This is a genomic window from Marinomonas profundimaris, from assembly GCF_000508165.1.
Taxonomy (GTDB): domain Bacteria; phylum Pseudomonadota; class Gammaproteobacteria; order Pseudomonadales; family Marinomonadaceae; genus Marinomonas; species Marinomonas profundimaris.
This window is the reverse complement of the sequence record NZ_AYOZ01000012.1, coordinates 115,344-227,519: the sequence shown is the minus strand read 5'-3', so window position 1 is coordinate 227,519 and position 112,176 is coordinate 115,344. Positions and strand designations below refer to the sequence as shown.

At 45.7% G+C, this 112,176-nt stretch carries 122 protein-coding genes, 1 tRNA gene and 2 pseudogenes (2 of these 125 running past the window's edge); 79 read left to right on the top strand and 46 right to left on the bottom strand.

What is annotated here, in order from left to right; all coding sequences use genetic code 11:
- On the top strand, positions 1–153 hold the 3' end of the coding sequence (locus D104_RS27390; RefSeq protein ID WP_024023854.1) for an OsmC family protein. 312 nt of this gene lie to the left of the window's left edge; only the last 153 of its 465 coding nucleotides appear in the window; the start codon falls outside the window, past its left edge; the stop codon is at positions 151–153.
- Between the two features lie 11 nt (positions 154–164).
- On the opposite strand, the gene D104_RS27385 is transcribed toward D104_RS27390, so the two are convergent.
- From D104_RS27385 to D104_RS27360, 6 genes are all read right to left on the bottom strand, one after another.
- On the bottom strand, positions 165–677 hold the full coding sequence (locus tag D104_RS27385; protein ID WP_024023853.1) for an MCP four helix bundle domain-containing protein: 513 nt from the start codon (positions 675–677) through the stop codon (positions 165–167).
- Between the two features lie 40 nt (positions 678–717).
- A complete protein-coding gene (locus D104_RS27380; RefSeq protein ID WP_024023852.1) occupies positions 718–2,337 on the bottom strand; it encodes a methyl-accepting chemotaxis protein in 1,620 nt (539 codons plus the stop codon).
- Between the two features lie 73 nt (positions 2,338–2,410).
- Complete coding sequence (locus D104_RS27375) at positions 2,411–4,030, bottom strand: methyl-accepting chemotaxis protein (protein ID WP_024023851.1); 1,620 nt, start codon at positions 4,028–4,030, stop codon at positions 2,411–2,413.
- A gap of 325 nt (positions 4,031–4,355) precedes the next feature.
- Positions 4,356–4,976, bottom strand: a complete 621-nt coding sequence (locus D104_RS27370) for a glutathione S-transferase family protein (protein ID WP_031214757.1) — start codon at positions 4,974–4,976, stop codon at positions 4,356–4,358.
- Between the two features lie 121 nt (positions 4,977–5,097).
- Positions 5,098–5,391 (bottom strand): putative quinol monooxygenase, encoded by a 294-nt coding sequence (locus D104_RS27365; RefSeq protein ID WP_024023849.1) that lies wholly within the window; start codon positions 5,389–5,391, stop codon positions 5,098–5,100.
- Between the two features lie 9 nt (positions 5,392–5,400).
- On the bottom strand, positions 5,401–6,501 hold the full coding sequence (locus D104_RS27360; protein WP_024023848.1) for a DMT family transporter: 1,101 nt from the start codon (positions 6,499–6,501) through the stop codon (positions 5,401–5,403).
- Here D104_RS27360 and D104_RS27355 point away from each other — a divergent pair.
- The 3 genes from D104_RS27355 (at position 6,500) to D104_RS27345 (ending at position 7,945) form a co-directional block, all read left to right on the top strand.
- Positions 6,500–6,934 (top strand): MarR family winged helix-turn-helix transcriptional regulator, encoded by a 435-nt coding sequence (locus D104_RS27355; protein WP_024023847.1) that lies wholly within the window; start codon positions 6,500–6,502, stop codon positions 6,932–6,934. The two genes, D104_RS27360 and D104_RS27355, sit on opposite strands and share 2 nt — an antisense overlap.
- A 140-nt stretch (positions 6,935–7,074) precedes the next feature.
- Positions 7,075–7,497, top strand: coding sequence for an organic hydroperoxide resistance protein (locus D104_RS27350; protein ID WP_024023846.1), 423 nt, complete (start codon positions 7,075–7,077; stop codon positions 7,495–7,497).
- Between the two features lie 139 nt (positions 7,498–7,636).
- Positions 7,637–7,945, top strand: coding sequence for a 4a-hydroxytetrahydrobiopterin dehydratase (locus D104_RS27345; protein WP_024023845.1), 309 nt, complete (start codon positions 7,637–7,639; stop codon positions 7,943–7,945).
- Here the strand turns inward: D104_RS27345 and D104_RS36990 are convergent.
- Together D104_RS36990 and D104_RS27340 are read right to left on the bottom strand one after the other, a co-directional pair.
- Positions 7,942–8,514, bottom strand: a complete 573-nt coding sequence (locus D104_RS36990) for a helix-turn-helix transcriptional regulator (protein WP_024023844.1) — start codon at positions 8,512–8,514, stop codon at positions 7,942–7,944. The genes D104_RS27345 and D104_RS36990 overlap by 4 nt on opposite strands.
- Before the next feature lie 89 nt (positions 8,515–8,603).
- Positions 8,604–9,095 carry a TlpA family protein disulfide reductase gene (locus tag D104_RS27340; RefSeq protein ID WP_024023843.1) on the bottom strand — a complete coding sequence of 164 codons (492 nt, stop codon included), beginning with the start codon at positions 9,093–9,095 and terminating at the stop codon, positions 8,604–8,606.
- Between the two features lie 212 nt (positions 9,096–9,307).
- Here D104_RS27340 and D104_RS27335 point away from each other — a divergent pair, with 212 nt between their 5' ends.
- From D104_RS27335 to D104_RS27315, 5 genes are all read left to right on the top strand, one after another.
- Positions 9,308–10,801 (top strand): alkaline phosphatase, encoded by a 1,494-nt coding sequence (locus D104_RS27335; protein WP_024023841.1) that lies wholly within the window; start codon positions 9,308–9,310, stop codon positions 10,799–10,801.
- A 113-nt stretch (positions 10,802–10,914) separates the two neighbouring features.
- Positions 10,915–11,328, top strand: coding sequence for a hypothetical protein (locus D104_RS27330; RefSeq protein WP_024023840.1), 414 nt, complete (start codon positions 10,915–10,917; stop codon positions 11,326–11,328).
- A gap of 24 nt (positions 11,329–11,352) precedes the next feature.
- A complete protein-coding gene (locus tag D104_RS27325) occupies positions 11,353–12,021 on the top strand; it encodes an ABC transporter ATP-binding protein (RefSeq protein WP_051997749.1) in 669 nt (222 codons plus the stop codon).
- Entirely contained in the window at positions 11,999–13,282 is a 1,284-nt protein-coding gene (locus D104_RS27320; protein ID WP_024023838.1) for an FtsX-like permease family protein, read from the top strand. Before D104_RS27325 ends, D104_RS27320 begins: the two co-directional genes overlap by 23 nt.
- A gap of 139 nt (positions 13,283–13,421) precedes the next feature.
- Positions 13,422–14,438: an alpha/beta hydrolase family protein gene (locus D104_RS27315; RefSeq protein WP_024023836.1), complete on the top strand. Its 1,017-nt coding sequence runs from the start codon at positions 13,422–13,424 to the stop codon at positions 14,436–14,438.
- Here the strand turns inward: D104_RS27315 and D104_RS27310 are convergent.
- On the bottom strand, positions 14,435–15,484 hold the full coding sequence (locus tag D104_RS27310; protein WP_024023835.1) for a helix-turn-helix domain-containing protein: 1,050 nt from the start codon (positions 15,482–15,484) through the stop codon (positions 14,435–14,437). The genes D104_RS27315 and D104_RS27310 overlap by 4 nt on opposite strands.
- Positions 15,485–15,653: 169 nt before the next feature.
- On the opposite strand from D104_RS27310, the gene D104_RS27305 reads away from it, so the two are divergent.
- Both D104_RS27305 and D104_RS27300 read left to right on the top strand, forming a co-directional pair.
- The gene (locus D104_RS27305; protein WP_024023834.1) at positions 15,654–16,007 is read left to right on the top strand and encodes a DUF805 domain-containing protein; all 354 of its coding nucleotides are present in this window, start codon (positions 15,654–15,656) and stop codon (positions 16,005–16,007) included.
- A 13-nt stretch (positions 16,008–16,020) separates the two neighbouring features.
- Positions 16,021–16,575: a hypothetical protein gene (locus D104_RS27300; RefSeq protein ID WP_024023833.1), complete on the top strand. Its 555-nt coding sequence runs from the start codon at positions 16,021–16,023 to the stop codon at positions 16,573–16,575.
- A gap of 41 nt (positions 16,576–16,616) precedes the next feature.
- Here the strand turns inward: D104_RS27300 and D104_RS36985 are convergent, their stop codons facing one another.
- Entirely contained in the window at positions 16,617–17,972 is a 1,356-nt protein-coding gene (locus D104_RS36985) for a GGDEF domain-containing protein (RefSeq protein WP_024023832.1), read from the bottom strand.
- 227 nt (positions 17,973–18,199) lie between these two features.
- On the opposite strand from D104_RS36985, the gene D104_RS27290 reads away from it, so the two are divergent.
- The 5 genes from D104_RS27290 (at position 18,200) to D104_RS27270 (ending at position 20,248) form a co-directional block, all read left to right on the top strand.
- On the top strand, positions 18,200–18,595 hold the full coding sequence (locus tag D104_RS27290; protein WP_024023831.1) for a VOC family protein: 396 nt from the start codon (positions 18,200–18,202) through the stop codon (positions 18,593–18,595).
- Between the two features lie 2 nt (positions 18,596–18,597).
- A complete protein-coding gene (locus D104_RS37680) occupies positions 18,598–18,984 on the top strand; it encodes a YkvA family protein (RefSeq protein ID WP_407635739.1) in 387 nt (128 codons plus the stop codon).
- A gap of 162 nt (positions 18,985–19,146) precedes the next feature.
- Positions 19,147–19,404, top strand: coding sequence for a type II toxin-antitoxin system ParD family antitoxin (locus D104_RS27280; protein ID WP_024023829.1), 258 nt, complete (start codon positions 19,147–19,149; stop codon positions 19,402–19,404).
- Positions 19,405–19,412: 8 nt separating this feature from the next.
- Positions 19,413–19,715 (top strand): type II toxin-antitoxin system RelE/ParE family toxin, encoded by a 303-nt coding sequence (locus tag D104_RS27275; RefSeq protein WP_024023828.1) that lies wholly within the window; start codon positions 19,413–19,415, stop codon positions 19,713–19,715.
- 59 nt (positions 19,716–19,774) lie between these two features.
- The gene (locus D104_RS27270) at positions 19,775–20,248 is read left to right on the top strand and encodes a GNAT family N-acetyltransferase (protein ID WP_024023827.1); all 474 of its coding nucleotides are present in this window, start codon (positions 19,775–19,777) and stop codon (positions 20,246–20,248) included.
- A 90-nt stretch (positions 20,249–20,338) separates the two neighbouring features.
- On the opposite strand, the gene D104_RS27265 is transcribed toward D104_RS27270, so the two are convergent.
- The 6 genes and pseudogenes from D104_RS27265 to D104_RS27245 form a co-directional block, all read right to left on the bottom strand.
- Complete coding sequence (locus tag D104_RS27265) at positions 20,339–21,067, bottom strand: amino acid ABC transporter ATP-binding protein (protein WP_024023826.1); 729 nt, start codon at positions 21,065–21,067, stop codon at positions 20,339–20,341.
- Entirely contained in the window at positions 21,054–21,704 is a 651-nt protein-coding gene (locus tag D104_RS27260; protein ID WP_024023825.1) for an amino acid ABC transporter permease, read from the bottom strand. The genes D104_RS27265 and D104_RS27260 overlap by 14 nt, the downstream gene beginning before the upstream one ends.
- A 51-nt stretch (positions 21,705–21,755) precedes the next feature.
- Positions 21,756–21,947 (bottom strand): annotated as a pseudogene (locus tag D104_RS37550) (amino acid ABC transporter permease); the annotation flags it as partial.
- 22 nt (positions 21,948–21,969) lie between these two features.
- The gene (locus D104_RS27255) at positions 21,970–23,157 is read right to left on the bottom strand and encodes an IS4 family transposase (RefSeq protein ID WP_024023824.1); all 1,188 of its coding nucleotides are present in this window, start codon (positions 23,155–23,157) and stop codon (positions 21,970–21,972) included.
- An 80-nt stretch (positions 23,158–23,237) separates the two neighbouring features.
- The gene (locus D104_RS27250) at positions 23,238–23,750 is read right to left on the bottom strand and encodes an amino acid ABC transporter permease (protein ID WP_084546004.1); all 513 of its coding nucleotides are present in this window, start codon (positions 23,748–23,750) and stop codon (positions 23,238–23,240) included.
- A 10-nt stretch (positions 23,751–23,760) separates the two neighbouring features.
- Positions 23,761–24,552 carry a transporter substrate-binding domain-containing protein gene (locus tag D104_RS27245; protein ID WP_024023823.1) on the bottom strand — a complete coding sequence of 264 codons (792 nt, stop codon included), beginning with the start codon at positions 24,550–24,552 and terminating at the stop codon, positions 23,761–23,763.
- 363 nt (positions 24,553–24,915) lie between these two features.
- On the opposite strand from D104_RS27245, the gene D104_RS27240 reads away from it, so the two are divergent.
- The 7 genes from D104_RS27240 to D104_RS27210 all read left to right on the top strand — a co-directional run bounded on the left by D104_RS27240 (position 24,916) and on the right by D104_RS27210 (position 32,897).
- Positions 24,916–25,734 carry a MurR/RpiR family transcriptional regulator gene (locus tag D104_RS27240; RefSeq protein WP_024023822.1) on the top strand — a complete coding sequence of 273 codons (819 nt, stop codon included), beginning with the start codon at positions 24,916–24,918 and terminating at the stop codon, positions 25,732–25,734.
- A gap of 263 nt (positions 25,735–25,997) precedes the next feature.
- Positions 25,998–27,209: an amidase gene (locus tag D104_RS27235; protein WP_024023821.1), complete on the top strand. Its 1,212-nt coding sequence runs from the start codon at positions 25,998–26,000 to the stop codon at positions 27,207–27,209.
- Positions 27,206–28,801 (top strand): gamma-glutamyltransferase family protein, encoded by a 1,596-nt coding sequence (locus tag D104_RS27230; protein WP_024023820.1) that lies wholly within the window; start codon positions 27,206–27,208, stop codon positions 28,799–28,801. The genes D104_RS27235 and D104_RS27230 overlap by 4 nt, the downstream gene beginning before the upstream one ends.
- A gap of 78 nt (positions 28,802–28,879) precedes the next feature.
- The gene (locus tag D104_RS37310) at positions 28,880–29,698 is read left to right on the top strand and encodes a sulfite exporter TauE/SafE family protein (RefSeq protein WP_024023819.1); all 819 of its coding nucleotides are present in this window, start codon (positions 28,880–28,882) and stop codon (positions 29,696–29,698) included.
- A gap of 9 nt (positions 29,699–29,707) precedes the next feature.
- Complete coding sequence (locus D104_RS37305) at positions 29,708–30,928, top strand: pyridoxal-phosphate-dependent aminotransferase family protein (RefSeq protein ID WP_024023818.1); 1,221 nt, start codon at positions 29,708–29,710, stop codon at positions 30,926–30,928.
- Positions 30,928–32,184, top strand: a complete 1,257-nt coding sequence (locus D104_RS27215) for an allantoate amidohydrolase (RefSeq protein ID WP_024023817.1) — start codon at positions 30,928–30,930, stop codon at positions 32,182–32,184. Before D104_RS37305 ends, D104_RS27215 begins: the two co-directional genes overlap by 1 nt.
- A 347-nt stretch (positions 32,185–32,531) precedes the next feature.
- A complete protein-coding gene (locus D104_RS27210) occupies positions 32,532–32,897 on the top strand; it encodes a cupin domain-containing protein (RefSeq protein WP_024023816.1) in 366 nt (121 codons plus the stop codon).
- A 34-nt stretch (positions 32,898–32,931) separates the two neighbouring features.
- Here the strand turns inward: D104_RS27210 and D104_RS27205 are convergent, their stop codons facing one another.
- The 4 genes from D104_RS27205 to D104_RS27190 all read right to left on the bottom strand — a co-directional run bounded on the left by D104_RS27205 (position 32,932) and on the right by D104_RS27190 (position 36,900).
- The gene (locus tag D104_RS27205; protein ID WP_024023815.1) at positions 32,932–34,269 is read right to left on the bottom strand and encodes a Fic family protein; all 1,338 of its coding nucleotides are present in this window, start codon (positions 34,267–34,269) and stop codon (positions 32,932–32,934) included.
- Between the two features lie 263 nt (positions 34,270–34,532).
- On the bottom strand, positions 34,533–35,456 hold the full coding sequence (gene puuE / locus D104_RS27200; RefSeq protein WP_024023814.1) for an allantoinase PuuE: 924 nt from the start codon (positions 35,454–35,456) through the stop codon (positions 34,533–34,535).
- A 39-nt stretch (positions 35,457–35,495) separates the two neighbouring features.
- Positions 35,496–36,227, bottom strand: coding sequence for an aspartate/glutamate racemase family protein (locus tag D104_RS27195; RefSeq protein ID WP_024023813.1), 732 nt, complete (start codon positions 36,225–36,227; stop codon positions 35,496–35,498).
- A gap of 7 nt (positions 36,228–36,234) precedes the next feature.
- A complete protein-coding gene (locus D104_RS27190) occupies positions 36,235–36,900 on the bottom strand; it encodes a GntR family transcriptional regulator (protein ID WP_024023812.1) in 666 nt (221 codons plus the stop codon).
- A gap of 266 nt (positions 36,901–37,166) precedes the next feature.
- Here D104_RS27190 and D104_RS27185 point away from each other — a divergent pair, with 266 nt between their 5' ends.
- Complete coding sequence (locus D104_RS27185; RefSeq protein ID WP_031214745.1) at positions 37,167–38,603, top strand: NCS1 family nucleobase:cation symporter-1; 1,437 nt, start codon at positions 37,167–37,169, stop codon at positions 38,601–38,603.
- An 83-nt stretch (positions 38,604–38,686) separates the two neighbouring features.
- Here the strand turns inward: D104_RS27185 and eat are convergent, their stop codons facing one another.
- The 3 genes from eat to D104_RS27170 form a co-directional block, all read right to left on the bottom strand.
- Positions 38,687–40,093, bottom strand: coding sequence for an ethanolamine permease (eat, locus tag D104_RS27180; RefSeq protein WP_024023810.1), 1,407 nt, complete (start codon positions 40,091–40,093; stop codon positions 38,687–38,689).
- An 83-nt stretch (positions 40,094–40,176) separates the two neighbouring features.
- Entirely contained in the window at positions 40,177–41,085 is a 909-nt protein-coding gene (gene eutC, locus D104_RS27175; RefSeq protein WP_024023809.1) for an ethanolamine ammonia-lyase subunit EutC, read from the bottom strand.
- A complete protein-coding gene (locus tag D104_RS27170) occupies positions 41,082–42,503 on the bottom strand; it encodes an ethanolamine ammonia-lyase subunit EutB (protein WP_024023808.1) in 1,422 nt (473 codons plus the stop codon). The genes eutC and D104_RS27170 overlap by 4 nt, the downstream gene beginning before the upstream one ends.
- A gap of 240 nt (positions 42,504–42,743) precedes the next feature.
- Between D104_RS27170 and D104_RS27165 the strand changes: the two genes are divergently transcribed.
- The 4 genes from D104_RS27165 to D104_RS27145 all read left to right on the top strand — a co-directional run bounded on the left by D104_RS27165 (position 42,744) and on the right by D104_RS27145 (position 47,037).
- The gene (locus D104_RS27165; RefSeq protein WP_024023807.1) at positions 42,744–43,706 is read left to right on the top strand and encodes a helix-turn-helix domain-containing protein; all 963 of its coding nucleotides are present in this window, start codon (positions 42,744–42,746) and stop codon (positions 43,704–43,706) included.
- Between the two features lie 251 nt (positions 43,707–43,957).
- Positions 43,958–44,881: a 5'-nucleotidase gene (locus D104_RS27160; RefSeq protein ID WP_024023806.1), complete on the top strand. Its 924-nt coding sequence runs from the start codon at positions 43,958–43,960 to the stop codon at positions 44,879–44,881.
- 447 nt (positions 44,882–45,328) lie between these two features.
- Entirely contained in the window at positions 45,329–46,174 is an 846-nt protein-coding gene (locus D104_RS27150; RefSeq protein WP_024023804.1) for a hypothetical protein, read from the top strand.
- Positions 46,174–47,037: a radical SAM protein gene (locus D104_RS27145; protein WP_024023803.1), complete on the top strand. Its 864-nt coding sequence runs from the start codon at positions 46,174–46,176 to the stop codon at positions 47,035–47,037. The genes D104_RS27150 and D104_RS27145 overlap by 1 nt, the downstream gene beginning before the upstream one ends.
- 81 nt (positions 47,038–47,118) lie before the next feature.
- Here D104_RS27145 and D104_RS37545 read toward each other — a convergent pair.
- Positions 47,119–47,229: pseudogene (locus tag D104_RS37545) on the bottom strand (type II toxin-antitoxin system RelE/ParE family toxin); the annotation flags it as partial.
- Positions 47,230–47,385: 156 nt separating this feature from the next.
- Between D104_RS37545 and D104_RS27140 the strand changes: the two are divergent.
- From D104_RS27140 to D104_RS27120, 5 genes are all read left to right on the top strand, one after another.
- Positions 47,386–47,640, top strand: a complete 255-nt coding sequence (locus D104_RS27140) for a GNAT family N-acetyltransferase (RefSeq protein ID WP_024023802.1) — start codon at positions 47,386–47,388, stop codon at positions 47,638–47,640.
- Positions 47,641–47,777: 137 nt separating this feature from the next.
- Positions 47,778–48,275: a GNAT family N-acetyltransferase gene (locus D104_RS27135; protein WP_024023801.1), complete on the top strand. Its 498-nt coding sequence runs from the start codon at positions 47,778–47,780 to the stop codon at positions 48,273–48,275.
- Between the two features lie 139 nt (positions 48,276–48,414).
- Positions 48,415–49,239: an arylamine N-acetyltransferase family protein gene (locus tag D104_RS27130; RefSeq protein ID WP_024023800.1), complete on the top strand. Its 825-nt coding sequence runs from the start codon at positions 48,415–48,417 to the stop codon at positions 49,237–49,239.
- Positions 49,236–50,180 (top strand): DMT family transporter, encoded by a 945-nt coding sequence (locus D104_RS27125; RefSeq protein ID WP_024023799.1) that lies wholly within the window; start codon positions 49,236–49,238, stop codon positions 50,178–50,180. The genes D104_RS27130 and D104_RS27125 overlap by 4 nt, the downstream gene beginning before the upstream one ends.
- The gene (locus D104_RS27120) at positions 50,155–50,748 is read left to right on the top strand and encodes a Crp/Fnr family transcriptional regulator (protein WP_024023798.1); all 594 of its coding nucleotides are present in this window, start codon (positions 50,155–50,157) and stop codon (positions 50,746–50,748) included. Before D104_RS27125 ends, D104_RS27120 begins: the two co-directional genes overlap by 26 nt.
- Here the strand turns inward: D104_RS27120 and D104_RS27115 are convergent.
- The gene (locus tag D104_RS27115) at positions 50,728–51,951 is read right to left on the bottom strand and encodes a LysR family transcriptional regulator (RefSeq protein WP_024023797.1); all 1,224 of its coding nucleotides are present in this window, start codon (positions 51,949–51,951) and stop codon (positions 50,728–50,730) included. The two genes, D104_RS27120 and D104_RS27115, sit on opposite strands and share 21 nt — an antisense overlap.
- A gap of 193 nt (positions 51,952–52,144) precedes the next feature.
- Between D104_RS27115 and ligA the strand changes: the two genes are divergently transcribed.
- The 6 genes from ligA to D104_RS27090 all read left to right on the top strand — a co-directional run bounded on the left by ligA (position 52,145) and on the right by D104_RS27090 (position 57,513).
- Positions 52,145–52,567: a protocatechuate 4,5-dioxygenase subunit alpha gene (gene ligA / locus D104_RS27110; protein ID WP_024023796.1), complete on the top strand. Its 423-nt coding sequence runs from the start codon at positions 52,145–52,147 to the stop codon at positions 52,565–52,567.
- A complete protein-coding gene (locus tag D104_RS27105) occupies positions 52,567–53,433 on the top strand; it encodes a class III extradiol dioxygenase subunit beta (RefSeq protein WP_024023795.1) in 867 nt (288 codons plus the stop codon). The genes ligA and D104_RS27105 overlap by 1 nt, the downstream gene beginning before the upstream one ends.
- Entirely contained in the window at positions 53,433–54,605 is a 1,173-nt protein-coding gene (locus tag D104_RS36980) for an alpha/beta fold hydrolase (protein WP_024023794.1), read from the top strand. Before D104_RS27105 ends, D104_RS36980 begins: the two co-directional genes overlap by 1 nt.
- Before the next feature lie 116 nt (positions 54,606–54,721).
- Positions 54,722–55,702: a TRAP transporter substrate-binding protein gene (locus D104_RS27100; protein ID WP_024023793.1), complete on the top strand. Its 981-nt coding sequence runs from the start codon at positions 54,722–54,724 to the stop codon at positions 55,700–55,702.
- Between the two features lie 3 nt (positions 55,703–55,705).
- Positions 55,706–56,212, top strand: coding sequence for a TRAP transporter small permease (locus tag D104_RS27095; RefSeq protein WP_024023792.1), 507 nt, complete (start codon positions 55,706–55,708; stop codon positions 56,210–56,212).
- Positions 56,209–57,513, top strand: a complete 1,305-nt coding sequence (locus D104_RS27090; RefSeq protein ID WP_024023791.1) for a TRAP transporter large permease — start codon at positions 56,209–56,211, stop codon at positions 57,511–57,513. The genes D104_RS27095 and D104_RS27090 overlap by 4 nt, the downstream gene beginning before the upstream one ends.
- Positions 57,514–57,598: 85 nt before the next feature.
- On the opposite strand, the gene D104_RS27085 is transcribed toward D104_RS27090, so the two are convergent.
- Positions 57,599–58,267, bottom strand: a complete 669-nt coding sequence (locus tag D104_RS27085) for a DsbA family oxidoreductase (protein WP_024023790.1) — start codon at positions 58,265–58,267, stop codon at positions 57,599–57,601.
- A gap of 180 nt (positions 58,268–58,447) precedes the next feature.
- Here D104_RS27085 and D104_RS27080 point away from each other — a divergent pair, with 180 nt between their 5' ends.
- A complete protein-coding gene (locus D104_RS27080; protein ID WP_024023789.1) occupies positions 58,448–59,197 on the top strand; it encodes a sulfite exporter TauE/SafE family protein in 750 nt (249 codons plus the stop codon).
- Between the two features lie 85 nt (positions 59,198–59,282).
- Here D104_RS27080 and D104_RS27075 read toward each other — a convergent pair whose 3' ends face one another.
- Both D104_RS27075 and D104_RS37400 read right to left on the bottom strand, forming a co-directional pair.
- A complete protein-coding gene (locus D104_RS27075) occupies positions 59,283–60,122 on the bottom strand; it encodes an isopenicillin N synthase family dioxygenase (RefSeq protein WP_024023788.1) in 840 nt (279 codons plus the stop codon).
- 108 nt (positions 60,123–60,230) lie between these two features.
- Positions 60,231–60,386 (bottom strand): hypothetical protein, encoded by a 156-nt coding sequence (locus D104_RS37400; protein WP_024023787.1) that lies wholly within the window; start codon positions 60,384–60,386, stop codon positions 60,231–60,233.
- A 316-nt stretch (positions 60,387–60,702) separates the two neighbouring features.
- Between D104_RS37400 and D104_RS27070 the strand changes: the two genes are divergently transcribed.
- From D104_RS27070 to D104_RS27020, 11 genes are all read left to right on the top strand, one after another.
- Positions 60,703–61,275: a YqgE/AlgH family protein gene (locus D104_RS27070; protein ID WP_024023786.1), complete on the top strand. Its 573-nt coding sequence runs from the start codon at positions 60,703–60,705 to the stop codon at positions 61,273–61,275.
- Positions 61,275–61,745 (top strand): Holliday junction resolvase RuvX, encoded by a 471-nt coding sequence (gene ruvX / locus D104_RS27065; protein ID WP_024023785.1) that lies wholly within the window; start codon positions 61,275–61,277, stop codon positions 61,743–61,745. Before D104_RS27070 ends, ruvX begins: the two co-directional genes overlap by 1 nt.
- 56 nt (positions 61,746–61,801) lie before the next feature.
- Positions 61,802–62,299 (top strand): bifunctional pyr operon transcriptional regulator/uracil phosphoribosyltransferase PyrR, encoded by a 498-nt coding sequence (gene pyrR / locus D104_RS27060; RefSeq protein WP_024023784.1) that lies wholly within the window; start codon positions 61,802–61,804, stop codon positions 62,297–62,299.
- Positions 62,300–62,534: 235 nt separating this feature from the next.
- The gene (locus D104_RS27055) at positions 62,535–63,539 is read left to right on the top strand and encodes an aspartate carbamoyltransferase catalytic subunit (RefSeq protein WP_024023783.1); all 1,005 of its coding nucleotides are present in this window, start codon (positions 62,535–62,537) and stop codon (positions 63,537–63,539) included.
- A 1-nt stretch (position 63,540) separates the two neighbouring features.
- Entirely contained in the window at positions 63,541–64,818 is a 1,278-nt protein-coding gene (locus D104_RS27050; RefSeq protein WP_024023782.1) for a dihydroorotase, read from the top strand.
- 118 nt (positions 64,819–64,936) lie between these two features.
- Positions 64,937–66,043, top strand: a complete 1,107-nt coding sequence (locus D104_RS27045; RefSeq protein WP_200866750.1) for a diguanylate cyclase domain-containing protein — start codon at positions 64,937–64,939, stop codon at positions 66,041–66,043.
- Between the two features lie 115 nt (positions 66,044–66,158).
- Positions 66,159–66,887, top strand: a complete 729-nt coding sequence (locus D104_RS27040) for a YggS family pyridoxal phosphate-dependent enzyme (protein WP_024023780.1) — start codon at positions 66,159–66,161, stop codon at positions 66,885–66,887.
- A gap of 81 nt (positions 66,888–66,968) precedes the next feature.
- On the top strand, positions 66,969–67,796 hold the full coding sequence (gene proC, locus D104_RS27035) for a pyrroline-5-carboxylate reductase (protein WP_024023779.1): 828 nt from the start codon (positions 66,969–66,971) through the stop codon (positions 67,794–67,796).
- Positions 67,797–67,814: 18 nt separating this feature from the next.
- The gene (locus D104_RS27030; protein WP_024023778.1) at positions 67,815–68,357 is read left to right on the top strand and encodes a YggT family protein; all 543 of its coding nucleotides are present in this window, start codon (positions 67,815–67,817) and stop codon (positions 68,355–68,357) included.
- Between the two features lie 170 nt (positions 68,358–68,527).
- A complete protein-coding gene (coaD, locus tag D104_RS27025; protein ID WP_031214735.1) occupies positions 68,528–69,013 on the top strand; it encodes a pantetheine-phosphate adenylyltransferase in 486 nt (161 codons plus the stop codon).
- A 53-nt stretch (positions 69,014–69,066) separates the two neighbouring features.
- On the top strand, positions 69,067–69,318 hold the full coding sequence (locus D104_RS27020) for a YfhL family 4Fe-4S dicluster ferredoxin (protein ID WP_024023776.1): 252 nt from the start codon (positions 69,067–69,069) through the stop codon (positions 69,316–69,318).
- A gap of 158 nt (positions 69,319–69,476) precedes the next feature.
- On the opposite strand, the gene D104_RS27015 is transcribed toward D104_RS27020, so the two are convergent.
- Both D104_RS27015 and trmL read right to left on the bottom strand, forming a co-directional pair.
- The gene (locus tag D104_RS27015) at positions 69,477–70,580 is read right to left on the bottom strand and encodes a potassium channel protein (protein WP_024023775.1); all 1,104 of its coding nucleotides are present in this window, start codon (positions 70,578–70,580) and stop codon (positions 69,477–69,479) included.
- 14 nt (positions 70,581–70,594) lie between these two features.
- Positions 70,595–71,068, bottom strand: a complete 474-nt coding sequence (trmL, locus tag D104_RS27010) for a tRNA (uridine(34)/cytosine(34)/5-carboxymethylaminomethyluridine(34)-2'-O)-methyltransferase TrmL (RefSeq protein ID WP_024023774.1) — start codon at positions 71,066–71,068, stop codon at positions 70,595–70,597.
- A 119-nt stretch (positions 71,069–71,187) separates the two neighbouring features.
- On the opposite strand from trmL, the gene D104_RS27005 reads away from it, so the two are divergent.
- Positions 71,188–71,263: transfer RNA gene (locus tag D104_RS27005), tRNA-Phe, on the top strand.
- 158 nt (positions 71,264–71,421) lie between these two features.
- Here D104_RS27005 and D104_RS27000 read toward each other — a convergent pair.
- The gene (locus tag D104_RS27000) at positions 71,422–71,718 is read right to left on the bottom strand and encodes a hypothetical protein (protein WP_024023773.1); all 297 of its coding nucleotides are present in this window, start codon (positions 71,716–71,718) and stop codon (positions 71,422–71,424) included.
- A complete protein-coding gene (locus tag D104_RS26995) occupies positions 71,711–72,118 on the bottom strand; it encodes a hypothetical protein (RefSeq protein WP_024023772.1) in 408 nt (135 codons plus the stop codon). The genes D104_RS27000 and D104_RS26995 overlap by 8 nt, the downstream gene beginning before the upstream one ends.
- 336 nt (positions 72,119–72,454) lie before the next feature.
- Between D104_RS26995 and D104_RS26990 the strand changes: the two genes are divergently transcribed.
- The 3 genes from D104_RS26990 to D104_RS26980 are packed head-to-tail and all read left to right on the top strand — an operon-like array spanning position 72,455 to position 74,231.
- Positions 72,455–72,847 (top strand): hypothetical protein, encoded by a 393-nt coding sequence (locus D104_RS26990; protein ID WP_031214734.1) that lies wholly within the window; start codon positions 72,455–72,457, stop codon positions 72,845–72,847.
- Between the two features lies 1 nt (position 72,848).
- On the top strand, positions 72,849–73,373 hold the full coding sequence (locus D104_RS37300) for a hypothetical protein (protein ID WP_024023770.1): 525 nt from the start codon (positions 72,849–72,851) through the stop codon (positions 73,371–73,373).
- A 36-nt stretch (positions 73,374–73,409) separates the two neighbouring features.
- Positions 73,410–74,231 (top strand): hypothetical protein, encoded by an 822-nt coding sequence (locus tag D104_RS26980; protein ID WP_024023769.1) that lies wholly within the window; start codon positions 73,410–73,412, stop codon positions 74,229–74,231.
- A gap of 280 nt (positions 74,232–74,511) precedes the next feature.
- On the opposite strand, the gene D104_RS26975 is transcribed toward D104_RS26980, so the two are convergent.
- Positions 74,512–75,177: a hypothetical protein gene (locus D104_RS26975; RefSeq protein WP_024023767.1), complete on the bottom strand. Its 666-nt coding sequence runs from the start codon at positions 75,175–75,177 to the stop codon at positions 74,512–74,514.
- A 75-nt stretch (positions 75,178–75,252) separates the two neighbouring features.
- Complete coding sequence (locus D104_RS26970) at positions 75,253–75,585, bottom strand: GNAT family N-acetyltransferase (protein ID WP_024023766.1); 333 nt, start codon at positions 75,583–75,585, stop codon at positions 75,253–75,255.
- Positions 75,586–75,901: 316 nt separating this feature from the next.
- Here D104_RS26970 and D104_RS26965 point away from each other — a divergent pair, with 316 nt between their 5' ends.
- The 9 genes from D104_RS26965 to D104_RS26925 all read left to right on the top strand — a co-directional run bounded on the left by D104_RS26965 (position 75,902) and on the right by D104_RS26925 (position 86,239).
- Positions 75,902–79,063, top strand: coding sequence for an ATP-binding protein (locus D104_RS26965; protein WP_024023765.1), 3,162 nt, complete (start codon positions 75,902–75,904; stop codon positions 79,061–79,063).
- 33 nt (positions 79,064–79,096) lie between these two features.
- A complete protein-coding gene (locus tag D104_RS26960) occupies positions 79,097–79,444 on the top strand; it encodes an Hpt domain-containing protein (protein WP_024023764.1) in 348 nt (115 codons plus the stop codon).
- Between the two features lie 239 nt (positions 79,445–79,683).
- A complete protein-coding gene (gene ugpB, locus D104_RS26955; RefSeq protein ID WP_024023763.1) occupies positions 79,684–80,985 on the top strand; it encodes a sn-glycerol-3-phosphate ABC transporter substrate-binding protein UgpB in 1,302 nt (433 codons plus the stop codon).
- Between the two features lie 81 nt (positions 80,986–81,066).
- Positions 81,067–81,945 carry a sn-glycerol-3-phosphate ABC transporter permease UgpA gene (ugpA, locus tag D104_RS26950; protein WP_024023762.1) on the top strand — a complete coding sequence of 293 codons (879 nt, stop codon included), beginning with the start codon at positions 81,067–81,069 and terminating at the stop codon, positions 81,943–81,945.
- Positions 81,942–82,790, top strand: coding sequence for a sn-glycerol-3-phosphate ABC transporter permease UgpE (gene ugpE / locus D104_RS26945; RefSeq protein ID WP_024023761.1), 849 nt, complete (start codon positions 81,942–81,944; stop codon positions 82,788–82,790). The genes ugpA and ugpE overlap by 4 nt, the downstream gene beginning before the upstream one ends.
- A gap of 2 nt (positions 82,791–82,792) precedes the next feature.
- Positions 82,793–83,860 carry a sn-glycerol-3-phosphate import ATP-binding protein UgpC gene (locus D104_RS26940; protein ID WP_024023760.1) on the top strand — a complete coding sequence of 356 codons (1,068 nt, stop codon included), beginning with the start codon at positions 82,793–82,795 and terminating at the stop codon, positions 83,858–83,860.
- Between the two features lie 7 nt (positions 83,861–83,867).
- Positions 83,868–84,611, top strand: a complete 744-nt coding sequence (locus D104_RS26935; protein ID WP_024023759.1) for a glycerophosphoryl diester phosphodiesterase — start codon at positions 83,868–83,870, stop codon at positions 84,609–84,611.
- 58 nt (positions 84,612–84,669) lie between these two features.
- Positions 84,670–85,428 (top strand): DeoR/GlpR family DNA-binding transcription regulator, encoded by a 759-nt coding sequence (locus D104_RS26930; RefSeq protein ID WP_024023758.1) that lies wholly within the window; start codon positions 84,670–84,672, stop codon positions 85,426–85,428.
- Positions 85,429–85,435: 7 nt separating this feature from the next.
- Positions 85,436–86,239: an HAD-IIB family hydrolase gene (locus tag D104_RS26925; RefSeq protein WP_024023757.1), complete on the top strand. Its 804-nt coding sequence runs from the start codon at positions 85,436–85,438 to the stop codon at positions 86,237–86,239.
- A 3-nt stretch (positions 86,240–86,242) separates the two neighbouring features.
- On the opposite strand, the gene D104_RS26920 is transcribed toward D104_RS26925, so the two are convergent.
- Both D104_RS26920 and D104_RS26915 read right to left on the bottom strand, forming a co-directional pair.
- A complete protein-coding gene (locus D104_RS26920; RefSeq protein WP_024023756.1) occupies positions 86,243–87,169 on the bottom strand; it encodes a DUF808 domain-containing protein in 927 nt (308 codons plus the stop codon).
- Positions 87,170–87,205: 36 nt separating this feature from the next.
- A complete protein-coding gene (locus tag D104_RS26915; protein ID WP_024023755.1) occupies positions 87,206–87,973 on the bottom strand; it encodes an IclR family transcriptional regulator in 768 nt (255 codons plus the stop codon).
- 178 nt (positions 87,974–88,151) lie between these two features.
- Here D104_RS26915 and D104_RS26910 point away from each other — a divergent pair, with 178 nt between their 5' ends.
- From D104_RS26910 to D104_RS26900, 3 genes are all read left to right on the top strand, one after another.
- On the top strand, positions 88,152–89,336 hold the full coding sequence (locus D104_RS26910) for a GAK system CofD-like protein (RefSeq protein ID WP_024023754.1): 1,185 nt from the start codon (positions 88,152–88,154) through the stop codon (positions 89,334–89,336).
- A gap of 143 nt (positions 89,337–89,479) precedes the next feature.
- Complete coding sequence (locus tag D104_RS26905) at positions 89,480–90,499, top strand: response regulator (protein ID WP_024023753.1); 1,020 nt, start codon at positions 89,480–89,482, stop codon at positions 90,497–90,499.
- Positions 90,496–90,981 (top strand): PAS domain-containing protein, encoded by a 486-nt coding sequence (locus tag D104_RS26900; protein ID WP_024023752.1) that lies wholly within the window; start codon positions 90,496–90,498, stop codon positions 90,979–90,981. Before D104_RS26905 ends, D104_RS26900 begins: the two co-directional genes overlap by 4 nt.
- Before the next feature lie 46 nt (positions 90,982–91,027).
- Here the strand turns inward: D104_RS26900 and D104_RS26895 are convergent, their stop codons facing one another.
- The gene (locus D104_RS26895; RefSeq protein ID WP_024023751.1) at positions 91,028–91,528 is read right to left on the bottom strand and encodes an ATP-dependent zinc protease family protein; all 501 of its coding nucleotides are present in this window, start codon (positions 91,526–91,528) and stop codon (positions 91,028–91,030) included.
- A gap of 214 nt (positions 91,529–91,742) precedes the next feature.
- On the opposite strand from D104_RS26895, the gene D104_RS26890 reads away from it, so the two are divergent.
- Positions 91,743–92,663 (top strand): D-hexose-6-phosphate mutarotase, encoded by a 921-nt coding sequence (locus D104_RS26890; protein WP_024023750.1) that lies wholly within the window; start codon positions 91,743–91,745, stop codon positions 92,661–92,663.
- 101 nt (positions 92,664–92,764) lie between these two features.
- Here the strand turns inward: D104_RS26890 and D104_RS26885 are convergent, their stop codons facing one another.
- A complete protein-coding gene (locus tag D104_RS26885) occupies positions 92,765–93,541 on the bottom strand; it encodes an exodeoxyribonuclease III (RefSeq protein WP_024023749.1) in 777 nt (258 codons plus the stop codon).
- 118 nt (positions 93,542–93,659) lie between these two features.
- Here D104_RS26885 and pyrE point away from each other — a divergent pair, with 118 nt between their 5' ends.
- Positions 93,660–94,307 (top strand): orotate phosphoribosyltransferase, encoded by a 648-nt coding sequence (pyrE, locus tag D104_RS26880; protein ID WP_024023748.1) that lies wholly within the window; start codon positions 93,660–93,662, stop codon positions 94,305–94,307.
- A gap of 35 nt (positions 94,308–94,342) precedes the next feature.
- Here the strand turns inward: pyrE and slmA are convergent, their stop codons facing one another.
- The 4 genes from slmA to coaBC all read right to left on the bottom strand — a co-directional run bounded on the left by slmA (position 94,343) and on the right by coaBC (position 97,962).
- Entirely contained in the window at positions 94,343–94,936 is a 594-nt protein-coding gene (gene slmA / locus D104_RS26875; RefSeq protein WP_024023747.1) for a nucleoid occlusion factor SlmA, read from the bottom strand.
- 60 nt (positions 94,937–94,996) lie between these two features.
- Positions 94,997–95,905: an acetylglutamate kinase gene (argB, locus tag D104_RS26870; protein ID WP_024023746.1), complete on the bottom strand. Its 909-nt coding sequence runs from the start codon at positions 95,903–95,905 to the stop codon at positions 94,997–94,999.
- Between the two features lie 323 nt (positions 95,906–96,228).
- Positions 96,229–96,687, bottom strand: a complete 459-nt coding sequence (gene dut, locus D104_RS26865) for a dUTP diphosphatase (protein WP_031214729.1) — start codon at positions 96,685–96,687, stop codon at positions 96,229–96,231.
- A gap of 51 nt (positions 96,688–96,738) precedes the next feature.
- A complete protein-coding gene (gene coaBC, locus D104_RS26860; protein ID WP_024023744.1) occupies positions 96,739–97,962 on the bottom strand; it encodes a bifunctional phosphopantothenoylcysteine decarboxylase/phosphopantothenate--cysteine ligase CoaBC in 1,224 nt (407 codons plus the stop codon).
- 100 nt (positions 97,963–98,062) lie between these two features.
- Between coaBC and radC the strand changes: the two genes are divergently transcribed.
- The 9 genes from radC (at position 98,063) to cdd (ending at position 105,758) form a co-directional block, all read left to right on the top strand.
- A complete protein-coding gene (radC, locus tag D104_RS26855; protein ID WP_024023743.1) occupies positions 98,063–98,737 on the top strand; it encodes a RadC family protein in 675 nt (224 codons plus the stop codon).
- Between the two features lie 201 nt (positions 98,738–98,938).
- Positions 98,939–99,175, top strand: coding sequence for a 50S ribosomal protein L28 (gene rpmB / locus D104_RS26850; protein WP_024023742.1), 237 nt, complete (start codon positions 98,939–98,941; stop codon positions 99,173–99,175).
- Positions 99,176–99,186: 11 nt separating this feature from the next.
- Positions 99,187–99,357: a 50S ribosomal protein L33 gene (gene rpmG, locus D104_RS26845; protein ID WP_024023741.1), complete on the top strand. Its 171-nt coding sequence runs from the start codon at positions 99,187–99,189 to the stop codon at positions 99,355–99,357.
- Positions 99,358–99,475: 118 nt separating this feature from the next.
- Positions 99,476–100,294, top strand: coding sequence for a bifunctional DNA-formamidopyrimidine glycosylase/DNA-(apurinic or apyrimidinic site) lyase (gene mutM, locus D104_RS26840; RefSeq protein WP_024023740.1), 819 nt, complete (start codon positions 99,476–99,478; stop codon positions 100,292–100,294).
- A 235-nt stretch (positions 100,295–100,529) separates the two neighbouring features.
- Positions 100,530–101,519, top strand: a complete 990-nt coding sequence (locus D104_RS26835; protein ID WP_024023739.1) for a BMP family lipoprotein — start codon at positions 100,530–100,532, stop codon at positions 101,517–101,519.
- Positions 101,520–101,723: 204 nt separating this feature from the next.
- Positions 101,724–103,274: an ABC transporter ATP-binding protein gene (locus tag D104_RS26830; protein WP_024023738.1), complete on the top strand. Its 1,551-nt coding sequence runs from the start codon at positions 101,724–101,726 to the stop codon at positions 103,272–103,274.
- Positions 103,271–104,368, top strand: a complete 1,098-nt coding sequence (locus D104_RS26825; RefSeq protein ID WP_024023737.1) for an ABC transporter permease — start codon at positions 103,271–103,273, stop codon at positions 104,366–104,368. The genes D104_RS26830 and D104_RS26825 overlap by 4 nt, the downstream gene beginning before the upstream one ends.
- 9 nt (positions 104,369–104,377) lie before the next feature.
- Positions 104,378–105,346, top strand: coding sequence for an ABC transporter permease (locus D104_RS26820; RefSeq protein ID WP_024023736.1), 969 nt, complete (start codon positions 104,378–104,380; stop codon positions 105,344–105,346).
- 1 nt (position 105,347) lies between these two features.
- Entirely contained in the window at positions 105,348–105,758 is a 411-nt protein-coding gene (cdd, locus tag D104_RS26815) for a cytidine deaminase (RefSeq protein WP_024023735.1), read from the top strand.
- Positions 105,759–105,854: 96 nt separating this feature from the next.
- Here cdd and D104_RS26810 read toward each other — a convergent pair whose 3' ends face one another.
- Positions 105,855–108,248, bottom strand: a complete 2,394-nt coding sequence (locus D104_RS26810; RefSeq protein WP_024023734.1) for a bifunctional acetate--CoA ligase family protein/GNAT family N-acetyltransferase — start codon at positions 108,246–108,248, stop codon at positions 105,855–105,857.
- Positions 108,249–108,394: 146 nt separating this feature from the next.
- Between D104_RS26810 and D104_RS26805 the strand changes: the two genes are divergently transcribed.
- Entirely contained in the window at positions 108,395–109,318 is a 924-nt protein-coding gene (locus tag D104_RS26805; RefSeq protein WP_024023733.1) for a histone deacetylase family protein, read from the top strand.
- A gap of 41 nt (positions 109,319–109,359) precedes the next feature.
- On the opposite strand, the gene D104_RS26800 is transcribed toward D104_RS26805, so the two are convergent.
- The 3 genes in view from D104_RS26800 to cysT are tightly spaced (at most 9 nt apart) and all read right to left on the bottom strand, a layout consistent with a single transcriptional unit that may run on beyond the window.
- A complete protein-coding gene (locus tag D104_RS26800; RefSeq protein ID WP_024023732.1) occupies positions 109,360–110,496 on the bottom strand; it encodes a sulfate/molybdate ABC transporter ATP-binding protein in 1,137 nt (378 codons plus the stop codon).
- Positions 110,493–111,380, bottom strand: coding sequence for a sulfate ABC transporter permease subunit CysW (cysW, locus tag D104_RS26795; RefSeq protein ID WP_024023731.1), 888 nt, complete (start codon positions 111,378–111,380; stop codon positions 110,493–110,495). Before cysW ends, D104_RS26800 begins: the two co-directional genes overlap by 4 nt.
- Positions 111,381–111,389: 9 nt before the next feature.
- On the bottom strand, positions 111,390–112,176 hold the 3' portion of the coding sequence (cysT, locus tag D104_RS26790) for a sulfate/thiosulfate ABC transporter permease CysT (protein ID WP_024023730.1). The gene runs 74 nt beyond the window's last position; the window shows 787 of its 861 coding nt (coding positions 75–861); its start codon lies off the right edge, out of view — the gene reads right to left on this strand; the stop codon is at positions 111,390–111,392.

Sequence of the window (112,176 nt, the reverse complement as noted above, 5' to 3'; positions counted from 1 at the left end):
ATGACGGAAGTGATATTGAGGCCGAGTGTAACGTTTGCAGGAGAAAGGCCCAGTCCAGCAGTGTTAAAAGCGCTGCATCATGAATCCCATGACGCGTGTTTTATTGCCAATTCCGTTCTGACACATGTCCGTGTGGATGAGCGTTACTGTTGATGAAAAATGGCTTATTTATTTGATGGAATCTCATCGCTGATGAGCGCTTCGGAATGATCATAGAGACCGCGTAACGAGGTGAAATTGACCTCGTTACTGCCAAGAAACACGGTCTCTGCTTGACTCGTCTGTCCTGTTTTTAGCAGGGTGATTATGGTTTGATTTTCCGTGCTCCAGTTACTAAACGTGTGCTCGAAGCTTTCTAAAGTCGAGGTGATTTCTGGTCGATCCTGAGTCAGAGCCTGAAACTGTATCATGCCGTCATACGCTTGTTTGGCGTTCGACAGCATTTCACCTTCCGCGGCTTGGTTGATCAAAACATCATGGCTGAAAACCAGAGACGCTAACGCCAAACGGGATTGATACAAGTCTCTGTCTGCATTATGAAGAAGCGTCGCTGCGGTTGTATGCTTGCTCAAGTAGCGGTGCAATCTATCCACAGCGGGGTCAATGGAAACAACGACACACAGCAGAAGCAATACTAAAGCGCTCAACCTTAGCGTGTAAGTGTGTCTTCCCTTCATGAAAATCACCCTAATTTGTCATTAAACTCGTGGTCAATCGTCATACAGTGAAGCGTTTTACTTGATTGGCCAATTCGTCTGAGTTGGACAGCGTTTCTTGAACCGAATGACTGATGCTTCTTGAAATGTCTAAAACCTCTTTTGACATCGTTGACAAGCTAGACAGATTTTCGTTGATTTCATCGGTGACTTTGCTTTGTTGCTCCGTTGCGCTGGCGGTTTGAGCGGTGAAGTCATAAATGCGACCAGCCGATTTTTTGACGACCTCGATAGACTGCATGGTTTCTTGTGAAAGTGAGACACTGTTGTTTGCCATTTTGACGCTTTCAGTAATGGCGGACACCGCATTGTTTACGCCAGCTTGAAGCCCCGATATCATTTCTTGAATGTCTTCGGTCGATGCTTGGGTTTTACTGGCCAATTCACGAACTTCGTCGGCGACCACGGCAAAGCCTCGGCCTTGTTCGCCCGCTCTTGCGGCTTCAATGGCCGCGTTCAACGCCAGCAGATTGGTTTGTTCAGAAATGCCAAGAATGACGTCGAGAACAGAGGCGATGTTGTTAGACCGATCCGAAAGCTTATCAATCACCTGCGCGGCGTTATCGATTTGTTCTGCCAGACTTTGCAGTTGAATGATGGCACTGTCCAACTGCTTGACGCCATTGTCGGCAGAGTGGTTAAGAGCGCTGACTTCTTCTACTGTATGAGCGGCGTTCTGGGCAACATCGCGCGTGGCGCCTCCCATTTCTTCGACCGCGGTGACCACAAAGTCGAGCGCTTGATGCTGACGTTGGCTTAAGGCTTCCGATTGCGTCGCTGCGTCACCGAGTTCATGCATTTCTTGTCGAATGTGCTCGCAGCCATTGCGGACTTCTCGAATCAAACCACCAAGCCGAGATACCAAACCGTCTAATTCTCGGCTCAGCTCACCCGTTTCATCCTGTTTGGTGCTGTTGATTTTACGGGTTAAATCTCCGTCGCCAGAACTGACTTGGCGTACGCCATAAGTCACTTTTTTGATGGCGTTCGAGATGTTTCGCGGCGCAAACCAAGCCAATGCAACGCTGCTAATGAGCACCACAACAGCCAGCACCGCCACCACACTTTTGAAGGTGTCGGCGTAGCTGTCAATGCTGTGTTTTTCGAGCGTTGCGTATTTTTCGATCAGTTCTTCGGAATGATCGTACAAGGCGCGTAAATTAATAAAATCCGTTTGATTCGCCCCAATAAAACGGATCATCGCGGCATTGTGATGGCCTTGTTTTATGGTGTCGAGTACGTCGAGACTGCGACGGTGCCAGCTTTCAAAGTTGACATCAAAGTCTGTGAGAAACTCTTTTATTTCAGGAATGTCATTGGTCAGCTTACGAAATGCCTGCATCCGCTCGAGCGCTTGTTGCGCATTGGATAATACCGCCGCTTCCATTTCTGCATTGATACCTCCCTCTTGCTCAAACACCAACGACGCCAACGCCAAGCGTGATTGGTACAGATCTCTGTCTGCATTTTGTATAAGCGAGGTTCCTTGTGAATATTTCCCTATGCTGTTTTGTAAAAAACTCACGAGTGATTCCGTCGAGATAACTACGCTCAAAAAAATCAACGTCAAAGCACCAAACGCCAAAGTATATCGACCTCGAATGGTCTGCAGTACTTTCATAAAAACCTCACTAAATCCTATTATGTAACGTTAATATTTATGCATTAACCAAGATGCGCTTACATGATTATTTTTATACAGTGAAGCGTTTTACCTGATTGGCCAATTCATCCGAATTGACCAGTGTTTCTTGAACGGAATGACTGATGCGTCGAGAAATTTCTAATACTTCTTTAGACATTGAAGACAAGCTAGAGAGATTCTCATTAATTTCATCGGTTACCTTACTTTGTTCCTCTGTTGCGCTCGCTGTTTGAGCGGTAAAGTCATAAATGCGTCCCGCGGACTCTTTTACCAGCGTAATGGACTCCATGGTTTTTTGTGACAAAGAGACACTGGAACCGGCCATGTTGACGCTTTCCGTGATGGCCGTCACCGCATTACTCACACCAGATTGCAGGTCGTTGATCATTTTTTGAATGTCTTCTGTGGACGCTTGAGTTTTGCTGGCTAACTCGCGCACTTCATCGGCAACCACGGCAAAGCCTCGGCCTTGTTCGCCTGCCCTGGCCGCTTCAATGGCCGCGTTGAGTGCCAATAAATTGGTTTGTTCTGAAATACCAAGAATGACGTCCAAAACGGAGGCAATTTTGTCGGAGCGTTCAGATAACTGAGCGATCACCGACGCGGCATTGTTGATCTGCTTCGCAAGCGTATCCAGTTGATGAATGGCTTTTTCGAGCTGAGCAACGCCTTCGTCTGCGGAATGACTGAGCGATTCGACTTCATCTACTGTACTGGCCGCGTTTTGCGCGACTTCACGGGTTGCGCCGCCCATTTCTTCCACCGCGGTAACAATAAAGTCGAGAGATTGATGCTGACGCTCACTTAACGTTGCCGATTCAGTGGCGGATTCCCCTAAGTCGTGCATTTCTTGTCGAATGTGCACACAGCCATTACGAACTTCGCCAATTAAGCCACCAAGTCGACCCACGAAACCATCCAGTTCGCGGCTTAAGTCGCCGGTTTCATCTTTTTTCGTGCTGTTAATGCGGCGAGTCAAATCACCATCGCCAGCGCTAATTTGGTGGACGCCGTGGGTGACACGTTTAATGGCGTTTGAAATATTACGCGGCGCAAACCACGCCAGAGAAACACTGGCAATGAGAACAATGACCGCCAGAATGGCGACGATGATTTTGAATTCGTTGGCATAAAGGTCAATTCTTTCTTTTTCATGTGCGGCATGGAGCGCAATGAGCTCTTCAGAATGATCGTATAAGGTTCGTAAGTTAATAAAATGCGTTTGGTTTGCGCCGATGAATCGAACCATAGCGGCGTTATGATTACCTTGTTTGACTTCTTCAACTATTTCAAGGCTTCGTGAGTGCCAACTCTCAAAGTTGACATCAAAATCAACTAAAAAATCTTTGATTTCAGGTATATCCGTTGTCAGTCTACGAAACTCCTGCATTCTGTCATGGGCTTGTTGAGCATTGGATAACACGTTTTTTTCAAGAGATGAGTCTGATAACACTTCTTTTGCAAAGACCAGTGAGGCCAAGGCCAAGCGGGACTGATAAAGGTCTCTGTCTGCGTTTTGTACTAAGGAGGTGCCGTGAGCGTATTTGCCTATGCTGTTTTGGAGATAACCCACTAGCGCTTCTGCGGCAATCACAACGACCAAAAATATAACGGCTAAGCTGCCAAAGGCAACAGTGTAGCGTCCTCTTATTGTTTGAAATATACCCATAATCTGTTCCTGATTTATAAGACGTTTTGCATTTCAAAATAACACGCTTTCCTTTGCTATAAATCAGTCTTTTAACCGAGAAAATAATGGATAAGACAATAGCTGCTGTATTAAAAATGGCACCAGATTTCAGAATTCGCAAGGCGGTTTGTAAAGATTTATTGACCGGGTGGTTAATTTTTTTCAGGGAATAAACGGCGTCAATTTATGGAGTGAGGCGAAGCAAAAAAACGATGTGATGCCTTGCGGTTATAGGCAACCGGAGCAGCGCCACCACGCCAGATACAGAGGAAAAACGTGATGAAAAAGAGGCTTTATTGACGGATTAAAATTTTTTTTGAGAAATAGAAATGTACCCATTTAACGCTTCGATTGTTCGGATCCAGCGTTGAATATGCGGGTAATCTGATAAGTCATATGCTCCGCCTTCTTCTGCCTCATGGGTGTAAGGGAACAAACAAATGTCCGCCAGCGTGAGAGTGTTCCCAGTTAAAAAATTCTGTGAACACAAGGCGTCATTCATTTGTTTTAGCGCAGCGTTACCTTGCTGAATTCGATCTGGCAGCATTTGTTTTTTCAGATCGTTCATGGCGTTGTGTGTCAGCCAAAAGCGTGGCGACGCAATGTTGGGTTCGTGGCTGTATTGCTCCCAAAATAACCATTGATGCACCTTGGCTTTTTGGATTAGGTCGGTTGGTAATAACGGGGATTGATGCGCTTCTGCCAAATACAAAAGCACCGCGTTGCTTTCGCTCAAACATTGTCCATTATCCAGCTCTAGAACCGGAATCTTACCGCTTGGATTCATCGCCAAAAAAGCGTCAGTGTGTGTTTCACCTTTTGTGATGTCGTATTCTTTTAACGTGACTTTCAAACCTAAAAAAGCACACAACAAACGGATTTTATAACCGTTACCGGAAGGCAAAAAATCGTGCAGAATCATCATCAGCTCCTTGTGATCTTATGGAATAAACGCGCTTGATGATCTTCTCGTAGTATGCGCTGAGAAAAAAGCCAAATTAATTGATGGCAGGTGTTAGCAATCTTGATGGATCAAACGCATGATTTTAATGAATGCCTGATTCGCCGCCTGTCACCGTATAAAACCGTGCAACCTTTTTCGTCACGTTACCCCAATGAGACGCTTTCACTCTGGCTTGATGCTTCTCAAATGCGGTCTTGTCGATAAACTCTTCGTACACATCGAAGCGTTGTGGATTGTTTGAATCTCGGGTCACAGTGAAAGTGATGCAGCCCGCTTCTTGCTGTGTCAACGTGATGTGATTGGGTAGCTCAGCGAGCACCGCGTAGAGATCTTCCATTGGTACTTCAATGTGGCCGCTTAGGATAACTTGTGACATCAATCTCTCCTATTTCGCCTTGCTATTGGCATTTTTGGTGAGTGACAAGGACCAGTTAAATTTCACCGCGCTGACCGCGAGCAATATCAGTATCACGCCGAGTATTTGGGTTAGGCTGATGTGCGTCGAAAAGGCAAAATGGTCGACAAACAACGCGGTGATCGGATAAATAAACGACAGTAAGGCAATCAAGCTGGTGGGCAATTTTTGAAAACTGTCGTACATGATGATGTACATGAATCCGGTGAGCACGGCGCCAAGAAGCAAGAGGTCGATCCATTGGCTGGTTTGTTTGGGTAAGCTGTCAAAATCCGCGAAGGGCAAGAGCATGAAAATGCCGACAATCACCTGAACCAAGGCCACAAAAGTGGAAGGCACTTGACTGACTTTTTTCGTGACAAGCGTGGTTACCGTGTACAGCATGGCCGCGCCCAAGGCGAGTAACAAGCCGATCAGAGCGGAAGGTTCTGAGGCGTGATTTTCATCGTCCGAGAAAAGCGCGGCGATTTCATTCACGTCCAATTCGACAATTAAGAACAGCCCAGCAAACGCCAACGCCAACCAGAACAATAAGGAACCAGACAATTTTTCGCGAGTTAACAATGCGCCTGTCAGTACCAAAAACAGCGGCTGCATGTGATACGCCACGGTGGCGATGGAAAACGGAATGTAGTTGAACGAGGCAAAAAGAAATACCCAATTCCCGACCAATGTTACGCCGCCTAAAATGATCATTAACAAGACGCTGCGTTGGAAAAACTCACGACGAATGAGCCCAGAATAATACGCGTACCCGCCTAAAATGACAGCGCCAATGACGCAGCGAAAAAACACCACATTCCAAAATGCCTGCCCTGAACTGATAACAAAATAACCGATGGTGCCGGACAATATCATGGCAATTACGAGTTCAATGGTGCCGGTGGTTGTGCTTGAACGCTGCATGGTAAACCCTATATTCCAATTATCAATAAAGCCGTTTTGTGTCGAACTCAATAGTAGCAGAGGTGTTAAATCAAGACCGCTCTTTTGATGTCGTAAGGACGGTAAGTGTGTAAAATACTGAACCATTATCGCCATAACGGTTTGCGCCAAGAGATGAGAGTCCATGAAATCAAATAACCCTTTATTGCTCGACAACCAACTGTGTTTTGCCTTGTATTCGACGTCGTTGGCCATGACGCAATTTTACAAAGAACCGCTTTCCGAGATCGGACTCACGTATCCGCAATACACGGTTATGTTGATTTTATGGGAACAAGACGGCGTGAGTTTGAAGCACATTGGCGATGCGCTTGGGCAGAAATCTGGGGCGCTCACGCCTGTGATTAAACGTATGGAAGTCGATGGTTTGGTACAGCGCTTACGTGGTGTCGAAGACGACCGCAGCCTGAGCATTGCCTTGACCGAAAAAGGTCGACAACTGCGAGAACAAGGCTTGAATGTAAACCGCTGCGTTGCCGAAGCCTGCGGGATTGATTTGGAAGAAGTGGTGGCCTTGCGTGAGCAACTGGTGAAATTAAGAACAAAACTCATTAAATAATGCTTGCGCGATAATGGTTATTGCAATAATATAAATCCAACAGCTCAGGACAACTGAGCTTTTATTTAACCATATAGTTATCGCGATAACTATATGGTGTATTTCTCTCAATCATTCATCACAAAATTAAGGAATCAATCATGCAAGCAATTTACAGCGCAACAGCAACATCCACTGGCGGCCGCGATGGTCGTTCCGTTTCATCTGATAACAAATTGGATCTTTCCCTAAGCACGCCAAAAGAATTGGGCGGCGCGGGTGGTGAAGGCACCAATCCAGAACAGCTTTTTGCCGCTGGTTATTCAGCCTGCTTTATCGGCGCATTGAAGTTGGTAGCGTCACAACAGAAAGTAAAACTGCCAGCAGACGTGAATGTGACAGCGACCATTGGCATTGGCCCAAACACAAAGGGTGAAGGCTTTACCATCAGCGCCGATTTGGACGTGAATATCCCTGGCCTAGACGCCAGCGTGGTAGAGCAACTGGTCAAAGCCGCTCACAAGGTTTGCCCCTATTCAAACGCAACTCGTGGCAACATTGACGTGAATTTCTCCATTAAATAATCACGTTTGGCGTTGGTTATAAGATGTTTAAAAATCCTCTTGGCACGATGTGCCGGGAGGATTTTTTTCGTTTCATGTGAATCAATGCATGAACCGACTACACTCAGGCTTCGTATGATATTGAAAGAGGTGAATCTGCATGACACATCGAAAGCTCGAACCGCATGAAATAGAGCAAGCACTCAAGCAATTAAATACAGAAACGTCACATAACTGGTCGATCGAGGACGAAAAACTCAGTAAGACATTTAAATTTAAAGACTTTCAACACGCGTTTGGTTTCATGACTATGTGCGCTTTGTGTGCTGAAAAACAAGACCATCACCCAGAATGGTTCAATGTTTACAGCACTGTAAAAATCCAGCTAACAACCCACGATGTGTCGGGGATTTCTCGCAAAGATTTTGCGCTCGCCACGCAAATGGACTTATTGGCATCACGCCTTTAGTTGCTGAGAATCGCCACCAACAGCTGACTGGACGTCGGAACGAGCCCAATTTTCAAATTGAACGGCTGAAACACCTTGTTGATGATTTCTGGTGTGTAATTGCCTTTGTCGTTTTCAATTTCAGATAGGGTTTTACGGGAAACTCCCGTTAATGCGGTGTAGGCTTCTTGTCTGAGCCCCAATACTTTTACCCGCAATTCACGCAGCGCATCGCCTTGCGATATTTCATCCAATAACAGGCGTTTGATGACCTGATTAACCGCGATCAGTTGCTCGTCTTTCGTCATCGGAACAAGGCTTTTTGATGCACGTTGTCGACTGGTGCCAGACGTTGTCGGCGCGGTTTTGGTTAGCGCTGTTGGTACGTTTCTAAGGGGGGCTGCGGGTTTAAGCGGCGCGGTCACCCGTTTTTCTGCGACCTGAGCCGAGGGCTCCACGCTTTTCTTTTCTTTGGCGTCTTTTTTCGCTTCTAGCTTAGCTTGTTTTTTCTTTTTGAGTGCTTGTTTCTTTGATTTAGCCTTATGCTTTTTCATCGGCTGAGCACTATCTAATTGTCCTTTCATTTTCATTCTTATCGCCTCCAATCGTTTTTAAGAAAATACGTAAGTATGGAATAAGGGTACAAAGTTAATATGACAGATAAGTAACAGTATTTTTTTTATGGGTTTTGTAATACGTATTTTTTGATTTGTTTCAAATGGTGTTTCTTAAATCCTAAAAAACGAGTGACAACTTTTCCTTTGTTATCAATAAGGTATGAAACAGGCAAGCCTTCTATCTGATAGGGCTCGATTTGAGATGACGCTACTCTTATTAGAATAGGATATTGCACAGGAAATTGCCTAAGAAAACGGCGTGCATCTTCGATGTTTTCGTCCAGATTGACGGCGATAACGACAAAATCATGCTCGATTAGCTCTTTTTGCAGCCGGTTTAACTCAGGCAAAGATTGCCGACAAGGTGCGCACCATGATGCCCAGAAATCGAGAAGAATGGTCTTTCCCGCGTAGTCTTTTAACGAAATTTTGGTCTGCTGCTGGAGATCAGTCCCCGTTATCTTGGGTGCGATTTTATTTTGCCAATCCGCCGTTACAAAAGGTGAGCAAGCAAGCGTCAGGCAAAACCACAATGGCTTAAGGTGATTAATCATGGCAGGAGTTCGTTGGTGTCAATGTACTCATTGTATTTTTCCTCTATGACAAAATCGTGACCGGTTAAATATCGAACAATTCTTATCTCTCCTTTTGTTATCATTTGCTCTATTGTTTGTCATGAAAGTGACAAGAAACTGACCATTGTTTGTCACTTTCTCTCGCTATAGTGGATTAAATTTTTCGAACGCACTTTTCAAGGATTAAGAATATGAACGTGAATTTAGTTGCTAAATCAGTGGTTACTGCGATTGCAGCCAGTGTTATGGGTGGCGCTATGGCGGCGGATGTTGTTCAAAAGAATGACCAGTGGTTCAAGGATGGTCAAGCGACACTGCAACAAAAACTCAACACACCACGAATTAATGGCATGGCGAAAAACGTTATTTTGTTTGTGGGCGATGGCAACGGCGTAACGTCGAACACAGCGATCCGTATTTATAAAGGTCAGAAAGAAGGCGGGACAGGTGAAGAATACGTTTTAAGCTACGAACAATTCCCTAATCTTGCCCTTGCCAAAACCTACAACACAAACGCGCAAACGCCTGACTCTGCCGGTACCGCAAGTGCGTTTTTAACGGGAGTGAAAACCAAAGCAGGCGTGCTGAGCATTTCTGAAAATGTTGATCGTGGCGATTGCCAAGCCGCGCTGAAAAACGAAGTCACCACCATTTTAGAATTGGCAGAACAAGCGGGTAAATCGAGCGGTGTCATCACAACGGCACGCATCACGCACGCCACGCCTGCTGCCGCGTACGCTCACTCTGCCGATCGTAACTACGAAGATGACAGCGCATTGTCAGACGATCAAAAAGCCGCTGGTTGTAAAGACATTGCCTCGCAAGCGATCACATCGAACGTCGATGTTTTGTTCGGTGGCGGCCGTCGTCACTTCATCCCAAAAACCATGAAAGATGGCGAAGGCAAATCGGGCAAACGTACTGACGGTCGTGACCTAACGAAAGAGTGGGTAGGCCAATACAAAAACGCGTCTTATATCTGGAACCAAGCAGGCTTCGACGCGTTAAACACAGAAAAAACAGGCCCAGTACTGGGCTTGTTTAACAGCTCGCACATGGAATACGAAGCAGACCGCGCGAAAGACAAAGGCGGCGAGCCTTCTTTGGCGGAAATGACAGGCAAAGCGATCGACATTCTGGACAACAACAAGAAAGGCTATTTCTTGTTAGTAGAAAGCGGACGTATTGACCACGCTCACCATGAAGGTAACGCGGCGCGTGCATTAGAAGATGGCTCTGCTTTTGCTGATGCGGTTCAAGCGGCCATGGACAAAACATACCAAGAAGACACATTGATCGTTGTGACGGCGGATCATTCTCACACATTGACCATGCAAGGCTATGCGAAACGCGGTAACCCAATTTTGGGCTTGAGCGTTGGTGTTGATGGGAAAGGGCATCCTTCTGATAAGCCAAACCTAGCAGACGATGGCAAACCTTACACTACCCTGAGCTACATCAATGGCCCAGGTGCGGTAAAAGGCGAGCGTGAAAACCTAGCCAACGTGGATGTCACGGATCTGGATTATATCCAACAAGCGCTATTGCCAATGTCGTCTGAATCCCATGCGGGTGAAGACGTTGCAATTTATGCTCGCGGCCCGAAAGCTTGGCTGATGGAAGGGGCTGTTGAACAGAATTACATCTTTCATGTGATGGGTTACGCCGCGGGTCTTGTTAAGTAAATAGACAGACCGACGATGTAAAGAAAGGACGCAAACCTCGTGTTTGCGTCCTTTTTACATTTACGCAAATCAAACCGGAATGACGTTTTCGTGACATTTTAGTGAGCATCCATATGCGTGTATTACTGGCGTTTTTATGTCTTTCCCTAGGCAGCGTGGCCATCGCGGCGGAGCCATTGCACTTTCGTGATTTGTACGGGCGCGGCGGCGACTATTCGGTGATCGCAAAAGAAAAGCAAGGGCAAAAAATTCGTGTCCGGGGCTACATGGCACCACCGCTAAAAGCGCAGGCGGCGTTTTTCGTGTTAACTAAAAGGCCCATGTCTTACTGCCCATTTTGCGAAAGTGAGGCGGATTGGCCGACCGACATCATGCTGGTGAAAACCGATGAAATGGTGGATGTCGTGCCGTATAACCAACCTATTTATGTCACCGGACAATTAGAAATTGGCACACAGGTTGATCCTGATACGGGTTTTTTAAGCAAAGTACGTTTGGTGCATGCCGAGTTTGAAACCGCTCAATAATGTGACTTTTTTCAAAGGATGATTATGTTACAGCTAAAAAATGCAAGTGTGACGCTGGATAAACAGTTGATCTTGTCGCTGGATAACGTTGCGCTGCCGTATGGGCAACTTAATGTTTTGGCGGGGCCGTCGGGCGCGGGTAAATCCACATTTTTACACACGATTTCAGGGCAACTCAAACCGACTCAAGGAGAGGTCTATTGGAAAGATTTCTCACTGGAGGGTCTGAATGAATCCGCTCGATCTCGCTGGAGAAGCCAAAATATTGGCTTTATTTTTCAGGACTTTAACCTGATTCCTTCTTTGTCCGCGTTAGACAATGTATTACTGCAACACAGCTTTTCCCATTGGCGAATCAGCGACGATGTTCGTCAGCTGGCCTTGGCGCTGCTTGAACAATTTGGTGTTCCTAACGTACACAAAAATATCAGTCAATTTTCCCGTGGTGAAAAACAACGCATTGCGTTAGCTCGGGCCTTGGTAGGCCATCCTGAGATTATTTTAGCCGATGAGCCGACGGCTTCGTTGGACCAAGAAAACGCCGACTTTGTGATTCAGCAGCTTAAAGCGCAAGCGGCGCTGGGCAAGTTTGTTCTTGTGGTGAGTCATGATCCTTTAGTGATTAACCAAGCCGCATACACTGTATATTTAGAAAGAGGAGTGATCCAGCATGAATCCATGGATGCTGCTTAAAGCTTGGTATCGCCAATATACGTGGCCTTGTTTGATTTTTATTGCCTTGTTCAGTGTTGCGTTATCTCTCGGTGTGGCGCTGCTGTCGCAAGAACGCGCCATTAAACAAAGCAGTGCGAATGTCTCAGATCAGTTTGATCTCATCATTGGCGCACCGGGTTCCAAAGTCGACCTAGTATTGGACATTGCGTTTTTGCAAACCGGCTTTTTGGAAACCGTGCCGACGCACATTTGGCATGATTTACTGGATGACGAACGCATCGAATGGTTCGCGCCGATCGTCTTGGGCGACGGTTATCACGGCAGTCCAATTGTCGGTACAACACCGCATTTATTGGACTCGCTGTACGGAGCAAAAGCTAACTTCCCCACGATGCATTCTGCCTTTGTGGGCGCCAATGTCGACTTACAAGTCAATGAGGTTTTCCAGCCTCAGCACGGCATGCTGGAAAGCAACGACGAAGAGGACGGTGAGGTTCATACGCATCATGTGGATTATCAGGTCGTTCAGAAATTGCCCGTTACGGGCACGCCGTGGGACAACGCGATTTTAGTCCCAGTGGAAGCCACTTGGGCGGTTCATGGTTTAGGCGATGGTCATGCTGACGACGAGCATGAGCATGAACATGAACATGAAGAAGACGAGCATGATCACGACGGTCTTGAGCATGACGAACACGAAGAATCCATTCATCTTGGCACGTTCGACGCACACGACCCTTTCAAACCCGTGTCCGCGTTTATCGTCAAACCCAACTCGGTGGCCAGTGCATATGGACTGCGCAGCGACTTTAGCAACAGCGAAACACAAGGCGTGTTTCCTGCCGAAGTGATGGTCATGTTGTATGCCTTAATGGGCGACGCGCGGGCATTAATGAGCCAAATCACCCTCATTTGCGAAGCGTTAGTCATGCTGTCTTTGGTGTTCGGCATTGCGGCGTTGTTTGCCTTGTTTAAACGGGAATTTGCGATTTTACGAACCATAGGCGCAACCCGAGGTTATTTGCTTTTGTCGGTGTGGCTGTTTGTGTTTAGCTTGATGGCGGTTGGCTTGTTGTTTGGCATGTTGCTGGTAACACTCGAAGTGCAATGGATCAGCCACATGTTAAGCAGCAAGGTGCAGTTCAACATAAACGCCACATTAGGCGCACAAGATTGGTTATTTGGCTTGGCCATCTTGCTGGTCGGCAGCGTACTGGCGCTCTTGCCTGCCGTGTTTGTGTATCGAGTATCGAACGAAAAACTCATGCAATCTATTTAGCCTTTTCGAGGTTTTCACCTAACGCCGTGCTTTTGTGATCAAGCGCGGCGTTTTTTTGTCCTCGATCCTGTTCTAGGACGCGAGGTGTGGTTTTTTCTCTCATAGTGGATTTTTCAATCATCTAAAGAGGAAAGAGGTCATGACACGATTCGCTTGTTTTATTCTGTTGTTTGCTTGCTGGACGACCAATGTGTCCGCGTATTCGGTGGGTTTTGATCAAACCATTCTGTACGCCAGCAGTGATCGGCCATTAAAAACCAGCCTTTGGTATCCTTCTCAAACCACATTTCCAACCGAGCGAGTCGCGGACAATCCGGCGTTTTTAGGCACCAATGTGGTACGAATCGGCACGCCGCAGAAGGGGACGTTTCCTTTGGTGGTATTGTCGCATGGTTATCGGGGCAATTGGCGTAATCAAAATTGGCTCGCAACACGGTTGGCTGAGCAAGGTTACATTGTCGCATCGCTGGATCACCCCGGTACGACGAGTTTTGATCATTCTGCACAAGCTGCAGCGCAATGGTGGAAACGTGCAGGTGATGTATCGCGCTTGTTAGATTGGTTATTAAACGAGTCTTACTTATTGCCAAATATCGATGCTCACAATATTACCGCTATTGGTCATTCATTGGGTGGCTGGACGGTGATGTTGCTAGCGGGAGCACAATTTGATCGTGACCAGCTGAAGCAAGAATGCAGCCTGAAAGCGAGCCCTCGTGTGTGTGGTTTGATGCCGGAACTGGGCTTAGATAACACTCAAATTGGCGAGCCGAAAGGGAGCTTAAAAGACGAGCGAATTCGTCGAGTGGTCTCGTTGGACTTGGGGTTAGCACGCAGTTTATCGCGTCAAAGTTTACAGGTTTTAAGTACGCCGACATTGATCCTCGCGGCGGGTGTCGACATTGGTGATTTGCCGCAAGCGGAAGAATCTGGCTTTCTCGCCCAATATATTCCTAAAAATCATCGCCAATACATAGTCTACCCAGACGCCGCGCACTTTAGCTTTATGCAGTTGTGTAAACCCGGCGCCATTGAGTTGATTGAAGAGGAAGAGCCGGGCGATGGCATTGTTTGCAAAGACGGTAATGAACGATCTCGGGATGAACTTCATCAAGTGATGTATCGGGACATCATGCACTTTCTCAAAACGTCTTAACGCTTCATGCTCGCGCGCCGAAAGGCGCTCGGTGTTTGTTGTGTGACGCGGGTGAACTCTCGATGGAAGTTCGATTTCGTCTGAAAGCCAGAATCCAAATAGATTTGAGTGATGGCTTTGTCAGTTGAGAGCAGCAGTGTTTTGGCTCGTTCAATGCGGTATTCGTTCACGACTTGCGAGATATTGCGGCCATACATTTGATTGATCGCTGCCGATATTTGGCGTGCAGGAATGCCGGCTTTTCGGGCCAGTCGATCAAGGGTTAAATCTGGATCTAGAAAGGCTTCTTTCGTCGTCAGAAGCACGTCTATCTTGTGCACGATGTCTTTTACATCATCGTCCGTTAAAGGTTGGTGGTGCTTGTCTTTTGGTATATCGATGGCTTCTTCCGTGTCATGACGGTTTGATGTTTCATGGACGGTGGGCGCAACGCTAAGGCTGATCATAATCACGGTGATGGCAAGTATCGGCAAGAGCACAGCATGACCAATAGCCAAAATAACAAGCGCATGATCGCCAGAAAATAACGCGAAATCCACTGCTAAAGCGCCATCAATCATCGCCGACAATAACAACATCGCACCCGCAAGGCGCTCGGCTTTGAGTGCGTTGTTGATGTCCGACAAGCGCACTTGTTCGGGAATCCGTGAGGATTTGAACGACGCCTGTATGAGCGCAAGGCCATAACCCACATACAGCAGCGTCAGAATGGGGTCCAATGGTGGTCGCCAGAATGGATACATTAGTGCGCTGAGGGCGACAAAAACAGGTGGAAGAAAATGCCAAATACGCAATATTTGGCGTTTATGCGCGCTCGAAAAACAATACCAAGCCGTCACCGGAATACACGCCGCAAAGATAGGTTGTAGCAAACGAAAGATCGAATGATCAAAGGTCCAACGCAGACCGACAATCGTTGTCGTCACGGCACATAAGGCGACAAAAACAAACGCCGATTTGGTGCTTTCTTCACGGCGAATGAACAATAAAACCGCCAACATGGATAAGAGTAAGGCAATCACAAAGGGCAAAGGAATGGCGATCATTTAGGCTCCGTTTTGAAAATAGGACTGGGTTTGTTCTTATCATCTTAGCCGACATTATGTCCTATAAAGCCATCGAGGACGTCCTCGATCTTGATTGAGGACGCGGATTTTTTCGTCAACACGTACTTTTTAACAACGATGTCTGTTTCAACCATCAAAGGAGAAAAGTATGAATGGGTATTTAGATGCGTGGAAGCGTTATGCGCAATTTTCAGGAAGAGCGTCACGGGAAGCGTTTTGGCGGTTCTTTTTGGTGAACGTTTTGATCTCTGTGGCGTTTGTTTTTTTGGAGGTTTTCTCTGACATGGCATGGCGAATTGAGGCGCTTTATAGCCTGCTGGTCTTTCTACCAATGTTGTCATTAATCGTTCGCCGATTGCACGACACCAATCGTTCGGCTTGGTGGTTGTGTGTGGTCTTGATCCCAGCGATTGGCTTGCTGATATTGCTTGTTTTATTGGCGTTGCCAAGTGAACCCAATGTCGATTCAGGCCATTATCCACAACAAAGCTCGTCCCATTGAATAGGAGCGTAAAATGAAAACTGTGAATAACTTACCCCACTTATCCACCATGTTATGCTCAATTTTGCTGCTTTTAGCGCTTTTTTCTGCTGAAACAAGCGCAGCAGACATAAAAGCCGTGGTGTACATTGACTCACCCAAAGCCGGTACTTTGTTGCAACTTCGAGGCATTGCGGGAAAAGGCGTACTTATCTTCCAAGAAGCAAGCACGAAACAGAGCCGCGACCTTTGCCTGTCGGCACCGATTCGATTTGCTGCTGGAGACTTTGGCGGCTCGACCGTGGGTATTCAGTCCACGGAGGCCATTCGGTTGGTGATTTATTCGGACAACGTGGCGGAAAAACTCAGCGCGGGCGACGAAGTCGTCAGTGAAGATTATGACATTACCGATCAGAACGACGCGAGATTGGGCGACATAAAGATCGAATCAGGTTTGACGCTGAGTTACGGTTTTGTGCTCAACCCCGGTGAATGGTCTTGGTCGTCGGTATTCGGATTGGATCGTAAAACAGTGGATTGTGAGGCGATGCTGAGTAATAAACGTAAATTAAAAGACGGACTCACTTAAAAAGAGAACCCGTCTGCATGATTGTGTTTATGGCATTGTGTTTATGGCATTGTGGTAATGCGATTACGGCCATTTTCTTTTGACTTATAAAGCGCTTCATCGGCGCGTGTCATCAGCTGATTTTCTGTTTCCCCCGCGCGATATTCTGTCACGCCCATGCTGACGGTGAATTTGGGCAAGCCCAATGTTTGGAAGGTTTCTATTTCGTGACGAAGACGTTCGGCAATCTCGGCGGCGGTGGTTAATCCTTGTTTTGTCAGCAGTAATAGAAACTCTTCTCCGCCCATTCGAAACACCATGTCCGGTTTAACGATGTCTTTTTGGAGCAAATTCGCCAGCTGTTGCAGGACTTTGTCGCCCACTTGGTGACCGTAGTTATCATTGACCTTTTTAAAGTGATCGACATCCAATGAAATAACACTAAAAGGTGTGTTTTGGTCAGAAAGACCGATTAATAATTGGATTTGTTCGGACCATTTATGGCGATTATAGGTGTCGGTCAGCTTGTCTTTGGTGGCCAAGATGATGAGTTGTTGCTCTACTTCTTTGCGGGTATCCATTTCGTCCGACAAACGCGAGATCATCTTTTTGAGGTCGAGTTCCAGCTCGCCCAATTCGTCACTGGGTTTAAAGCTGTCTTCGTCAGGTCTTATTATGGGAACGCCTTGTTCTAATGACGTATGCAGCCGTTCAACTTGCAGATGGATGTTGCGAATTCGGGAGCGAATAACATGCAAAACATACACGGCTAATAACGAACTTAAAATCAATGCGCAAATACCAAGGCTGGTTTCTATCAGCATAAAGCCACGCTGATGCTCTTCAGTGTATTGGGTGCTTTCTTTGGTAAGTTGGCTTATTTGCTCCAAAATAATAACAATATTTTTGTCGAGAGTAGATGCGGTGCTTTCTAAATGTTCCCACATCTCGTCTGGTAACGACCCATTGATTAATAACGCTTTGAGCTGAACTTTAAAATTATTATTGATGTCTGAAAACGCTTTAATTTCATCCAGAATCAATTGATATTCCGCGGGTTTAAATTGGATCGTGTCATTTTCGAAACTCGAGGTAACCAATAATGTGGCGCGGTCGAGTAAACGTGAAATGGCTTGGTGACGGTCAAAAAAGGACTCAATACTGTTTTTTTCGTTATGTCCTTTTTGCATCAAAAGGCGATATCTTTCTACCGAAAGGTGCTGTTGAAGCTGCAACATTTCAACCTGAGTAATGACCTCGGTGAGAGGAATATCAACGTGCGCGACTTCTTTTAATTCGTCATTAATCATTCGAATCTGATAAATGGAATAACCAATCACGATCAACAAAAAACTTAACGACACAGCGAGTATGCTGCCAATTTTTCGGTTAAGTGAGGCATTAACCCAATCAAACATAGTATAAACATCCTGTATTTTTCTGTTTCGTGACCGTGCTAACTGTACTTTATTCTGAGGCATTAAACACAATGCAAGATGAAAAATATTATCAACGGATGTATTTTGTTTTTCCGCATTTCACTGTTTTCTTATTGCAGTATTGATACGCGCTGCCATCACATTCCCTATGAACTGGGTTATGCTAATCGAAGCATGTTTTATTAGGATAAATGACAGGAAGAACTATGTTTTCACATATCTATTACGGTGTTAGTGACTTCGAACGCGCTTATGGTTTTTATAGCAAGCTCATGGCTTGCTTAGGCATCCAAGCGCGATTTTACGACCGAGACAAACCGTGGGCGGGTTGGAACAGCGACAGTGCCGATGGTCGTCCTTTATTTGTCATCAGTAAACCATTCAACGGCCAACCGCACCATGCGGGCAACGGTCAAATGATCGCTTTCACCGCAAAGGATCGAACCACCGTTAACGCGGCTTATGACTTAGCCATCGCAAACGGCGCCACATGTGAAGGTCAACCTGGACTGCGCAACGAATATCACCAAAGTTACTTCGGCGCTTATTTTAGAGATACCGACGGCAACAAGGTGTGTGTTGTGTGTCATGACGCGGAATGAAAATGATGCTTAATAAAATCAAGCAACAAGCAAAAGACATGAAGCGCCATACATTGACAGTGTATTTTGCGATAAAAGATCCTGAGATGCCGTGGTTTACCAAATTGTTCGCCATGCTGGTGGTGGCTTATGCACTTAGCCCGATTGACTTAATTCCGGATTTTATCCCCGTTATTGGCTACTTGGACGATTTGATCATTGTTCCGCTTGGCTTGGCGCTGGTGATACGGCTCACGCCACAACATGTGATAAACACCGCAAAGTTAAAAGCAGACAGCGCCGCTGAGAAACCAGTGAACTACTACACTGGCGCTGTATTTATCCTCATCTGGCTGCTTTTGTTTGGTTACGCCATACACTTTGGTTTCCAGTTTTTTGGTGCAAAATAGAGCGTTCGTCTCAGACCTAGAGCATAAAAATCATCACTATGTGAGTAATACTTAGGGGGGTGTTCTTTTATTGAGTGACATATATTTTCCTAGATACAAAGATTGATAATCTTTGTATCTCTGTTTATATTTCAAACAGGTATACAAAATAGAGGTATCGCGATGCATGTTTCTCTTACCGCTGAGTTAGAGGCTCGAGTAAAAGCCAAAGTTGAAAGCGGCTTATATAACAACGCAAGTGAAGTGATTCGCGAGGCGTTAAGGTTTATGGACACACATGATGAATGGATTAGAGAGATAAAACTCGCCAAATTGAGAGAGCAACTTCAAGTGGGTGCTGACCAAATAAAGCGTGGTGAAAGCCAAGTTATTCATTCTGAGACAGAGCTGGATGCACTGTTTACAAAAATTAAAGGATAAATTGCGCAATGAAGGGATTCGCATTAGAGATATCCGCCATAGCTCAGAAGGATTTAGAGCATATTTATCAATATAGCCTATCTGAATGGGGTGTTCATCGAGCCTCGCACTACCTTTCGGCCATTCAGTCTAAATTAATTGAATTGTCAGACAATCCAAAAATGGGTCAAGAAAGGCCTGATTTACTGACCAATACACGTATTGTTTTTGTTGGCAGCCACATCATTTTTTATCTTATCACTGAACAAAGATTGGAAATATTACGTGTATTACATGAGAGACAAGACCAGATTAACTATTTTGAGCAATGACGTAATTTGAGCTTTTTTAAATCACCTTTGTTCTGAATTGGGAAATAGAAGAGATCTATATGGACATCAGATTTAAGTCTATTGATATTGGGACTCATTTTTTTGAATGTGTTGCATTCAGACGAGATGCTTATTTTTGTAGCTTCGGAACGGATGTTGGTTTTGAAAATTCAATCATTGGTTACGAAGCTCTGTTACGGCAAAACACGTTAGAAAAAGGTTGGTATTACTTTCATATCTGGCACAAAAGCCAGCTTATTGGTCAGTTGGAGTTTCGATCTTTTTCTAGGTCTGTTGGTACAGGTTATGTTCAATTAATCTATTTGATCCCTGAATATCGAGGTTTAGGCTTAGGAACTAAACTGCAAGAACTCATCCGCACTCAATTGAGAGATGCTGGTTGTAGCAAAGCAATGCTTTGTGTCAGTAGGGCTAACGAGACTGCTTTACGTCACTATAAACGCTCAGGTTGGGAGTATTTATTCCCTAATCCAAAAGGTAAAAACATGGATTTTTATCAAATAGATTTGTAGGAAATAGGCTAACAACAGCCAAGGCATTTTGACGTATTTGCCAGTGTTACAATGATGCCTAGACTGTGTTCCATTATTGGTTCTTGTACCTTAAAGCACTGCCCCCATAAATTGTTTCAGTTCATCGGTTTGTGGGTTGGACAAGATGGTTTTTGGATCGCCTTGTTCCCAGACTTTGCCTTGGTGCATGAAGACGACTCGGCTGCCGACGTCGCGGGCGAAGTTCATTTCATGGGTGACAAGCACTAAGGTCATGCCTTCTTCTGCCAGTTGCTCTAATACTTTTAATACTTCGCCGACCAATTCAGGGTCGAGGGCAGAGGTAATTTCGTCACACAGCAAAACTTTAGGTGACATCGCCAAAGCGCGAGCGATGGCAACACGTTGCTGCTGACCGCCAGAAAGCTTTTCTGGGAAGCTGTCGAATTTTTCTGCGAGTCCCACTTTTTCCAGCATGGCGCGAGCCGTCGCTTCAGCTTCGGCTTTGCTTTTCTTCAACACAATTGTCGGTGCGAGCATGACGTTTTCGCCCACCGTCATGTGCGGGAATAAGTTGAAGTTTTGAAAGATCATACCGACGCTAAGCGCAAGACGACGCACCTGAATGTCTTCTGTGGTGACTTCTTTACCGTCAACGGTAATGCCGCCTTCTTGGTATTGTTCCAAGCCATTGATGCAGCGCAATAGCGTACTTTTGCCAGAGCCACTTTTTCCTATGATGGAAATGACTTCGCCTGCTTTGATGTCGAGATCAATGCCCTTGAGCACATGCAGATCGCCATAGTATTTATGGACTTGATGTAGGTTAACGAGAGACATTGAATTTTTTCTCCAGATGCTTGCTGTACAAAGACAGTGGATAACAAAGCATGAAATAAATAAGTGCGACGAGCGTGAATATTTTGAAGGGTTCAAAGGTGGCGTTGTTTAACATGGTGCCGACTTTAGTCAGTTCGACAAAGCCAATCACTGAGGCCAACGCGGTACCTTTAATCACCTGTACTGAAAAGCCGACAGTTGGGGCGGTCGCGACACGAATCGCTTGTGGCAAGATAATAAAGCGCAAAGTTTGTAAGAAGCTCAAGCCCAAACAACGGCTGGCTTCCCATTGACCTTTCGGCAGCGTGTCGATACAGCCACGCCAGATTTCCACCAAGAAAGCGCTGGTGAAAAACGTCAGCGACAAAATCGCCGCGCCCCAAGCGGATATTTCATAACCCAGCATGGACAAGCCAAAGAAGCACAAGAACATCTGCATCAGCAATGGCGTGCCTTGAAACAGTTCCACATAAACACGCACGATACGTTGCATGGCAGGGTTACGTGTTAAACGCATGGCGGTTAATGTTAATGCGACAGCGGTGCCACCGATAAACGCCGCCAGTGATAATAAAATCGTCCATTGTGTCGCAAACAATAGGTTGCGCAAAATGTCGTAGTTAGAAAATTCGATCATTGAGTGTCTCTCATTTTGCTGCTCATCCTCTTTCCTTTCAGGAAGGTTGTCTTAATTGGAAGTACGATAAGCAAATAGGCGTTTTCCTAACGCATTGAAAGCGAATCTCAAGAGAATAGACAAACCCAAGTACAATAAGGCGGTAACTAAGTAGCTTTCAAAAGCACGGAAGTTACGCGATTGCACCAGGTTCGCGGCGTAGGTTAAGTCCTCTACTGAGATTTGAGAAATGACCGCAGAGCCTGAGGTATCCCCACAAATTTACTCATAAATAGGCTCCTTGTTCTAGCTGCTGAACGAGTTGCCTGATGCCGTCCTGCCATTCCTTTTTTGGTATCTGGAAACGGGTCATAATGGCTCGTTTCCCAAGGTAAAAGTGTGACAGAACTCTTCGCTTACGTAGAGTGTTCGCCTGAAAGCGTTTTGCATAGCCTGTCAGCTCTATGACTTTACCGATTAAAACAAGCAGAAGTGCAGTGACAGTTGTAAGCAGGATTAAGTTACTCAACCGTTCTATCTTTGATGTAAAGTTCAACTCAAACCCCAGGCCGAATCGGCTACTTTTCATATCACGAAACCCTTCTTCAATTTGCATTCTCGTTTCATATGCTCTGACGCAACGCTTCGCAAAAAGACGGTTCACAGGAAGAGAAGACACTAATAACCAAGGTTCTTTTGCCCCTCTGGCTGCGGTAAGCGAAGATAAAGAAGCACGTCTTTTACCTTTTTGATTGATAGAGTGACGCCCTTTCGGTGAGCTCTTGTAAAGGACAAACTGATTGGTGATTGGGCTAGATTGACGATGTTTAAGCTCTAGATGCTTAGGCTTTTGATTAGCACTAGAGAACAAAGTGGATATGCAGCGCCAAGCTTGAAGCGAGTCGTCATAGTACTTACGCGGCCTTCTGACTCGTCCGACATAATCCCAGCCCTGTTTCACAACTTCATCTAACCAAGGCGTCTTAAATCCAGCATCCGTTACAATGATGGGCTTTGCTTTACTTGGAAGCAGTGCTTTTAAAACGCTTAAAAATTGCCGATGTGTTTTAGGCTTTTCTTTTGTGAGCTTGTCATGCACTTCTTCATAAAGCGTAATGGATCGCCCCTCAAAAGCCATGCTGGCACGAATTAGAAAGTGTTGTCCACGAGCATCTAAATCAGACCAATCCACGCTAATGATTGGACGCGTTTGAATCACAAAGAGTCGGCAGATATAAGCGTAAATCGATAATGCTTCGTAACGTAAATTCGGGTTGGAGAGAAGTCGGTCTGAGCGTTTAATACGGTGCTTTTCGTACGCTTTTGATTGGATGCCTCGACCGATACTCGTCACGGTGCAAAGATTACCTTGCGCTAAGCTGAGTACACAAGCCGATAGCGCATGGCGGCGAGTTTTATGCATATTTGGGCTGACAAGAGGAAGGATTTTGTTCAGAATAGTGGTCGCGTTCATGGCTTTCGTGTTTGGTTGTTTTTGGCGAAATTATTGATCACCAAGGGCCATGAACGTTCCCTTCTTGCGTTAACTAATTGTTATTTATATAAAATTCGTGGGGATACCTCAGCCGCAGAGCCCAACATGACGATGATGCATTGGCTGACTAAAGCAGGGTAGATCTTCTCAAACGCGGGGGTGAAAATAACGCGGACGAGGGTTTGTCGAAACGTCAGTCCCAACACTTTCGCTGCTTCTATTTGGCCTTTTGAAATACTGCTCAACCCCGCACGAATAATTTCTGTGCTGTACGCGCCAAGATTAATCGTCAGCGCAATCATACTGGCTTCCCATGGCGATAATCTCATGCCAATAGCGGGAAGACCGAAGAAGATGAAGAACAGTTGAACAATAAACGGCGTGTTACGAATAAGTTCCACATACACACTGACAACGCGTTGGCTGGCGAGGTTGCCGTATTGGCGAACGGTCGCGCAGACCGTTCCCAATACCACCCCCAAAATCGTTGTCAGTACAGTGAGTTCAACCGTGGTTTTTAAACCACGGAGAAAAACATCGCTGTATTGCAATAGATCAGAGAAATACAACATAACAAAAGCCTTATGCGCCGAAGCCTTTAGGGAGCGGTGCTTTTAACCACTTCATCGAAATCTCATTTAGTTCGCCAGAGGCCAAGGCGGCTTTGATTAGCTCATTCACTTTCGCTTGAAGTGCCACTTCACCTTTCGCCATGCCGATGTAGCAAGGTGAGTCTTTCAGCATGAATTTACTTTCTGGTGCGCGCTGTGGCTGACGTTTTGCGATTTCTGTCGCCACCAAGTTACCCGTCGCGATCAAGTTAACTTGACCAGAAAGGTAAGCCGTTAGCGTGGTGTTGTTGTCTTCAAAGCGACGTACGTTGACAGATTTAGGCGCGTTTTTCTCAAGCTCTAAATCTTCTACTGAACCGCGCGTTACACCAACGGTTTTGTCGGCTAGCTCGCTGATTTGCGTCACGGCAACGTCTTTAGAACCAAAGACGCCTAAGAAGAAAGGTGCATAAGGGGTAGAAAAATCAATGGCTTTTTCACGTTCTGGGTTTTTGCCAAGACTAGAAATCACCAGATCGACTTTTTTCGTTTGCAGGTAAGGAATGCGGTTGGCGCTGGTTACTGGAACGATTTCAATTTTCACGCCCATTTCTTTGGCGATGTAATTTGCCATGTCCACATCGATACCTTGTGGTTTCAAGTCGGTACCAACGGAGCCAAATGGCGGAAAGTCTTGAGGCACCGCAATGCGGATCAGCTTACGGTCTTTTATGTCCTGTAAAACATCGGCGTTGGCACTGAATGCCGAAAAGCCAGCCGCGATAATAAGTGTGGTGCTGAGTAACTTGGTTAATCGTTTCATGGATAAGGGAACCTTTGTTTACGTTGAATGAATGCCTGAAACACAATTTGCAACACCCATGCCAACATGAAACAAAAGTTTCTTGAGTTTCGCTTTATGTAACAAAACACTGCAAGAAAAGAGAAAAATGGTGCGGCTACATGGTGTGTGTGAAAATGAAATAAGCGAAACTCAATGCGGCATTGCGCTTATACTTTGTGCAAAGAACGGCTCCGGCGCTTTCTTTTGGTGCAAACGAAGGCAGTTGGACGTGACGTCGAGCCATGAGCGACGCAAAGACTCGGCAAAAGCCATAATCTAAGTTGGCACTTAAACGAGAATCGATTACCGTAGAGAAAAATATCCCAGAATTGAGGTTTATACGTGGCGACAAAGCAGGACGTGCTATCCCTGATCGAGAAGACTTACCCAACGCTCTCTCCTTCAGCGCGATCGATAGCGAATTATTTACAACAAAATCCCTTGGCGATTGTGAGCCAAACGTCGGCCGAAATTGCGGACAACACCAATACGTCAAAAGCCACCGTGAGTCGTTTCTTTCGTCAGCTTGGCTACGATTCTCAGCAGGGCGCGAAACAAGCGCAATTGGCATTGCGGGAAAGCGGCGTGCCGATTTTTACCCAAGGTTCCTCTTTGGACCAAACCGCACAAGAGCTAAAAAACCTGTCTTTAACGTTTGAAGGTTTACGACCCGATACCCTGAACGAGATCAGCGAACGCCTAGCGAATGCAAGCCGAGTGACCTTAATCGGCTTTCGTAATGCTTACCCGTTGGCGTTGCATTTTCGTCAACAGTTGCAACAAGTGCGTCATTCCGTTCGCCTCTTGCCGCAACCCGGCCAAACATTGGGCGAAGACTTACATGATATTCTGGACGATGAAGTGATTGTCTTGCTGGGCTTTAGGCGTCGAACGCGCCAGTTCAAGCAAATCGTTGAAGCCTTACAAGGTCGAACAACTGTGTTGATTACCGACCCAACAGGACAGGTTTATAACCAACAAGTGTCCCATGTGTTGCTTTGTCATCTTGGCAACGAAAGCCCATTCGATAGCTACGCGGCACCGATGAGTTTAATTTCTATGTTGTGCAACCGCGTGTTTGGCTTTTTGGGCGATGCGGCGAGTCGCCAGACGCAGGCGATTTCGGCGTTGTATGAAGACTTGGACGAATTGGAACCTTAATCTCTTAGGGGAATTCTCCTCAGCTTGCTGCGTAAACTTCGTGATGTTTTTTGTAGGGCACCATTAGCGCAGCGTGATGTGCCGTTTAATGATATTGGTTATGAATGTCAGATCACGCCTCGTTCCTCGGCAAATCTGACCTAAAATAATATTGATCAGAGTGGTTTTGCGACAGGGCGACAGAAAAAATAGATTTATTTTTTGTTTCAGTTGACAGCTTAGTGAAACGATTGTTTCATATGTCCTACACAAGCGGAGGACATATGAAACATTTCATTGCAGACAATCCCTTTCTGACACTCTCCAAAACGGTTTGGAGCGAGACTTCAACGACCGACAAAAACACTGACTTAAGCGGTTTACGTTTGGCGGTGAAAGACTTGTTTCATATGGCAGGACTGCCGACTTCCGCTGGTAATCCTACTTGGCTAGCCACTCATTCCATTCCGACGAAAACCGCTTCTAGTGTGGTTACTTTGCTTGATGCTGGAGCAAAGTTTTGCGGTAAAACCATTACAGACGAGTTGGCTTACAGTCTAAACGGCCAAAATATTCACTACGGAACACCCTCAAATCCGGTGACACCAGATCGTCTTCCAGGTGGGTCGTCATCGGGTTCGGCGGTGGCTGTTGCACTAGACCTCGCCGACATTGGTTTGGGCACAGACACCGGAGGCTCGATTCGTGTGCCAGCCAGTTACAACGGTTTGTTTGGCTTACGCCCGACGCACGGTGTGATTCCTTCCGATAATATGGTTGCCCTTGCGCCGTCTTTCGATACGGTGGGCTGGCTTACCAAAGACCTCGTCACCCTAGAAAAAACCGCCGCTATATTGCTGAAAAGAAAACCGCCAAAAGAATTTACTAACGTATTGATTGCCAACAACTTAATTTATCAAGTGGCGCATGTGGCAGAGCTCAATTCTCAGCTGCAAATATGGCGCGAAAAGGGGCTTTTTCCAAAAGAAGCGTCCATCGTTATCGACACGCAAGCATGGAAAACCAGTGAGACGTTTCGCACTTTACAGGGCGCCGAAATCTGGCATGAACATGGCAAGTGGATTAGCGATCTAAAAGATCTAGAGGATGTTGATGTTTCCTCCGTCTTTGCGCCAGACATTCAGTCGCGTTTCGACTGGTGCCAAACCATTTCTGCAGCCGATGTTGCTGCGGCAAAACAGCAACGACAGCGCTTTACCGATTGGCTAGAAAGCGAGATCGAAGGGTCGGTGCTTATCATTCCAACCACACCCGGTATAGCGCCTTTGTTTGATGCGGTCGACGACGAACTTGCGGCGTATCGAAACCAGCTGATGGACATCACTGCGATTGCTGGGTTAGCTGGCCTTCCTCAGTTGCATTTGCCGGTTTGCACGTTAGATGGCGCGCCCTGTGGCTTGTCTTTGGTGGGGTCAAAAGGCACCGATTTGGCGCTGATTGAGTTCGCAAAAACTTTAATGGAGTCAGCGTCATGAAGAAGAACGAGATAGCCTTTACGGCGCCGCATTTTAACGCCACAGAAACAGGGCGAAAAATCCTAGAGCAAGGCGGCACCGCAATAGAAGCCATGGTTGCGGCGGCAGCGACGATTGCCGTGGTGTATCCGCACATGAATGGTTTGGGTGGCGACGGTTTTTGGTTGATCAGCGAACCGGGTAAAACACCGGTTGGCATTGATGCGTCAGGCAAAGCCGCGGCACTGGCGACACTGGATTTTTACCACGGACACGACAGTATTCCGACACGAGGCGGCAAAGCCGCTTTGACGATGGCAGGCGCTGTCGCTGGTTGGCAAGAAGCCTTGACCGTGAGTCAAGAATGGCAAGCCGCCTCCTACGCACAAAACTTGCCGTTATCGACCTTGCTTGGCGATGCCATTCAATTAGCGAAAAAAGGCAGCGCGGTAACAAAAACCTTTGTCGATGCCAGTAAAAAAACCTTTGCCGATTTGGTTCATATTCAAGGTTTTGACGAGGCGTTTTTGAAGAACGGTCGTCTTTATCAAGAAGGCGATAACCTGACGTTACCTGTGTTGGCGCAAACCTTGGAACAGCTCGCTGCAAAAGGCTTGGACGATTTTTATCAGGGTGACATTGCCGCACGTTTGGCGAAAGAACTAGCAATGGCGGGTTCGCCCATTCGTTTGGCGGATTTTGAATCGTATCAAGCAAAACGCGTAGAACCTTTGCAGGTCAAAACCAGTGCTGGCTCTCTTTATAACTTGCCCGCGCCGACGCAGGGCATCGCGTCGTTATTGATTTTAGCCTTGTACGACAAGCTGTATACGCAAGGCAAAACCGCCACAGACATGGCGCATTTGTTGATTGAATGCACCAAACAAGCGTTTATCGCCCGAAATCAATTTGTCACCGATGAATCGCGTTTGGCGATGGATTTGTCGTCTTTGTTGGATGACGAACAGTTAGAAAAAATGTGTCACGAAATTGCCTTAGAACGTGCGCAACCTTGGCCGCATCAAGCCAAACATGGCGACACCATTTGGATGGGCGCGTGTGACAGCGAAGGCCGAATGGTCAGCTACATTCAGAGCTTATATTGGGAATTTGGCAGCGGCGTGGTCAGCCCTTCTACTGGTATTGTGTGGAATAATCGCGGATCGTCTTTCTCGTTAGATCAACACTCAATCCAAGCGCTTTCGCCGAACTTAAAGCCATTTCATACGTTGAATCCTGCTTTTGCCGAACTGAACGATGGTCGTCGCATGAGTTACGGCACCATGGGCGGCGAAGGCCAACCACAAACCCAAGCGGCGCTGTTCAGTCGTTATGTTTATCACAATATGCCGTTTGATAAAGCCATCAGCGAAGGTCGTTGGTTGCTCGGTCGAACGTGGGGCGATGTGAGTCACAACTTGAAAATCGAACAAGACTTTGCCGATAGCGCCGCCGAGGAGTTGGCTAAGCGCGGGCATGATCTAGTCATCGTTGATTCGTGCAATGAATTAATGGGTCACGCGGGTGCGGTGGTGCTGCATCAAGATGGCCATGCCGACGCGGCGACGGATCCACGCAGTGATGGCTTGGCCATCGTTAGTACTTTCATTTAGAAAAAACCGAATTTAGTCACATTTTTATCCAGTAACACTTTTAGTTAGTAATCATTGTATTTAGGAGCGAACAGAAACATGTCATTCATAATGGAAAACTATTCCATGATTCTCGCCATGATGGCCACCGGTGTGGTCGGCGGGATTTTAGCCGGGTTGTTAGGCGTAGGCGGCGGTATTATTATCGTGCCGGTGTTATTTTTCTTGTATCAAGGGCTCGGCGTGAGTGCGGATACAGCCATGTTGGTGGCAACCGCCACGTCGTTGGCAACCATTGTACCGACGTCTATTAGTTCAATTCGTGCCCATAAAGCCAAAGGCAATGTGGATATCGATTTGCTGAAACGCTGGGGCATTTTCATCTTCTTGGGCGTGATGATTGGTAGTTTTGTTGTAACGCGTGTGGATGGGCAATGGTTAACGTTGTTGTTCGGTATTATCGCGACCTTATCCGCCATTAATATGTTGTTGGGTAAAAAGGACAGCCTTTTCAAGTCGTTACCGGGCCATGCTGGGCAAGGTGTGATGGCGACTTGCGTTGGCTTTTTCAGCTCCATGGTTGGCATTGGCGGCGGCACCTTAACGGTTCCTATGCTGACTTTCTGTAATTACCCTGCACACCGTGCGGTCGGCACAGCCGCTGCAGTAGGCTTGATCATTTCATTGCCTGCGGCCTTGACCATGTTGATTTTTGGGCAAAGTCCAATTGATTCCCCTTACGGTACTGTGGGCTTGGTGAACTTAATTGGCGCGGCGTGCATTATTCCATTGACGGTGTTGTTTGCGCCTGTTGGTGCGGGTTTAGCGCATCGTTTAGACGCGGCGAAATTGAAGAAAGTCTTCGCTGTGGTGTTGATTTTCACTGGCATCAAAATGCTTTATCAGGTTTTAGGTTAGGAGATCATTATGCAGCCGCTTTCATTACCGCCAAGATTGCTAATGGGCCCCGGCCCGATTAACTGTTATCCACGTGTGTTGTCGGCGATGTCGACTCAGCTAGTGGGCCAGTACGATCCGACCATGACCAGCTACATGAATGAAGTCATGGCATTGTATCGTCGTGTTTTTAACACACAAAACCAGCAAACCTTTTTGATAGATGGTACATCTCGCGCTGGTATTGAAGCCGCTTTGGTGTCTTGCTTAGAACCGGGCGATAAAGTGTTGATTCCTATCTTTGGGCGCTTTGGTCATTTGTTGGCCGAGATTGCCGAACGCGCCGACGCGGAAGTTCACACCATTGAAGTGCCGTGGGGCGAAGTGTTTGACCCGCAGCAAATTGAAGACGCGATTAAAAAAGTACAGCCAAAATTATTGGCGATTGTACAAGGCGATACCTCGACCACCATGTTCCAGCCGTTGGAAGAGTTGGGTGATATTTGTCGCGCTCACGATGTGTTGTTTTACACCGATGCCACGGCGTCTATCGGTGGAAATCCGTTGGAAGTGGACGCGTGGAAAATCGATGCCGTTTCTGTGGGGTTACAAAAGTGTTTGGGCGGGCCATCTGGCAGCGCGCCGATTACCTTGAATGATCGCTTTGTATCTTGTGTACGCAAACGCGCTCATGTGGAAGCGGGGATTCGTGATGCGCATCATCATGGCTCATCTGGCATGCGTATTCGCTCGAACTACTTTGATTTGCCCATGATCATGGATTATTGGGGCGATGAGCGTTTAAACCATCACACAGAGGCCGCGACCATGTTGTTTGGTTCTCGTGAATGTGCGATTCAGTTGCTTAACGAAGGTCAAGACGCGGTGTTAAAGCGCCATCAGCTGGCTGGTAATGCCATGCTGCAAGGTGTTCTCGCCATGGGTTTGATGCCATTTGGTAACTTAAAACACAAGATGAACAACGTCGTTGGCGTGCATATTCCGGTGAATGTTGATGGCGAAAAAATTCGTCATGATTTACTGGCCATTTTTAACATCGAAATTGGCACCAGCTTTGGCCCATTGAAAGGCAAGGTTTGGCGCATTGGCACCATGGGCTACAACGCGCGCCAAGACGCTGTGCTGCATACCTTACAGTCATTGGAAACCGTGCTTCGTCGCGCTGGATTTGGTTTACCAGCAGGCGCGGCAGTGGATGCAGCCATGGCCGTTTACAGTGGAGAAGTCTAATGACTGGCGGTCTAGGAATTGACAGCTCAAGGATTGATTGCAACAAACTTGCTCAGCTGGTTATGGACCGCTGTGATGAACTTGGCAAAATCAGTCAAAACGACGATTGCCTAGATCGTCGTTATCTCACCAAAGAACACAAACAAGCCAATGGATTGGTGGGCAGCTGGATGCAAGAAGCGGGCATGCAAACTTGGCAAGACGAAGCGGGTAATTTATGGGGGCGCTGGCAAGCCGCAGACCCAGACGCGGCACGCTTTATCATGGGCAGCCATTTGGATACGGTGCCAAACGGCGGTCAATACGACGGCATGTTGGGTGTTATCACGCCGGTTACCTTGATCGCTGCGATGAAAGAAGCGGGCGTTCGCTTGCCGTTTCACCTAGATGTGGTGGGCTTTGGTGACGAAGAAGGCACACGTTTTAGTTCTACCTTGTTGGGCAGCCGCGCGCTAACAGGCCAATGGCCAGCAAGCTGGGCGGATGTAAAAGACAGCGATGGCATTAGTTTGGCACAAGCATTAACAGACTTTGGTTCGGACTTCGCTAGCATTCCTAATGCCGCTATTTCTACTGATAACTTGCTTGGTTACCTTGAGCTGCATATTGAACAAGGGCCAGTGCTAGAAGACTTGGATTTACCCGTCGGCGTGGTAAGCGCCATCGCTGGGGCAAAGCGCTTTGAATTTAATATCACCGGCATGGCTGGACACGCTGGCACTGTGCCAATGAACCTGCGCCAAGATGCGCTTTGTGCCAGCAGTGAGATGATTCTTGCCGTAGAAAAAATTGCTCAACATCATGGCATTGTCGCGACGGTTGGCCGCATTCAAAATCGCCCCAATGGCGTGAATGTCATTTCTGGCAATACGGTTTTTTCCCTCGATATTCGCAGCGAATTTGACGAAAAACGTGATATCGCGCTCGATGAAATCTTGCAAGAATTAGACGCCATTGCTGCACGACGCGATGTTCGTATCGAACGTAAAGCGACCCATGCCGCCAACGCCGTGCATTGTGACGCCAAGCTACAAAGCGTGCTACGCAAGGCCATCGAAATACAAAATATTCCCGTTCACACCTTGTTCTCTGGCGCAGGACACGACGCCATGGCGATGGCGGATATTTGCCCTGTGGCGATGTTGTTTATGCGTTGTGATAAAGGCATTAGTCATCATCCAGCGGAAGCGATTGATACACCAGATGTGGCCGTAACCTTGGCCGTACTTAACGAGACATTACAGAATTTGGCCTAACGGTTTGATTGGGGCTATTTAGCATAGTGCCTCGCTCCCCGATTGGATGTGAAGTCGGCTCCCAGTATAACGTTCCGCTCCCTGATTGGATGTGAAGTCGGCTCCCCAGTATAACGTTTCGCTCCCCGATTGGATTTGAAGTCGGCTCCCAGTATAACGTTTCGCTCCCCGAGCAAGCTCGAAGAATCGCTTTCACGTTATGCTGGGGAGTTAGCCTTATTAGGTATTAATATGCGGGAAAAGTGTCTATGCGTTTAATTGGCGCTGACGTGTCGAGGAACGAAGCAATACGCAAGCCAATTGAATTACATGGATACCTATGATTACGGAAAGTAGAGGAGTATTTGATGAATTTTACGCGCATTTTTAACGATGATCAGGGTAAAAGCCATTTCGGTGATTTGACTATAGATGTTCGTGATGGTGGCCCCATTGGCTTTTTGTCAGAGCGTTTTCCAGCGGGTGAGATGATCTTCCGTGAGACCCCAAGCGACTACGATTTTAAATGGCACCCAGCGCCACAGCGTCAGTTATTGTTCATTATCAAAGGGCGTTGTGAGTTTACAGTGTCATCCGGTGAAGCTCGTCAATTCGGCGCAGGTGACGTTGTCTTACTAGAAGACACCGAAGGCGAAGGTCATTGTAGCAAAGCCTTGTTCAATGAAATTAGGCATTCGATTTTTGTGACCTTACCGGATGGTGTGGTGTTTTAATCTGAATAAGAGAAGGCCTATACTAGGCCTTCTCTTATTTCAATCTCTTCATAAGATCGGAAGGGGCGACATATAATTTTGTTCGTCCATCCTTGGTTTCTAATAAAAGCTTTAGATCTACTAACTTAGTTAAGTGTGTTCGTGCTGTATTCTCAGATACACCATATGAGCTAGCTATTTCTTTTGCGGTAAATATTCGGCCGGGCTCTTTATTTCCTTTTTTGATGATATCTTTTTGTACAAAATTCAATGAATTATTGTATTTAGAATTTTCGAGTAGTTGAAGTACTTGATGAAACTCTTCAGTCTTATGTTGTAAATACTGTTGGAGTTCATCAAAAGCAGACAAAATAATGTCTAATTGAAAATCAATAAAATAGGTCAGATCATTCTGATCTTTTTCGGTATACAGATATGATAATCCGTATCCTTTGGGATCATTTTTTAATAATTTACTAATAGACACGTACCGGAATAGTTCGTATTCATTTTTAAGCATAAACCAATAAAATAATGCCCGTGCTGTTCTACCATTTCCATCTCTAAATGGGTGTTCATAACCGATCATAAAATGAAGAATGATTGCTTTAATGACAGGAGCAATAAATTGTCCTCCATCGGAGCCTGAATGATCTGTGTTAGCGAAGTCACAGAGCTTTTGTAGCCTAGTATGGATATGCTTATAGCACGGCGGTTGGTGGACTATTTCCCCTTGAGTGCCTTCAACATAGATATCGTCATCTTGTCTAAACTCACCAGGAACAACATTATTTTCTGTAGTTAGGTTTGTGGCTATTTTGTGAAAATCTAAGATCATATCGACGGTAAGTTCATTCTTTGATTTTCTTTCGGCATGTCGAAGTAAAAAGAAGTTGTTGAGGATCATTCTTTCATCTTCGTTTATAGGTTCTCTCTCCTCTTCTAGCATTTTTTTCGCCACTTCTCTGGTCGTAGAAGCACCTTCAAGCTGAGCACTTGTGATGGCTTCCTCCATCATTAATGAAGAAACGAGAAATTTTTGCTGAATATTTTTAGATACTGGGTTGTCAGCGATGGTTCCTACACTTCCACCTGCAATCTTTATAACTTGATGAAGTTTAGCTTCCATTGAGGGTGCTATGAAATACGAAAAATGAGCGTTTTTTTCATCAGATATGTTGATTTCTTTTGCTTGCATTGATCTGTGAAATTTCACTGCTAGCCAGATATTTTCTGCATCAGCTCTTGGAACTCGCCATTTTAGTTGGTCCCAGTGTAAGTATCTGCCTTTATCGTCGGTCGCTTTATGAGCAATGATGAAAGGCGATAAAGTATTAAAGTCGATTTTATCTAAATCAAACTCTGGTGCTTTTTCTACACTGTTTTTTGACATAAACTCAAGATCCAAAAAATTGCGTTATATTGTACTAATAATGGCATTCATCATCTAAATGTCAATTTTTTCTAAGTCTGATTTGACTAATAGGAATTTTCTTGAAGACTTAAGTGTTTTAGATAAGTGTGATGAGGTTAAGGCCTTATTCAATGAAGTCAGACACTCGATCTTTGTTACCGTGTCAGATGACATAGCTTTTTAACGAACTCTTAGTGAAAAATGGCGATTGTCCTGAAAAGGCCAATCGCCATTTTTTGTGGTTAAGCAGGCGGATGGTTTTCTATCCAATGATCGGCGATCTCTTCTCGGCGGGCGATCCAGACGTTGTCGTGGGATTGCACGTAATCTAAGAATTTCTTCAGTGCCATAAAGCGGCTGGGTTTGCCTAATGTTCGGCAATGCATGCCGATGGACATCATTTTCGGTGCCGTGGCGCCTTCTTCGTACAAGCAATCAAAGTTGTCTTTCAAGTATTGGAAGAATTCTTCACCGTGGTTAAAGCCATAAGGCGAGGAAAACTTCATATCGTTGCAGTCGAGAGTGTAAGGCACGATAAGGTGCGGTTTGCTTTCACCATTCTGAGCATCGACTTTTACCCAATAAGGTAGGTCGTCGCCGTAGTTGTCGGAGTCGTATTTCAGCTGCGGTTGCTCCGCGACCAAGGCGCGAGTATTGGGCGAGTCGCGTCCTGTGTACCAGCCTACGGGTTTAACACCGGTGACTTTTTCGATAAGAGCGAGCGCTTTAGTCATGTGTTCGCGCTCTTGCTCTATCGGCATGTCTTGGTAGTGAATCCATTTTAAGCCATGACACACAATCTCGTGTTTGCCTTCTACAAAAGCTTTTGCCACGTCAGGATTACGTTCTAATGCTGTCGCAATGGCGAACACGGTGAGTGGGAGACCTCGACGTTCAAATTCATTAAGTATGCGCCAAACGCCTGAACGAGAGCCGTACTCGTAAAGTGATTCCATACTCATGTGGCGATCTTTAAATGGCTGAGCGCCAAAGATTTCAGACAAAAACGTTTCGGCGTGTTCGTCGCCATGAGCGACACAGTTTTCACCGCCTTCTTCAAAATTCAAAACAAACTGCAGCGCGACACGAGCGTTGTTTGGCCAATTAACATTTGGCATACCTTGGCGGCCATAACCGGCGAAATCACGTTCTAAATAATGTTTCATTGTATCGGTTCCATGTTTTATGGATGGCAAGTTGAAAGGTTACTTGCTCCAGTGAGCGTAACGGCCAATAAATGGTTTGCTAATGCGCTGTCCATATTGACCTATTTTAGAAGTCTGTAACCCAAGTTGATGCAATGACTCTGCCAATTTTACGGCGGCGACAACGCCATCAATGATAGGAACGGGCAGCTCTTCGGCCAGTTTTTCAACCAATGCTGACATGCCAGCACAACCCAAGACAATCGCTTCTGCGCCGTCTTGCTCTATCGCCGCGAGGCATTCTGTTTTGAGTAATTGATACGCGTCAGGTTCAATGTTTTCCAAAGCCAGTACGGGAATATCGGTGGCTCTCAGACCGCTGCACTTATGCTGGTGGCCATACTTTTGAAGTAGGTGCTCACTTGCTGGGAGTGTTCTTGATAATGTGGTGACAACACCAAAACGATGGGCAATAAGGCTCGCCGTTTGAAATCCCGCTTCTGCAATGCCGATGACTGGTGCATCTGCTAATTCACGGGCAGCGTCTAAAGCAGGGTCGCCAAAGCAAGCAATTATGTGGGCATCAACGCCTTGTAGCTTGCCTTGTTCGATGAGATCAAGAAGAGCGGCGCTGGCAATAACTTCATCAAAAGCACATTCGATGCTTTTAGGGCCGTGCTCAGGCGTACAAGCAATAATTTGAGTTGTTTCTAATGCTGCAGACTGCGCACTTAGCGCCATGGCATGAGTCATTTCAGTGCTTGTGTTTGGGTTAATGAGCTGAATTCGCATGGTGCTCCTAACGGCCAAAAAGTCGTTGAAAATCGATATTTTCTTCAGGTTTGCTTTCAAGAATGAGTGACGATTTGATGTGTTTTAAATGATGGCTCATCCAGTTTTGTGCTTTGCTAGCGTTTTTTTGATCTAGCAGATCGAGCAATTGAGCGTGGTCACCGCATTCACAACCGACACTGCCGTGTGTGCCATATGCCGCGAGAATTAATGAAGATCGGTAGCAAAGCTGTTCGATAAAACTGGCGAGTACTTTGTTACCTGATAATGTGGCCAATTCATAATGGAAACGGGCGGTTAACTGAATCGAGTCGGCCAGCATATTGGCGGCTTCAGCTTGTTTTTCTTCTTGCGCCATGGCTCTAAAGCGTTTGGATTGTGCCGCGTCCCAATGCGCCAATAACGCAGGAATCAGTTGAGGCTCTATAAGAATACGGCTGTCCAGTACTTCTGATGCTTCTGCTTCGCTTGGTCTGTTGACCTGTGCGCCTTTATTTTTTTCGATCACCACAAAATGTTCTAGGGCAAGTCGTTGCAATACTTTGCGGATGCCAGTCCGACTTACGCCGAACGCTTCTGACAAACGGTCTTCTGGTAAACGCGCTCCTGGTGGTAATTGATGCTCGACAATGGCTTTGAGTATTTGTCGATATATGTGTTCGTCATTAGACATAAAGTTTCTCAAGAAATTGTATACGATATATTTTATTAGATAGTTTTTAGACAATATAGCACGACAAATTACTTCGTACATCTTAAACGATGATATTCACTATTGTGCACAATTATGGTGTTCTATTTGATTTATTGTTTTGGTTTGGTGCGAATAAAATGGATTTTTTGACGATTCACGAGAATAAAACCATATATTTTATGCAAATGTTTTTTGGCACACAAATTGTATTCTTTATTGTATACAATCAAAAAAGGAATGCGGTCATGAAGCAAGAATTAGAGCAAAGCCTTAAGTTGGCAAACAGCGATCTCCTGCCGGAGAAAGACCAGAAATGGGGTTGGTATAGCATCTTTGCGTTTTGGATGTCAGACGTGCATAGCGTCGGTGGTTATGTGTTTGCTGCCAGTTTGTTTGCGCTGGGTTTGAATGGTATTCAGGTGTTTATTAGTTTGTTACTGGGAATTTCCATTGTGCTGGTGTTTGCCAATTTAATGGGCAAACCCGGACAAAAAGCGGGCGTTCCTTTTCCTGTGGTGGCGCGTATGTCTTTTGGTGTGTTTGGGGCCAATATTCCAGCGATCATTCGTGGGTTGATTGCCGTTGTTTGGTATGGGATTCAGACCTTTCTGGCGTCTAGCTCCTTTATTATCCTAATTTTGTATTTCGTTCCTGAAATGGCATCGTTGGCGGACAGCTCATTCATTGGCTTATCTTATCTCGGTTGGGTGGGCTTTTCCGCCATGTGGATTCTGCAAGGTATCGTGTTTATGTTTGGCATGGACATGATTCGTAAAGTGATCGACTGGTCTGGCCCTGCAATTTATGTGTCGATGTTTGCATTGTGTATTTACATGATTAATTTGGCGGGTTGGGAAAATATTAGCTTCAATCTGAGTACTGATAATTTGATGGGAATGGACACTATTGCCCAAATGTTCATTGCGATTGCTTTGGTCGCTGGCTACTTTGCTGGGCCGACTCTGAACTTCAGCGATTTTTCGCGCTACTGCGGCAGTTATAAAAAATTAAAGTTAGGTAATCTGTTGGGTTTGCCGCTTAACTTTGTGGTGTTCTCATTTTTTAGTGTGGTGATTGTCTCTGCTTCTATTCCTGTCTTTGGCGAGATGATTACCGACCCAGTCGAAACGGTGAAGCGTTTGGATTCTGGCTTTATTACAGTATTGGGTGCGCTTACCTTCATTTTCGCGACGGTTGGCATCAATATTGTGGCGAACTTTGTGGCGCCAGCGTTTGATTTCTCTAATGTGTCACCACAGAAAATCAGTTTTAAAGCCGGTGGTTTTATCGCGGCGTTTGGCTCTGTTTTATTAACACCTTGGAATTTGTTTAATAACCCAGAAGTGATTCATTACACGGTAGATGTGCTGGGCGCGATGATTGGGCCTTTGTACGGCATTATTATTGTCGACTACTTCTTTATTAAGAAAGGCCATATCGACGTGGATGCCCTATACACGGAATCCCCAAAAGGTTGTTATTGGTATGACAACGGCGTCAATAAGAAGAGTGTGTATGCGCTGTTGATTGCTGGCTTTGTTGCCATTTTGGCGACCTTTGTATTTCATGCATTAGCAAATTACGCGATTTTCATTGGTGGTATTGTGGCCGCTTTGTCTTATCGTTATATGATGGAGCCAGAGCGCCTAGCAATGCACAACATGGACCTTGCTAAATCGTAACGTCCGCTTAAATTAACGCGTAAAAAAGCCCCGCATTGTTTCAATGCGGGGCTTTTTGTTGTTACTGGAATTATCGAGCTGAATTACGCTGAGGTAGCAAGGTCTGCTTCTGCTGCTGCCAGCATGTCGAACTCTTCTTCTGGTGTTTTCGCCACAAGGCGGTTTTTGCTGTACAAGAAGTAGTAAGCGGCGCCGATGGCGAACAATACAAGCGTGTAGAAAAACGCGCGAGGATCGTAAGCGTACACGCCAGTCAGAGCCAAGAGTGACAACGCAAAGGCGATGGATGATGTCACGATACCGCCCGGTGTTTTATAAGGGCGTTCCATGTCTGGTTGGTTGATACGAAGCAATATGTGGCTCAGCGCCATCAAAGCATAAGACACAGTTGCACCAACCACGGCCATGGCCAACATTAAGTCGCCTTCGCCAGTCAAAGACGCAAGAAAGCCCAATACACCCGGAACGATCAAGGCGCGAGAAGGCACTTTGCGTTTGTCCGTAACAGACAAGCTTTGTGGAAGATAACCCGCGCGAGACAAGGCGAAAACCAAACGGCTGTAACCGTAGATGATAGAGAAGAAAGACGCGATCAATCCAGCAAGGCCCAATACGTTGACGGCTGTGCCTAAGGACTCATGTCCAGCAAAGTTTAACGCATCCACCAATGGCACCGCGCTTTTACCCATGGCGTCGGCACCGGCTGCACCGGCCAATAAAAACACAACTAATAGAGCGGTAAACAACAAGAAGATCATCGCGCCGATAATGCCTTTAGGCACGTCTTTCGCTGGATCTTTCGCTTCTTCCGCTGCCAATGGCACGCCTTCAACCGCAAGGAACAACCACATGCCAAATGGCAACGCCGCCCAAACGCCATACCAACCCATTGGCATAAATTCAGACGCGCCCGCAGCATCGGTAACCGCAACATCGAATAAGCGGCTTGTGTCGAAATCACCAATCAAAGCAACCGCCGTCGCAAGAATTGCGATGACCGCCAAACCACTGATCACCATCATGACTTTTAGTGCTTCGCCCGCACCGGCTAAGTGAATGCCGATAAAGACAAGATAAAACGCGGCGTAGACCCAAGGGCCGTTAAAACCCAATAGGGCTTCTACCGCAGAACCGATGAAAATAACAATGGCGGCCGGCGCCAATGCGTATTCAATTAATACCGCCAAACCGGTTAAATAACCGCCTGTTGGGCCCATGGCTTGGCGAGCAAAGCTGTAACCGCCACCCGCTGCAGGAATCGCTGCCGACATTTCTGCCAACGCCAACACAAGGGTGAAATACATCACCGCCATCAATCCCGCCGCAATGGCGAAACCGCCCCAGCCCGCTTCCGCAATACCGAAGTTCCAGCCTGCAAAGTCACCAGAGATAACGTAAGACACGCCTAAACCCGCTAGCAAAATCCAGCCAGCGGAGCCTCTTTTTAGCTGGCGTTTCGCCAGATATTCCTTGTTTATTTGATCAGACATTTTCGTTTCCTTTTGTTTCAGTTGTGCTCTATTAGTTGAGTTTCAAACCGTTATTTTTTAGTCATTGGTCTTTTTTCTTTTCCTTAAGAGATGAGGAAGTTCTTCGACTCCTTTGATGTGTCCATGATTAATTCATCGTCTGATCTGTCTTTAAGTTTTACGCCAGACAGTTTCAGCGTTCGTGCTTCGTTTAATAGATAAAAGGCTTTTCGTGCGGCTTCTTGGTACACCAAGCCCGCTGGGCGAACGTTGGAAATGCAGTTTCGGTAGGCATCGGTCAGGCCGACTTTTCCGCCCCAAGTCAGATACAAACCTAAGCTGTCGGGCGAGCTTAAGCCCGGACGTTCACCGACTAACACCAACACGCATTTTGCGTTTAAGCGTTCACAAACATCGTCACCGATCGCCACTCGGCCTTGTTTTACAAAACAGATTGGCGCGAGGTTCCAGCCGTTGATATGACCAGAAAGTGCTTCTAAAAAAGGCAGAGTATTTTGTTCTATCGCCAAGGAAGACAACCCATCAACGACCACAATGACGAGGTCATATTGTTGTGAGGTGGACGCTTGGTGTTCGTCTAGTATGTTGGCCGATCTTTCATCTAATCTGCGTCCATAATCTGGGCGCTGTAAATAAGTTGCTCGGTCTGTCGCGCGGCTGTGCAGCATTAATGGCGCTGCGTTTTTCGTCCAAGCCTTGGCCCAATCTTGTGTCATGAGTGTTTTTGACAGTGCTTCGCTATCGAGTTGCGTATGAACGGCATCGATGGCTTGAGCATGAGCAAGTTGAAACGCCAAAAGATGTTTAGTGGGAACACTGACACCGGAACGACCCAAGCCAACGCGCGCATCGGTGAAGGCGTTGAGCTTGCTCCAAGCGTTTTCCGTCACAGGCTCTTCCTTTTTAGAGATTGGTTCTTCTTTTCCAGTGGTAAGAGGCGCATGCGGATGTGTCGGGAAAGACTTATCGGATGGATAGTTGTCCTGACTCATGAGTGATCTCCAATCATGCGATGGAGCGATTTATGAAATGCATCGGGCAGCTTGTGGTTGAGTGTGAATTGCTCGTTGTTTTTGAAAATTTCCATCTTGGCGAGCCAGAGATCGAACTCAGGCGCGGGTTTTAAACCCAGCACGCGACGAGCATAAAGCGCATCGTGAAAAGACGTGGTTTGGTAGTTCAACATAATGTCGTCAGAACCAGGAATGCCCATCACGAATGTACAACCAGCGACACCTAAAAGTGTCAGTAAATTATCCATATCATTTTGATCGGCTTCGGCATGGTTGGTGTAACACACGTCGCATCCCATGGGTAAACCGAGCAACTTCCCGCAGAAGTGATCTTCCAAACCAGCGCGGGTGATTTCTTTGCCATCGTATAAGTATTCTGGGCCGATAAAGCCAACAACGGTATTGACCAACAGCGGATTGAATTTACGTGCCACAGCGTAAGCGCGGGCTTCGCAGGTTTGCTGATCCAACCCATGATGCGCGTTGGCTGACAACGCGCTGCCTTGGCCCGTTTCGAAATACATGACGTTATTGCCGACGGTGCCACGATTCAGCGACAAGGCGGCGTCTTGGGCTTCGGCCAAATTAGCGAGGTTAAAACCGAAGCTGTCGTTTGTCGCTTGAGTGCCGCCAATCGATTGGAAAACCAAATCCACGGGGGCGCCTTGGTCAATGCATTCAATGGTATTCGTAACGTGAGTCAACACGCAGGACTGAGTCGGTATTTCATAATGCTGGATGACTTCGTCCATCATCTTGATCAAGCGTGTGGCTTGCTGCACGTTATCGGTGGCTGGGTTGATGCCAATCACCGCATCGCCATTGGCGTAAAGCAAACCGTCTAACATGCTCGCCGCGATGCCAGTTAAATCGTCGGTTGGGTGATTGGGTTGTAAGCGTGTCGATAAATGCCCCGGCAAACCAATGGTGTTGCGAAAGGCGGTTTTTACATGGCATTTTTTGGCAACCAGAATGAGATCCTGATTGCGCATGATTTTACTGACCGCCGCCGCCATTTCAGGCGTGACGCCAGCACGGATTTGAATCAGTACCGCGCTGGTGGCTAAATCGCTCAATAACCAGTCTCGAAAACCACCGACGGTGAGGTGGGAAATAATCGAAAAGGCGGTTTTGTCATGATCGTCTAGTATTAGTCGAGTGATTTCATCGTCTTCGTAGGGAACGAGCGCTTGCTCAAGAAAAAGGCTCAGTGGCACATCGGCCAATGTCATTTGCGCGATGACGCGTTCTTCCGCGCTGTCGGCGGCGACACCGGCTAAGCGATCGCCCGATCGGGCTGGCGTGGCTTTGGCCATTAAATCGGCGAGATCGACAAAACCGAAGGTGCGCTCACCGACGGTATTTTTAAATTGAAAAGCGGAATGTGCGTTGCTCATAACCATTTCTCGTTTGATACGGGTAGGTAATGGATACTGAAAGAAGAGCGTAAAAAAGGCATGGAATTTGCTACTTTTATCGGAATCCAATGTGTGAGTTTTTGTTGTAGGTTTACCTTACGGAAATACACACTTGGTCGTTATCGAAAAATGGCAAAAATAAAAAAGACTTATTTTTCAATTGGTTATAGTTTTTGTTTTGTCATCTTGCGGAAAACCAAACTTTATTTTGGAGAGGGCATGTTAAATTCAGGGATAGACGCACCAAATCAGGGCTCTGGAGTTCGAATATCGGAAGCCTATGATGCGGATTTGCATGCAGGCAACCTCACCAATTGGCAGCAAGAATACGACCAAACCAGTCGCGGTGGTTTTTATGGTCGCATTGTGGAGTTGCCGTTTGATGGCTTGCAGGTGTTTTGTGAGCACACAAGCCAAGCGCTGCAGCAAAAATGCGTGGTGTGGCCAGATTCGGTTTGGCTAGGCATTCCTCTTGCCGATCAAGAAGAAAGCCGGATTAACGGTTTAACGATTCGCCCCGATACGATTATGTGCCGACCCGGCGACTGCGACTTTCAACTTTCGACGCCGCAAAATTACGACTTGTACGGTTTGGTGGTGGATAAAGTTACGTTGACTGACATGGCGTCGATCCACGATGTCGATATCAACTGGAAAGAACTGACAGAATACGGCCGTTTGGGCGTGCCAGACAAAACCTTAGCGGAAGTGCGTTTTTTACTCGCGCGTTTACTTTCGGTGCAAAACAAAGAAACGCCACCGCGTTTACAGCAAGACATAGTGATGATGGCCTTGTTGGAAGTCTTAAAAGTCGAAACCCCAAAACCCGCCAAAACACAGAGCTACGTTCATCGGAAAAAAGTCGTCGATTGCGCCCGCCAATTTTTAGACCACCATTTGGATGAACCGGTGACCGTGACGCAACTGTGCGAAATGACCAATGTGAGCCGACGAACGTTGCAATACAGCTTCGAAAGTATTCTCGGGATTAGCCCCATTCAATACCTGCGCATTAGCCGATTAAACGGCGTGCGTCGTTCGCTAGTACAAGCCCAACACGGACAAGCCGTCAGCGACATCGCCGCCCAATGGGGATTCTGGCACCTGAGCCAGTTTGCCAAAGACTACAAACAACTGTTTGGTGAAACGCCTTCAAAAACACTTACAGGGTTGAATGGTTGAGTATATCGCTTGCCCCGCGGGTTAAATCGCGCTAAAAAAGAGCAAACAAAGAACGAACATAGCGGCGATCAAAGACCATCGGAAGAGTCATCGTCCAAATGGACTTTGGTATTTAGCGAGTTATATAACAGGGAAGTCCCACCATGAAAAAAGCAAATCCCCTATATAGGCAACGCCGCCATTCAACAGTGGGTTATAACCGCAGCTACGCTGCCGTATAACTCTTAATTGTTTAATTTTTAAGGATCTATATGCCATATCCAATTGAAAGGAAACTAGTGGTAGCTGTTTCATCAAGTGCTCTATTTGATTTGTCTGAGTCGCATGCGGTTTTTGCAGAAAAAGGGCCAAAGGCATATAAGAAATTTCAAGAAGAGAATATAGATAAAGTTCTTGAAAAAGGTGTTGCCTTTCCTTTTATTAAGCGTTTTCTAAAAATTAATCAGCGCTATCCTGAGAAATTACCTGTTGAAGTTGTATTATTGTCAAGAAATTCAGCTGCTACAGGAAAAAGAGTTTTTAGATCAATCAAACACTATGATCTTGATATTTCCCGAGCAGCTTTTATGGAAGGGAAGTCACCATTTGAGTACATACCGGCATTTAACGCATCACTATTTCTTTCAGCAAATGAGGAGGATGTACAAAATGCTATTGATGCGGGATACCCCGGTGGGGTGGTTTTACCCAGTGAGATAGTTAACGATGATGAAAATGATGAATTAAGGATTGCATTTGATTTTGATGGGGTCATCGCTGATGACGAAGCAGAGGCAATATTTAAAGGTGGAGACCTTCCAGAATTTCATGCTTATGAAATGGTGAACTCTGAAATACCACACAAACCTGGGCCATTGGCCGAGCTTTTCAAAAAGCTCGCATTTTTGCAAAAACTTGAAGATCGCGAAATTGAAAAAGATCGAAATTACAAACGAGTACTAACCACAGCTATCGTTACGGCTAGAAATGCGCCAGCCCATGAACGTGTTATTACAACGCTAGAGAACTGGGGAGTAAGCGCCAACGAGATGTTTTTCCTTGGCGGTATGGAAAAAGATAGAATTTTGTCAAAACTGAAACCTCATATGTTCTTCGATGACCAAAGAAGTCATTTGGAGTCAAAGGCTGGTGATATACCGATGGTTCATATCCCATTTGGTATCGCAAATAAATAAATTGAACAAACAAAGGCAGCGGATATCTAGCACTGCTCGTTGGTGTTGTGCGCTAGTGCTACAGGAGAGTATTGTTGAGTTCGAATGAAATTTTTCTAGTTTTTATTTATCGTGGGTTAGCTAAAAATTATAACAAGCTTGCCAGGCTGTTTGCTCTTGCTAACGTATTTCGTGTTGACCAGATAACGATGAGTCGTACGGGGTTAATCCGTTTAAAAGCCACTAAACAAAGTTTAATTCAGGATTATCTTGTTTAATTGTAGAAAAATGACAAAACAGCCATATTACTGACATTGTTTTTTTAGGATATTAAGGCGCAGCTTGATTTGATTACATGTCCCTAAACAAGTCAAGTAACTTAGCTTCTTCATCGTTGGACGCAGAAAAGTTATGCTGGTTATTGAAGCGTTAGTTACTATTGAATTTATAAATTAAGGAAAAATTACTTTGCACTCAAATAGAACTAAAATTCACTGGGCACTTACGATATTTGAAATTATTATTTTTATACTCGCAATTTTATCAGTTTACTTAAGTGCAAACTCAGAGTGGTTTTGGTTTTTATATGTAGCAATAGCATCATGCTTCCTTTACGTGATTATTAAGTTTTTCGAAGCCTATCCTGCTGCAAAAGAGTTGTTGGTTAAAGAAGATTTTGCTGCCAAAATTTCTGATTCTGCCGTTAAATATGGAGTTGAGCAATATTTTAATATGCAAGACTCGGTAGGACAGGCGAAACGTAATGATACTACTCAGGAAGCGATTAGATCTGCACAAAAGTTATGGCTTTGTGCAAACTCAGGTGCATCATATTTAGACCCTTCTATTTATCGTCATTGGCCTGCGATCGAAAAGAAGTTAGAAGAGGGGGTTGAGCTACGTGTCGTTCTGTTAGACCCATATTCTCAAGAGAAAAAATTTAGGAATATGACTAATGTTGGGGGTGAGCAATTCGATTCGAAAATGAATTTAGCTAATCTCATTAAGTTATATAATAGGTATCCAAATCTAGAAATTGGATTTGCAGAGCATGGAATGCATGCTACCGTTTTTGCCACAGACAGCTGCTTGTTTTTTGATCCATATCAGCTTGGTCTGATTGGAGATAGAATTGAGAACAGAAGTTTTTCACTGAAAATTACACCGTCGGAGCCTGCGGAAGGCGTTGGATTATACCGATTGTTTAAATCGCACCTTGATACTTTGTGGCGATCAAGTACTGAGTTCAGTGATTGGTTGAAAAAGGCTTCTGATAAGCTTCCTGATAACCTCCCAAAAGTGAAAGAACGTTAATGGAAAAAAATGACCCTCCAAAGCGTGTAATTATTAATTTCACCAAAAAGTGCGTATTAAACTGCAAGTGGTGCTATGTGCCATTTGATCAAAAGGATATCTCTGAAGAAAGATTGATTTCTGTAATTGAAAGAGTTAGTGAGCTTGGGTTTAGTTCAGTTACTTTTGGAGGGGGCGACCCATTTCAATTCAGAGGCTTAGCCCCGGCTATTATTAAAGCTAAAGAACTGGGGCTTTTTGTGCATGTAGATACTCATGCTATTACGTTATCCAAAAGTAAGGAAAACAGCTACCTCATAGATAACTACGTTGATTTGATTGGACTTCCGCTAGACGGTTCAACTGACAAAGTTCATGATCTCATGAGAGGTAGAATAGGTCACTACGATTTGATAATTGATAAGATTTCATGGTTAAGAAACCACGAAGTATTAATTAAATTGAACACAATGATTTCTTCAGTAAATGAATTTGATTTGGTTAACCTTGGAGAGTTAGTACAAAGAATTCAACCGGATAGATGGAGTATTTATCAATATTGGGCTGTTGGGCCTGCAGTAAAGGCACTATCAAATCATATGCTGGAAAAAGATGCGTTTTTGGAAAGTATTCGCAGGTTAAATTGTAAGGCAATAGACGGGGTTGTTGTAGAAATAAATTCCTCTGAATCTAGGAGGGGAACGTATCCAATTTTAAACCATCTAGGTGATGTGCATTTTCATCATGAATATCCTATTAACGAATTTCAATATGTGGGATCTATATTCGAAAGAGAAATATCATCGAAGATGGACGATCTTTGTTCTGGCGAGAGAAAGCAGGCAGTTTCTAGGTACTATACAACTAACAAACTCGTTAATTAGGAAGCTAGAAAACCCGGGCATATTATGCGGAACAATTAGAGTCAGATGAAAATTAAACTTGCTTCACACTTTAATTGGGCGTTATGCCCCAAACATTGGATTCACATCCATGCTCTTATGTAAAATTCTGATTATCTGGATGTTCTGACTACCAATTTGTTGATAAAAAATAACATGGCTTCCTTGCGGAAACTTTCGGTAGTCATCTCAAACAATTAGGGTCAGATGAAAATTAAACTTCACATCCATACTCTTATGCAAGGTTCTGATTATCTGGATGTTTTTGCTACTAATTCGCATCGCGGGGTGGACCATATATGACCCTAATTAGTCCTATTGGGAGATAAAATGAGCGTTCAAATTCGACCCGCTGCCATTGCTGATTTACCTGCATTAACGGATCTCTATAATCACTACATTGTGAACACACCAACCACTTTTGACATCGAGCCTTACACATTAGAAGGTCGAGCGGTTTGGTTTTCGCAGTTTGCACTAACGGGGCGCTATCGCTTGTTGGTCGCCGAGCAAGCGGGTGAGATTTTGGGTTACGCGTGCAGCGGACCATTCAAAGCCAAGCGTGCGTATGAAACCTCGGTGTGAACAATTAGGGTCAGATGAAAATTAAACTTCACATCCATACTCTTATGCAAGGTTCTGATTATCTGGATGTTTTTGCTACTAATTCGCATCGCGGGGTGGACCATATATGACCCTAATTAGTCCTATTGGGAGATAAAATGAGCGTTCAAATTCGACCCGCTGCCATTGCTGATTTACCTGCATTAACGGATCTCTATAATCACTACATTGTGAACACACCAACCACTTTTGACATCGAGCCTTACACGTTAGAAGGCCGCGCAGTTTGGTTTTCGCAGTTTGCACTAACGGGGCGCTATCGCTTGTTGGTCGCCGAGCAAGCGGGTGATATTTTGGGTTACGCGTGCAGCGGACCGTTCAAAGCCAAGCGTGCGTATGAAACCTCGGTGGAAGTCAGTATTTATTTGAAAGCGGACACGAAAGGGCGAGGCCTTGGCACCGCTCTTTACATCGAATTGTTCGAGCAGCTGGAAACCGAAGATGTGCATCGGGCCTACGCTGGTGTGACTTTGCCGAATGAAGCGTCGCAAATTATCCATGAAAAATTCGGTTTTGAATCTGTTGGCGTTTATCGAGAAGTGGGTCGAAAATTTGGACAATATTGGGATGTGGAATGGTTCGAAAAAGCGATCTAATGGCGTAGGCGTATCACAATGAGAAAATGTTCATCGCATAAAAAGAACGTTTTCTAAACCTCGGTTAATTCTTTTCTTTTTCTCTCCTTGTAATCTTTGTTGTATTCCGTACAAATAAAGCACACAAAAGGAGATTGTCATGTCGTTACCCTCAAGCTTACAGCGCTATTTATCCGACCTTGATTTGGTTGTACCAGAATCACTAAATATGGCGTTTGTGGCGTCGCTACAAGAAAGGCACATTGCCCGTTATAGTTTCAACAGCTTGGCGGTGGTGATGGGCGAAGACGTGTCTCTTGATCTAGACGCCATCAGTCAAAAAATAGTGACGCGGGGGTTGGGTGGATACTGTTTTGAGCATAATAAGCTGACGTTTGAACTGTTAAGTGCGTTGGGTTATGACGTGACGTTAACGATGGCGCGGGTGTTGAACAATCAAGATAACGATGTGCCGAGAACGCATCGAGTCACCTTGCTAAAGCACGATGGCGTGACGTATTTAATCGACACTGGTTTTGGGGCCAACTGCCCAATTTCGCCGTTGGTATTATCGTCCCATTTGCCGCAACCCATCGGCAAGGAAGCGTATCGAATTCTGGATAAAAAGAACGGCGAATACGATGTTCAGATCATAAAGGACGGTGACTATTTCACCTTGTACCGCTTTGATTTGGCGGTGTATACCGATGCAGACTGTACGATAGGAAATTTCTACTCGTCGCATTATCCAAAGGCGGGCTTTGTGAATAATCTGGTCGTTAGCCTAAAAAATACTGACCGTACCATCGCTTTAAAAAACCATATTGTGAGCATACACGATTCCTCTGGCACACAAGAGCGCATGTTGAATTCACCCGCTGAGTTGCATCAAGTGCTGACTGAGGCGTTTGGGTTTGATCTAGAATTGGTGATTACTGAGCACTTGTTTGATCGCTTTTTAGCGGCAAGGTTGGCGGCTGTATGAACCAGTTTATCATGTTGTTATTGTGGGCTTGGCTGATGGCATCGTCTTTTGTCGTGTCCGGTCATATGGTGGAATATGCCAGCCCAATAGCGACTTCGGCGTTTCGCTTTTTGTTGGCCATGTTGATTCTTTTTCCTGTGCTGCTGCTTCAGTGGCATCGAGCCAAGTTGAGTAAGTCAGAGCAGTTGAAGGCGTTGTTCGCCTCTCGTCAGCGGCTTTTTCATTATGCGGTGATTAGTGGGTCTTTGGTGGGGTTTTTCATTGGCTTGTTTGTGGCATTGAAGTCGACCACGCCTTTGAACACGTCTGTGTTGTATACCCTTGTTCCCTTGATGGGCGTGTTGATAGCAAAGGTCTGGCTCAAAGAAGCGGCGCCGTTTTTGAAGGTTCTTGGGTTCTTGATGGGATCATTCGGGGCGGTGGTCGTGTTGTTGTCGACGCAACACTATGATGATTTGCAATGGCGCTCTGGGGATTATGTGTTTTTAAGCGTGTGCTTCCTGCTGGCGTTTCATGTGGTGTCGGTGCAAAAGTGGGGGCGGTCATTAGACCCATTGCCGAGTGCTTTCATGATTATGTTATTCGGTGCTTTGTGGTTATTACCGATTGCGTTGTTGTGGGGCGAGTTGGATCAGGTTATGTGGTTGTCAAAAGGATTTTGGATCACCATATTGTATTTAACGGTCTTCACGACGCTGTTTACGTTTGTGTTGCAACAGCTTTTGGTGAGAACGGCCGGGGCGAGTCGATTATTGGCCTTTTCTTATACGATACCGGTTTGGGTTGCGCTTTTTACCGCCGTGTCGCAATCTCGTTTTTCCAGTTTGGCGGATTGGCGATTGCTGGTTGGCATGGCGTTGGTTTGTGTGGCGTTGTTTCTTATTGATGGTGGTGTAATTAGGGTGAAAGGGTTCAATGGATCGACTTCAACAACAAAATAGCTTTCGTACTTATTTTAATACGCTTGGGTATGACATTGATTGGTCGCGCCTGACGTTGCCTATGGAATGTCATGCAATTCGTAAAGGCGATTATTTGTTTCAGCAAGGCGACTTCGCGAATCGTTTGTATTTCTTACACACTGGATTAGTGCGTTATGTCAGCGTGTCGGATGAAGGGAAAGAATTCACTCAGACCTTTGCAAAAGGCCCAAGAATCATCGGTTCGACTAAATCTATGGTCACTCAGGCGAAGGTGTTGTTTAGCATTCAAGCCTTGGAAGACTGCGTGGTTTCGTCTTATTCTTGGCGCGATTTTTATGCGCAAATGCGAGACGATAAAGCGTTTCTAGAATGTTATGCGCATTTTCTAGAAACGATTTTTATCCACAAGGAAGAACGAGAAAGCGCCTTTGTAAAGCACTCTGCGGAGCGACGCTATCTTGATTTTTGTGCGGACTTTCCAGAGTTGAAAAGCACTATTCCGCAGCAACACATCGCGTCTTATATTGGCATTACGCCCGTCGCGTTGAGTCGAATACGACAGAGACTAAAGCTGAGTCGAAGCTAACTTATCCTGAATGGTGAGTGTCAGTTCTTCAATAAATGTCTGAATGATGGTGGACTGCCGTTCGCGATGCCGTGTTATGCCAATGGTGCATTCGGCATTTGGCAGAGTAATGGGGATCTGCTTTAGGCGCGGATTAAGTTGGTTGATGTTCCAGTCGTCATAAAACAGTAAGGCGATGGCGTCGCTATGAATAACAAGCTCTTCTGAAGACGCAAAGGTCAGCATTTCCAGTGCTTGAATAGGTGGCTTGTTGTCGATGCTATGAAATAACCCTTCGAAGTACTCCCGAATGGGGGTGCCGTGTCGTGCCACGATCCAACGTTCATTGGTCAGGTCATTGAGCGTCTTCGCGCTGGTGTGGACTGGGTGATCTGCTCGTGCAATCAAGGTGTATTGAGCGCGCAATAGTGGCGTCTCAATTAATTCTGGATGAATCGGCCCTTTTCTCATAAGCCCCAAAAAGCAATCTATTTCGCCTTGTCGAAGGGCGTTTGCCAGCATGTGATAAGGGCCTTGCATGGCTTGTAAGCGAATGCCTGAGTGTTGCTTAAAGATAGACGCAAATGCAATGGGCACGATATCTTGGCAGGAAAAAGACAGCATCCCAACGGAGAGTCTGCCTGTGAGTTCGTTTGGCAGTGATTGAATGCTAGGTAAGAGAGAATGAGCCACTGGCGAAATTCTCAGAAATAGCGAAGCGAGCTGTTTGGCGGCCGTTTGTGGAACCAAACCACGGCGTGCTCGTAAAAAGAGTGGCTGTTGCACCATGTTCTCGACTTCCTTCAATGTCTTGCTGACCGCGGGTTGTGTCATACCAAGAGTTTGTGCCGCCACAGAAGCACTGCCTACGTGGACGACAGCTTCAATGATCATCAGATGTCGCCATTCCACATAGGCTTTTAATTTCAGTAGCACCTTTACGTTTTGCTGTAATTGGCGTTCTGTCTTGGCAATCGATTGTAAAATGCTATTGCAAGACGAGATCACTATTTCCCCTTCAGACGTTGGTTCTGCACCGCTCCAGCCACGCGTAAAAATACTCACCTTTAATGCTTGCTCAGCCTGCGACAAAGCACGAGAAACACTAGGTTGACTGAAATTCAGCGAGGCGCTGGCTTCTTTTTCCGTGCCTTTTCTCATGATTTCTGTGATCACACGGCACTGTTTTAGCGTCAGCGGAAAGCTTGAAATAGCGTTACTCATTCTAGGTTTCCTTTTTAAAAGCCTCTCGCGGCAGAAAGGGCGGTGAAAGTCCGTAAGCTCATAATTTAAGATATAACCAGATTTTAATCCATTTTTAAAATGTGCATATGGCAAGCTGGTTTTTTCTGTGTACCTTTGGGTTAAGTAACCCTGATGTGATTGATTTCTCTCATTTAGCTCAAGTGGAATGTGAATGAATAATAACAATAAGCCTTACCGCAATATTCCTGGCACGACTGTATTTGACGGTGAGATGGCCAGAATAGGTTTTCACCTCAATCAATTTTGTATGTCCTTAATGAAAGAAGCGAATCGAAAGACGTTTAAACAAAACGAGCGTGCTTATCTAGATAAATGGCGGATGACGGAAGCGCAAAAAAGTGCGGTTCTTGCTCGGGATTTTAACCAACTGATTGCGCTTGGTGGCAACATTTATTATCTCGTTAAAATCAGTTCGAGCGATGGACTTAGTGTCGCGGCGGCGGTTTCCACCATGACAAACTTAACCACGGAAGAATATATCGAAATGATGCGCTGTGGCGGCCGCTCTCCAGAAGGCAATCGCTTTATCGATGCAAAACAATACGAAGATAAGAAGCCTGAGGAGAAGCAGTAATGGCGAAAATCACATCTGGACTAGGAACGTCGCATATCCCTTTATTGGGTTATATGGTGGATAAAGGCGAAAGTCACCTAGAAAAATGGGCACCGATATTTGATGGTTACACATTCACCAAAAAATGGATTCGTGAACAGAAACCGGATGTTGTTATTTTGGTTTACAACGATCATGCGACGTCCTTTGACATGAAAGTCATCCCAACGTTTGCGATTGGCTGTGGAGAAGAATATCACCCCGCAGATGAAGGTTATGGAGCACGCCCTGTTCCGGTCGTCAAAGGCTCGCCAATATTGGCGTGGCATATTACAGCGTCTCTGATCAAGCAAGGTTTTGACATGACGATTGTGAATGAAATGGACGTGGATCATGGTCTTACGGTTCCCTTATCAATGGTGTTCGGAGAAGTAGAAGAATGGCCTTGCCAAGTGATTCCCTTGGCCGTTAATACCGTGGTTTATCCGTCGCCTACAGGCGAACGTTGCCTTGCTTTGGGTAACGCCATTCGAACGGCGGTTGAGCAATTTCCAGAAGATCTTAATGTTCAAGTTTGGGGGACGGGTGGCATGAGCCATCAATTGCTTGGCGAGCGAGCGGGTCTGATTAACCAAGCATGGGATCTCGCTTTCATGGATGATTTAAAGAGTGATTACAAAAAGTTAGCCGCAATTTCTCAAGTTGAATATATCCGCGAATCCGGTACAGAAGGATGTGAAATGGTGATGTGGTTGATCATGCGTGGTGCGCTGAATCATCAGGTTAACGAAATACATCGTCATTACCATGTTCCTGTTTCTAACACGGCACTGGGTCATCTGATATATGAAAATACGGACACGATGAACTTAGAGGATAAGCCGTAATGAAGGTGTCTGCATCTAAGCCTAAATTGGTTTGTTTGGCGGGGTTGCTTTGCGATCAACGGATTTGGCAGAACGTCGCTTCTCAACTGGTGAATGAAGTGGACGTTGAGATCATGAGCTTTGCTGGGTTTGATGATCTGACGGACATGGCTCGGTCTGTTTTATCCAATGTAGAAGGCGATTTTGCGTTGGCGGGTCACTCCATGGGTGGCCGAGTCGCGTTAGAAATATATCGTCTTGCACCGCAGCGAATTACGCGTTTAGCGTTATTAAATACAGGCATTCATCCAAAATCAGACACAGAAATACCCGGTCGAATGCGCTTAATTGACGCGGCAAAAACGAGCGGTATGTCAATTTTAGCGACACAGTGGCTGGTTCCTATGATGTCTTCCAAAGGCATAAATAACGCCGAATTGATGTGTGATCTTACTCAAATGGTGATGTCTTACTCGGTTGAAGACTTTGAAAAGCAGATTCATGCGCTGATTAATCGACCCTGTGCCGAAGCGCTTCTTTCGACGATATCGGTGCCAACGTTACTGCTTTCAGGCACGGAAGATACGTGGAGTCCTGTTTCCCAGCATCAGAAAATTCAACAGCATATTGCGGGCAGTGAGCTTGTCGTGATTGATGGCGCTGGCCACATGGCGCCAACAGAAGACCCAATCAACGTCGCCAAGGCGTTGAAAACCTGGTTGCAAAAAAGTAGGAACAGAATGAACAATCAAACGATGGAAAACATGTTAATCGAGTGGCAGTGCCAGAAACTGGTAACGCACTCTATTAATTTGTTGGATCAAGGGCGTTGGCAAGAGTTGGCGAATTGTTATACCGAAGATGGCGTATTGTATCGACCTAGTTCACCAACGGTAAAAGTGGAGGGACGTGATGCCATTCTGACGTCGTTTACCTCTCGATCTAAAAAAGAAACGTGTCATGCGCTGACGAATGTAGAAACCAATATTATTAATGAAAAGCGTGCCGTCGTGACGTCGAGGGTGGTGCTGTTTGCCGCGAATGGAAAAAAACAAAGCCTTGAAAGTATGGTGCAAGCGAATGCGGATATTTTTATCGGTAGCTTCGTGGATGACATTCAAAACGTTGGAGGAGAATGGTTGATTGCCAAAAGGCAGGGTTCGATTGAACTCAACTATAAAGGTGTTGGTTAAGCGTAGATAAGAACAGAGTCTCTATACCAAAAAGGACGCTCCGTTATCCGGTTTGTCCGGTGACAAAAATAACAAAGCCTGAAAATCAGGCACTAAAGTAACACTGGGAGAAATACATGAAGTTGAATACATTAATCATAGCCGCTTCAGCGGCGATTGCCGTTTCCACACACGCTTTTTCTGAGGAATTGAAGTTCGCAAGCTTCACTCCGCCGTTTCATACCATTAATGCCTCGGTGATTGAGAAGCTCAATACGGATTTGTCCGCCGCAACAAATGGCGCTCTGACAGTGCGTGGCTATCATGGTGGAGAATTAGGCGCTGGGCCCGCAGAGCAATATATTCGTGTGCTACAAGGTGCCGCCGATATGGCATGGGGGCTGCCGGGTTACACCTCATCACAGTTTGGTAAAACGATGATTGCAGAACTGCCTGGTGCAATTCCAGAAGACATGCCAGGTTACGAAGCACTCTGGCGCGCCTATGATAAACATTTGAGTGGTGAATTTCCTGGCACTAAGCCGTTGGCATTATGGACCTCTGAGCCCAATATATTCATCATGCGAAACAAGGTAATTCGTACTCCTGCTGACCTTGCTGGGCTTAAAATCCGTGTTGCTGGTGCCACCGCAGCGGATGTCGCGACAGCCTTAGGCGCCACGCCAGTACAGATGCCAGCCAGTCAAATTTATAATGCCATGCAAACAGGCCTTATTGATGGTGTCATTACGGGGGCGTCTACATTAAAAGACTTTAAGCTTGATGAAGTGGCTGACTCTCTCACCCTAGGTGCGCCATTGGGTCGTCTTGTTTTTTATACAGTGCTTAACGGTAATGTTTATGATGATCTAACGACGGATCAAAAAGCCGCCATTGACGCCGTCAGTGGCGCTGGACTGTCTAAGAATGCGGAAGACGCTTGGCTGAAAACAGCCACGGAAGCGCTTAAAGTGGCTAGGGCAGACAGTGCAAATACGATAACAGACTTAACCGATAGCGAAAGAACAGCGTTTACGAAAGCGGTATCAGGTGTTGTTCAATCCTATGTTAAGCGTGTGGACGGTGCGGCAGCACTCACGGCAATGGAAGGCAAGTAACGTATGCTTGTTGTTATTCGAAAACTGGCGGATGGGCTGATCGCCTTATCCGCTGCGTTGGGCGCCGTGGGGTTGATCTTTGAAGTTGTCATTATTTTAGCAGATGTCATTGGTCGTGCGCTGGGCGCGCCGATCTATGGGTCGCAAGATATGATAACGATGACCATGGTTATCCTTCTGTTTGGGGCAATGGCACTGTGTGATCGACAGGGCGGACATATATCAGTGGATCTTTTTGAACGAAGTTATCCTGTGATCCTTAATCGGCTAATCGACATTTTTTCTGCGTTGCTGGGCGCTATTATATTTTTTGGCATCGCTTATGCGGTGAATGAAAGTGCGAAGCTTTCCACCATGCTGAATCTATCGACCAACCTGTTACGCATACCTAAGGCGTTGTTCCAAAATGGCCTCTCAATTTTTGCCCTGATCACCGCGGCTGGAATGACACTGCGTGCCGTTGAATTGACCTTGTCAGGTCGTGACATTCGCAAAGGAGGCGCAGCATGAGTGCATCATTGATTGGTTTTGTTGGCATTTTGATCATGTTTGGTTTGTTGGTGCTGCGTGTTCCTGTGGCTTTTGCGATGTTTTCGGTGGGTTTTGTAGGGATTACGGTGCTGGATAGCAGCAGATCCGCGTTCAGTCTGTTGGCATCGGAAACGTTCACTTTGGCATCATCGCCTGAACTGGTCGTTATTCCCTTATTTATATTGATGGGGAATGTTGCCTCAATCACTGGAATGAGCCAAAAACTTTATGATGCCGCTTATGCCATCATTGGCCAGTTACGTGGTGGATTGGCGTCGGCCACGGTGATTGGTTGTGGTGGATTCGCCGCATTGTCTGGCTCGTCTGTTGCGTCTGCATTGACCATGGGAAAGGTCGCACTAGGACAGATGGACCGTTTCAAATACAACACAAGGTTGTCGACCGGTGTGGTTGCGGCTGGCGGTACATTGGGTATTTTAATTCCTCCTTCAACAGGGTTTGTTATCTATGCGATCCTGACCGAGCAAAGTATTGGGCGATTGTTTTTGGCGGGCGTGCTGCCGGGCATTATGTTGTTGATGCTGTTCATCTTCGTGATCATGGTTATCTGTTGGTTCCGACCTGAGTATGGGCCTGCGGGACCAGCGACAAGCTGGCGTAATAAAGGCAAGGCTTTATTAGGTGCTGGGCCTATTGTTGCCGTCATATTACTGACGATTGGCGGCATTTATGGCGGTTTGTTTTCACCTGTGGAAGCCGCCGCGGTTGGGGCTGGTGTGGTGATTTTGGCCGGGTTTTTTACTCGCGCCTTATCGTTAAAAACACTCTGGCATGCGTCTCGCGATGCGGTTGTGACCACGGCCACAGTGATGCTTATTCTGATTGCTGCCCATATGATCAACCCGTTTATGGCGCTCAGTCATATCCCTTCGGCGGTAGGTGAATTGTTGTCTGGACTGGGATTGGGAGTAATTGGAACGCTTATTCTTATTCTTGTGATCTATCTTGTGCTCGGCTGTTTTCTGGAAGGCTTCGCCATGCTGGTGCTGACATTACCCATTTTCTTTCCCATCATTATGTCGCTCGGTATCGACCCAATTTGGTTTGGTGTGCTGACGGTGCTGACGCTTGAAATGGGGCTCATCTCTCCTCCAGTTGGCATCAATGTTTTCATCGTGAAGTCGGTTGCGCCAAACGTAGACTTGGGTGATATCTTCCGAGGTGTGCTTCCGTTTTGGTTGATGATGATCTTGGCTGTTGCGCTGCTGATTGCTTTCCCACAGATTGTTCTTTTTCTTCCTAATACGATGTTTGGCTGATTTTAGAGATGTGAACACAAAAAAAATAATCCCCATGTTGCCTCCAACATGGGGATTATTTTGTTGAGATGAAAAGGCTGTCGCGTTAAGCGTTTTGCTCTGATTGAGCCTCTTTTTCAAGAATTTCTTCTATGGCGTTCTTGAAGACCTCGGCTGGTTGCCCGCCAGATATGGCGTATTTGTTATTGATAATAACGGTGGGCACTGACGATATTCCATGTTGTTGCCATAGTTTTTCTTGCTTGCGTACTTCTTCGGTGAAATGCCCATTGTCCAGAATGCCTTTGGCGGCAGCAGGATCTAGATTCACGCTTGCAGCAAGGTTGGCGAGGGTACTGTAATCGCTAACATCTTGGTTGTGAGTGAAATGTGCTTTGAATAATGCCGCTTTCAGTTCGGCTTGTTTGCCTTCTAATTGCGCCCAATGAAGTAAGCGGTGCGCATCGAAAGAGTTGCGCATACGGCTTTCGGGTGTGAAGTTAAAATCGAAGTCGATTTCGTTACCGCGTTGCTGGATCATGGCTCTGTTTTCGTCTGATTGCGCCTTGGTAATGCCGTATTTTTCGGTAATGTGTTCGCTAAAATCTTGGCCTTCTGGCGGCATCTCTGGGTTGAGTTCGAATGGTTGGAAGGTGATGTCTGCTTCGACGCTGTCTTTTAGCGTTTCTAATGCATTATTAAGGTTCCCCAATCCGACGACGCACCAAGGGCACATAATGTCGGAAACAAATTGAATATCGACGGATTTTTTCATAACAATGACCTTGATGTTTGGTTGAATATTATTCTTATGGGCAATGCTTCAAAATGAAAGGACACTGAGTGAAAAACGAGTCCGTTTCTTGTAATTTGCATAATCTATGCAGTTTGCCAAAGGCAAGGGTAAATCTATGTTCTAATAAATACGTGATTTTAACTCTGAAGGTTGTGGTAAATGAGTGATATTCCTTTTGCGCTGTTGGCGTTTTTTGTATTGGGCAGCTATGTACAAACCGTGACGGGCTTTGCCTTTGGTTTGGTTGTGATGAGCGCCGCGGCGTTGTTTTCATTGGTGTCATTAGAAGTGGCGGCTTTTGCTGTCAGTGTGTTGAGCTTGATAAACAGTGTGACAGGATTAGCAGGCGGTTTATGGCGAGAAGCCAAGATAAAAATGCTGTTGGTGTTTTTCCTCGGCAGTATTCCGGCGACCGCTTACGGCGTCTATTTGCTTAGCAGCCTAGAGAGTGGTGCTTTGCATTGGCTACAACTGTGTCTCGGTTTAACCATTATGCTGGCGTGTGGCATGAGCTTGATTAAACCGAAAAAAAATCCAACCGACTCCAAGCCTTGGGCCTTTTTTCTGTGTGGCGGATTTGCTGGTGTATTGGGAGGCTTATTTGCTACAGCAGGGCCACCTATTTCATATTTGATGTATCGCCAACCGGTGTCGTTAAGCGTCATTCGAGCATCGCTGTTGAGCGTTTTTTTAATCTCCTGCCTAACTCGCATTGGGATTACGACTGTCGCAGGGCAGGTCACGATGGAGATGATCTGGTTAAGCGTGATAGGTGTACCTTGTGTGGTTGTGGCGACGCTTGTGGCAAAGCGCTATCCACCGAATGTGCAGCCTGAGACGATAAAACGCGCGGCGATGGTTTTGCTATTTTTGTCTGGCATAAGCTTGTCGCTGAAAGCGGTGCTTTGATATTGATGTGATATTGATGTGATAGAAAAAAGCGCCTGTTTAAGGCGCTTTTTGGGTTTTATCGAATCGGTTGTGCAAAAAAGCGTTAAATCACGCCCAGTTCAACGAGACGTTCATGCAAATAGCTGCCAGCGGTGTGGCGTTCCGATAAAACGACTTCCGGTTTAGGGTGAAGAAACAAGGGTAAAGAAATACGCGATTTGGTTTTGTCGGCGCCTTCTGGATTTATCACTCGGTGAGATGTGGAAGGAAAATACCCGCCAGACGCTTCTTGCAGCATGTCACCAATATTCACGATAAGCGTGCCGAAATCGCAAGGTACGTCCATCCAAGAGCCATCTTTGGCTTTTACTTGCAAGCCCGGTTCATTGGCAGAAGGCAGAATAGTGAGCAAGTTAATGTCTTCATGCGCGCCCGCTCGAATCGCCCCTAATTCTTCATCGCCTTTTAACGGTGGGTAATGCAATACGCGAAGCAAGGTCTGATCACTGCCGTCCACCATGCTAGAAAGGGATTGTGAATAGTGTTTGGCAACGTCCGCTGGGGAATGTGCTTCAACCCAAGCCAGCAGCTCTGACGCTAATGTGTTGGCCTCAGCATAATATTGAGACAGTAAGGCCTTTTTATCCGCTGGACATTGTCCCCACGGGTAATAGTGAAAATATTCTTTGATGTCTTTTTTTGTGTTGCCTTTGGCTGTTTCCGACACATTAGGCGGGAAAAAACCGTCTTGTGTGCCTTTGTTATAAAGGTATTCGTTTTTTTCTTCACCATCAAAAAAGGTCTGCCATTCACTGTAGATAGCGCTGACGAGTGTTTTTTGAATGGGGTGATTTTTTAAAACACCAAAGCCCGTTTCGTGAAGAGATTTTACAAAGTCTTCTTGTGCGGTTGCGCTGGTGTAGTCAATGGCTTGTAGTTGCATAGTGATTTCCTGTGTCGTCCATAATGGACGGTTTTGTCTTTTTAATAATAGAAGAACATTCTCTTTCATCGAGGATGTTTTACGGTGATAAGGACAAGGTAGGAAAGGCTAGGAAGACCAGCCGCTATGGAAAAAATAGCGCAAATCGACGGTTTCAGCTTGGTAATGTTGCACCCATTGCGCCAAGCTCACGACGTAAAGAGGACAAAGAACCTCGGCTTGAGCCGATGTGCTTTGTGCATTTCGCGTTGACGTTAAAGGCATTTATGTATTCCAAGGGTGAAAAATGGTTGTTGGACTCTTTTTTGCAAGTCCAATAACGATAGTTTACTGCTTGAATTGTGAGTTTTGAAGGGATTCGGTAACAAATTGTGTATTCGGGCTAGGTATATCTCAAGCTTGCCCTATACTGCTTAAGGTCGGTTGTGTTTATTTTACCGTCTTCTTTGCTCTTCTCTCTGACTCTACAGCCTTGTTAGTACATTGTTTTTTTAAGAATCCGGTACGTTTTGAATACAGGTACTTTTGAGGTTTAAGTAATCAGCGCGATTTTTGCGCTTTCATTTATTAAAGAGGGCTCATGACTATGAATGCATTTTTTGATTCGTTTAAAAATCACTTTTTAATTTCAATGCCACACTTAGACGACCCACATTTCGAACACACGGTTATTTATCTTTGCGAACACACCACCGCGGGCGCCATGGGGATTATCATTAATCGCCCCTCAAATGTTGATTTTACGGAATTGGCGGATCATCTTGGTATTAAGATTGATAGCCCACGTTTATCTTCTGAACCCATTTATACGGGGGGGCCTGTGGAGTCAGAACGTGGTTTTATTTTGCACACAGCGGATAAAGTATGGAACAACACGCTGCATGTGACCGATGAGGTGTCTCTTTCTGCCTCGTTAGAAGCGCTAGAAGAAATCGCAGAAGGCAAAGGGCCGAATGCCTTTCGCATCACATTAGGGTGCGCAGGTTGGGACGCTGGGCAACTTGAATCTGAAATTGCCAACAATGATTGGCTGGTATGTGAAGCGGATTTAGACGTATTATTCCATACACCAAGTGATATGCAATTTACCGCCGCAACGCGCGTATTGGGAATTGATATGGCGAGACTTTCACCGGATATAGGACATGGTTAATGACAGCGTCAATCTCGACAGAAACGCCTTTAAACGATAATCAGAAACCCAATACTGTTCGCTCAGTATTGGGTTTTGACTTTGGTACGACGCGAATGGGCGTTGCGATTGGTCAAAGTATTACAGGCACAGCGCAACCACTTGACCCGATAAAAGCCAAAGATGGCATTCCAAACTGGGACGAAATCACCAAAGTGGTTGAAGAATGGAAGCCAGATGCATTTGTAGTGGGATTGCCATTAGACATGGACGGCTCAGAAAATGAAATGTGCCAACGAGCACGCAAGTTTGCCAAACGATTGCATGGACGTTTCAATCTTCCTTACCATATGATGGACGAGCGCTTGTCGTCTTATGAAGCCAAGGGGCACGTTATTGCACGAGGCGGAAATCGAAATTTCAAAGACAATTCGGTGGATGGTTTGGCAGCACAAATGATTTTAGAGACTTGGTTTGCTGAGTCGGTTTAGTGAATCGCAGATGAGTGGCGGTTTATTGTGAATTTAAGAGCAAGGGTTAAGACATAATGAAGTTAGATTTAGAGCATTCTCTAGCGTCAATGAAAGCGCAGCTGGCGGCATACTGTGAAAAGAAGCAAATCGAAGATGCCATTGTTGTTGGAATTCATACCGGTGGTGTTTGGGTGGCGGAGCGCTTGATGTCTGCCGTGCCAACAACAGAACCGTTGGCGACGTTGGACATTACTTTTTATCGTGATGATTTTACCAAAGCGGGATTGAACCCAAAGGTAAACCAAACATCATTGCCCGCGATTGAAGATCGACACGTCATCTTGGTTGATGATGTGCTTATGTCGGGCCGTACGATTCGTGCCGCGATGAATGAAATATTCGACTTCGGCCGACCAGCCAGTATTACCTTAGCGATTCTGTATGATTTAGGTCAGCACGAGCTGCCGATCTCAGCGGACATTGTTGGCGAGCATTTAAGCCTTAATCCTGATCAAAGAGTTAAGTTGTCAGGGCCGAAAACGCTTAGCGTTTCTGTGATTGATACCCATTAATAGTCACAACAAAGCTTTATTTTTTATCGAACACGTACGACAATTAACGTATGGATAAGATTGACGATGCAACGGTTGGAAGAATGAAATCTCACCGAACCAATTCGGAGAGACTACTGTTTTGTATCAATAATGCCCGGTTGCAGCGAGTCTGCACCGGGCATTTTCCTATCTAGACGTCCTATTTTAAATAGAGAAAGACGATACCGTCTTTGCAGTTTGAGGAAAGCAAACCATGATGCGATCCGAGCCTCGGGCATTACAGTTAAATGAACACGGGCAGCTTAAGCACTTTTTAACGCTGGATGGACTGGATAAAACCATTCTGACAGAGATCCTTGATCGGGCAGAATCCTTTCTCTCGATGGGCGAGCAATCCGTTAAAAAAGTCCCTCTTTTACGCGGTAAAACCGTCGTAAACCTTTTCTTTGAAAACTCCACGCGAACGCGTACCACATTTGAATTGGCGGGCAAGCGTTTGTCCGCGGATGTGATTAACCTCAATATTGAAACCTCGGCGACCTCGAAAGGTGAATCCTTACTGGATACCCTAAAAAACCTCGAAGCCATGCAGAGTGACATGTTTATCGTGCGCCATTCGGACAGCGGTGCGGCGCATTTTATTGCGGAACATTGCACGCCAAATGTCGCCATCATTAACGCGGGCGATGGCCGTCATGCACATCCAACGCAAGCCATGTTGGACATGCTGACCATTCGTCGCCACAAAGGTGGTTTTGATGGGCTTAAAATTGCCATCGTGGGTGACATATTACACTCTCGTGTAGCACGTTCTCAACTGCAAGCGTTGACCACGTTAGGGGTGAGTGACGTCCGTTTGGTTGGGCCAAAAACCTTAGTACCAAGTTTCTTCGCGGAAATGGGCGCAACAATCTGCCATGACTTGGAAGCCGGTTTAAAAGACGTTGACGTGATCGTGATGTTGCGCCTACAAAAAGAGCGCATGAAAGGCGCATTGCTACCAAGTGAAAGTGAGTTCTATCGCTTGTATGGTTTGACGGAAGAAACATTGGCCTGGGCAAAACCGGATGCGATTGTTATGCATCCAGGTCCGATTAATCGCGGTGTCGAAATTTCTTCAGAAGTGGCAGACGGAAAACATTCGGTGATTTTGGACCAAGTAACCAATGGGATCGCGGTGCGAATGGCGGTGATGTCTATGGCGATGAGCGGTCAGTTGCAAAGTGACGATTCGCCAGCAGCGAAGGATGAAAAATAGCATGAAATTACGTATTCAAAATGGTCGTATTATCGACCCGAGTCAAGGCATTGATACGGTAACGGACTTATTCATCGATAATCAGAAAATCGTCGCCATTGGTGACACGCCAGAAGGGTTTGACAATGCCGACGTTGTCGATGCATCTGGACAGTGGGTTTTACCTGGTTTGGTGGATTTGGCGGTGGCGTTACGTGAACCTGGAATGACGCAGAAAGGCAGTATTGCAACAGAAGGTCGAGCGGCTGTTTCGGGGGGGGTGACAACGTTAGTTTGTCCGCCAAATACTCGACCGATTGTTGATACACCAGCGGTAGCAGCCTTGATACAAGATAAAGCCGATGAAGCAGGAATGGCCAATGTGTTTCCTATTGGTGCTTTAACGCAAGGTTTAGAAGGCACTCAACTGAGCAATATGGTGGCATTGACGGATGCGGGCTGTATTGCCGTGTCCAATCATCGCCAACCTATGGCGAGCACGAAAGTATTGGCTCGGGCGCTTGAGTACGCGGCGACACATGATTTATTAGTGGTGTTTCACCCTGATGAATCCAGCCTTTCTGAAGGCGGTTGTGCCCATGAAGGCTTGATGTCGACCATGCATGGTTTGGCTGGTATTCCTGAAGAGGCAGAAACCATTGCCTTGATGCGTGATTTATTATTGGTTGAAAAAACAGGCGTGCGAGCGCATTTTGCGCGTTTGTCCTGCGCTAAATCGGTCGAAATGCTGGCGGATGCAAAAGCGTCCGGGCTGGACGTGACGGCAGATGTTGCAGTGCACAATCTATTGTTGAACGATCAACTGCTGAATCGATTTGATGGACAGTATCATGTGTTGCCGCCATTGCGCAGCGATGAAGATCGTTTGACCTTGATTGAAGGCATAAAATCTGGCGTGATCACTGCGATTTGTTCTGATCATCAACCACATGAAAAAATGGCAAAAATTGCACCGTTCGCAGCCACAGAGCCAGGCATGGCGAATGTGGAGATATTGCTTCCTTTGGCCATGTTATTAATGGACGAAGGTGATTTGGACTTTCCAACTGTTCTGAGTTGCTTGACGTCTGGTCCAGCGGCTTGCTTTGGTTTGGAAGCGGGGTCTTTATCCGTGGGGAGTTTTGCCGACTTCATCTTGTTTGATAGCACGGTGCGTTGGACGTGGTCTTACGAAGGTCGGAAAACCAAAGGCCATAACTCGCCATTTTTTGACGATGAGTTTGTGGGGCGTGTGGCCGCGACGTATATTTCTGGTCAGCGCGTTTATCAGGCAGTTTAAGTCTAATAAGTAAGATCAAGTTGGGCTTTTTCGCTCACTTGGTCTTACTATTCCTTTACTTTTAGTCTTAGGGCGTTAATCTAGTTTGAATTATGGATTATTGTGGTTTTAGTATTTTATGCCTATAGACTCTTCGAACTCATTGCTTAAGGAACAGCAGGTCTTGCAGTCTCGTATTGCCTATCTTGAAAAAGAGCGAGATTTCATCAAAGGCTTATACAGCGATATGCCTCAAGTGCTGAATATGATTTCAAAAGGCGCCTTGTTAAGCACCCTCCTTGGTAATTTCAAAAATAAGCTACAGGCTCAGTTGCCTAATGCGTATTGCCTTTTTATTGTGTGCGATAAAGATTGCTCACAATGGCGCTTGCAATATAAAGACTCAATCAATGGCAGTTTGCTGAGTTCAAATGGCCAACTTGTTACCGTTCCTCAAGCTTTAATAACCTTTGCGGCGAGCCCGTCTTGCCCAAAGCGTCACGATATCAATATCCAAAGCTCGGTAGATTGGAAACACTGGCAGCCTTTTTTTAAAGATCACGGTTTTTCAGACGCGTCGATCGTGAGTGTGTCCGATGGTCAGGGTTCAATTTATTTAATGCTGGCATTTCAACGAGAAGAAACATTGTTAGAAGGTGAACTGATGGCGCTTGCGTTAGACAGTTATGCCTCTTGGTTAGACGCTGTTTTTGAAAGAGAAAAGGCCGATTACCAGTTACTGGAAGACAGTCACCGCGATCCATCGACAGGATTGTTGCGTCGATTTAGCTTTGATAATAGCTTTGGCATCGTATTAAAGGATTCTCGCCGTCATTTCCAACGTGCTGCATTGTTGTCTATTCGGCTGCTTTCAACGTCCAAAGTAGATGACGCTGAATTAAAAGTTTTAGCGGATATTATGCAAGAAACCGTTCGTGATAATGATCTTATTGCCCATTACGATGAACGTGAGTTGGTGATGGGTATTCGTATTCAGCATTTAGAAGACGCCGAGATTGTCGCGACTAAATTATTGAAGTCATTGAGCAATCCTCGTTTTTCAACCAATCGATTAATTCGTGATGGACTGTCTGTTGGTATTGCTTTTTATCCTGAACATTCGTCACTGGAACAGCTTCATCAAGCGGCCTCTTTTGCGTCCGACTCGTTGAGTAATGCACCGGGATTTCGTTTTGAATTTCATGGTAGCTATTACGGCACCAGCGCGGAACTGTATTCCTTATAAGCTTTTTTCTGTTTTTTAGAATAATGCTATGATGCGCCCCCCATGTTTCTCCTCAGTAAATTCAAGAGGGACGGGGTAACTCGTACATCTTGATGAAAAAGGAACGTGGTGAGTAATGACAATCGAAGTCGAGCATAATGAAGCTGAAGACATTAAAATCAATTTAGCTCTGGTTTCCCAGCAGATTGAGCAACTTGTTCAGCAGAGCCAGCGAGAAGCTGGCTGTGTGCGTTTATTAGCGGTTAGCAAAACAAAGCCTGTATCAGCGTTGGAAGGCGCTTACAGTGCAGGTCAGCGAGCGTTCGGTGAAAACTATGTTCAGGAAGCTGTCGACAAATATCATACGCTATCGCATTTAACCGACATCGAATGGCACTTTATTGGCCCGATCCAATCCAATAAATCCCGTCTCATTGCAGATACCATGGATTGGGTGCATTCCGTAGATCGTGAAAAAATCGCCCGTCGTTTGAGCGAACAGCGCTCAGCGGATTTGCCGCCACTGAATGTTTGTATTCAAATTAATATTAGTGGTGAAAGCAGCAAGTCGGGAGTGGCCTTATCTGAACTCAATTCAATGGTTGACCTAATCACAGGTTTGCCAAATTTGCGCCTCAGAGGCTTGATGGCGATCCCCGCGCCACAAGAAAATTATGCGGCACAATGTGCTGTGTATGAACCTCTTAGACAAGCCTTTCTTGCATTATCCAAATCTGACAGCATGATAGATACCTTGTCGATTGGTATGTCTGGAGATTTATCAGCGGCCATCGACTCTGGTAGTACCATGGTTCGTGTGGGGACGGCGATTTTCGGCGCGCGTGATTATTCTGCTAAAGTGTAAACGCAACGTGCACGATGTGATTTTTGAATAGCGAGTTGACGTGTTCAGTCAACTTAGAGAATGAAAGAAATAGGATGTAACATGACCGCAAGTATTGCCTTTATCGGCGTGGGAAATATGGCCCGATCTATTTTTAGCGGTATGCTCGCTGGTGGCTACCCTGCAGATAAAATTATTGGAACATCGAGAACGCCAGAAAAACGCGATTATTATCATGAGCAATATGGCATTACCATGTTGGCGGAAAATGATTTGGCGGTAGATCAGGCTGATGTTGTTGTCTTGTGCGTTAAACCAGCGCAAATGCAGTCTGTGGTAGAAGAGTTTGCAGACCATGTACGTGGTGATCAATTGTTTATTTCGGTAGCCGCAGGGATTGAATTGGATTCCTTAGCCTATTGGTTAGGACGTTCCGTTGCCATTGTCCGTAGTATGCCGAATACGCCTTCTCAATTAGGCGCGGGAATGACGGGCCTGATTGCAAATGAACACACAAGTCCTGCACAAAAAACGCAGGTGAGTGAACTTTTTTCCAGCATTGGCCACTCGGTTTGGGTGGATGATGAAGCGCACATGCACACGGTGACCAGTTTATCGGGCAGCGCGCCGGCTTATTTTTTTCGATTCCTTGAAGCCATGATTAAAAATGGTGAGCAGCAGGGGCTTGATGAAGCAACGTGTCGAGCTTTGGCCAGCCATGCGATGTTTGGAGCCGCTCGAATGGTTATGGAACTCGATGAGCCGATTTCGCAATTGCGTCAAAATATTACATCGCCAATGGGAACAACTGAGCAAGCTTTGTTGTCTTTTGAAGCGTCTAATATTGATAAAATCGTTGCGGAAGCCATGATGGCTTGTGTGAATAGATCAAAAGAAATGGCCGAAGATTTTTCAGCTAAGAAAGACTAATTTTAAGGAACAATGAACATGAATTCGGATCCAATTGTGATGTTAGTAAAGGTTATTTTGAACCTTTACTTATTTATTGTACTACTGCGTTTGATACTTCAACTTACGCGAGCAGATTTTTATAATCCCATTAGCCAAGGCATTGTGAAGGCAACAAGCCCGATTATTTTGCCTCTGCGCAAGGTGATCCCAGCTATTGGCCGTTTGGACACCGCGTCACTTGTGTTGGCGTTGGCGGTTCAGTTTCTAACCGTCGCTTTGATTGTGTTTATTAAAGGCGGTGCGCTTGCACCTGTCAGCTATGTCATTTATACCGTGGCAGGTACCTTGTACCATTTGCTGGATTTGTATTTTTGGGCGATGCTTATTTCGGTCATTCTAAGTTGGGTTGCACCGGGTGCGAATCACCCTGGCGCTATGTTGGTTGGGCAAATCACTGAGCCTTTATATCGTGCTTGCCAGCGTGTTATTCCAACGTTAGGCGGCTTGGATTTGTCTCCTATTTTTATCTTCCTTGCGATTTCTTTTTTGAAGCAAATATTGGCACCTTACAGTATTTAATTTTGTAAGATTGCGAGGATCATCGCCGATAAAAATTTACGGCATGATTCGGTGAATTGAGAACAGGGTCGTATTCCTATATGATGCGACCCCTAAACGGGAATTAGCATGGACAAAAAGTCGCCAGCTACCTGACTCGTTCTCCCTTATTAATTTTTTGGATGAAAGCTATGAGTACGATTGCGGTTTATCCGGGGACATTTGACCCTATTACAAACGGCCATACGGATTTGGTTGAACGCGCATCAAAACTATTTAATCAGGTTATTGTTGCGGTGGCAGCGAGCCCAAAAAAACGCCCGGCTTTGTCCCATGAATTGCGAATTTCATTGGCGAAGAAAGTCTTAGGTCATTTGCCTAATGTGGAAGTGGTGGGATTTGATAATTTACTGACCGAGTTTACACGATCCGTAAATGGCCAAGTGGTTATTCGTGGTTTACGTGCTGTGTCAGACTTTGAATACGAATTTCAATTGGCCAATATGAACCGTGCCATTGCGCCAGATGTGGAAAGTATCTTTTTGACACCTTCTGAAAAACATTCTTATATTTCCTCGACCTTAGTTCGTGAAATTGCTTCTTTGAATGGTGACTTTGGTCAATTTGTGAATCCAGAAGTGAAACGTGTTCTTCAAGAGCACTATCAAACGATTTAATTCCTGTTTTTGAATGCCGCTGTTCCTAATACGGCGGTTTTTAGGAGAGAAAAATGTCTCTTATCATTACTGATGAATGCATCAACTGTGATGTGTGTGAGCCTGAGTGTCCGAATGAAGCCATATCTCAGGGTGACGAGATTTATGTCATAGATCCATCAAAATGCACCGAGTGTGTTGGTCATTTTGATGATCCACAATGTCAGCAAGTTTGCCCTGTTGACTGTATTCCGTTAGACCCTAATTTCAAAGAAACGGAAGAACAGTTAATGGAGAAATACTTAACGTTAACCGGTCAACTTTAAGCCATACGTCTACGTTGGTTTATTTTTAGCTGGCATTCCTAAAGATTGGAGTGCCAGCTAAAACAATCATCGGTTAGTAACTCGCTTATCTAACGTCTCATTTCCATTTTTTAATATTCCTTTGTGTGCTCTCTTTTCGATGACCTTGTTCATTGTTTTTATACGTTGAAATAATGACGAATTTCATTAAGTGATGGAATGACTTGGTTGTCATTGATGAGAATAATCAGTCCTTCCGCATCAACAATCGCGTGTGTTTGAGGGTGAGTGACAATGTCGCCATTTTGGTGAACATACCCCAAAGCCGTGCCAATATCTTTTTGAATTAACGTGGTCACGACTTGTGCCCAGGTGACGCCGGTTACTCGAACGTCAAGACGAATAGTATGATCGCCTTGGTGGCGGAACAAATCTTCTAAAACTTGCTCTGTTCCTGGTGCGATCAGTGAACGCACCAACATTTCTGGGTACGCTCGAACAGGTCGAATAACGGCGTTTGCGCCAGCGGCTTTAAATCTTGGTCGGTTAGAGTCATTAATGGCTTCCGCCATAATAAAGGCCGAAGGGTTTAGTTCTTGAATTCGATGCAAGGTATCAAAGGTTAAGCTGTCGGAATAGTTGTCTTGCGCATCTTGGCACAGCACAATAATGTATTTTGCTTTGTGTACACCAGCGGACTCTAACATGCCATCTTCTAATGCATCCCCAGTATGATGAACCACCCCTTTGGCTCTTAGGTTAAGTGGCAAACCGTCAGGAAACGCCAGCGTTAGAATTTGAATGGGTATGTCGGCGAGTTCTGGTGTTTGGCTGATTTGGTTAATGAGCAGTTCGAGATATCGTTCAGAATCGTATTTTGGTGTATTAATGATAAGTATATGATTTTTCATATCGTCCCACTTTATACGGCCTTTAATGCGCATTTCTTTGTGCATTAGCCTGAGTTCAACGTAATCGCTGGCGATTTGAGCGAGCAGGGTAATGCCCATTCCATAAATCAATAGAATGGTGGAAAACTGCCCCCAGAAAGTCACCGCGGATAGGTCACCGTAGCCTGTCGTGCTGGCCGACGTCATGGTGAGCCAGAACGCTTGCCACCAATCAAGATCCTCAAAGAACACCATCGCCAAACTGTGTAAAGCGATGACGCCGGCTAATAAGACAAAGCGCTTCTTCAAATCACTTGTTTCGTGTAAGTGTACTTTCTTCCGAAATTGACGACGGCTGTTTTTTCGTCTTAGGAGCAGTCCTAGTGAGTTCATTGTACCTCTGTGTGTTATTCGCTAACGGTTGGCATCGCATAATCAAGCTGACGCCATGATTCATACACCATAACCGCCACCGTGTTCGAAAGATTTAAGCTGCGGGAATTAGCTTGCATCGGCAATCGTAAACGCTGAGCTGGCGGTAATGCATCAATAAACTCGGCAGGCAATCCACGTGTTTCAGGGCCAAACACCAACACATCATTTTCAGCAAAACGCGCTTCGCTGTGTGTGTGGCTGCCTTTTGTTGTTAGCGCGTAAATAGTGCCTATGTCGTTTTGATCAACAAATGCCTGAAAGTCAGGGTAGCGCTTTAGACGAGTGAACTCGTGATAATCCAATCCGGCTCGGCGCAGTTTCTTATCTTCTAATTCGAAACCAAATGGCTCGATAAGATGAAGGTGGTAGCCCGTGTTGGCACACAGTCGAATGACATTGCCAGTATTGGGTGGGATCTCTGGTTGGTAAAGTACAATGTGAAGCATAGTTTTATCTCCTTGATATAGGAAGATAATACCAGAGCGACCGAAGAAACTAAGTTTTTAATTTTTTTTCAAAAAAACTATTGACCCGTAAAAAGGTTTCTCTATAATACGCCCCACTTGCCCAGATAGCTCAGTCGGTAGAGCAGAGGATTGAAAATCCTCGTGTCGGCGGTTCGATTCCGTCTCTGGGCACCATGATTAAAAAGAAAGCCTGCTATTTATAGCAGGCTTTTTTTTGCCTAAAATTTACGCTGCCTTCTCTTACTTCCTATTCTATTGATTGAACCCTTCTCAATCGTGCTATGCGTGTTTTTAAAAACGCGAAGTGTTGGGGTCAGATCAAGAAACTAGGTTTACATATCTACTTGATTGCACTGAGGGCTTGAAGGGAATGTATAACGCAGCACCCCTGACAGACTAGTTTTTGATCTGACCCCAAACTCGTACTTTAGTAAGCTTCCTATCTGTTCCCCTGTGACGCCTATGTCGTCATCCACGGCATGGGCCGCCATCATTCCTAGCCCGTCTAATGCATCGATCCCAAATGACATATGGTGTATTTGGCGTTTTATTTCGTCAGATGTTGTCATGTCCAAGTTTACTCGCTCCATGTTGAAATCTTGTACTGAATCAATGTCTGGCTTATCCATGCTGTACTCCTTGCATGTTGTTAAATCCAGTATTAAACACGACTGAGCTGGCTCTGTGGCGGGTGTCGCCCTCGATGAGCAAAGTTTGAAACATCGCATCGACCGCTTGGCCAAGGGCATTTTGTCGGCTGTACTGAAAGCGGACACGGGTATGAATGAGATCGGGTAGTAGGGTAAGGAGTTGTTGCTTCTGACGATCGGATAAACCGCCGATAGCAAAGATGGCGCCATTCGGCGTTTGAACGGACAAAGGCGTGTCGCTTTCGACGCAAACCGCGACGATACGGCCAATGCCTATTCTTTGAGTAGGTAAAACGTTATGGGAAGGTAGAGCGGAAAAGGTGCCGATAGACGGCAAAAGGGCGTGGTGGTGCTGTGAACGAATAATAGCGTTATTCATGATTTAACTCCTGATAAGAATTTAAACCACAACTTATGCTTCCAAACATAGGTGGTGGCCATACGCGAGGTTGGAAGACCAGTTATCAGGAACCGGTAGGCCGAAGCCTCCCCACGCACAGCCACCATAACGCGAACATTATGGCACAAAAAAACCGCGACGCGGCGGTATTGTGCGTCCTGATAGATTGGAGCTTCCACACCCCAGTGTTGGATTTTGCCAACACTCATAAACGATAGGATGGCCGGAAAAAGATGTCAATAAAAATGTTTTCAAATGGGGGTAAATGAAACATAGTAAAGTCATTGTCGGTTTAGCTACAGGGAGATGAGGGACGTGATACCTAAGTATAAAGACATTTCAGACTTGCTCGATAAAGGTGCCACAGTAGAGGCACTAGAGAGAATTATGGAGCTTCGGGAAGCGACGCTTGAGCTTCAAGAAGAGAACTTGGACCTAAAGGTGAAAGTTAAAAAACTTGAAGAAGAGCTAGAAGAAAAAGCTAAATTAACTTACGAAGCGCCTTTTTACTGGATGATAGACGGTGGAAAGAAAGATGGACCATTTTGCCAGCAGTGTCATGATAGCGACAAGAAGAACATTCGATTGCAAAACTATAGAGATGGTTGGTGGAATTGTGCAACCTGCAAAAATAATTTTGGCACTGCAGAGGCTCAATCAAAAGATCGAGTGGCTATTAGTGGTAGTTCATACGTGAGTCGATTCTAATATGAAAATTGATCAAGAATACCTAGTTAAGCTCTTAAGCCCGTTAGATGATGGAAATATTCTCACATTGTCTGCATATCTTTCTGAAGTTGAAAAGTTAGGTGTCATTGTATGTGAGAGCAATAAAAAAACTACTGAAATGTTTGATGTGCATTTGAATTATATGATTTCAAAAAAAATGATTTCAAACATGGCACGTCAAAGCGACCTTAAGTCGTTAGGCTTTCTTTCTCCTTTGTCGGGGGAGTTATCATTCCTAGGACATGTAAAAATCATGAAAGCTGAAAAGGAAGAAACAATCTCAAATAGTACCTTTAACTTTAATGCGCCAGTAACCACACAACAAGCCCAATTTGGTAATGACAACACTCAAAACGTCACCATCAACATGCAAGAGCTCGTTGAAAAAGTCGCAGCATCCGGCGATAAAGAAGCAAAAGGAATGCTAATGAAGCTCCTTGAAAACCCAACGGTTAATGGTGTGATTGGTGCAGGTGTGTCTGGGTTGATTGGGTTGTTGGGATAATAAAAATTATATTTTACGTAATGAGGTCATAAAGTAGTGGATCAGATATTTACATTTTTTAATCAAGGCTGGGTTGCTTCTTTAATTGCAATTATAGGGATTCCGATTGCTTATTTTATCGCAAAGCACGTGAGGCATAAAGGAAAACCCTGTTATCAGCGGTATGCTCGTGTTCTTTTAGGTGGAGGGGAGGATGATCTGCCGAGCGAAGTGTCTATAAAATATGATGGTGATGATGTTAAAAAACTGACCAGAACCAGCATTATTTTTTGGAACCATGGGACAGAAATATTAAATGGGGAAGATATCGTGCTATCGGATCCATTAAGATTAGAGTTTCCAAGTGAAGTGACCATATTAAATTCAAAAATAATAAAAGAAACTAAGAGCTCTAATGAATTTGAATTAAAGCAAGATGAAGAGAATAAATATATTCTTTACTTAAGCTATGTGTATCTCGATCCTAGAGATGGAGTTTCTTTTGAAATATTACATGATGGTGAAATGAAGTATCCAAAATTTGAGGGTGTTATTAAAGGTATTCCTAAAGGGGTGTTTCGTTTTAGTTCTGATTCGCTTTTTAGTGACGATGATATGCCGAATTTTATGAGAAAAACACTAAAACTTTTAAATAAGAATTTAATGTATTTATTTTTATTTATTTCTGGTGCAGTTGTGTTTTTAACAGGTTTCCTTGTTGAGTTTTTTCCTGAATTTTCTAGTTTTTTAAATTCAAATCAAGTCATTAGAGACGGGGTGGGGTATATGGTTCTTGGTGTTTTATATATATTGCTTCCTACGTTTATGATTTGGGATAAAAGGATAAAGTATCCAAAGTCTTTAAAGCTTGATAGATGATAGTTGTGAAATTTAGGATCAGATGAAAAGCTATCCTCTCAAATTCCGATACTGTCTTATCTTTATTTTTGACTGCTGTTTTTCTTCATCTTCAATCTTACGACGGACAATATCAATCAGGTCGTCCAAATCGCTGACAGAGTGTTCTCCCAATGCCTTATACCGCTTGATGGCCAACGCCACTGAGCGATGCTTCTTTAATCGCCTCGTCAGCGATCTCACAGCGAATGTCTGAATTGCTTTTCCTTCACGTGTATTTAGTGCCCTTTTTTTATAAAAATTACTTTAATGGATCTTGTGTTTTCTGGCATATATTTTGAAAGTAAGCTTCAGGGGGGGCTGTGTTTATTTTGGATAATATAAGCTTGCAGCTTGATCCTTTTGCTTCAAATTCTATAAAGTTTCCAATATATAATATTTTTGGTTTATTTTGAAAATTAACAGTGACAAAACTTCCTGAAATCAGATCAATCCCCATGATTTTTTCAAATCCCGAAAAATTCTTTATATCTTTCCACTTTAACCAAAACGCCTCACTCAAAGGATAAAAGTTATCTAATTGATTCTGTTTATTTTTCAATTCGGATTTTAGTCTAGATGAATTATTAGCTTCGTTTTTTAACTGTTCTGTTTTTTGGTCTAATTCTTTTGAAAGACTAGAGATCTTTGATGCTAATTTTTTTTCTTCTGCTTTCCAGTCTGAATAGGATTTTATTTCTGAAATATTTTTCTCAATTGCCTTGTTTGCAATTAAAATTGATTCTACTGTTTCAGCAAGGTTTAGGTTATTAACGTCTCTATAAGATTGTAATTCTGTTTCCAGAGAGGCAATACGGTCACCTCTTGAGTCATGGCCAATCTTTAAACCAAGAGTTACGGCTGCTAAAATGGCGACTGCGACTGCGACTACTGTTGCTGCTAATGTTAATCGTGAATCAAAATTCATTTTAATCCTTTAGGTTGTGATATTAGTAAGCTCTAAGCCTAATTTGGTGTTAGAAAAAAGTATTTGTAGTCTTTACTAGTGAAGCTGCATTCTAAATGCTCCCGCTTCTGTGAAGCAAAAACCATGCTTTTTATAAAATGCATACGCTTGCTCATCATCCGCTTGGGTTATTCCCATTACTTCATCAACTTTGAGCGTTCTAGCGTGTTCTAGTAGTCGATTGATCAGTGTAGAACCAATGCCTTTACCTCGATCTTCTTCGTTATGGATGAGTAGATCGCATATTTCAATGGAGTTCTGATCTTCTTCAGGAAAGTCCCATATTAGATAGCCAACACGAGATCCAGTGTCACTATTAGCGACGAACATACCATTCGTTCCATCGTCTTGAATGTGTTTGATCTGCATCGGCCATCCTTAGTCGCTTGTGAAGAGGTTGTAGCTGTTTACCAATCTTAACCGTATTTGTCAGGTTTGAGTCAATAAAATGTTTTCAAATGGTGACATTTTAGGTGGTTATATAGATACTGACAGTACTGGACTTCATAAAACACCTCTTATTGAACTAGATTTTAACGTTAATAGGTGTCTAGTAAAGTCTGGGAAGTCCAAACGTGTTCTTTTGGGTATTTAGATACCAAACTATTACATAATTTAACCATTACTCTATCTTCTGTTCTTGTCGCATTGTCTATGCTTAATGAGTCTCGTATGGAGTATAGGCATGAATAAATCGTTGAAGGTAGTGGCTTGGACGACGCTTGGGTATTTTGTTTTTGGTATTCTGGGACTTGAGGTCGCTATACCACCTGGCTACTCAACCATCATTTGGCCTGCTTCTGGGCTAGCGATTGCGGCCGTTATGCTTTTTCCTAAACAGGCGCCGTTAGGTGTGTTTCTAGGGTCTTTATTCGTTAATCTATGGGCAACATGGCCAAACGTTCAGTCAATGATCTGGTTGCTCCCTTTTCTAATTGCATTTGGCGCGACATTGCAGGCTTGTGTTGGCGCGTATTTAGTTAGACGTTTTATTGGCGTTCCTTTCTTATTTCATCAAACTCGCTTGGTATTGCGCTTCATTTTGTTAGTTGGCGTCTTATCAACCTTTATTGGCCCCACAATGGGCACGTTGTCGCTGCTATTTTTCCACGTAATTAATACAGAGCAATTTATCAACCACTGGTTAGTTTGGTGGGGCGGCGACATGATTGGTGTTTTGGTGATGGTGCCTTGGCTCGCAGCCTGTTTCCCTCGTTATTTTGGTAATTACTTTGCTCATCCTGTTCGTTTGTTTGGCGGTTTCCTATTTGTATTGATGATGACAGCCGCGCTGTCTTGGGTGAGTGGGTATTCAGAATGGAACAAGCAATCGAAAGAGTTTCGTTCTAATGCCGAGCTGTTAGAGGTGTTGCTAAATAATCGCATCAAAAATGCTGTGGATATGTTGTACAGCTTTGTTGGATTGTTAAATGGCAGCGAAAATATAGAAGCGCATGAATTTGAAACGTTTGCGAACAGTGTTATGCGTCGAGATGGTTCTATCCTTGGCGTATCGCTCAATTTTGCAGTGGCCGGAAAAGACATTCCTGATTTTGAAAGAGAGGTTCAGAAAAATCACCCCGATCACATTTTCCAAGTAAAAGAAAAAAACAGTGAAGGGGCGTTTATCATTGCTACCCCAAGGTCTAAACATATTGTGGTGACGTTTATTAGTCCGATAAAAGGCAATGAGGCCGCACTTGGGTATGACGTTTACTCGCAGGAAAACCGCCGTTTTGCTCTGGATCAGGCCATTGAGGCAAGACAAGCGTATTCAACAGAGCCAATTACCTTGGTTCAAGGCGGCAGAGGGGTTCTGGTCTTTTTACCATTTTTTGATACCAAGACCGATGTTTTTTTAGGTGTAGCGACGGCGGTCATTGGGTTGGATGCGCTCACAGAGTCCATCGTTCAGCAAGGCTTACTGCCGAACACAGATCTTTATTTGGTTGATATTCAAACGGGGCCTCGTCCACCTGTTTTGGTTACTCAAAGTACATCTGCAAGCTTGTCTCTAGAAACGCTGTTGTCTCGTTATGAAGCGAAAGGTTTTCAGCACGCGGTGAGTTTTGATATTGAGGTCGGCGCCAAAAAATGGCGTTTATTTCAGATCAGTGAGCGTTACTTCTTTAAACAGCCTTGGATTGTGCAGTTTATTTTAGCGTGCGGCTTTTTGGTGACGGGATTGTTTGGTTGGTTTTTATTGATCGTTAGTAGTCATGCAGCGGAAGTGGAAAACAAAGTTCGTCTAAGAACAAGAGACTTACAACTGGCCAACGAATATTTGAAATTGTCTGAATTAGAGCAAAGTAAGGCCAAAGAAGAGGCAGAAAAAGCCAATTTGGCGAAAAGTGAGTTTTTAGCCAACATGAGTCACGAAATTCGGACGCCGTTAAATGGTGTGATTGGCTGTCTTTCTTTGTTGATGAATACCAAACTCGAGCCAGAACAAACGCATTTAGCGACCTTGTCGCAACATAGCGCCGAATCTCTGTTAGATATTATTAATGACATTTTGGATTTGTCTAAGATTGAGATGGGGGATTTGGTTTTAGAAAAACACGCGTTTAATCTACAAGCGTTGATCGAAGAAGTGTCGAGTCTCTTTGTTTTGAAAGCCGAAGAAAAAGGCATAGTGTTCAACGCACCAGCGACGCTTATTCCTAACGTAAATTTAATTGGTGATCGGCTGCGTCTTAAACAAGTGCTGGTGAATCTATTGGGCAACGCCATTAAATTTACGCAAGACGGGGAAGTGGCGTTGCATCTCTTCGTTGATGCTTTGGATAAGAATGTGGCGAATCTACGGATTTCTATTATTGATACAGGCATTGGTGTTTCTGAGGAAAATCAAAAACATCTGTTTCATCGCTTTAAACAAGCGGATGGGTCTACGACGCGTAAATTTGGTGGAACGGGTTTAGGACTGGCAATTAGTAAAGAAATCGTAGATGTTATGGGCGGAGAAATTGGCTTGACCTCTAAGGAAGGGGAAGGGACTACGTTTTGGTTCAGTGTTCCTCTTGCTTATGGTGAGGCTTGCGAGCCATTTCAACCCCTTGGTTATGATACAAACGTCGCGCTCGTGTATCGAAATAAAACGGGACGTGACTATGTGGGTTTATTGCTTGATTCATTGGCGGTGAGCTATGACGCCTATGAGAGTCTGGCTCATGTTGTTACGGATCAGAAAGAGCATGATTGTATTTTGTTGGATTCGGACGCATTACGCTACGCCGCGGCGTCTGATGTATTGGCTTTTGAAAGGCTCTCGCAAAAACAAGCGATGAAAAGAGTGCTTGTTCATGGTCGTATCAATATAGATTATGATTTAGCGGGCTATACGGCGTCATTAATAAAGCCGGTATACCGTCATTCCCTGTTGGGTGTATTGGAACAATTAGCGTTTTTAGAAGGAAATATTGATATGGCGATAAAAGACGTGGAAACAACGCCTGAAAGCCGCCCCGTGTTTAACGCCAAAGTGCTTTTAGCGGAAGACAACCTAACGAATCAAATTGTGGCTCGTGGATTATTGAATTTATATGGCGTCGATGTTGTGGTGGCTGAAAATGGGCAAAAAGCGGTCGAACAGGCTCAGTCAACGCCGTTTGATCTGATCTTCATGGATTGTCAAATGCCAGTTATGGATGGTTACGAAGCAACGCGTACGATTCGTCAATTTACCGACGCAAAAACATCGGCCGATGTTGCCATTGTTGCGCTAAGCGCTAACGCAATGAAGGGCGATGAAGATGAGTGCTTTGCCGCCGGTATGAACGATCATATAGCAAAGCCGGTTTCCCAAGAAAAATTGCTTGCGATACTGACCAAATGGCTTCCTTAGCAATGAGCATTCGCACACAGAGGTGTCTTTCTTATGTTTGAGGTAAAGGTGTTTGATAATACGGATTACGAAAGCCGATTGGCGTGCAATCATGACTTGATGGTGCTGGTCGCGGGTGAATTTATTAAAGAAGCGTCAGGTCTATTGGAGACATTAAAAGCTTACATGACCAATCAGGATTGGCAAAATGTTGCCTTGGTTGTGCATCGATTAAAAGGGGCTGGGTTGGAAGTATCAGGCCATCGTTTCTGCCGTTTAATTGATGAAGTGGAAGTCTTGGTAGAACGGCATAAAATCGATGCTCTTCCTAAACACCTCACTGTTTTGCTTGATGAATTCGAGACGCTGGTGCTGGCTTTGAATCAAGAAATTTTGCGTTAGACCCCTTTCAGACCTTCCAAAATAGCACTTTATACTGTGTTTCATCTCATTGTTAATGCCTAAATATACCGTGTCATATCGGTATATTTATTGCTTTTTCCCATCTAAAAAAACCATTCTGGTTTCATTTGAGTTTGATTTGTATTTCAAATGAAACCTAACTATCATCAAATTGAAATATTTTCTGATTACAGTCGTTCTTTCTTTTCTAATAAAAACTCATTGTGAGGAACACGGAAATGCATAATTTGAAATTAGCGTCAGTGGTTGTTGGGATGTCTATTGCTGGTTCAGCATTGGCAGCGACAGAAGTTGAATGGTGGCATGCAATGGGTGGTGCAAATGGCGAAAAGGTCAATGAAATCGCCAAAGGCTTTAACGACTCCCAAGACGCCTATGAAGTGAAGCCTGTTTATAAAGGCAATTACACAGAAACCATGACGTCTGCGATTGCCGCGTTCCGCGCAAAACAGCAGCCTGCGATCGTTCAAGTATTTGAAGTGGGTACTGCGAGCATGATGGCGGCGAAAGGCGCGATTTATCCCGTTCACCAGTTGATGCGTGAATCGGGTCAGCCGTTTGACGAAAGTGCGTATTTAAGTGCGGTAACAGGGTACTACACAAGCAGTGAAGGCAAAATGCTGTCTATGCCGTTCAACAGCTCAACCCCTGTGTTGTATTACAACAAAGATTTATTCAAAAAAGCGGGCATTACTCAAGCGCCTAAAACATGGCAAGAAGTCGAAAGCAGTGCGAAGAAACTTCAAGCGTCAGGTGTATCCTGTGGCTTTACAACGTCTTGGCAATCTTGGGTTCAATTAGAAAATTTTAGTGCTCGTCATAATGTGCCATTCGCCACGCTTGAGAACGGTTTTGGTGGTTTGAAAACCGAACTTGCGTTCAATGGTCCTCTGCAAGTCGCTCATGTTAAGAAAATGGGCGAGTGGCAAAAAAGCGGCGTGTTTAGCTATTCTGGTCGCACGAACGACGGCGCAGCGAAGTTTTACAGCCAAGAATGTGCCATGTTTACCGAGTCTTCAGCGGGCTATGCGGGTATCAAACGTAATGCTAAGTTTGATTTTGGTGTAGCGGAGCTTCCTTACTGGGAAGGCAAAGTAAAACAGCCGTCTAATACCATTATCGGTGGCGCTTCTTTGTGGGTACTGCAAGGTCACACCAAAGAAGAATACAAAGGCGTAGCCTCTTTCCTAAGCTACTTATCTCGTGCATCGGTTCAAGCCGATTGGCATCAGTTTTCTGGGTACTTACCGATTACGCATGCTGCGTACGATCTGACCAAAGGGCAAGGTTTTTATGCCGCTAATCCTGGTACAGAAACCGGTGTTATTCAGATGACAACGGGAACACCAACAGCAAACACGAAAGGCTTGCGTTTGGGCAACTTTGTTCAAATTCGTGGTGTAATCGATGAAGCGTTAGAGTCTGTTTGGAGTGGCGATGTTGACGCTCAAACGGCACTTGATACCGCGGTAAAACGTGGTAATGCGCTGCTTCGTAAGTTTGAAAAAGCGAACGATTAATCACACTAAGCGCCCTTATGGTTTTTCCTAAGGGCGTTTTTTTAAGCCTAGTTTGTCGCTTTATTTTGTTTGGATACTTCTATGACGGTTACCTTCCCCCAAAAAGGCCTACCTTGGTTATTGCTATTGCCTCAACTCTTGGTCACGGCAATTTTTTTCTTGTGGCCTGCTGAGCAAGCGTTAGAGCAAGCCTTCTATCAAGAAGACGCATTTGGTTTAAGTCGTGAATTTGTTGGTTTGGAAAATTTCATTGATTTATTCACTGACCCTCTTTATTACCAGTCCATGTTGACCACATTGCTCTTCAGTTTTTCTGTGGCAATTTTTGGCATGTCTGCTGCGTTGCTGTTAGCCGTGATGGCGGATCGAGTGATTCGCGGCAAGTTGGCGTATCAAACCTTATTGATCTGGCCGTACGCCGTCGCACCAGCGCTAGCGGGTGTGCTCTGGTGGATTTTGTTTGATCCGAGTATGGGGCCAATTGCCTTATGGCTGGAGTCTGCTGGCGTGGATTGGAATCATTATCTTAATGGAAATCAAGCCATGATTTTGGTGGTGATTGCTTCGACGTGGAAGCAGATTAGTTACAATTTTTTATTCTTTCTGGCTGGATTACAAGCTGTGCCTCGTTCATTGATTGAGGCGGCATCCATTGATGGCGCGAGCCCTTTTAAGCGTTTTTGGACGATTGTTTTTCCACTTTTATCACCGACGACATTCTTTTTACTCGTGGTGAATCTGGTGTATGCCTTCTTTGAAACCTTTGGCGTGATTGATGCTACAACCAAAGGCGGCCCTGGGCAAAGTACTACTACCTTAGTGTATAAGGTGTTCGAAGACGGCTTTATCGGTTTGGATCTTGGTGGCTCTGCGGCTCAATCGGTTGTGTTGATGGGCATTGTTGGTCTGATGACCGTTATTCAATTTCGTTTTATTGAGCGCAAGGTGCAGTACTCATGATAGAAAATCGACCTTGGTTGACGGTGGTGAGTCACGCTACGTTAATGATCGGCATTGCTTTGGTGGCGTTGCCGGTATGGATGGCTTTAGTCGCGTCAACGCATCCCGCGTCTGCGTTTGGTGTGGGCCACATTCCGTTGTGGTTTGGGGATGCTGGCGTCGACACGTGGAAAACCGTGCTGTTTGAAAAAGCCGGTAACGGCATTGATACGCCTGTGTTTTTTATGATGCTGAATTCCTTAGTGATGGCGCTTGGCATCACATTTGGGAAAATTGCGATTTCATTGTTATCGGCGTATGCGATTGTGTTCTTCCGCTTTCCCTTTCGTAATCTGTGTTTCTGGATCATTTTTATGACCTTAATGCTGCCCGTCGAAGTGCGTATCGTACCGACGTACGAAGTGATTGCGAATCTGAATTTGCTGAACAGCTATACCGGTTTAACGCTGCCTTTGATTGCCAGCGCAACGGCAACGTTTTTGTTTCGCCAGTGTTTTTTGAGCATTCCGGGTGAGCTGGTGGAAGCCGCGCGAATCGATGGCGCTGGTCCGTTTCGTTTTTTCTTTGACATTCTGCTGCCGTTGTCTCGAACCAACATCGCGGCCTTGTTTGTTATCTTATTTATTTATGGTTGGAATCAATATCTATGGCCTTTGCTTATTACGACGGACGACGCTTATTACACCTTGGTAATGAGCATTAAACGCATGTTGTCGGTGACGGATGGCGACATCGCGTGGAACCAAATTATGGCGACGACCTTGCTTGCTATGTTGCCACCGGTGGCGGTGGTCATTGGAATGCAAAAATTGTTTGTCAAAGGCTTAGTGGATTCGGAGAAATAGAAATGACGGACGTAGTATTAGAAAACGTAGGAAAAACCTACCCCAACGGTTATCACGCCATTCCCAGTGTGGATTTGTCGATTGAAGAAGGTGAATTCATTGTGTTGGTTGGCCCGTCTGGTTGCGGTAAATCGACGTTGTTGCGCATGGTTGCGGGGTTAGAAAGTATTTCAGAAGGCGAGTTGCGCATTCGTGGCGAGCGCATGAATGAAAAAGAACCCGCAGAGCGTGACATCGCCATGGTGTTTCAGAATTATGCGCTGTACCCGCATATGACCGTCTATGCGAATATGGCGTACGGTTTAAAAAACCGTGGCGTGCCTAAAAATCAGATTGAAGAAAAAGTTACTCATGTGGCTGACATGCTGGGTTTAACGGAATTACTGCAGCGTAAACCCGGTCAGTTGTCTGGTGGCCAGCGTCAGCGTGTGGCGATGGGGCGCGCCATGGTTCGTGATCCAAAAGTTTTCTTGTTTGATGAGCCTTTGTCGAATCTAGACGCCAAGCTTCGAGTGCAAATGCGCGTCGAAATCCGCCAGTTGCAGCGCAAGCTGGGCACAACCACCTTATATGTAACACACGATCAAGTAGAGGCCATGACGTTGGCGGATCGTTTGGTGGTGCTGAACAAAGGCAAAGCGGAGCAAATCGGCACGCCAATGGACATTTATAATCAGCCCGCCACGCCGTTTGTGGCGGCGTTTATTGGCTCGCCATCAATGAACTTGATTGATGCGAATGTGACCGAGCAGGGCGTGAAAATTTCTGACGCTGTGACCTTGCCGCTTTCTCACGAGCATCGTGGCGAGGTGGTTTGGGGAATTCGCCCTGAGCATCTGGTCGTGTGCGATGAGAAAAATGCCGATTTCGCTTTGCGTATTCAAGCGGTAGAATCCTTAGGCGCGGAAACCTTGATACACGGCGTAATAGACGAAAAATCAGGAAAAAATGAACCTATGGTGGTGCGTTTGGCGGGACCACATTTGCCTGACATAAACAGCCTTATCTGGTTGACGGCGCCCGTTCAGCATTGGCACTTATTTGACGCAAAAACTCAGCAGAGATTGTGAGATAAACATGAAAGACAATGACATTTTAAAGACCAAAGTAATGGGACATCGCGGGGCGGCGTTGTTAGCACCGGAAAACACCTTAGCGTCTATTCGTGCCGCGGCAAACGCGGGCGCGACGTGGGTGGAAGTTGATGTGTATTTGATCGCTGAAGGCGGTTTGATTATCTTCCATGACGACACGTTAGACCGTTGTACAACGGGCACTGGCGTGACACGTGATGCACATCCGGTGTCGGTGGCTGAGCTGGATGCCGGTTCTTGGTTCTCTGCGGAATTTGTTGGGGAAAACGTCCCGACGCTGTTGGATGCACTGGAATGCATTCAATCGTTAGGTCTCGGTTTGAACCTTGAGATCAAACACGATGGCGCGGATGTCGAAAATATTGTGCCCGCCGTGTTGACTGTGTTGCGAGACCATTGGCAAGACAATGATAATTTGATGATTTCCAGTTTTAATCATGCGGCGTTACGGATGTGTTACGACATGGATGCGGATCGTCATTTGGCGCAATTGTATGAAGAGATTCCTGAAAACTGGCAAGCTGAGATGGAAGCGATTAAAGGTTACAGTGTTAATTGTGATTACTCACGATTAACCAAGGCGCAAGCGCAAGCCGTGAAAGCCGCAGGCTACAAATTACTTTGTTATACCGCGAACGATCCACAGAAAGTAGAAACGCATTGGGCTTGGGGTATGGACGCGGTGATTACGGATGACCCAACAAAATTCGCCTTTCTATCGGCTTAGTTTTTTTATCGTTTCTAATTTATCGTTTTTAATTTGATTGTTTATTTAGGGTTATTTTGTGGGTTTGAATGAGCGACAAAACCAGATATTAAACTGGGTGCAACAAGAAGACGCCTTGTTAGTGGAAGACATGGTGGCGCGCTTCAATGTGTCATCACAAACCATTCGCAAAGACATTAACCAATTGGCCGAGCGTCATTTGATACGTCGAACACACGGCGGCATAGCGCCGGTTTCCAGTACGGAAAACCTGCCTTTTGATCATCGTCAGTTTTTAAATGGCGATGCAAAAACGTCGATTGCTGCCAAAGTGGCCACGCTGATCCCCGATGGCGCGTCGGTGTTTTTGGGCATAGGAACAACGGTTGAATACGTGGCCAAAGCGTTGATATCGCACAAAAATCTGCAAGTGTTTACCAACAATTTAACCGTGGCGAGTATTCTTGGAAATTACCCTGATATTCGAGTGCGAGTGTTGGCTGGAAAGCTGCGTCATCAGCATCATGATTTGGTGGGCGAAGACACCTTATCGGGCTTGCGTCAGTACTATTTTGACTACGGCGTGTTGGGATGCGGCGGCATGGATGAAGATCAGGGGGTTCTAGATTTTGATCCGGAGGAGGCCGCTGTCAGTCGTGTCTTGGTTGAACAAAGCCGTTATAGCTTACTGGTGGCGGATCAACATAAATGGGGTCGTAAGGCCATGGCGCGCGTACACCCATTTTCGGCAATCGATTGGCTGTTTAGCGATGCGCTTTCTGACGCGCAAACGCGCTTACTCACCACTCATGGTGTTCAAATTCAACTTTGTTCTTAGGACGACTATGTCAATATCGGCGCTTTCTGCTTTAACGAATCATGATTGCCAAGGGTTGCGGTTTATCTTAACGGATTTTGACGACACGCTAACGTGGGAAGGGAAATTACCCGTTGAAACACTCGGTGCGTTGGCGCAATTAGAAGCCTGCGGACTAAAGGTGATTCCGGTGACGGGCGGTTGTGCGGGTTGGTCCGACATGATTGCTCGATCTTTGCCGGTAGATGGCGTGATTACCGAAGGCGGTGCGTGTTTTATTGGTAAAACCGTGGATCGACACCTTACTTATAGTTTCTGGCGTGACGAGACAGAGATGCGCTCGGAACAAGCGCGTTTGCTTGATCAGGTGAATCAGGTGTTGGTCGACTTTCCTCGTTTGCGCTTAGCAAGAGATCAATCTTATCGTTTGACGGACGTGGCGATTGATTACGCGCAAGATGTAAAACCTGCGGCTGTTGAGGACAAAAATGCCTGTATGGTTGCGCTAACTGCATTGGGTCTAAACGCAAAGGCGAGTTCGATTCACATTAATGTGTGTTCACAAGGTTACGATAAATTTTCCATGGCGCAACGTACCTTGAGCGATGTGTATGGATTAAGTGAAGCGGATCAGCAGCAACAGGTGTTGTACGTTGGCGATGCGCCAAACGACGAGAGTATGTTTGCCCGTTTTCCATTGAGCGTTGGTGTGGCGAATATTGTGGAGCATTTGTCGATCATGCAGCATCAACCACGTTATCTTACGACCCAACCCGGCGGGTTGGGTTTTGCCGAATTGGCCAGCTTTGTGCTGGCCGCGCGACGGGGTTAGTTGTTAATGTCCGACTTCATTGCTTTGTGCTTTCTTCGGTAAGAAAGACGCAATCCAGACCGCAATGCCACCTATCGTCAATCCAACGATTAAGCTAACGCCGGTATTGATCAAGCTGGTCATTAACGGCAATTTAGCGATGTCGCCAGAGACGGCCAAATCCGCCACATGATGCAAAACGGGTAATCCGTGAACAAAAATACCGCCGCCTACCAAAAACATGGCAATGGTACCGACGACCGATAAAAATCGAATGAGCATCGGTGCGCCTTTCAAAATAACCATGCCTAGACGCTGAATAAATTTCTTACTGGATTGGTGTAAATGTAGGCCAATATCATCAAGACGGACAATGAGTCCGACCAGCGCATAGACGCCAACAGTGACGACAAGCGCGATCAGGCTGACCACAAGGGATTGAGTTAATAAACTTTGTCCTGCGACGGCACCGAGCGCAATCACAATGATTTCGGCTGAGAGGACAAAATCAGTACGAATGGCGCCACGAATTTTGCCCTTCTCAAGGATGACGAGTTCGTCTGCTGTTTTGGCTTGTTGTAAATGTTGGCTGAGTGTGTGTTTCTCGGCATTGTTGTTACTGAAGGAATGTAAGATTTTCTCAACGCCTTCAAAACACAAATACAACCCGCCAGCCATCAACAAAGGTTGAATCAGCCAAGGTATAAACGCACTGATGGCCAGTGCTAATGGCACAAGGATGAGTTTGTTCAGAAAGGAACCTTTGGCTACGGCCCAGACCACCGGGAGCTCGCGATCGGCTTTTACACCAGACACTTGCTCGGCATTAAGTGCAAGGTCATCGCCTAATACGCCAGCGGCTTTTTTTGCCGCGACTTTAGAGAAAATCGCCACATCATCAAGCAACGCGGTGATGTCATCTAATAATACTAATAAACCTGTCATGGCCATGTTTGTTTTCTCTGTACAGGGACTCGTTAATATGGATTATTCACAGGCACCAAGTCGCTTGGAAATGGTGTTCGCAGCGAGCTTAACTTGTGCTTTCATTTCTTCATACACCTCGTCGCTGGTACGAAAAGCAGGCGCGGTGACGCTGATCGCGGCGATGGCTTCTTGACGGGAATTGAAAATCGGCGCCGCTGCGCATTTTATGCCGATTTCATGTTCTTCTAAGTCGAGTGATACGCCCGTGTTTCGGATGAGTTGAAGATTGTTGCGTAATGCTTCTGGTGTCACCAGCGTGTGTTCTGTGTGTCGGATAAAAGGTTGTGCAGAAATGATGCTTTCTTGCTTGTCTTCAGGCAGAAAGGCCAGCATGGCCTTGCCAACGCCTGTACAATAAACAGGACCTTTTTTGCCAACGGCCGAGTACAAACGTAAACTTTTAGGGCTTTCGAGTTTATCGATATAAATCACTTCTGCGTCGTCTAACACCGCTAGGTGAATGGTTTCTTGTGTTTTCGACCATAAGTCACGCATGGGCGCGGCGGCAACGTCTCGAATGTCTAAATTCGCCCACGTACGATGCGCAAGGGCGAGCAGACCGTAGCCTGGGTAATAGGCTTGTTTGTGTTCGTCGAAACGGACCAGTCCATGCTCAAGAAGCGTGTTTAGTTGTCGGTGCGCGGTGGCTTTTGGAAGTTCAGAAAGGTCGACTAGTTCAGCAAATCGCAATGGCACAGGCGATGTGCAAACATGATTAAGCATGTTGAGTGCTTTGCTGAGTGATGATCCGGATGTTTTGGTTTCCATAACGCTTCCTGACGGTAATACATGCTATTGTTTTAGTATTTTTTTATTTTAACACCGAGTTGTGTGAATATAACATTAAACGCATTTCGGCTCGGGTTGGTAGGCGTTAAATTGTCACAGTTTACGTTGTAGATTGGGTGTTTTGTACTGTTTGACTGTTTATATTATGAGGGATTTTATGACGGACTCTTTGCGTGTTTGGCGTCGTATGACTATGCCAGATTTGGTTCGTGTCCATCGTTATCAGAGTTTGCCTGAACAAGGGCCAAAGGTGTTGTTTTTTAGTGGTGGCTCGGCACTGAACAAAATCAGCCGAGTGTTCAAAGAGTACACGCATCATTCCATTCACCTTGTTACGCCTTTTGATTCCGGCGGCAGTTCAGCACGATTGAGAGCGGAGTTCGATATTCCGGCAGTAGGCGACTTACGCAGCCGTCTGATGGCCTTAGCGGATGAAACGGTTATGGGGCAGCCGGAAGTGTATGAGTTGTTTACCCATCGCCTCTCGCAACAAGAAGACGCTCCTGAATTAAGGATGCAATTGCAGCAGCTGGTGTTGGGGGATCACCCTTTGATCCAGACGATTCCTAACCCGATGAAGGCCTTAATTCAAACTCAGCTGGCTGTCACGCAAGCCCGCATTCATGATGACTTTGATTTACGTGGCGCTAGTATTGGTAATCTGATTATGGCGGGTGGCTATTTAAACAATCAGCAGCAGCTGGATCCGATTGTTTTTTTATTCTCTCGATTGGTGAAAACGTTAGGTGATGTAAAAACAACCTTGGATGCGAGCCTGCATTTGGGTGTTGAGTTGGATAATGGCGAGATTGTATTAGGGCAACACAATATTACTGGCAAAGAAAAAGACATCTTGCCGAGCCCTATTAAGCGCATGTGGTTAAACAAAGGCTTACGAAACATAATGCCAACCAACCAACACATTGGTGATGATCGTAAAGATGCGATCGAAAGTGCCGATTTGATTTGTTATCCACCGGGTAGCTTTTACAGCAGTTTGTTGGCGAATTTGATGCCCGAAGGTGTTGGTCGGTCGATTTGTCAAAATTCAAATCCTAAAGTGTATTTGCCTAACCTTGGTGTGGATCCTGAGCAGCAAGGATTATCGCTAATGGAAAGAATTCAGCGTTTGATGACCACCGTACTGGAAGACGTAAGCGGTGCCCCGGCGTTTTCCCCGTTGGATTATTTATTGCTTGATGATGAGTACAATTACGGTGCGGTGGATGGTCAGCAATTGCATGACTTAAACATTATCGTGATTAGAACGCCATTAATGGCCGGAAAAATAGATAAATACGACGAGCGTTTAGTGGCAAAAGCACTATTATCATTTGCATAAAGAGAGGATCTCGGTAGCAAAGAAAGGCATGTGCTATCATTTGAGTAACTGTATGTTACGTGAAATAACATTTTTGTAATTTAAGAAACAAGGTCTTAGGTGTCATAGTAGGCAGTAGACGCCCTATTAAGAAGAGAGTGGAAATGAGTACACGAGTACTAATATGTGATGATTCCAAGTTGGCAAGGAAACAACTTGCAAGAGTATTGCCAACCGATTGGGATGTTGAAGTCGAATTTGCTGAACATGGCCAAGATGCGTTGGATATCTTGTCTTCTTCTGCGTTTGATTTGTTGTTTCTAGATTTAAACATGCCAGTCAAAGATGGTTATGAAACCCTTGAGGCACTCCAGTCTTTTGAACAAGCGCCAGCCGTTATTGTTGTGTCGGGCGATGTTCAGCCAAAAGCAATTCAACGAGTGAAGGACATGGGGGCCATTGCCTTCCATAAAAAACCGGCCTCATCGGAAGAATTGCGCAGTCTGTTGTTGTCTTTGGGCTTGATGACGGATAGCGATGACAAGGAAAGTAAACCGACTGTTGCCGCACCAACCGCCGCAGAACAATTTACGCTCAATGATTGTTTGCAAGAAGTGTCCAATATTGCCATGGGGCGAGCGGCCAGTGTTTTGGCTGAAATGCTGAATGTGTTTATCAAGTTGCCCGTGCCGACAGTAAACATTCTGGAAGTGGGCGAGTTGCAAATGGCGTTGGATTACAGTGTGAAGGACGACAGCTGTTCGGCGGTATCGCAAGGTTTTGTGGGCTCTGGCATTGCGTTTGAAACGCTGCTGATCTTTAGCGATTCTAGCTTTCCTGATATGGCGAAACTGTTGGGTGTCACAGAAGACATTACCAGAGAGCTGGAAACAGAGCTGTTGATGGATGTGTCTTCAATACTGGTTGGCCCATTTATGGCGGCCATTGGTAAGCAGTTGAACATCGACTTCAGTCACAGTCATCCTATGTTATTGGGGCAGCATGTCAAAATTGCCGACTTAATTAACGTTAAGAAAGCGACATGGAAACGCACGCTAGCGGTTGAGATTGTGTATGAAGTGGAAAACTACCAAATTAGCTGCGATTTAATGCTGCTCTTTACGGAAGATTCTGTGCCAACACTAGAAAATCTATTGTCCTTTTTGGTTGAGGAAGACGAATGAGTAATGATGCGGACGGTTTAGCAGATCTTCATTGGATGTTTGATATGCTTCACCATATCGATGTCGGGCTGGTGGTGTTGGATTCATCGTACCAAGTACAGCTTTGGAATAGTTTCATGGAAAACCACAGTGGTGTCAGTTCGTCGATTGCAAAAGAGCAGTCGTTATTGACGCTGTATCCTGAGTTAGATACAGGGTGGTTACGTCAAAAACTCGACAATGTATTTGGTCTAAAAACCCCTATTTTTATCTCTTGGGAACAGCGCCCGTTTTTGTTTCCTTTTAAGAGCTATCGCCCTATCACTGGCATTGCTGACAAAATGTACCAAAACGTAGCAATACGTCCGCTGTCTAGCCCAGACGGATCGATTAAACAAGTGTGTTTGGTGGTTTACGATGTGACGGACGTTGCGACAAATAAAATGGCGCTTTCGGCGGCTAATCATAAATTACAGCGTTTGAGTCAGGCGCTGTCTAGATAGCCTGTATTGCCTTCCTTTTTTCATTGAAAGGAAGGCGATCACTGCATTATTTTTTAGCGGGCTTCTTACTTGCTTCTTTGTAGAGCTCCGTTAAAGTTTCTGGTGTTTTATCGCCATGAAGGCACAGACCTTCTGGATCAATCAGCACGCGGCCATTCATCGCTTCTCGCCCTAACAACATACGATATCCCATTGTGTCTCTGTTGGTGAGTGTGACTTCTACTTCCCATAATTTGTCGCCAAGAGACAGCGACGTGCGAATGACTGGGCGTTGTTCTTTGTCTCCACTTGAGCTTTTTATGACTCTGTGGTCAATCAACGGCGCTTCACAGTGAATCGTGGCCTTGCGGTCGCCTTGCAATGGGTGCACTTCAAAGCTGACCCATTTCTCTTTGTCACGCGCAAAGCGTTTAATATTGATCGCGTGCATTGAGGATGTTTTTGCGCCAGAATCAACTCGAGCCTTGATCGCGGGAATGTTAAGAGAAGGGAACGCGCACCACTCGTCGCTACCAATGATTATTTTCGGTTCGTTTGGTTGATTCATAAAAATACGTCACCTTATAAAAAAGAAAACTGAAGAAGCTCAATACTGTCTGAAGCTGCTGTGTTTTATAGCTCAAAAGCGTGATTAGGTTAAGTCTTTATTGAGGTAACGCTGTGTTATCTACGCGATTGAATTGTCAGTATAAGCTCAAGCTATTGTAATCATATTATCTAAAGTTACTATGTGCGTACAAAATACGTTAATGGAGTTGTTGATGAATGGCCGACTGATGCAAGAGTTGGAAGAGTTGGGTGGTGAAATACGCCCAGCGAGCTTAAAAAAATGCGATGAAATCATCATTGATCAACCCGGTTTTTGCGCCGTGATTGCGTTATGGGGTGGTCATTTAGAAAGCTTTATTCCTGCTGGTCAAGAGGATCTATTGTTTCAATCTGCGAATCCCGGTGGTGAAGGGCGTTTTGGTCGTCGTCACTTTGGTGTTCCTGTGTGTTGGCCTTGGTTTGGTGCGCACGATTTACATGATGACTATCCTGCTCATGGTCTTGCTCGTTACTTCCGCTGGGAATTTATTGAAGCGGGTCGGTTTAAAAACGGCGATGTGAAAATTGTCATTCGTTTGGCGTCGGAAGATCATCCTTTGGTCGAAGAAATGTGGCCATTTGCTTTTGAACTGCGTCAGGTATTTCGTTTTTCCAGTAAGGGTTTCAGAGTGAATTTTTCTGCGGCTAATTTATCGGATAAACCGATGCCTATCAGTGAAGCGCTTCATACCTATTTTAAAGTATCTGATAATCAAACTGCGCAAGTGCATGGTTTGGACCAAATTCCTTACGTTGATAAGTTTGATAACAACAGTCGTCAGTTGCAGCAGGGTATAGTTAGCCCATGTGGTCCGATGGACAGAGTGTATTTGTCTTCGCCAGAAGAGTGTGAAATACAAGATCCTGGCTTTAAACGAAAACTAATTATTCAAACCGAAGGCAGCCAAAGTACCGTCTTGTGGAATCCCGGTGCCGATATCGCTAAACAACGAACGGACATGGAAGATGACGACTACCGTCATTTTGTCTGCGTGGAAGCGGCAAATGCGCTGAATAATGCATACGTTATTGAGCCGGGTGGTATGCATCAACTCAAATTGAAAGTGAAGCACAAACCGCTTGTAGACGAATAAATCACTCGTAAACAAACACAAAAAAGCCCGCAGGTTAATTCACTTTATTGAGTGAAACCGAGCGGGCTTTTTTAGCGTTATTACCGAGTGATAGATAAGATTCAGTCTATGTTGTATTCCATGATCAATGGCGCATGATCTGAAAAACGCTGACCTTTGTAGATAGAGCCACCTTGAATCAGGTTTTTAATGCCTGGTGTGGCAATTTGGTAATCCAATCGACCGCCTTCATCCAATTTCCAAGCACGCTCGTAATCAGGCCACCAAGTGTATTGCTTATCTTGTTTGTTCACCTGACGAAAAGCATCAATGTATTCAAGCTCGTTGAATATTTCATTAATCCATTTGCGTTCTTCAGGTAAAAAACCAGAATTACGTTGATTAACGAACCAGCTACTCACATCAATGGGCGAACGCGCGACATTGGCGGTACCGCAAAAAATAAATTCACGACGCTTACGGCGAGTTTTGATTAGGTGGTTTTTAAAACCTTCCATAAAGCGGTATTTATGCTCTTGAAGCGTTACCTCATGGTTTGAACCGTGAGGCGTTAAGAAAGCACCAATACTCACTTTGTCGAAATCCGCTTGGATAAAGCGCCCTTCAAAATCGCATTCAGGGAACCCCATGCCTGTCATAATGGCTTTAGGCATGGTTTTACAATAGATAGCGACACCGGCTTGCTCTGGATTTTCCATCGAGTCAAAGAAGTATGTATTGTACCCAGGAGGGAAAAACACACTGTCATTTAACGTGCGTTCATCGGCCTGTATGTCTTGCAGGCACACAACATCCGGGTCCTGACGAACCATCCATTCAAAAAAGCCGCGATCGGCTGCTTGTCTTATACCGTTTACATTAAGGCTGATGACCTTCATTTCTGGTCCCTACAATTCCTAGCCGTGTGTTATATTAGCGCCTATCCAATGTTGGCATGGCTTCGCTCGTTCTTGGCGGCGCTTTGTTGTGTACTATTTTTATCTTTCTGGAGTTGGCATGAAACCTTACCAAAGAGACTTTATTGAATTCGCCATTGAACAAAACGTGTTGCGCTTTGGCGAATTTACGCTTAAATCTGGCCGAGTAAGCCCTTACTTTTTTAATGCGGGCCTTTTTAATTCAGGACAAGCATTAGCTAAGTTAGGACGCTTCTACGCAGCCTCATTAATGGAATCTAATGTTCCATTTGATGTTCTGTTTGGCCCAGCCTACAAAGGCATTCCATTAGCAACGACGACGGCCGTTGCTTTGTATGATCACCACAATGTAGATACACCATACGTTTTCAACCGTAAAGAAGCAAAAACTCACGGTGAAGGCGGTTCTCTTGTTGGTGCTCCCTTAGCGGGTAACGTCATGATTATTGATGACGTGATTACCGCAGGGACCGCCATTCGAGAAGTAATGGCGATTATCAAAGAAGTCGATGCGCTTCCTGCTGGCGTTCTTATCGCCTTAGATCGTCAAGAACGAGGCCAAGGTGAGTTGTCTGCCATTCAAGAAGTCGAACGTGACTTCGGTATGCCGGTCATTAGCATCGTGTCTTTACATGACATCATGACGTATTTAGCAGAACAGGATTCTCCTGAGTTTGCAGAACATCTTGGTGCCGTGAAAGCGTATCGCGACCAATACGGCATTTAATGCTGAGTTCTAAGGTTTGGGGTTTTCCTCAAGCCTTAGCGATTTAGCATCAAAGTTTGTGCCAATACTGTCCATTGTTCTTGCCAAATATCCATTGGTTTCACTTTAAACTCGCTGCGCACGTAATGGCGTATTTTCCCTTCAATAATGGCAATGAGAAAATTCGCACAAGGCGCTACGCCCATCGCGGGTCGTAAACCTTGTTTCAAATCCGCTTCACGAATGACTTGTTTTAGCTGTGTTTCTATTCGATCGAATACCTGAGCAATACGAACGCGCAAACGTTCTGTTTCGCCCGCGAGTGCATCTGCTGTAAGCAATCGGCACATGCCAGGGTTTTGTTCCGCAAATCCAAGTACCAGTGTGATGATCATCTCTATTCTAGAAACCACATTGCTTTCTTCTTGCACGATGCGATTAATACGAGTGAACAACGTTTCTTCAATGAACTCGATCAAGCCTTCAAACATCTTCGCTTTACTAGGGAAATGGCGATATAAAGCCGCTTCCGATACACCAACTTGCTTAGCCAGTGCCGCCGTCGTAATGCGCGCGCCTGGGCTACTCTCTAGCATTTGAGCGAGTGCTTGCAATATTTGTGTGCGACGATCGTTTTTTTTGTTGCTCATTTGTCGAGTCCAGTTTCTAACCAGTATTGTTTGTTCATTGTATCAATCACGTAGAAGGCGTTATTCGCCTGCTTTTGTATTCGATATTAATGTGCCGACACCGGTGTCGGTAAAAATTTCTAGCAAGGTGGCATGCGGAACGCGGCCATCAATAATATGGGCGCTTGTCACACCTGCATTCACCGCAGAGAGCGCACAGCTGATCTTTGGAAGCATGCCGCCATAAATCGTACCGTCTGCAATTAAGGCATCGACTTGCGCCGTGCTTAACCCTGTTAATACATTGCCTTGTTTGTCTTGTACGCCAGAAATGTTGGTTAGCAGCATAAGCTTTTCAGCGCCAACCGCTTCGGCGACTTTGCCCGCTACAAGATCGGCATTGATGTTGTATGAATTGCCTTGATCGTCCACGCCAATAGGCGCGATAACAGGGATCATGTCGCTGTTTTCAAAGAACTTCAAAAAGCTGGTATCAATGCTGGAGACTTCACCAACGTGGCCAATATCGACTTGCTCTGGTGCCAACATGCCTTCCGCTTGATGTTTCACAAACAGTTTCTTAGCCTTAATAAAACGACTGTCTTTGCCTGTGATGCCAATGGCTTTACCACCCGCTTCACAGATCAAGTTTACGATTTCTTTATTTACTTGGCCGCCAAGCACCATCTCAACCACATCCATGGTCGCTGTGTCAGTAACACGCATACCATTAATGAATTTCGATTCGATGTTTAGCTTGGTGAGCATGTCACCAATTTGTGGGCCGCCACCGTGAACAACAATCGGATTAATGCCGATGGCTTTCATTAAGACGATATCTCGTGCAAAACCAGCTTGTAGTGTTTCGTCTGTCATGGCGTTACCGCCGTATTTAATGACGAGGGTCTTACCAGCAAAGCGTTGAATGTAAGGAAGCGATTCGCTTAAAACCTTAGCAACATCTAAAGCAGATTCACGAGAAAAAGCCACGGATTACGTACTCCTGTAAACAAAAAAGGATCGCGTTATTAAAATCAGATTATCTTGGTCGTCCTGAACTTGGATCGACGAATAGATTACCTAGTTGCTGTGTCAGAACGATGACAGTCAAGGCTGGCAACGAGTGTAAGCAACCACTTAGGGTTGAAATAATAGCGTGATATTGGTGGATTAACTATAGAAATCTGTATGAAACGGACGAAGTTTGGAGTTATGAAAGTTAATTTCATAGCGTCCAGTAAAGATGGGTGAATGAATCAGGTAACGAAGCTAAAAAAGGTGAGATATTCTCACCTTTTTTATGACTATATTGCTTATTTAGTGCCAGTGTGGCCGAAGCCGCCTGCGCCACGTTCGGTGCTTTCAAACTCAGTCACAATATTGAACTCCGCCTGAATAACCGGAATCAACACAAGTTGCGCAACACGTTCGCCAGGCTCAATCGTGAAGGTTGTGTTGCCTCGGTTCCAGCACGACACCATCAATTCGCCTTGATAATCTGAGTCGATTAGACCCACCAAGTTGCCTAATACGATACCGTGTTTATGACCCAATCCTGAACGTGGCAGAATGGTTGCCGCCAAACCCGGATCTTGGATGTAAATAGACAGTCCGGTAGGCAGTAGTGTGGTTTCACCGGGCGCAAGATCGATCGCGGCGTCAAGGCAAGCGCGAAGGTCTAAACCAGCGGAACCTTCTGTTGCGTATGTTGGCAGAGGAATTTCTTTGCCGATTTTGTCACTGAGGATTTTTAATTGAATAGCGTGTTTCATTTTGGTCTCTTCTTTTGTCTTTTCTTGATGTGTGTTTTGCGTCAGAAGCATTCAGTCAGCAGACTGAGAATGCTCATGAATGAAGTTCACAAGTTGTTTTGCTAGCTGACTCTTAGCGGCTTTTTCAGGTTCCCAGTGCTTTTCTTTGGTAATGACCGTGACTTGGTTTTCGTCTTGATTAAAACCAATATCAGATCGTGACACGTCATTGGCGATAATAATGTCCAAACCTTTGCGTTCAAGTTTGCTCTTCGCGTATTCGATCACGTTTTGTGTTTCTGCGGCAAAGCCAACCATGACTTTTGCGCGTTTTTGTTGGGCAAGCGTGGCGATGATGTCTGGATTTTTAACTAAGGTCAGTGTGACTTCATCCTTGTCCGATTGTTTCTTCATTTTTTGGTTTGTGGTCGTTTTCATTTTGAAGTCGGCAACCGCAGCGGCACCAATGAACACATCCGCTTGAGTGCTCATGCTTTGCTGGCAAGCGGCTAACATCTCATCAGCGCTTTTAACCGCGACGAGCATTACGCCTGACGGCGGCGTAATCTGAACGGGGCCACTTATTAACGTGACGCTCGCACCGCGCTCAACAGCAGAGGCTGCGAGCGCGTAGCCCATTTTCCCCGAGCTGTGATTACTGATGTAGCGCACAGGATCAATCGCTTCCATGGTTGGGCCAGCAGTTATCACCCAATGTTGACCAGCCAAATCTTGTTTGATTGGCGAGTTTTGAAAATGCGCAAAAATGGCATGGAAAATATCGCTCGGTTCGCTCATGCGGCCAGGCCCAATGTCACCGCAGGCTTGGGCGCCATCGGCAGGTCCAATGCTCAAAACGCCGCGTTCAGCGAGTCGCTTGGCATTGTCTTGAGTCGCAGGATGACGCCACATGGCTTGGTTCATTGCGGGCGCAAGCAAGACGGGTGATTCGGTGGCGATGCATAACGTGCTCAATAAATCGTTTGCCATGCCTTGAGTGTAACGCGCCATAAAATCAGCAGAGGCGGGCGCAATGACGATTAAATCTGCCCATTTGGCCAGTTCAATGTGCCCCATGCCGGCTTCGGCATTTGGGTCTAATAAAGTGCTGCGAACGGTTTTTCCTGAAATTGCTTGCAGTGTCATCTCGGTCACAAAGGCTTTTGCGCCTTCGGTCAAAACGACTTGAACCTCGGCGCCTGCTTTGGTTAACAAACGAATTAACTCAATACTTTTATAAGCAGCAATGCCGCCAGTAATGCCTAATAGAATGCGTTTTTGAGCGAGATTTGACATAAAAACTTCTCAATCCGTTCTGTGATAGATAAGGTTAGTGAAAGGCGGGGCGCCTTTCACTTTAATGAGTGCAAGATTAACATGGATCAAGGAGTAGATCATGAGTATTAAGCATTGGCCAGAACAGGAACGGCCGCGTGAAAAACTGATTCACCAAGGTGCTAGTGCATTGAGCGATGCTGAATTGTTGGCTATTTTCCTTCGAACGGGAACGCAAGGTGTTAGCGCGGTTGAACTGGCTAGGCGTGTCCTGACTCAGTTTGGTGGATTGCGCTCTTTAATGTCGGCGAGCCGCGAAGAGTTTTGCAAAGGCTTTGGGTTGGGCGATGCCAAATACACGCAATTACAAGCCGTACTTGAAATGTCTAAGCGCCATCTGCAGGAACAATTAATGCGTGAAACCGTGTTTACCAGCGCGGAACATGTTCGAACCTACCTTTCCTCCCAATTGCGTCATTCTCCGCGCGAAGTGTTCGCGGTACTTTTCTTGGATACCCAACACAGATTAATCCGCTATCAAGAGCTCTTTATGGGCACCATAGACGCCGCTGCGGTTTACCCGCGAGAAGTGGTTAAAGCGGCGCTGCAATACAACGCGGCGGCGGTGATTCTTGCTCATAATCACCCAAGCGGCGTGGCAGAACCCAGTCAGGCGGATATCACGATTACGTCCCGTATCAAAAAGGCCCTAGAGCTTGTCGATGTCAGGTTGCTAGATCATTTTGTCGTCGGCGATGGCTCGCCTGTTTCCTTGGCTGAGAGAGGATTGGTGTAGGAAATGTGCGTCTTTTGGGGTGCTGAGATAGCCAGTTGATCATTTTTTAACAAAAGGTTTGCTCAATGAGTAGGCTTATGGGAAAATGCGCGCCGCTATATCCTCGGTTTGGGATTTTTTTGATTCATAAGGAATCATGCTCCGCCTGAGGAAGTGAAATACACTTCCAATAATTTTCTGGATAGCAAAAGGTATTTAATTATGTCTCGCGTATGTCAAGTTACTGGGAAACGTCCTATTACAGGTAATAACGTTTCTCACTCAAAACGTCGTACTAAACGTCGTTTTCTTCCTAACCTTCATTGGCACCGTTTTTGGGTCGAAGGTGAAAACCGTTACATCCGTTTGCGTGTATCTTCTAAAGGTATGCGTATTATTGATAAAAAAGGCATTGAAACAGTTCTTGTTGAAATGCGTGCTAACGGCGAAAAAGTATAAGGATCTGAATCATGGCTTCTAAAGGCGCTCGCGATTTAATTCGCATGGTATCTTCTGCTGGTACTGGTCACTTTTACACAACTGACAAGAACAAGCGAAATACTCCGGACAAACTTGAAATGCGTAAGTTTGATCCAGTTGTACGTAAACACGTTATGTACAAAGAAGCGAAAATCAAATAAATTTTGATTTTTGCCAGAAAGAACCGACTCCTTGAGTCGGTTTTTTTGTATCTAGTGAGAGCTAGTTGTTCGTTTGGTCAGTATTGTTTTATTTACTTTATTACCGTCGAGGTCACGTATGCCAGAATTGCCGGAAGTAGAAACCACACTACGTGGGATCGAGTCTCACCTTGTTGGGCGCTCGATTGCTAACGTCGATATTCGCCAGCCTAAACTGCGCTGGATGATTACGCCTGAGCTAACGACTGACATAGTAGGGCAAGAAATTACACGCCTCTCTCGACGAGGTAAGTACATCGGTATTCATACGGCCAAAGGGACTTTAATTGTTCATTTAGGCATGTCTGGTAGTTTGTATTTTGTGCCAGCAGACACTCCGCCACTGTTCCATGATCATGTGGACTTCTGTTTCACGGATGACAATGTGTGGCTGAGATACACAGACCCGCGTCGTTTTGGCGCTATTTTATGGACAACAGAAGATTGGCGTGAGCATGAGCTCATTCGGCATTTAGGCCCAGAACCGTTATCGGATCTTTTTAACGCCGACATGCTCTATGCGCGAGCTAAAGGACGAAAAGTACCGATCAAAACTTTTATTATGGACAGTAAGGTCGTAGTGGGCGTGGGCAATATTTACGCCAACGAAGCTTTATTTAAAGCGGGTATTCGTCCAGATCGATTGGCTGGAAAAATAAGCAAAGTGCGTTTAGCTCGTTTGGTTGATTGCATTAAAGTGGTGCTTGCTGCTGCAATCAAACAGGGCGGAACAACACTGAAAGACTTTGTTGGTGGCGACGGAAAGCCCGGTTACTTTAAGCAAGAGCTGGCAGTTTACGGTCGGGCGGATAAGCCTTGTATCGTTTGCGGTGAGGCGTTAAAGGAAATTCGTCAAGCACAGCGCAGCACGGTTTTTTGTACAAAATGTCAATCTTGAGCATTTGCTTGTTTTCTACATGAGAATGGCGGCACAAGAATTGCTATCGATATTGTTGATTGTGTCTGTATTCCCAAATGGGGTTATTACGATTAATTTTTAGCCATATGCGTAAAAATATTGCTTTAAATGTGCAGATTACATTGCGGTATTTCGTTATTCGGTTTATTTTTGACCAGTTAGGCAGAGTTTAAATTGCCTAGATTCAATTACATACATAAGAAGAGGAATTGGAATGAAAGGTGTCTTTCTTGCGTCCGTCACGGCGTTGGCCATCTCATCAAGCATGGCTCAAGCAGCAGATCCTGCGGTTGTTTATGACCAAGCAGGTAAATTCGACAAATCTTTTAACGAAGGCGTTTATAACGGCGTTAAAAAATACACCACGGACAGCGGCGTTCAGGTTCGCGAATTTGAACCGAAAAACGAAGCTCAAGTAGAGCAAGGTTTACGTCGTCTTGCTAAGCGTGGTTACTCTCCAATAGTGACTGTTGGTTTCAACATGACGTCTGCGGTTGAGAAAGTAGCGAAAGATTTCCCTAAAATCAATTTCACTCTTATTGATGGCGTGATTGATCTTCCAAACGTTCAGTCTGTTGTGTTTAAAGAACACGAAGGATCCTTCCTTGTGGGTGCTTTGGCCGCTATGGCGTCTAAAACAGACACCGTTGGTTTTATCGGCGGTATGGACATTCCTCTTATCCGTAAATTCGGTTGTGGTTATGAGCAAGGCGTGAAATACGCTTCTTCAAGCGCAACGGTTCTTCAGAACATGACGGGTTCTACTGGTGCCGCGTTCAATGACCCAACGAAAGGTTCTGAGCTTGCTAAGAGTCAGTTCTCTAAAGGCGCAGACGTTGTGTTTGCTGCAGCGGGCGGCACGGGTATGGGTGTATACCAAGCGGCGAAAGACGAAGGCAAATTGGCGATTGGTGTGGATTCAAACCAAAACCACATTCAGCCGGGCACAATGCTAACGTCTATGGTTAAGCGTGTAGACCAAGCGGCTTACAACACTTACAAAGATGCAGCTGCAGGTACTTGGAAATCAGGCTTAGTCGTTCTAGGTTTGGCTCAAGGTGGTGTTGATTGGGCGCTTGACGACAACAATGCAGGCCTAATCACGGCGGATATGAAAGCGAAGATCAAAGACATTCGCGCTAAGATTATCAGCGGTGATATTAAAGTCCATGACTACATGTCAGACAATACTTGTAACTACTAAGTTACATCGAAAAACAGTTGTCCGTTATTAGCGGGCAGCTGTTTTTTTTGCTCTACTATTTTTTACAAAATGATACTGCGATGAATTTGGATTGCAGACATTGATTACTATGCAAAAGACGTAGTAACAAAAAACATGCTAACTATTTTACCCATGAGGTAGAGTAAGTGTGTTCCATTTTAAGCAGATGAAATACTTTTAGATATGACTAATAAAACAACACCATACGCAATTGAATTACGCGACATAAGCAAACGCTTTGGTGCCGTTCAGGCCAACAAAGACATTTGCCTACAAGTTCCTGCAGGTACGATTCACGGTATTATTGGTGAAAACGGCGCGGGTAAATCCACCTTGATGAGTATCATTTATGGCTTTTATGAAGCAGATACTGGCTTTATAGAAGTGGATGGAAAACGTGTCGATATACGCAGTTCTCAAGATGCCATCAATGCCGGCATTGGTATGGTGCATCAGCACTTCATGCTGGTCGAAAATTTCACAGTGCTTGAAAATGTTATTTTGGGCGCAGAAGGTGGTGCGATATTAAAAGGCGGCATCGATACAGCGCGTGTGGAATTGCAGCGTCTAGCACAAGAATACAGTTTGGATATTGATGTTGATGCCATCGTCGAAGAGCTTCCGGTGGGTCTGCAGCAACGTGTTGAAATTTTAAAAGCCCTTTATCGTGGCGCACGAATTCTTATCTTAGACGAACCAACGGGTGTATTAACGCCACAAGAAGCGGATCATCTTTTCCGTATTTTGAAAGCCTTGAAAGAGCAGGGCGTGACCGTCTTGTTAATCACGCATAAACTGCGTGAAATTATGGCTTCTACCGATAACATATCGGTCATGCGCCAAGGTCAAATGGTGGCGCATCGTGAAACCGCGCACACTGATAAAGAAGAGTTGGCCGAATTAATGGTTGGCAAAAAAGTGCGTTTAACCGTCGACAAAGACGACGCGAAACCAAGTGGTACGTTCCTTTCTGCAAGAAACCTTTCTCAATTTGATAGCCAAGGTGTAAAGCGCCTGAAAAACGTCAGTTTAGAGCTTCGCGCAGGTGAAATTCTGGGCATTGCGGGCGTTTCTGGTAATGGTCAAAGTGAATTATTGAACGTGCTGGCAGGCATTGAACCCATGAGTGAAGGTGAAATTCACATCGCGGGTCAGGTCATCACAGCGAAAGCGCCAAAAGACGCCGCAGAAATGCGTGAGCTCAAAATGGCGCACGTTCCAGAAGACCGCCATAAAATGGGCTTAGTAACGGGTTTTGAGGCGTACGAAGCCGCTGTGCTCGGATATCATAATTCCCCTGTTTACAACGGAAAAATTCTCATGCACCGCAAGGTGATGATCGATGAATGCAACGAGCGCATGGCCGCTTGGGATGTTCGTCCACCGAATCCGCATTTGAAAACCGCCAATTTTTCCGGTGGTAATCAGCAAAAAATCGTCATTGCCCGAGAAGTCGAGCAAAACCCAGACATACTCTTGATCGGACAGCCGACACGCGGTGTGGATATTGGGGCGATCGAAAACATACACGAACAGATTGTTAAATTACGAGATTCCGGCAAAGCCATTTTGCTGGTCTCGGTTGAATTGGATGAAATTATGGCACTGAGTGATCGCATCTTAGTGATGTTTGACGGTGCGGTTGTGGGCGAGCTTGATGCAAAAGACGCCGACGAACGAACTCTTGGTTTAATGATGGCGAATGCTTACAACGATGAAGAGGTGTCGGCATGAGTCAGGCGAAAGTTCCAGCATGGGTAAACATTGCCCTTATTCCTTTCCTTAATATCATGCTTGCTTTTTTGGTGTCTGGTTTGGTGATTTTGGCCATCGGCGAAAACCCAATCGAAGCCGCAAGTTATTTGATTTACGGCGCCTTTGGCTACGACGAAGGGGTGGGTTACACGCTGTATTATGCAACAAACCTGATCTTCACGGGTTTAGCCGTATCAGTCGCGTTTAAAGGTGGTTTATTCAATATCGGTGGCGAAGGTCAAGCGTATATTGGTGGCTTAGGTGTTGGTTTGGTGTGTTTGGCATTGGACAAAACCATGCCATTTTATGTGATTGCGCCTTTGGCTATTATTGGCGCGGGTGTGTTCGGCGCGGCTTGGGCTTACGTTCCTGCGTATTTGCAAGCACGACGCGGTAGTCACATCGTTATTACCACAATTATGTTCAACTTTATTGCATCGTCTTTGATGGTTTATTTGATTGTAAATTGGCTTAAAGAAGACGGTCGTATGGCGCCAAATAGCCGTACTTTTGAAGAGAACGCATGGTTGCCATACCTACACGAATTCTTGTCGCCACTGGGGATTGATATTGGCGATTCTCCGCTGAACTTTGCTTTTGTGATTGCGTTGATCTGCTGTGTGCTTGTTTGGGCATTGCTTTGGCACACTCGTTGGGGTTATCAGTTGCGTACGTTAGGTACCAATCCAACGGCGGCAAAATACGCGGGTATTGATACGTCAAAAGTCACCATTTGGGCGATGCTCATTTCAGGTGGTTTAGCGGGTTTTGTTGGCCTGAATGAAATCATGGGTGTTAACCATAGCTTGTTGCTTAACTTCACGGCGGGTTATGGCTTTGCGGGTATTGCGGTGTCCTTAATGGGCCGAAACCATCCTGTTGGCATCATTATGGCGGCGATTCTGTTTGGTGCCTTGTATCAAGGTGGTGCCGAATTGGCGTTTGAAATCCCGACGATCACACCTGAAATTGTTGTCGTGATTCAAGGTTTGGTCATTTTATTCTCTGGTGCGCTTGAACACATGTTTAAAGATCGTATCGAAGGCTTTTTTATTCGCAGATCGGTAGCGTAGGGGAAGACTATGTTTGAAACATTGATACTTATGTTAGACGCGACAATGCGCGTGTCTACACCGTTAATTTTTGCCGCGTTAGCGGGTTTGTATTCCGAGCGCGCAGGAATTGTTGATATCGGCTTAGAAGGTAAAATTTTAGGCAGTGCGTTTGCGGCTGCGGCGGCGGCGTCTGTTTTTGATTCTGCTTGGATCGGTTTGTGCTTTGGTATTACCGCGTCCGTTGCGTTGGCGATGATTCATGGTTTTGCTTGTATTACTCACCGCGGCGATCACATCGTTTCTGGTGTGGCAATTAATACGATCGTGGCGGGATTGACCGTTACCTTATCCATGTATTGGTTTGGTATGGGCGGACAAACACCGACACTGTCTGGCGATGCCCGATTCTTGTCGATCACACTGCCGTTTGCGGATGCGTTAGCGGATGTGCCTGTTCTCGGTCTGATTTATTCTGAGCTACTCAGCGGGCATAATATTTTGGTGTACTTGGCGTTTGCCATGGTGCCAATGACCTATTGGGTAATCTATAAAACACGCTTTGGTTTGCGTCTTCGTGCGGTGGGTGAAAACCCACATGCGGTTGATACAGCGGGTATTTCGGTTGCCTTTATTCGTTATCGTGCATTGATTATTTGTGGCATTTTATGCGGCATCGCGGGTGCGTATTTATCGACAGCGCATAATGCTGGTTTTTTAAAGGACATGAGCGCGGGTAAAGGTTACATGGCGTTGGCGGCATTGATCTTCGGTAAGTGGCGTCCGGTTCCTGTCTTACTGGCGTGTTTGTTGTTTGGTTTCTTGGACGCCGTTGCAGTTCGTATGCAGGGTGTGGTTATTCCTGGTATCGGTGAAGTGCCAGTGCAAGCCATCGAAGTCTTGCCTTACGTGTTAACCGTCTTATTGTTGGCGGGCTTCATTGGCAAAGCCATTGGGCCAAAAGCCGTCGGACGACCTTACGTAAAAGAGCGAGCTTAATATGCCAGATAAAAAGCATGCAGAGCATCTGTTTGAGCTCGCCAAAGACGCCATGAGTAAGGCCTACGTGCCTTACTCTAAGTTTCATGTTGGTGCGGCTATTTTAACGTCGAATGGTAAGTTCTATTCCGGATGTAACGTAGAAAATGCAGCGTACCCAGAAGGCACCTGTGCCGAAGCGGGTGCGATCGCGTCTATGGTGCTAAACGGTGACACTGACATTAAAGACATTTATGTGATTGGCCACGGTGATGCCTTGGTCACACCTTGTGGTGGTTGTCGTCAGAAAATTCGTGAATTTTCGTCCGCCGACACCATGATTCATATTTGTGGATCGGAAGGTGTGAGAAAGTCACTCACCATGAATGAACTTTTGCCTTTTTCATTTGGGCCTGAAAATCTTGAACAGTAACAAAGAGAACACCAAACCTAGGATGGTTTGATGCCTCATTAAAAGCCACGCTTCGCGTGGCTTTTTTGTTTGGGTTGATCCGTCTAAATAACGTCGTTACTTTTCAAGCCTTGCCGGTGTCAGCTTGATGGTGGCTATCATTTGTCCGAAGTCGTCTTCGTCGCGCTTGATGCTGAACCCAAGATGGCGACAAAAATCGAGCATGCGTTTGTTTTCTGCTAGAACAATGCCTTTCATGACCTTGATGCCTTTGTCGGCGGCAACGTGAAACAGCTGTCGCATGAGATAAGACGCCAAGCCTAAGCCTTGGAATTTATCTCCTAACACCACGGCAAATTCACAGCTTTGATCATCGAAATTATCGATATAACGTGCGGTACCAATTAACACATCTTGTCCGTCTCGATGCAGCACCGCCAACAGCGCCATTTCTCGATCGTAATCAATGTGCGACATGCTGCTGAGCATGCGCGGCGTGAGTTCTTCAATATTAGAAATGAAACGGAAATAGCGTGTTTCGTGAGACATACTGCGGACAAAGTCCGCCAAAATCCCAGAGTCTCTAGGCAATACAGGTCTTATCGTCGCGACTTCTTTGTTTTTTAAAATCCGTTCAGACACCCACTGTCTTGGATAAGGGTGAATGGCGAGATGTTCATAACGACGCCAGTTATTACAGAGTCGAAGGTTGGCGCTGACATCAGCATAAACGCTGCCACTTTCATGCAACCTCACATCGGCCAACTCAAGGTTTTCGATTTCGGGCAACTCACACACTAAGGTCGATAAATTCCGTAACAAGCTTTCCAGTTCGAACGATTCTTCGCCAGGGAAGGCGCGCTGAATTAAGTCTTTCGCCAAAATGGTATTCAGTGGCGGCAAGGCGACGGCTTCCGCTTGTTTGTGCTGCTGAGCACCTTCGAGTGATAAACCAATTGCAGGGCCAAAGACCGCGTCTTGAAAAACACGTAAATGAATCGGTGCGGACAACTGATGCGCCGCCTGACGGCGAGAAATAATGCGAATATGAAACAGCTCAAAAATATCACGAAGCTCCTCGGCGTGAGGTGTTTTTTGACCGCTTTTGAACAGCGCATTGAGTGTCTTTGTTGCTTCAGAGACATCGATTTTAAAGCGAAATGCATGACTGTCTGGCGCTTGTTTGGCGAGCAATTGATTGCGTTGAAATTGTACTAAAAACTGAAAGCCTTCAATGGCGGTTTCAGGGGTTCGAAATGTAGGAATACCGGCTTCATTAATGCGCGTACGCATGTTCGTCATGTTGCCGCCACCGAGTAAACACACCATCACCAGCTTCTTCTGCGTGCGATGTAACTGGGTGATTAAATCGTACAGTGAATCGATGTCGATCAACGCGGTTGGACTTAACGTTAGCAATACCGCACCGCATTCCGAGCTGCTTAGTGCGTCCGCCGCGAGATCAATAAACAAATCCGTCGCACAACTCGCCCAAACAGTCGTCACTGGGCCAATGCCACCACGACCTGCCATGGTGGATTCAAGTTTGCTGCGCAGGTCGCCTTCTGGGTTGAGCAAATCGATGTCGAGTTCCATCGCCCGTTGCGCCGCGAGTTCGCCCGGTCCTGCGCCGTTCCCGATGATTAACAAGGATCCGTCTTTTACTCGACGAGCGTTGGTCATGACCGACGCAGCGGCAATCAAATCGTTTAAGCGTCGCCCACGAACCGCGCCGGTTCGACTGAGTGCGGCATCGAGCACGCGTTCGTCAGCACCAATGGAATGCTCGGTGACAACGGCAACCGGCTTGCTTCGGCCTGTGGCACGCAAACTGCTGAGGAAGCGAGTGGGCCGGCCAATTTTTTGTAAATACATCAAGATGGCTTGGCTGTCGTAATCGGTGGACAAATAATCCAAGACTTGCGACGGCATGACATCGACAGGGGTTCCCATCGACACTACTTGCGAAAAACCGATGCCTTGCCACGTAGCCCAGTCGACTAAAGCGCTGGCCACTGTGCCAGATTGCGACATCAGCGCCAATCTTCCCGGTAGGGGTTGAGTCAAACCCAGCCAAGCAAAAACGCCTTGCTTTGGTCGACAAACACCAAAGCTGTTTGGGCCGAGCAAACGAACGTTGTGTTGGCGTAATACATCGAGCAGTGTGTCTTGAGGTTCGCCCGTCCAAGACAGCATGAGCAGCGAGCCAATGCCTGCTGCGCCACAGCCGGCAATAATGTCTTCCATCGACGTGTTCGAATACGTGCCAACCAGCACCGCGAGGTCTGAGCTGTGTGTTAATGCATTCAGTGCTGGAAAAAGTGGAAAAGAGGAAGGCGTTGCGGGTTCGATACCGACTAAACTGATAGGGCATTTTTTGGCCGAGTTGGTCGTGTGTGCGTGAATCAGTGATTGCAATAACGCCAGCATTAAGGGGTCTTTAGGCTCGTCGCCCGTCAAAATGACCATGGAGGTTGGGGCGAGTAACGGTTGCAATGCGTGTTGGCTCACGTGGTTTCTCCTGCTGCTCAAAAACATACTATGACAGTAGCACAGTCTTCTTATGTACGAATTGTAGACTATGGTAGGGTGGACTGTCTTTGTCATTCATGGCTTGATTATGAATAGCTAAAAATAAAAAAACATCTGGATAAAAAATGACAACCGCTTATATCACACACATTTACTGCGATCGCCATAACATGGGAGACGATCACCCAGAGTCTCCTTTGCGTCTAGGTGCGATTCAAAATCGCCTGATCACTGGGCAGTTAATGGATTACTTACGTCGCATCGACGCCGAACCCGCCACGCGAGAACAGTTAGTAAGAACGCACGATGAAGCCTATGTGAATTCCATTTATGCTCGCGCACCGGAAGAGGGTCACGTCGAGTTGGAGCCAGAAACCATTATGATGCCGCACACGCTTGATGCCGCCTTATATGCGGCGGGTTCGGTGGTGCAAGCAGTGGATTTAGTGATGGCGGGTGAAATGGACAACGCATTTTGCGCGATTCGTCCACCGGGACATCATGCAGAATACGATAAAGCCATGGGTTTTTGTCTGTTCAACAACATTGCGGTGGGCGCACGTCACGCGGTGCTTCACCACGGTTTAGAGCGCGTCGCGATTGTTGATTTCGATGTGCATCATGGGAACGGAACGGAAGACATATTCAAGACGGATCCGGCTGTGTTATACGCGTCTAGCTATCAGCATCCGTTTTATCCGTACAGCGATCCGGGGGCATCGCACGATAATATTTTACACATGCCGCTAGAAGCGGGTTCTGGTAGTGAGGCGTTTAAAGCCATTATTACAGAGCAATTATTGCCGGCACTTGATGCGTTCAAGCCTCAATTAATTCTGATCTCTGCGGGCTTCGATGCGCACAAAGAAGACCCAATGGGGCAATTAAGATTAAGTGAATCCGATTTTACTTGGATCACCGATCTTCTTATGGACGTGGCGGATCGCCATTGTGACGGGAAAGTCGTCTCGGTGTTGGAAGGCGGCTATAACGTCGATGCACTCGGTCGCGCTGCGTTTTGCCATATCAAGAGTTTGATGAAGCTTTAGAAAGAGCGACACAAGGAGCGTCGCTCTTAATCATGGTTGAATTACGCTGTTGTCGCCGCGACGGCCTTCTCTGTTTCCCAATTCAATAGCACAGGTTGCGTTGCATCGTGGGCAAAGAAGTAACCGGCTTTTGGGGTAACGTACAAGGTTTGGCCTTTCTCGAAGCAGTTCTTGTCGAACGCTTTGTGAGGCAGGTCGATTTCCCAGACGTCGTTACTTTGCCAATCAATCGGTGTGAGTTCTAGACGAACTTCGGCACCAATTGGGTTAATGGCGATGACGCGCAATGGCAAGTTTGCCTGTGCGGTTGGTTCTTTCGAAACGAAGAATTCGTGAGATCGAATGTAAAGCTGTCCGTCTTTTTCCCCAGCCCCTTTTTCTTCTAAACCGGCTGGCAAAACAATGTTTGCTTGCTGATTATGCCATTTTCCGTTTTCAACGTTGCCTTCAAAAACATTGGCATTGCCAAGGAAGTCGAATACAAATCGGCTGTTTGGCGACGCGTAAAGCGCACCTGGTTGGTCGATTTGTTCTATGTTCCCATTGCTCATGACGACAACACGATCCGACAGTTCCAAGGCTTCTTCTTGGTCGTGAGTCACAAACACGCTGGTGAAGCCTAATTCGTCATGTAATCCACGTAACCAGCGACGAAGTTCTTTGCGTACTTTTGCGTCCAGAGCACCAAACGGTTCGTCGAGCAACAAGACTTCCGGTTGTGTTGCCAAAGCGCGGGCCAAAGCGATACGTTGTTTTTGACCACCAGAAAGTTGTGATGGAAAACGGTTAGCAAGGTGAGACAGCTGAACCATGTCGAGTAAATGCATCACACGTTTTTTGATTTCTGTTGCACTTGGTCGCTCTTTACGAGGTAAGACTTCTAGCCCAAATGCCACGTTATCCGCTACTGTCATATGACGAAACAGCGCGTAGTTTTGGAACACAAAACCGACACGACGATCACGCACATGCAAGTTGGTCACGTCTCGGTCGCCAAATTGAATACGGCCCGTGTCTGCCCCTTCTAATCCCGCAATAATGCGCAACAGTGTGGTTTTTCCTGAACCTGATGGTCCAAGCAAGCCGATCATTTCGCCTTCATTGATATCCAAAGACAAAGGTGACAAGGCTTGAAAATGCCCAAAGGTTTTGGAAATGTTTTCAATCAAAATGCTCATTGTGTCACCTGTCTTTCTTTTTCTGCTTCAATGTTTAAACTGCGTTCCTGACGCCATTCGATAAAGGCTTTCAGTAGCAATGTGAGTAGGGCGATCATCGCCAATAACGAGGCGCTGGCGAAGGCGGCAGCGGCTTGGTAATCCTCGTATTGCAACTGAACGTGCAACGGCAAAGTATTGGTCTCGCCTCGAATATTACCGGACACCACAGACACTGCGCCGAACTCTCCGACGGCCCGCGCGTTAGTGAGGATGACGCCATAAATTAGCGCCCATTTGATATTCGGCAAGGTGACGCGGCGGAATAATTGCCAGCCAGAAGCGCCAAGAATGACCGCGGCTTCTTCGTCTTCGCGACCTTGTTGTTGCATTAGAGGAATCAATTCCCGCGCCACAAATGGACAAGTGACAAACACGGTGACCATGACGATTCCCGGCCAAGCAAACATCAATTGAATGTCTTGGTCATACAGCCAAGAGCCGATCCAACCGTTGTTGCCGTACAGCAAGAGGTACAGCAAACCGGCCACGACGGGGGAAACGGCAAAAGGGATGTCCATCAAGGTCATCAAAATCTTACGACCGGGGAATTCAAAGCGGGTCACTGACCACGCCAACATAACGCCGAACACCAGATTGATCGGCACTGTGAGCGCCGCGACTACAAGGGTTAAACCAATGGCGTGCAACGTATCAGCTTCCAACAGGCTATTGAAATAATGCGCGGCACCTTCCACAAAGGCTTGCTGGAAAATAGCGATAAGCGGCACAACCAGCAGTATCACGGTCAAAAATAAGGTAAAGCCAATTAACAGGCCTTTTACCCAAGGGCTGTCACCGACTCTGAGCTGGTGGCGTTGTCCGGGAGCTTGGTGAGAAGACATAATATATTCCTAGCTGCGTCCGTGAAGGCGGCGTAAGTAACGCGCTTGCCAGATATTGATCGCGAATAAAAGAATCAACGACGCCATCAACACAACGGACGCAATGGCGCTCGCCGCAGGGAAGTCGAATTCTTGTAAGCTAACAAAAATCATCAAAGAAGTGATCTCACTGACGTATGGCATGTTGCCCGCGATAAAGATGACCGCGCCAAATTCCCCCAAGCTGCGGGTGAATGACAGCGCAATGCCTGTCATTAAGGCTGGCCATAAAGCAGGAAAAATCACACGACGAAACACCGACCAATCGGACGCGCCTAGCGTCATGCCCGCTTCCTCTTCTTCAGGCGACAGTTCTTCCAAAACAGGCTGAACGGTTCGGACCACAAATGGAATACTGGTAAACGCCATGGCGAGCACAATGCCCCACGGTGTGTAAGCGACCTTAATGCCGATACTTTCGAGTATTTGTCCGTACCAACCATTTTGAGCATACAAGGTGGCCAAGGTGATACCGGCAACCGCAGTCGGTAAAGCAAAAGGCAAATCCACTAATGCATCTAAAATACGGCGTCCGGGGAAGTCATAACGCACCAAAACCCACGCGAGCAACAGACCAAAGAAACCGTTAAAAATAGACGCCAAGAGCGCCGCCCATAGGGTGACTTTATAACTGGCGACAACACGTTCGTCGCTGATGACTTGCCAGTATCGATCCCAGCCCATATCAACGGACTGCATCACCAGTCCTGTCATGGGTAAAAGGAGAATCAAGCTGATAAAAAGCAGGGAGGTTCCC

Coding starts and splice junctions, on each gene's coding strand:
- D104_RS27385 (WP_024023853.1), bottom strand. CDS start 677: ATGAAGGGAAGACACACTTACACGCTAAGGTTGAGCGCTTTAGTATTG.
- D104_RS27380 (WP_024023852.1), bottom strand. CDS start 2,337: ATGAAAGTACTGCAGACCATTCGAGGTCGATATACTTTGGCGTTTGGT.
- D104_RS27375 (WP_024023851.1), bottom strand. CDS start 4,030: ATGGGTATATTTCAAACAATAAGAGGACGCTACACTGTTGCCTTTGGC.
- D104_RS27370 (WP_031214757.1), bottom strand. CDS start 4,976: ATGATGATTCTGCACGATTTTTTGCCTTCCGGTAACGGTTATAAAATC.
- D104_RS27365 (WP_024023849.1), bottom strand. CDS start 5,391: ATGTCACAAGTTATCCTAAGCGGCCACATTGAAGTACCAATGGAAGAT.
- D104_RS27355 (WP_024023847.1), top strand. CDS start 6,500: ATGAAATCAAATAACCCTTTATTGCTCGACAACCAACTGTGTTTTGCC.
- D104_RS27360 (WP_024023848.1), bottom strand. CDS start 6,501: ATGGACTCTCATCTCTTGGCGCAAACCGTTATGGCGATAATGGTTCAG.
- D104_RS27350 (WP_024023846.1), top strand. CDS start 7,075: ATGCAAGCAATTTACAGCGCAACAGCAACATCCACTGGCGGCCGCGAT.
- D104_RS27345 (WP_024023845.1), top strand. CDS start 7,637: ATGACACATCGAAAGCTCGAACCGCATGAAATAGAGCAAGCACTCAAG.
- D104_RS36990 (WP_024023844.1), bottom strand. CDS start 8,514: ATGAAAATGAAAGGACAATTAGATAGTGCTCAGCCGATGAAAAAGCAT.
- D104_RS27340 (WP_024023843.1), bottom strand. CDS start 9,095: ATGATTAATCACCTTAAGCCATTGTGGTTTTGCCTGACGCTTGCTTGC.
- D104_RS27335 (WP_024023841.1), top strand. CDS start 9,308: ATGAACGTGAATTTAGTTGCTAAATCAGTGGTTACTGCGATTGCAGCC.
- D104_RS27330 (WP_024023840.1), top strand. CDS start 10,915: ATGCGTGTATTACTGGCGTTTTTATGTCTTTCCCTAGGCAGCGTGGCC.
- D104_RS27325 (WP_051997749.1), top strand. CDS start 11,353: ATGTTACAGCTAAAAAATGCAAGTGTGACGCTGGATAAACAGTTGATC.
- D104_RS27320 (WP_024023838.1), top strand. CDS start 11,999: ATGAATCCATGGATGCTGCTTAAAGCTTGGTATCGCCAATATACGTGG.
- D104_RS27315 (WP_024023836.1), top strand. CDS start 13,422: ATGACACGATTCGCTTGTTTTATTCTGTTGTTTGCTTGCTGGACGACC.
- D104_RS27310 (WP_024023835.1), bottom strand. CDS start 15,484: ATGATCGCCATTCCTTTGCCCTTTGTGATTGCCTTACTCTTATCCATG.
- D104_RS27305 (WP_024023834.1), top strand. CDS start 15,654: ATGAATGGGTATTTAGATGCGTGGAAGCGTTATGCGCAATTTTCAGGA.
- D104_RS27300 (WP_024023833.1), top strand. CDS start 16,021: ATGAAAACTGTGAATAACTTACCCCACTTATCCACCATGTTATGCTCA.
- D104_RS36985 (WP_024023832.1), bottom strand. CDS start 17,972: ATGTTTGATTGGGTTAATGCCTCACTTAACCGAAAAATTGGCAGCATA.
- D104_RS27290 (WP_024023831.1), top strand. CDS start 18,200: ATGTTTTCACATATCTATTACGGTGTTAGTGACTTCGAACGCGCTTAT.
- D104_RS37680 (WP_407635739.1), top strand. CDS start 18,598: ATGATGCTTAATAAAATCAAGCAACAAGCAAAAGACATGAAGCGCCAT.
- D104_RS27280 (WP_024023829.1), top strand. CDS start 19,147: ATGCATGTTTCTCTTACCGCTGAGTTAGAGGCTCGAGTAAAAGCCAAA.
- D104_RS27275 (WP_024023828.1), top strand. CDS start 19,413: ATGAAGGGATTCGCATTAGAGATATCCGCCATAGCTCAGAAGGATTTA.
- D104_RS27270 (WP_024023827.1), top strand. CDS start 19,775: ATGGACATCAGATTTAAGTCTATTGATATTGGGACTCATTTTTTTGAA.
- D104_RS27265 (WP_024023826.1), bottom strand. CDS start 21,067: ATGTCTCTCGTTAACCTACATCAAGTCCATAAATACTATGGCGATCTG.
- D104_RS27260 (WP_024023825.1), bottom strand. CDS start 21,704: ATGATCGAATTTTCTAACTACGACATTTTGCGCAACCTATTGTTTGCG.
- D104_RS27255 (WP_024023824.1), bottom strand. CDS start 23,157: ATGAACGCGACCACTATTCTGAACAAAATCCTTCCTCTTGTCAGCCCA.
- D104_RS27250 (WP_084546004.1), bottom strand. CDS start 23,750: ATGTTGTATTTCTCTGATCTATTGCAATACAGCGATGTTTTTCTCCGT.
- D104_RS27245 (WP_024023823.1), bottom strand. CDS start 24,552: ATGAAACGATTAACCAAGTTACTCAGCACCACACTTATTATCGCGGCT.
- D104_RS27235 (WP_024023821.1), top strand. CDS start 25,998: ATGAAACATTTCATTGCAGACAATCCCTTTCTGACACTCTCCAAAACG.
- D104_RS27230 (WP_024023820.1), top strand. CDS start 27,206: ATGAAGAAGAACGAGATAGCCTTTACGGCGCCGCATTTTAACGCCACA.
- D104_RS37310 (WP_024023819.1), top strand. CDS start 28,880: ATGTCATTCATAATGGAAAACTATTCCATGATTCTCGCCATGATGGCC.
- D104_RS37305 (WP_024023818.1), top strand. CDS start 29,708: ATGCAGCCGCTTTCATTACCGCCAAGATTGCTAATGGGCCCCGGCCCG.
- D104_RS27215 (WP_024023817.1), top strand. CDS start 30,928: ATGACTGGCGGTCTAGGAATTGACAGCTCAAGGATTGATTGCAACAAA.
- D104_RS27210 (WP_024023816.1), top strand. CDS start 32,532: ATGAATTTTACGCGCATTTTTAACGATGATCAGGGTAAAAGCCATTTC.
- D104_RS27205 (WP_024023815.1), bottom strand. CDS start 34,269: ATGTCAAAAAACAGTGTAGAAAAAGCACCAGAGTTTGATTTAGATAAA.
- puuE (WP_024023814.1), bottom strand. CDS start 35,456: ATGAAACATTATTTAGAACGTGATTTCGCCGGTTATGGCCGCCAAGGT.
- D104_RS27195 (WP_024023813.1), bottom strand. CDS start 36,227: ATGCGAATTCAGCTCATTAACCCAAACACAAGCACTGAAATGACTCAT.
- D104_RS27190 (WP_024023812.1), bottom strand. CDS start 36,900: ATGTCTAATGACGAACACATATATCGACAAATACTCAAAGCCATTGTC.
- D104_RS27185 (WP_031214745.1), top strand. CDS start 37,167: ATGAAGCAAGAATTAGAGCAAAGCCTTAAGTTGGCAAACAGCGATCTC.
- eat (WP_024023810.1), bottom strand. CDS start 40,093: ATGTCTGATCAAATAAACAAGGAATATCTGGCGAAACGCCAGCTAAAA.
- eutC (WP_024023809.1), bottom strand. CDS start 41,085: ATGAGTCAGGACAACTATCCATCCGATAAGTCTTTCCCGACACATCCG.
- D104_RS27170 (WP_024023808.1), bottom strand. CDS start 42,503: ATGAGCAACGCACATTCCGCTTTTCAATTTAAAAATACCGTCGGTGAG.
- D104_RS27165 (WP_024023807.1), top strand. CDS start 42,744: ATGTTAAATTCAGGGATAGACGCACCAAATCAGGGCTCTGGAGTTCGA.
- D104_RS27160 (WP_024023806.1), top strand. CDS start 43,958: ATGCCATATCCAATTGAAAGGAAACTAGTGGTAGCTGTTTCATCAAGT.
- D104_RS27145 (WP_024023803.1), top strand. CDS start 46,174: ATGGAAAAAAATGACCCTCCAAAGCGTGTAATTATTAATTTCACCAAA.
- D104_RS27140 (WP_024023802.1), top strand. CDS start 47,386: ATGAGCGTTCAAATTCGACCCGCTGCCATTGCTGATTTACCTGCATTA.
- D104_RS27135 (WP_024023801.1), top strand. CDS start 47,778: ATGAGCGTTCAAATTCGACCCGCTGCCATTGCTGATTTACCTGCATTA.
- D104_RS27130 (WP_024023800.1), top strand. CDS start 48,415: ATGTCGTTACCCTCAAGCTTACAGCGCTATTTATCCGACCTTGATTTG.
- D104_RS27125 (WP_024023799.1), top strand. CDS start 49,236: ATGAACCAGTTTATCATGTTGTTATTGTGGGCTTGGCTGATGGCATCG.
- D104_RS27120 (WP_024023798.1), top strand. CDS start 50,155: ATGGATCGACTTCAACAACAAAATAGCTTTCGTACTTATTTTAATACG.
- D104_RS27115 (WP_024023797.1), bottom strand. CDS start 51,951: ATGAGTAACGCTATTTCAAGCTTTCCGCTGACGCTAAAACAGTGCCGT.
- ligA (WP_024023796.1), top strand. CDS start 52,145: ATGAATAATAACAATAAGCCTTACCGCAATATTCCTGGCACGACTGTA.
- D104_RS27105 (WP_024023795.1), top strand. CDS start 52,567: ATGGCGAAAATCACATCTGGACTAGGAACGTCGCATATCCCTTTATTG.
- D104_RS36980 (WP_024023794.1), top strand. CDS start 53,433: ATGAAGGTGTCTGCATCTAAGCCTAAATTGGTTTGTTTGGCGGGGTTG.
- D104_RS27100 (WP_024023793.1), top strand. CDS start 54,722: ATGAAGTTGAATACATTAATCATAGCCGCTTCAGCGGCGATTGCCGTT.
- D104_RS27095 (WP_024023792.1), top strand. CDS start 55,706: ATGCTTGTTGTTATTCGAAAACTGGCGGATGGGCTGATCGCCTTATCC.
- D104_RS27090 (WP_024023791.1), top strand. CDS start 56,209: ATGAGTGCATCATTGATTGGTTTTGTTGGCATTTTGATCATGTTTGGT.
- D104_RS27085 (WP_024023790.1), bottom strand. CDS start 58,267: ATGAAAAAATCCGTCGATATTCAATTTGTTTCCGACATTATGTGCCCT.
- D104_RS27080 (WP_024023789.1), top strand. CDS start 58,448: ATGAGTGATATTCCTTTTGCGCTGTTGGCGTTTTTTGTATTGGGCAGC.
- D104_RS27075 (WP_024023788.1), bottom strand. CDS start 60,122: ATGCAACTACAAGCCATTGACTACACCAGCGCAACCGCACAAGAAGAC.
- D104_RS37400 (WP_024023787.1), bottom strand. CDS start 60,386: ATGCCTTTAACGTCAACGCGAAATGCACAAAGCACATCGGCTCAAGCC.
- D104_RS27070 (WP_024023786.1), top strand. CDS start 60,703: ATGACTATGAATGCATTTTTTGATTCGTTTAAAAATCACTTTTTAATT.
- ruvX (WP_024023785.1), top strand. CDS start 61,275: ATGACAGCGTCAATCTCGACAGAAACGCCTTTAAACGATAATCAGAAA.
- pyrR (WP_024023784.1), top strand. CDS start 61,802: ATGAAGTTAGATTTAGAGCATTCTCTAGCGTCAATGAAAGCGCAGCTG.
- D104_RS27055 (WP_024023783.1), top strand. CDS start 62,535: ATGATGCGATCCGAGCCTCGGGCATTACAGTTAAATGAACACGGGCAG.
- D104_RS27050 (WP_024023782.1), top strand. CDS start 63,541: ATGAAATTACGTATTCAAAATGGTCGTATTATCGACCCGAGTCAAGGC.
- D104_RS27045 (WP_200866750.1), top strand. CDS start 64,937: ATGCCTATAGACTCTTCGAACTCATTGCTTAAGGAACAGCAGGTCTTG.
- D104_RS27040 (WP_024023780.1), top strand. CDS start 66,159: ATGACAATCGAAGTCGAGCATAATGAAGCTGAAGACATTAAAATCAAT.
- proC (WP_024023779.1), top strand. CDS start 66,969: ATGACCGCAAGTATTGCCTTTATCGGCGTGGGAAATATGGCCCGATCT.
- D104_RS27030 (WP_024023778.1), top strand. CDS start 67,815: ATGAATTCGGATCCAATTGTGATGTTAGTAAAGGTTATTTTGAACCTT.
- coaD (WP_031214735.1), top strand. CDS start 68,528: ATGAGTACGATTGCGGTTTATCCGGGGACATTTGACCCTATTACAAAC.
- D104_RS27020 (WP_024023776.1), top strand. CDS start 69,067: ATGTCTCTTATCATTACTGATGAATGCATCAACTGTGATGTGTGTGAG.
- D104_RS27015 (WP_024023775.1), bottom strand. CDS start 70,580: ATGAACTCACTAGGACTGCTCCTAAGACGAAAAAACAGCCGTCGTCAA.
- trmL (WP_024023774.1), bottom strand. CDS start 71,068: ATGCTTCACATTGTACTTTACCAACCAGAGATCCCACCCAATACTGGC.
- D104_RS27000 (WP_024023773.1), bottom strand. CDS start 71,718: ATGGATAAGCCAGACATTGATTCAGTACAAGATTTCAACATGGAGCGA.
- D104_RS26995 (WP_024023772.1), bottom strand. CDS start 72,118: ATGAATAACGCTATTATTCGTTCACAGCACCACCACGCCCTTTTGCCG.
- D104_RS37300 (WP_024023770.1), top strand. CDS start 72,849: ATGAAAATTGATCAAGAATACCTAGTTAAGCTCTTAAGCCCGTTAGAT.
- D104_RS26975 (WP_024023767.1), bottom strand. CDS start 75,177: ATGAATTTTGATTCACGATTAACATTAGCAGCAACAGTAGTCGCAGTC.
- D104_RS26970 (WP_024023766.1), bottom strand. CDS start 75,585: ATGCAGATCAAACACATTCAAGACGATGGAACGAATGGTATGTTCGTC.
- D104_RS26965 (WP_024023765.1), top strand. CDS start 75,902: ATGAATAAATCGTTGAAGGTAGTGGCTTGGACGACGCTTGGGTATTTT.
- D104_RS26960 (WP_024023764.1), top strand. CDS start 79,097: ATGTTTGAGGTAAAGGTGTTTGATAATACGGATTACGAAAGCCGATTG.
- ugpB (WP_024023763.1), top strand. CDS start 79,684: ATGCATAATTTGAAATTAGCGTCAGTGGTTGTTGGGATGTCTATTGCT.
- ugpA (WP_024023762.1), top strand. CDS start 81,067: ATGACGGTTACCTTCCCCCAAAAAGGCCTACCTTGGTTATTGCTATTG.
- ugpE (WP_024023761.1), top strand. CDS start 81,942: ATGATAGAAAATCGACCTTGGTTGACGGTGGTGAGTCACGCTACGTTA.
- D104_RS26940 (WP_024023760.1), top strand. CDS start 82,793: ATGACGGACGTAGTATTAGAAAACGTAGGAAAAACCTACCCCAACGGT.
- D104_RS26935 (WP_024023759.1), top strand. CDS start 83,868: ATGAAAGACAATGACATTTTAAAGACCAAAGTAATGGGACATCGCGGG.
- D104_RS26925 (WP_024023757.1), top strand. CDS start 85,436: ATGTCAATATCGGCGCTTTCTGCTTTAACGAATCATGATTGCCAAGGG.
- D104_RS26920 (WP_024023756.1), bottom strand. CDS start 87,169: ATGGCCATGACAGGTTTATTAGTATTATTAGATGACATCACCGCGTTG.
- D104_RS26915 (WP_024023755.1), bottom strand. CDS start 87,973: ATGGAAACCAAAACATCCGGATCATCACTCAGCAAAGCACTCAACATG.
- D104_RS26910 (WP_024023754.1), top strand. CDS start 88,152: ATGACGGACTCTTTGCGTGTTTGGCGTCGTATGACTATGCCAGATTTG.
- D104_RS26905 (WP_024023753.1), top strand. CDS start 89,480: ATGAGTACACGAGTACTAATATGTGATGATTCCAAGTTGGCAAGGAAA.
- D104_RS26900 (WP_024023752.1), top strand. CDS start 90,496: ATGAGTAATGATGCGGACGGTTTAGCAGATCTTCATTGGATGTTTGAT.
- D104_RS26895 (WP_024023751.1), bottom strand. CDS start 91,528: ATGAATCAACCAAACGAACCGAAAATAATCATTGGTAGCGACGAGTGG.
- D104_RS26890 (WP_024023750.1), top strand. CDS start 91,743: ATGAATGGCCGACTGATGCAAGAGTTGGAAGAGTTGGGTGGTGAAATA.
- D104_RS26885 (WP_024023749.1), bottom strand. CDS start 93,541: ATGAAGGTCATCAGCCTTAATGTAAACGGTATAAGACAAGCAGCCGAT.
- pyrE (WP_024023748.1), top strand. CDS start 93,660: ATGAAACCTTACCAAAGAGACTTTATTGAATTCGCCATTGAACAAAAC.
- slmA (WP_024023747.1), bottom strand. CDS start 94,936: ATGAGCAACAAAAAAAACGATCGTCGCACACAAATATTGCAAGCACTC.
- dut (WP_031214729.1), bottom strand. CDS start 96,687: ATGAAACACGCTATTCAATTAAAAATCCTCAGTGACAAAATCGGCAAA.
- coaBC (WP_024023744.1), bottom strand. CDS start 97,962: ATGTCAAATCTCGCTCAAAAACGCATTCTATTAGGCATTACTGGCGGC.
- radC (WP_024023743.1), top strand. CDS start 98,063: ATGAGTATTAAGCATTGGCCAGAACAGGAACGGCCGCGTGAAAAACTG.
- rpmB (WP_024023742.1), top strand. CDS start 98,939: ATGTCTCGCGTATGTCAAGTTACTGGGAAACGTCCTATTACAGGTAAT.
- rpmG (WP_024023741.1), top strand. CDS start 99,187: ATGGCTTCTAAAGGCGCTCGCGATTTAATTCGCATGGTATCTTCTGCT.
- mutM (WP_024023740.1), top strand. CDS start 99,476: ATGCCAGAATTGCCGGAAGTAGAAACCACACTACGTGGGATCGAGTCT.
- D104_RS26835 (WP_024023739.1), top strand. CDS start 100,530: ATGAAAGGTGTCTTTCTTGCGTCCGTCACGGCGTTGGCCATCTCATCA.
- D104_RS26830 (WP_024023738.1), top strand. CDS start 101,724: ATGACTAATAAAACAACACCATACGCAATTGAATTACGCGACATAAGC.
- D104_RS26825 (WP_024023737.1), top strand. CDS start 103,271: ATGAGTCAGGCGAAAGTTCCAGCATGGGTAAACATTGCCCTTATTCCT.
- D104_RS26820 (WP_024023736.1), top strand. CDS start 104,378: ATGTTTGAAACATTGATACTTATGTTAGACGCGACAATGCGCGTGTCT.
- cdd (WP_024023735.1), top strand. CDS start 105,348: ATGCCAGATAAAAAGCATGCAGAGCATCTGTTTGAGCTCGCCAAAGAC.
- D104_RS26805 (WP_024023733.1), top strand. CDS start 108,395: ATGACAACCGCTTATATCACACACATTTACTGCGATCGCCATAACATG.
- D104_RS26800 (WP_024023732.1), bottom strand. CDS start 110,496: ATGAGCATTTTGATTGAAAACATTTCCAAAACCTTTGGGCATTTTCAA.
- cysW (WP_024023731.1), bottom strand. CDS start 111,380: ATGTCTTCTCACCAAGCTCCCGGACAACGCCACCAGCTCAGAGTCGGT.